This window comes from Erwinia sp. JUb26, from assembly GCF_003751505.1.
Lineage (GTDB): Bacteria > Pseudomonadota > Gammaproteobacteria > Enterobacterales > Enterobacteriaceae > Erwinia.
Window position 1 is genome coordinate 118,383 of record NZ_RJVB01000003.1, and the last position, 115,343, is coordinate 233,725.

The 115,343-nt window shown below is 56.0% G+C and carries 95 protein-coding genes and 1 pseudogene (2 of these 96 cut by a window edge); 57 read left to right on the forward strand and 39 right to left on the reverse strand.

From position 1 onward, the window contains the following. From ybiO to rhtA, 6 genes are all read right to left on the reverse strand, one after another. A protein-coding gene (gene ybiO / locus EC836_RS09255) for a mechanosensitive channel protein (RefSeq protein WP_123332345.1) crosses the window boundary here: on the reverse strand, positions 1–485 show its 5' portion. The gene continues 1,786 nt to the left of window position 1, outside the view; the window shows 485 of its 2,271 coding nt (coding positions 1–485); the start codon lies at positions 483–485; the stop codon falls past the left edge of the window. Positions 486–617: 132 nt separating this feature from the next. Beyond that, a complete protein-coding gene (glnQ, locus tag EC836_RS09260) occupies positions 618–1,340 on the reverse strand; it encodes a glutamine ABC transporter ATP-binding protein GlnQ (RefSeq protein ID WP_123332347.1) in 723 nt (240 codons plus the stop codon). Further along, positions 1,337–1,996: a glutamine ABC transporter permease GlnP gene (gene glnP / locus EC836_RS09265; protein ID WP_123332349.1), complete on the reverse strand. Its 660-nt coding sequence runs from the start codon at positions 1,994–1,996 to the stop codon at positions 1,337–1,339. Before glnP ends, glnQ begins: the two co-directional genes overlap by 4 nt. A gap of 93 nt (positions 1,997–2,089) precedes the next feature. Beyond that, entirely contained in the window at positions 2,090–2,836 is a 747-nt protein-coding gene (gene glnH / locus EC836_RS09270; RefSeq protein WP_123332351.1) for a glutamine ABC transporter substrate-binding protein GlnH, read from the reverse strand. A gap of 400 nt (positions 2,837–3,236) precedes the next feature. Continuing rightward, positions 3,237–3,740 carry a DNA starvation/stationary phase protection protein Dps gene (dps, locus tag EC836_RS09275; protein WP_123332353.1) on the reverse strand — a complete coding sequence of 168 codons (504 nt, stop codon included), beginning with the start codon at positions 3,738–3,740 and terminating at the stop codon, positions 3,237–3,239. 351 nt (positions 3,741–4,091) lie between these two features. Further along, on the reverse strand, positions 4,092–4,988 hold the full coding sequence (rhtA, locus tag EC836_RS09280; protein ID WP_123332355.1) for a threonine/homoserine exporter RhtA: 897 nt from the start codon (positions 4,986–4,988) through the stop codon (positions 4,092–4,094). 364 nt (positions 4,989–5,352) lie between these two features. On the opposite strand from rhtA, the gene ompX reads away from it, so the two are divergent. After that, complete coding sequence (gene ompX, locus EC836_RS09285; protein WP_105593511.1) at positions 5,353–5,862, forward strand: outer membrane protein OmpX; 510 nt, start codon at positions 5,353–5,355, stop codon at positions 5,860–5,862. Between the two features lie 76 nt (positions 5,863–5,938). On the opposite strand, the gene EC836_RS09290 is transcribed toward ompX, so the two are convergent. Further along, the gene (locus EC836_RS09290; RefSeq protein WP_123332357.1) at positions 5,939–7,519 is read right to left on the reverse strand and encodes a phosphoethanolamine transferase; all 1,581 of its coding nucleotides are present in this window, start codon (positions 7,517–7,519) and stop codon (positions 5,939–5,941) included. A 516-nt stretch (positions 7,520–8,035) separates the two neighbouring features. Between EC836_RS09290 and mntR the strand changes: the two genes are divergently transcribed. The 7 genes from mntR to EC836_RS09325 all read left to right on the forward strand — a co-directional run bounded on the left by mntR (position 8,036) and on the right by EC836_RS09325 (position 17,777). Then, positions 8,036–8,488, forward strand: coding sequence for a manganese-binding transcriptional regulator MntR (mntR, locus tag EC836_RS09295; protein WP_123332359.1), 453 nt, complete (start codon positions 8,036–8,038; stop codon positions 8,486–8,488). A 24-nt stretch (positions 8,489–8,512) separates the two neighbouring features. Continuing rightward, positions 8,513–9,628, forward strand: a complete 1,116-nt coding sequence (locus tag EC836_RS09300; protein WP_123332361.1) for an SLC13 family permease — start codon at positions 8,513–8,515, stop codon at positions 9,626–9,628. Between the two features lie 119 nt (positions 9,629–9,747). Beyond that, positions 9,748–10,878, forward strand: coding sequence for an HlyD family secretion protein (locus EC836_RS09305; protein WP_123332363.1), 1,131 nt, complete (start codon positions 9,748–9,750; stop codon positions 10,876–10,878). Then, positions 10,875–12,443: a DHA2 family efflux MFS transporter permease subunit gene (locus EC836_RS09310; RefSeq protein ID WP_123332365.1), complete on the forward strand. Its 1,569-nt coding sequence runs from the start codon at positions 10,875–10,877 to the stop codon at positions 12,441–12,443. The genes EC836_RS09305 and EC836_RS09310 overlap by 4 nt, the downstream gene beginning before the upstream one ends. A gap of 1 nt (position 12,444) precedes the next feature. Next, the gene (locus EC836_RS09315) at positions 12,445–13,995 is read left to right on the forward strand and encodes an efflux transporter outer membrane subunit (protein ID WP_123332367.1); all 1,551 of its coding nucleotides are present in this window, start codon (positions 12,445–12,447) and stop codon (positions 13,993–13,995) included. Positions 13,996–14,557: 562 nt separating this feature from the next. Next, positions 14,558–16,048 carry a sugar porter family MFS transporter gene (locus tag EC836_RS09320; protein WP_123332369.1) on the forward strand — a complete coding sequence of 497 codons (1,491 nt, stop codon included), beginning with the start codon at positions 14,558–14,560 and terminating at the stop codon, positions 16,046–16,048. Between the two features lie 136 nt (positions 16,049–16,184). Then, positions 16,185–17,777 (forward strand): ABC-F family ATPase, encoded by a 1,593-nt coding sequence (locus EC836_RS09325; protein WP_123332371.1) that lies wholly within the window; start codon positions 16,185–16,187, stop codon positions 17,775–17,777. A gap of 35 nt (positions 17,778–17,812) precedes the next feature. Here EC836_RS09325 and EC836_RS09330 read toward each other — a convergent pair whose 3' ends face one another. The 3 genes from EC836_RS09330 to moeA all read right to left on the reverse strand — a co-directional run bounded on the left by EC836_RS09330 (position 17,813) and on the right by moeA (position 21,462). Then, on the reverse strand, positions 17,813–19,363 hold the full coding sequence (locus tag EC836_RS09330) for a sensor domain-containing diguanylate cyclase (protein ID WP_123332373.1): 1,551 nt from the start codon (positions 19,361–19,363) through the stop codon (positions 17,813–17,815). A 97-nt stretch (positions 19,364–19,460) separates the two neighbouring features. Continuing rightward, positions 19,461–20,225 carry a molybdopterin-synthase adenylyltransferase MoeB gene (gene moeB, locus EC836_RS09335; RefSeq protein ID WP_123332375.1) on the reverse strand — a complete coding sequence of 255 codons (765 nt, stop codon included), beginning with the start codon at positions 20,223–20,225 and terminating at the stop codon, positions 19,461–19,463. A gap of 1 nt (position 20,226) precedes the next feature. Then, positions 20,227–21,462, reverse strand: coding sequence for a molybdopterin molybdotransferase MoeA (gene moeA, locus EC836_RS09340; protein WP_123332377.1), 1,236 nt, complete (start codon positions 21,460–21,462; stop codon positions 20,227–20,229). A 266-nt stretch (positions 21,463–21,728) separates the two neighbouring features. Here moeA and EC836_RS09345 point away from each other — a divergent pair, with 266 nt between their 5' ends. Genes EC836_RS09345 through gsiD form a run of 5 tightly spaced genes read left to right on the forward strand, consistent with a single transcriptional unit; the run spans position 21,729 to position 27,991 of the window. After that, a complete protein-coding gene (locus tag EC836_RS09345) occupies positions 21,729–22,685 on the forward strand; it encodes an isoaspartyl peptidase/L-asparaginase (RefSeq protein ID WP_123332379.1) in 957 nt (318 codons plus the stop codon). Continuing rightward, positions 22,685–24,535, forward strand: a complete 1,851-nt coding sequence (gene gsiA, locus EC836_RS09350; RefSeq protein WP_123332381.1) for a glutathione ABC transporter ATP-binding protein GsiA — start codon at positions 22,685–22,687, stop codon at positions 24,533–24,535. The genes EC836_RS09345 and gsiA overlap by 1 nt, the downstream gene beginning before the upstream one ends. Before the next feature lie 33 nt (positions 24,536–24,568). Next, positions 24,569–26,107: a glutathione ABC transporter substrate-binding protein GsiB gene (gene gsiB, locus EC836_RS09355; RefSeq protein WP_123332383.1), complete on the forward strand. Its 1,539-nt coding sequence runs from the start codon at positions 24,569–24,571 to the stop codon at positions 26,105–26,107. A gap of 48 nt (positions 26,108–26,155) precedes the next feature. Further along, positions 26,156–27,076, forward strand: a complete 921-nt coding sequence (gsiC, locus tag EC836_RS09360) for a glutathione ABC transporter permease GsiC (RefSeq protein ID WP_105593496.1) — start codon at positions 26,156–26,158, stop codon at positions 27,074–27,076. A 9-nt stretch (positions 27,077–27,085) separates the two neighbouring features. Next, the gene (gene gsiD, locus EC836_RS09365; protein ID WP_123332385.1) at positions 27,086–27,991 is read left to right on the forward strand and encodes a glutathione ABC transporter permease GsiD; all 906 of its coding nucleotides are present in this window, start codon (positions 27,086–27,088) and stop codon (positions 27,989–27,991) included. Between the two features lie 89 nt (positions 27,992–28,080). On the opposite strand, the gene EC836_RS09370 is transcribed toward gsiD, so the two are convergent. Beyond that, positions 28,081–28,947 (reverse strand): permease, encoded by an 867-nt coding sequence (locus EC836_RS09370; RefSeq protein ID WP_123332387.1) that lies wholly within the window; start codon positions 28,945–28,947, stop codon positions 28,081–28,083. A 205-nt stretch (positions 28,948–29,152) separates the two neighbouring features. Here EC836_RS09370 and EC836_RS09375 point away from each other — a divergent pair, with 205 nt between their 5' ends. Beyond that, a complete protein-coding gene (locus tag EC836_RS09375; RefSeq protein ID WP_233599222.1) occupies positions 29,153–29,821 on the forward strand; it encodes a DUF3313 domain-containing protein in 669 nt (222 codons plus the stop codon). Positions 29,822–31,274: 1,453 nt separating this feature from the next. After that, positions 31,275–32,387, forward strand: a complete 1,113-nt coding sequence (locus EC836_RS09380) for a PQQ-dependent sugar dehydrogenase (RefSeq protein ID WP_123332389.1) — start codon at positions 31,275–31,277, stop codon at positions 32,385–32,387. A 12-nt stretch (positions 32,388–32,399) separates the two neighbouring features. On the opposite strand, the gene EC836_RS09385 is transcribed toward EC836_RS09380, so the two are convergent. Further along, entirely contained in the window at positions 32,400–33,056 is a 657-nt protein-coding gene (locus EC836_RS09385; protein ID WP_123332391.1) for an HAD family phosphatase, read from the reverse strand. A gap of 275 nt (positions 33,057–33,331) precedes the next feature. Between EC836_RS09385 and EC836_RS09390 the strand changes: the two genes are divergently transcribed. After that, complete coding sequence (locus EC836_RS09390; protein WP_123332393.1) at positions 33,332–34,522, forward strand: serine hydrolase; 1,191 nt, start codon at positions 33,332–33,334, stop codon at positions 34,520–34,522. Between the two features lie 67 nt (positions 34,523–34,589). Here the strand turns inward: EC836_RS09390 and EC836_RS09395 are convergent, their stop codons facing one another. The 4 genes from EC836_RS09395 to EC836_RS09410 all read right to left on the reverse strand — a co-directional run bounded on the left by EC836_RS09395 (position 34,590) and on the right by EC836_RS09410 (position 39,664). Continuing rightward, positions 34,590–35,873 carry an HAAAP family serine/threonine permease gene (locus EC836_RS09395; RefSeq protein ID WP_123332395.1) on the reverse strand — a complete coding sequence of 428 codons (1,284 nt, stop codon included), beginning with the start codon at positions 35,871–35,873 and terminating at the stop codon, positions 34,590–34,592. A gap of 526 nt (positions 35,874–36,399) precedes the next feature. Then, positions 36,400–37,005 carry an undecaprenyl-diphosphate phosphatase gene (ybjG, locus tag EC836_RS09400; protein WP_123333143.1) on the reverse strand — a complete coding sequence of 202 codons (606 nt, stop codon included), beginning with the start codon at positions 37,003–37,005 and terminating at the stop codon, positions 36,400–36,402. After that, a complete protein-coding gene (locus EC836_RS09405; RefSeq protein ID WP_123332396.1) occupies positions 37,005–37,748 on the reverse strand; it encodes a phosphatase PAP2 family protein in 744 nt (247 codons plus the stop codon). Before EC836_RS09405 ends, ybjG begins: the two co-directional genes overlap by 1 nt. Before the next feature lie 230 nt (positions 37,749–37,978). Then, positions 37,979–39,664 (reverse strand): aspartate:alanine antiporter, encoded by a 1,686-nt coding sequence (locus EC836_RS09410; RefSeq protein WP_123332398.1) that lies wholly within the window; start codon positions 39,662–39,664, stop codon positions 37,979–37,981. Positions 39,665–39,952: 288 nt separating this feature from the next. On the opposite strand from EC836_RS09410, the gene ybjM reads away from it, so the two are divergent. Further along, complete coding sequence (gene ybjM, locus EC836_RS09415; protein WP_123332400.1) at positions 39,953–40,336, forward strand: inner membrane protein YbjM; 384 nt, start codon at positions 39,953–39,955, stop codon at positions 40,334–40,336. Between the two features lie 59 nt (positions 40,337–40,395). Here ybjM and EC836_RS09420 read toward each other — a convergent pair whose 3' ends face one another. Then, a complete protein-coding gene (locus tag EC836_RS09420; protein WP_105593486.1) occupies positions 40,396–40,662 on the reverse strand; it encodes a GrxA family glutaredoxin in 267 nt (88 codons plus the stop codon). A gap of 224 nt (positions 40,663–40,886) precedes the next feature. Here EC836_RS09420 and EC836_RS09425 point away from each other — a divergent pair, with 224 nt between their 5' ends. From EC836_RS09425 to rlmC, 10 genes are all read left to right on the forward strand, one after another. Beyond that, the gene (locus EC836_RS09425) at positions 40,887–41,174 is read left to right on the forward strand and encodes a YbjC family protein (RefSeq protein WP_233599224.1); all 288 of its coding nucleotides are present in this window, start codon (positions 40,887–40,889) and stop codon (positions 41,172–41,174) included. Beyond that, on the forward strand, positions 41,158–41,880 hold the full coding sequence (nfsA, locus tag EC836_RS09430; RefSeq protein ID WP_123332404.1) for an oxygen-insensitive NADPH nitroreductase: 723 nt from the start codon (positions 41,158–41,160) through the stop codon (positions 41,878–41,880). Before EC836_RS09425 ends, nfsA begins: the two co-directional genes overlap by 17 nt. A gap of 22 nt (positions 41,881–41,902) precedes the next feature. Beyond that, a complete protein-coding gene (gene rimK, locus EC836_RS09435; RefSeq protein WP_123332406.1) occupies positions 41,903–42,805 on the forward strand; it encodes a 30S ribosomal protein S6--L-glutamate ligase in 903 nt (300 codons plus the stop codon). An 86-nt stretch (positions 42,806–42,891) separates the two neighbouring features. Continuing rightward, the gene (locus EC836_RS09440; protein ID WP_123332408.1) at positions 42,892–43,371 is read left to right on the forward strand and encodes a YbjN domain-containing protein; all 480 of its coding nucleotides are present in this window, start codon (positions 42,892–42,894) and stop codon (positions 43,369–43,371) included. 446 nt (positions 43,372–43,817) lie between these two features. Beyond that, positions 43,818–44,927: a spermidine/putrescine ABC transporter substrate-binding protein PotF gene (gene potF / locus EC836_RS09445; protein ID WP_123332410.1), complete on the forward strand. Its 1,110-nt coding sequence runs from the start codon at positions 43,818–43,820 to the stop codon at positions 44,925–44,927. A gap of 118 nt (positions 44,928–45,045) precedes the next feature. After that, complete coding sequence (gene potG / locus EC836_RS09450) at positions 45,046–46,179, forward strand: putrescine ABC transporter ATP-binding subunit PotG (RefSeq protein ID WP_123333152.1); 1,134 nt, start codon at positions 45,046–45,048, stop codon at positions 46,177–46,179. A gap of 11 nt (positions 46,180–46,190) precedes the next feature. Next, positions 46,191–47,150, forward strand: coding sequence for a putrescine ABC transporter permease PotH (gene potH, locus EC836_RS09455; RefSeq protein WP_123332412.1), 960 nt, complete (start codon positions 46,191–46,193; stop codon positions 47,148–47,150). Then, a complete protein-coding gene (gene potI / locus EC836_RS09460; protein WP_123332414.1) occupies positions 47,147–47,992 on the forward strand; it encodes a putrescine ABC transporter permease PotI in 846 nt (281 codons plus the stop codon). Before potH ends, potI begins: the two co-directional genes overlap by 4 nt. Positions 47,993–49,605: 1,613 nt before the next feature. Further along, positions 49,606–50,079 (forward strand): YbjO family protein, encoded by a 474-nt coding sequence (locus tag EC836_RS09470; protein ID WP_123332418.1) that lies wholly within the window; start codon positions 49,606–49,608, stop codon positions 50,077–50,079. An 88-nt stretch (positions 50,080–50,167) separates the two neighbouring features. Next, the gene (rlmC, locus tag EC836_RS09475; protein ID WP_123332421.1) at positions 50,168–51,298 is read left to right on the forward strand and encodes a 23S rRNA (uracil(747)-C(5))-methyltransferase RlmC; all 1,131 of its coding nucleotides are present in this window, start codon (positions 50,168–50,170) and stop codon (positions 51,296–51,298) included. Between the two features lie 37 nt (positions 51,299–51,335). Here the strand turns inward: rlmC and artJ (EC836_RS09480) are convergent, their stop codons facing one another. From artJ (EC836_RS09480) to EC836_RS09505, 6 genes are all read right to left on the reverse strand, one after another. Further along, positions 51,336–52,067 carry an arginine ABC transporter substrate-binding protein gene (gene artJ, locus EC836_RS09480; RefSeq protein ID WP_123332423.1) on the reverse strand — a complete coding sequence of 244 codons (732 nt, stop codon included), beginning with the start codon at positions 52,065–52,067 and terminating at the stop codon, positions 51,336–51,338. A 31-nt stretch (positions 52,068–52,098) separates the two neighbouring features. Then, the gene (gene artM, locus EC836_RS09485) at positions 52,099–52,767 is read right to left on the reverse strand and encodes an arginine ABC transporter permease ArtM (protein WP_123332425.1); all 669 of its coding nucleotides are present in this window, start codon (positions 52,765–52,767) and stop codon (positions 52,099–52,101) included. Next, on the reverse strand, positions 52,767–53,483 hold the full coding sequence (gene artQ, locus EC836_RS09490) for an arginine ABC transporter permease ArtQ (RefSeq protein WP_123332427.1): 717 nt from the start codon (positions 53,481–53,483) through the stop codon (positions 52,767–52,769). The genes artM and artQ overlap by 1 nt, the downstream gene beginning before the upstream one ends. 3 nt (positions 53,484–53,486) lie before the next feature. After that, positions 53,487–54,218, reverse strand: a complete 732-nt coding sequence (gene artJ, locus EC836_RS09495) for an arginine ABC transporter substrate-binding protein (RefSeq protein WP_123332429.1) — start codon at positions 54,216–54,218, stop codon at positions 53,487–53,489. Between the two features lie 14 nt (positions 54,219–54,232). Then, a complete protein-coding gene (gene artP / locus EC836_RS09500) occupies positions 54,233–54,961 on the reverse strand; it encodes an arginine ABC transporter ATP-binding protein ArtP (RefSeq protein WP_123332431.1) in 729 nt (242 codons plus the stop codon). A gap of 215 nt (positions 54,962–55,176) precedes the next feature. Next, positions 55,177–55,716 (reverse strand): lipoprotein, encoded by a 540-nt coding sequence (locus EC836_RS09505; protein WP_123332433.1) that lies wholly within the window; start codon positions 55,714–55,716, stop codon positions 55,177–55,179. Positions 55,717–55,902: 186 nt separating this feature from the next. Between EC836_RS09505 and EC836_RS09510 the strand changes: the two genes are divergently transcribed. Then, on the forward strand, positions 55,903–56,751 hold the full coding sequence (locus tag EC836_RS09510; protein ID WP_123332435.1) for an N-acetylmuramoyl-L-alanine amidase: 849 nt from the start codon (positions 55,903–55,905) through the stop codon (positions 56,749–56,751). Positions 56,752–56,833: 82 nt separating this feature from the next. On the opposite strand, the gene ltaE is transcribed toward EC836_RS09510, so the two are convergent. The 4 genes from ltaE to hcp form a co-directional block, all read right to left on the reverse strand. Continuing rightward, positions 56,834–57,838, reverse strand: a complete 1,005-nt coding sequence (gene ltaE / locus EC836_RS09515; RefSeq protein ID WP_123332437.1) for a low-specificity L-threonine aldolase — start codon at positions 57,836–57,838, stop codon at positions 56,834–56,836. A 63-nt stretch (positions 57,839–57,901) separates the two neighbouring features. Then, entirely contained in the window at positions 57,902–59,623 is a 1,722-nt protein-coding gene (poxB, locus tag EC836_RS09520; protein ID WP_123332439.1) for a ubiquinone-dependent pyruvate dehydrogenase, read from the reverse strand. Between the two features lie 121 nt (positions 59,624–59,744). After that, positions 59,745–60,743: an NADH oxidoreductase gene (gene hcr / locus EC836_RS09525; RefSeq protein ID WP_123332442.1), complete on the reverse strand. Its 999-nt coding sequence runs from the start codon at positions 60,741–60,743 to the stop codon at positions 59,745–59,747. Positions 60,744–60,746: 3 nt separating this feature from the next. After that, positions 60,747–62,399, reverse strand: a complete 1,653-nt coding sequence (gene hcp, locus EC836_RS09530; RefSeq protein ID WP_123332444.1) for a hydroxylamine reductase — start codon at positions 62,397–62,399, stop codon at positions 60,747–60,749. Positions 62,400–62,606: 207 nt separating this feature from the next. Here hcp and EC836_RS09535 point away from each other — a divergent pair, with 207 nt between their 5' ends. Continuing rightward, positions 62,607–64,271, forward strand: coding sequence for an ATP-dependent endonuclease (locus EC836_RS09535; protein WP_123332446.1), 1,665 nt, complete (start codon positions 62,607–62,609; stop codon positions 64,269–64,271). A 137-nt stretch (positions 64,272–64,408) separates the two neighbouring features. Here the strand turns inward: EC836_RS09535 and cspD are convergent, their stop codons facing one another. Beyond that, a complete protein-coding gene (cspD, locus tag EC836_RS09540; protein ID WP_123332448.1) occupies positions 64,409–64,636 on the reverse strand; it encodes a cold shock-like protein CspD in 228 nt (75 codons plus the stop codon). Between the two features lie 322 nt (positions 64,637–64,958). Between cspD and clpS the strand changes: the two genes are divergently transcribed. Then, a complete protein-coding gene (clpS, locus tag EC836_RS09545; RefSeq protein WP_105593463.1) occupies positions 64,959–65,279 on the forward strand; it encodes an ATP-dependent Clp protease adapter ClpS in 321 nt (106 codons plus the stop codon). A 28-nt stretch (positions 65,280–65,307) separates the two neighbouring features. Beyond that, positions 65,308–67,584, forward strand: a complete 2,277-nt coding sequence (gene clpA, locus EC836_RS09550; protein WP_123332450.1) for an ATP-dependent Clp protease ATP-binding subunit ClpA — start codon at positions 65,308–65,310, stop codon at positions 67,582–67,584. 101 nt (positions 67,585–67,685) lie between these two features. Here the strand turns inward: clpA and infA are convergent, their stop codons facing one another. The 5 genes from infA to trxB all read right to left on the reverse strand — a co-directional run bounded on the left by infA (position 67,686) and on the right by trxB (position 73,600). Next, on the reverse strand, positions 67,686–67,904 hold the full coding sequence (gene infA / locus EC836_RS09555; protein ID WP_002211347.1) for a translation initiation factor IF-1: 219 nt from the start codon (positions 67,902–67,904) through the stop codon (positions 67,686–67,688). Positions 67,905–68,250: 346 nt separating this feature from the next. Continuing rightward, positions 68,251–68,955, reverse strand: a complete 705-nt coding sequence (gene aat, locus EC836_RS09560; protein WP_123332452.1) for a leucyl/phenylalanyl-tRNA--protein transferase — start codon at positions 68,953–68,955, stop codon at positions 68,251–68,253. Positions 68,956–68,986: 31 nt separating this feature from the next. Further along, positions 68,987–70,717, reverse strand: a complete 1,731-nt coding sequence (gene cydC / locus EC836_RS09565; protein ID WP_123332454.1) for a cysteine/glutathione ABC transporter ATP-binding protein/permease CydC — start codon at positions 70,715–70,717, stop codon at positions 68,987–68,989. Beyond that, on the reverse strand, positions 70,714–72,483 hold the full coding sequence (gene cydD, locus EC836_RS09570) for a cysteine/glutathione ABC transporter permease/ATP-binding protein CydD (RefSeq protein WP_123332456.1): 1,770 nt from the start codon (positions 72,481–72,483) through the stop codon (positions 70,714–70,716). The genes cydC and cydD overlap by 4 nt, the downstream gene beginning before the upstream one ends. Positions 72,484–72,631: 148 nt before the next feature. Beyond that, complete coding sequence (gene trxB, locus EC836_RS09575) at positions 72,632–73,600, reverse strand: thioredoxin-disulfide reductase (protein ID WP_123332458.1); 969 nt, start codon at positions 73,598–73,600, stop codon at positions 72,632–72,634. Between the two features lie 525 nt (positions 73,601–74,125). On the opposite strand from trxB, the gene lrp reads away from it, so the two are divergent. The 6 genes from lrp (at position 74,126) to EC836_RS09605 (ending at position 83,245) form a co-directional block, all read left to right on the forward strand. Next, entirely contained in the window at positions 74,126–74,620 is a 495-nt protein-coding gene (gene lrp, locus EC836_RS09580) for a leucine-responsive transcriptional regulator Lrp (RefSeq protein WP_006118610.1), read from the forward strand. 121 nt (positions 74,621–74,741) lie between these two features. Beyond that, positions 74,742–78,368, forward strand: a complete 3,627-nt coding sequence (locus tag EC836_RS09585) for a DNA translocase FtsK 4TM domain-containing protein (RefSeq protein WP_123332460.1) — start codon at positions 74,742–74,744, stop codon at positions 78,366–78,368. A 65-nt stretch (positions 78,369–78,433) separates the two neighbouring features. Further along, on the forward strand, positions 78,434–79,045 hold the full coding sequence (gene lolA, locus EC836_RS09590) for an outer membrane lipoprotein chaperone LolA (RefSeq protein WP_123332462.1): 612 nt from the start codon (positions 78,434–78,436) through the stop codon (positions 79,043–79,045). Between the two features lie 7 nt (positions 79,046–79,052). Further along, positions 79,053–80,396 (forward strand): replication-associated recombination protein A, encoded by a 1,344-nt coding sequence (locus EC836_RS09595; RefSeq protein WP_123332464.1) that lies wholly within the window; start codon positions 79,053–79,055, stop codon positions 80,394–80,396. 96 nt (positions 80,397–80,492) lie between these two features. Next, positions 80,493–81,785: a serine--tRNA ligase gene (serS, locus tag EC836_RS09600; protein ID WP_123332465.1), complete on the forward strand. Its 1,293-nt coding sequence runs from the start codon at positions 80,493–80,495 to the stop codon at positions 81,783–81,785. Between the two features lie 302 nt (positions 81,786–82,087). Continuing rightward, positions 82,088–83,245, forward strand: coding sequence for an MFS transporter (locus tag EC836_RS09605; RefSeq protein WP_123332467.1), 1,158 nt, complete (start codon positions 82,088–82,090; stop codon positions 83,243–83,245). 53 nt (positions 83,246–83,298) lie between these two features. Here EC836_RS09605 and pflA read toward each other — a convergent pair whose 3' ends face one another. The 5 genes from pflA to EC836_RS24610 all read right to left on the reverse strand — a co-directional run bounded on the left by pflA (position 83,299) and on the right by EC836_RS24610 (position 89,749). Then, positions 83,299–84,039 carry a pyruvate formate lyase 1-activating protein gene (gene pflA / locus EC836_RS09610; protein ID WP_123332469.1) on the reverse strand — a complete coding sequence of 247 codons (741 nt, stop codon included), beginning with the start codon at positions 84,037–84,039 and terminating at the stop codon, positions 83,299–83,301. A 130-nt stretch (positions 84,040–84,169) separates the two neighbouring features. Beyond that, positions 84,170–86,452, reverse strand: a complete 2,283-nt coding sequence (gene pflB, locus EC836_RS09615) for a formate C-acetyltransferase (protein WP_123332471.1) — start codon at positions 86,450–86,452, stop codon at positions 84,170–84,172. Between the two features lie 90 nt (positions 86,453–86,542). Beyond that, positions 86,543–87,400 (reverse strand): formate transporter FocA, encoded by an 858-nt coding sequence (focA, locus tag EC836_RS09620; RefSeq protein ID WP_123332473.1) that lies wholly within the window; start codon positions 87,398–87,400, stop codon positions 86,543–86,545. Between the two features lie 355 nt (positions 87,401–87,755). After that, complete coding sequence (ycaO, locus tag EC836_RS09625; RefSeq protein WP_123332475.1) at positions 87,756–89,513, reverse strand: 30S ribosomal protein S12 methylthiotransferase accessory factor YcaO; 1,758 nt, start codon at positions 89,511–89,513, stop codon at positions 87,756–87,758. Beyond that, positions 89,510–89,749 (reverse strand): hypothetical protein, encoded by a 240-nt coding sequence (locus tag EC836_RS24610; RefSeq protein ID WP_148050363.1) that lies wholly within the window; start codon positions 89,747–89,749, stop codon positions 89,510–89,512. Before EC836_RS24610 ends, ycaO begins: the two co-directional genes overlap by 4 nt. A 73-nt stretch (positions 89,750–89,822) precedes the next feature. Between EC836_RS24610 and serC the strand changes: the two genes are divergently transcribed. From serC to EC836_RS09685, 13 genes and pseudogenes are all read left to right on the forward strand, one after another. Beyond that, entirely contained in the window at positions 89,823–90,908 is a 1,086-nt protein-coding gene (serC, locus tag EC836_RS09630; RefSeq protein WP_123332477.1) for a 3-phosphoserine/phosphohydroxythreonine transaminase, read from the forward strand. A 90-nt stretch (positions 90,909–90,998) separates the two neighbouring features. Further along, the gene (gene aroA, locus EC836_RS09635; RefSeq protein ID WP_123332479.1) at positions 90,999–92,285 is read left to right on the forward strand and encodes a 3-phosphoshikimate 1-carboxyvinyltransferase; all 1,287 of its coding nucleotides are present in this window, start codon (positions 90,999–91,001) and stop codon (positions 92,283–92,285) included. Positions 92,286–92,492: 207 nt separating this feature from the next. Then, entirely contained in the window at positions 92,493–93,176 is a 684-nt protein-coding gene (gene cmk / locus EC836_RS09640; RefSeq protein WP_123332481.1) for a (d)CMP kinase, read from the forward strand. A gap of 151 nt (positions 93,177–93,327) precedes the next feature. Beyond that, complete coding sequence (gene rpsA, locus EC836_RS09645; RefSeq protein ID WP_123332483.1) at positions 93,328–95,001, forward strand: 30S ribosomal protein S1; 1,674 nt, start codon at positions 93,328–93,330, stop codon at positions 94,999–95,001. 84 nt (positions 95,002–95,085) lie between these two features. Further along, positions 95,086–95,373 carry an integration host factor subunit beta gene (ihfB, locus tag EC836_RS09650; RefSeq protein ID WP_105593444.1) on the forward strand — a complete coding sequence of 96 codons (288 nt, stop codon included), beginning with the start codon at positions 95,086–95,088 and terminating at the stop codon, positions 95,371–95,373. Positions 95,374–95,768: 395 nt separating this feature from the next. Further along, positions 95,769–97,073, forward strand: a pseudogene (locus EC836_RS24950) (DNA internalization-related competence protein ComEC/Rec2). A 41-nt stretch (positions 97,074–97,114) separates the two neighbouring features. Continuing rightward, positions 97,115–97,873, forward strand: a complete 759-nt coding sequence (locus EC836_RS24955; protein ID WP_233599253.1) for a DNA internalization-related competence protein ComEC/Rec2 — start codon at positions 97,115–97,117, stop codon at positions 97,871–97,873. A gap of 35 nt (positions 97,874–97,908) precedes the next feature. Then, a complete protein-coding gene (msbA, locus tag EC836_RS09660) occupies positions 97,909–99,657 on the forward strand; it encodes a lipid A ABC transporter ATP-binding protein/permease MsbA (RefSeq protein ID WP_123332485.1) in 1,749 nt (582 codons plus the stop codon). Then, the gene (gene lpxK / locus EC836_RS09665) at positions 99,654–100,628 is read left to right on the forward strand and encodes a tetraacyldisaccharide 4'-kinase (RefSeq protein ID WP_123332487.1); all 975 of its coding nucleotides are present in this window, start codon (positions 99,654–99,656) and stop codon (positions 100,626–100,628) included. Before msbA ends, lpxK begins: the two co-directional genes overlap by 4 nt. 62 nt (positions 100,629–100,690) lie before the next feature. Further along, a complete protein-coding gene (locus EC836_RS09670) occupies positions 100,691–101,914 on the forward strand; it encodes a winged helix-turn-helix domain-containing protein (RefSeq protein WP_123332489.1) in 1,224 nt (407 codons plus the stop codon). A gap of 79 nt (positions 101,915–101,993) precedes the next feature. After that, entirely contained in the window at positions 101,994–102,176 is a 183-nt protein-coding gene (locus EC836_RS09675) for a Trm112 family protein (protein ID WP_105593439.1), read from the forward strand. After that, complete coding sequence (gene kdsB, locus EC836_RS09680) at positions 102,173–102,919, forward strand: 3-deoxy-manno-octulosonate cytidylyltransferase (protein ID WP_123332491.1); 747 nt, start codon at positions 102,173–102,175, stop codon at positions 102,917–102,919. The genes EC836_RS09675 and kdsB overlap by 4 nt, the downstream gene beginning before the upstream one ends. 137 nt (positions 102,920–103,056) lie before the next feature. Further along, positions 103,057–103,950, forward strand: a complete 894-nt coding sequence (locus EC836_RS09685; protein WP_123332493.1) for a YcbJ family phosphotransferase — start codon at positions 103,057–103,059, stop codon at positions 103,948–103,950. On the opposite strand, the gene elyC is transcribed toward EC836_RS09685, so the two are convergent. Further along, on the reverse strand, positions 103,927–104,715 hold the full coding sequence (gene elyC / locus EC836_RS09690; RefSeq protein ID WP_123332494.1) for an envelope biogenesis factor ElyC: 789 nt from the start codon (positions 104,713–104,715) through the stop codon (positions 103,927–103,929). The genes EC836_RS09685 and elyC overlap by 24 nt on opposite strands. A gap of 126 nt (positions 104,716–104,841) precedes the next feature. On the opposite strand from elyC, the gene cmoM reads away from it, so the two are divergent. From cmoM to EC836_RS09725, 7 genes are all read left to right on the forward strand, one after another. Then, positions 104,842–105,627 (forward strand): tRNA uridine 5-oxyacetic acid(34) methyltransferase CmoM, encoded by a 786-nt coding sequence (gene cmoM, locus EC836_RS09695; protein ID WP_123332496.1) that lies wholly within the window; start codon positions 104,842–104,844, stop codon positions 105,625–105,627. Then, positions 105,624–106,946: a chromosome partition protein MukF gene (mukF, locus tag EC836_RS09700; protein ID WP_123332498.1), complete on the forward strand. Its 1,323-nt coding sequence runs from the start codon at positions 105,624–105,626 to the stop codon at positions 106,944–106,946. Before cmoM ends, mukF begins: the two co-directional genes overlap by 4 nt. Beyond that, positions 106,927–107,646: a chromosome partition protein MukE gene (gene mukE, locus EC836_RS09705; protein ID WP_123332500.1), complete on the forward strand. Its 720-nt coding sequence runs from the start codon at positions 106,927–106,929 to the stop codon at positions 107,644–107,646. Before mukF ends, mukE begins: the two co-directional genes overlap by 20 nt. Beyond that, positions 107,647–112,104, forward strand: a complete 4,458-nt coding sequence (mukB, locus tag EC836_RS09710) for a chromosome partition protein MukB (protein WP_123332502.1) — start codon at positions 107,647–107,649, stop codon at positions 112,102–112,104. A 163-nt stretch (positions 112,105–112,267) separates the two neighbouring features. After that, positions 112,268–114,121 (forward strand): L,D-transpeptidase, encoded by a 1,854-nt coding sequence (gene ldtD, locus EC836_RS09715; RefSeq protein WP_123332505.1) that lies wholly within the window; start codon positions 112,268–112,270, stop codon positions 114,119–114,121. A gap of 186 nt (positions 114,122–114,307) precedes the next feature. Next, positions 114,308–114,856, forward strand: a complete 549-nt coding sequence (locus tag EC836_RS09720) for a YcbK family protein (RefSeq protein WP_123332507.1) — start codon at positions 114,308–114,310, stop codon at positions 114,854–114,856. Between the two features lie 42 nt (positions 114,857–114,898). After that, positions 114,899–115,343, forward strand: partial view of an MBL fold metallo-hydrolase gene (locus EC836_RS09725; RefSeq protein WP_123332509.1) — the 5' portion only. It continues 185 nt past the right edge of the window; 445 of the gene's 630 nt are visible here — the first part of the coding sequence; the start codon lies at positions 114,899–114,901; its stop codon lies beyond the right edge, outside the window.

Sequence of the window (115,343 nt, forward strand, 5' to 3'; positions counted from 1 at the left end):
AACAGCGCTGCCGCCAGCATGGCAAAGTGGCTGACGGCGTTAAAGAAGGTTTGCTGGTTAAACGGCTTATGGGGGGCATCGATAATATTCCGCTGCAGGGTTTGCAGCCGGGAGGCGAACTCGCCGCCGAACTGGCGGCTGACGTCCGTTACGCTCTGCAGGACGGTTTTATCCTCCTCTTCTTCCGGCGGCGTCAGCACCGGGTCGGCAGGCGCTGCCGGAGGCTCTGACGCTTTACGCAGCTGTTCAATCAGCTGCTGGCGCGACTGGTCGTTATCAAGAATATTAGCCAGTGCGGCCCACGCGGCGCGTTTTTCATCGGCATCGGGCGGAGTGGTGTCGGCGTCCGCTGTCGTCTGCTGCGACTGGGCGGCGACGGCCGCGGCGGGTAAAGTCACCGCCTGAGCGGAGGAAAGAAACGTGCTGCAAGTCAGCAGCAGTAAAGCCTGTAACAGATAGCGCAGTGGGGAAGTGAGTCCGGGCATCCTGTTCTCCTGTTGTGGCGCCAGCGTCAGCGGCAACAGAAAAGTATAGACGCCTGCCTCAGAGGCAGAGGGCAACCGGGGAGATTTTAGGAATCAGACGAAAGCGGGGCGGCGAATGCCGCCCCGGCAGGATCACGAGACGTGCTGCAGGAATTCGCGCAGGCGTGCACTCGGCGGGTTGCTGATTAACTCGTCCGGGTTGCCGTCTTCGGCGATGCGGCCTTTATCAATAAAGATCAGGCGTGAGGCGACCTTCTGGGCAAATCCGACTTCGTGGGTGACGATAACCATGGTCATCCCCTCTTCAGCCAGATCCTGCATCACCTTCAGCACTTCGTGGCGCAGTTCCGGGTCAAGGGCCGAGGTTGGCTCATCAAACAGCATCATCTTCGGCTTCACCGCCAGCGCACGGGCGATCGCCACGCGCTGCTGCTGGCCACCTGACAGCTCGGAAGGGAAGTGGTTTGCGCGCTCGGCGAGGCCCACTTTGCTCAGCAACTCTTTTGCCAGCCGGTGCGCATCGGCCTTCTTCGCGCCACGTACGCGGATCGGACCGAAAGCCACGTTATCCAGCGCGCTCATCTGCGGGAACAGATGGAACTGCTGGAACACCATGCCGGCTTCCTGACGGATCAGGCGGTCGTCGACTTTCGGGTCGTTAACCTTCAGGCCGTCAACGATCAGCTCGCCGCTGGTGATCTCTTCCAGCTTGTTGATGCAGCGCAGCAGGGTCGATTTACCGGAACCAGACGGGCCGATAATCACCACCACTTCGCCTTTTTCAATCTTCAGGTCGATGTCGTGCAGGACCTGGGTCGCACCGAAGTGCTTGGAAACGTTCTTAAATTCAATCACAGGATTTTCATCCTTTTCTCAATGCGACGCAGAACAAAGCTCAGCACCAGCGTAATAATCAGATAGATAACGGCAACGGCGCTCCAGATTTCCAGCGCGCGGAAGTTACCGGCAATAATTTCCTGCCCCTGGCGGGTCAGTTCGGCCACGCCGATGACGATAAACAGGGAGGTGTCCTTGATGCTGACGATCCACTGGTTGCCCAGCGGTGGCAGCATGCGGCGCAGCGCCAGCGGCATGATCACGTAGCGCAGCGTCTCGCGGCTGGAGAGGCCCAGCGCCAGACCGGCTTCACGGAAGCCACGGTTAATGGACAGTACCGCACCACGAGTGATTTCAGCAATGTAGGCACCGGAGTTGATGATGATAGTCACCACTGCCGCGCTGAACGGGTCGATCCGCAGATCGTTAAACGCCATGGGCAGAGCAAAGTAGATGAACATCACCTGCACCACAATCGGGGTGCCGCGAATCAGTTCAATGAAAACCAGCGCGATGTTGCGTGACAGCCAGCCGCCGTAGGCGCGGGCAAAACCGGCGATAAGGCCGATAATCACACCGCCAACCAGGCCCAGGACCGAAATCCACAGGGTCAGCTTGGCACCTTCAAGCAGGATTGGAATAGCAGGCCAGATGGCGCTCCAGTCAAACTGCATGTTAATTCTCCGGATCTAAAACCATTTTTGTTGATGTGGAAAAATGCGGGAACACATCGGCTCCCGCATTAAGAACAGCCGTTCTGACTCTTATTATTTAGGTTCGCTGCCGAACCATTTTTTGTACAGCGTATTGTAAGTGCCGTTCTCTTTCAGCGTTTTCAGCGCGCCGTTCACTTTCTCACGCAGGTCGTCGCTGCCTTTCGGGAAGGCAATACCGTACTGCTGAGCTTCAACCGGCTCGCCTACCGCTTTGAACTGGCCTTTGCCAGCGGTATGGATGAAGTACAGGATGTTCGGGGTGTCGTGCAGCACGGCGTCAGCACGGTTGGTGCCGAGCTCCATGTAGGCGTTATCGATGTTCGGGAACTGGCGCAGATCTTTGGTTTTGATGTGCTCTTTCGCGTAGTCCACGGAACCGGTGCCGCTCTTCACTGCCACTACTTTACCGTTCAGGTCTTCAATGCCCTTCACGCTGTCGTTGTTGGCTTTCACCATCACCTGCAGGCCGCTTTTGTAGTAACCGTCAGAGAATTCGATTGCTTTCTTACGCTCGTCGGTAATCGTGATACCGGCCAGGGCCAGATCGATGTTACGCGTCTGCAGTGCAGGAATGATACCGGCGAAATCCATCGGTTTCAGGGTGTATTCAATGTTCAGTTGTTTTGCAATTGCATCCCACAGGTCGATGTCGAAGCCGACATATTTATCGCCCTGTTTGAATTCGAAAGGAACAAAAGCGGTATCTGTTGCGACGATCAGTTTCTTATCTGCAGCTGTGGAAGACACGGCGAACGCCATGGTCAGCGCAGCCAGAGTGACCTTAAAAATTGACTTCATCATTTTATCCTTATCGCTTTCCGGAACGTCTTTCCCGGTTAAATGCCAGCAGCCCTATGAAAGAATCATGCCAGTTTTGCAATGATATGAAAAACAGCGAGTTAATGCGAGTTTTCCGAACGGTGCTGACACGATACAGTGGTTTGCACTATTTTTGGGCGCCATCTTGGTGCATCTCGTCCAGTGTGGTGCAATGGGTCGCCCGACTTGCATTAGCAGTTGTAGCAAATTGCCGGATAAAAACAACAGATAGTGTCGTAGGGGATTAATTAATTGCCAGTGGGCTCTGATTTTTTGTGGGAATAGCGTGGGGTATGCGCCGGCGTTCGGGGTAAAAAAAGAGCAGATGGCGTGGCCATCTGCTCAGATGTGGTGAAAATGTCAGATTAATGCAGCGGACTTATTCGATGTTGGACTCGATAAACCACAGGAATTTGTCCAGATCGCGGGAAGCGGCGGTAAAAATGTCGGCGCTGTCTTCGTCAGACACTTCGCTGATGGCTTTGCGCACGTCGTTAGCCACCACGGCATAGCGATCGGCCAGCGCTTTCAGGTGTTCCTGTACGCTGTGAATGTTCAGCGGATAGCTTTTCAGCGGCGTTCTGTCGTTAACAATCTGCGTGGTGCCAAGCGCAACGCCACCCAGTTGAACCACACGTTCTGCAATCGTATCCTGGTGGTCGGTAATCGCGGTGCGGAATCCATCCAGCATTTCGTGCACGGCAATGAAGTTAGCGCCGCGCATGTTCCAGTGTGCCTGCTTGGTGATCAGGGACAGATCGATGAATTCGGTAACCAGACGATTAAGCACCTCAATGGTGGCTTTTTTGTCTTCATCGGCCACATCGTTACGGGTGTAAATCAGATCAGAAGATTTTGCTTTAACCAGTTTAGCGGTACTCATCATTAATATCCTCTTAATGGTCAGGTTGTCCTGTTAAATTACGGAAATAAGTATAGCACCGTTTTTTAAACCTGCAGTAAAGGTGGTTCCTATTGCTTTAATAGTGCGTGATGAGTTGATTTGGCAGGTGTTTATTTGTTTTTTTCAATGGCGAAAATACTAATAAGAATGATTGTTATTTTCGAATATTAGCCAGCGCTTTGAATTTTATCGAGGTTTTAATTGTTGGTTGAGAACCGACTCTCTCTGTAAGTAATAATTAAATATTATTGCCATGTTAATTAATTGTTACTTCATAAAAAACAAACTGGGGGATTTCCCGCTTCCTATGAAGAAACGGGAAGGGGTTAATTATTCACGATTCTCATTGACCGACACGATTTTCGCTTTTGCCGGACGAAGGGTCAGGGTGGAACCGGCAGACGCCAGGATGATCGCCAGCAGCGCCAGCCACTGTACCAGGCTCAGCACTTCGCCCAGGAACAAAATGCCGGAAATGGCCGCCATCGCCGGTTCCAGGCTCATCAGAGTGCCGAAGGTACGGGCCGGCATGCGGGTCAGCGCCACCATTTCAAGAGAATAGGGCAGCGCGCTGGAAAGCACGGCAATCGCCAGGCCGATCGGGATCAATGACAGCGCCCAGCCGCCGCTGTTAGCAAACGTCAGCCCCAGCGGAACAAACACCAGTGCGCCAATCAGCGAACCCATTGCGGCGGTGGCCGGTCCGTGCTGGCTGCCCGCGCGTTTGCCGGTAATGATATAAACCGCCCACAGTGCACCCGCCCCCAGGGCAAGCAACGCACCAACGGGATCGACGCTGCTGACGTTTTCGCCAAGCGGCAGCAGGAAAAGCAGCCCCAGCAGTGCCAGCACCACCCAGAGGAAATCCAGCGGTCGGCGCGAACTGGCCAGCGCGAGTGCAAGCGGCCCGGTAAACTCCAGCGCAACCGCAATCCCCAACGGCACCGTGCTGATCGATAAGTAAAACAGATAGTTCATACCGCCCAGAGACAGGCCGTAAATAATCAGCGGCAGGATCTGGCTGCGTTGAAACCGCAGACGCCAGGGCTTAAACACCACGCAGAGGATCAGGGTGCCAAGGCCAAGACGCAGCGCGGTAATGCCCGGTGCGCCCACCAGTGGGAAAAGCGATTTAGCCAGCGCTGCGCCGCCCTGTATTGACGTCATGGCAATCAATAAGAGCAGGACGGGAAGCCAGATGGAATTTTTTAACTGTTGAGGTGACATCCTTTATCTCAATCCTTATGTTCCGTTGTTATCAGAGGTCGCGCTACAGTCTACGTGAACGGCGACGATAATCTCAGACGATCGCGCTAAAAAATAAACGGAAGTTAAAGAAAACAAAGGAATCACGTAAAGAACTGTCAGGTTTCAATTAGGATTACTCTTAATGAACCTTTTTTTACAAGGGATAAAATAGCGAGCGATGTCGCATAAATATAAGAAAAATGAATAACATATAAACTTCCATTAACTTTCTGTTACACCAAATATTCGGTTAGACAATGAAAATAGGGCGGAGTTTCCCACTATATTTTGTTATATTTTTAGCGTTGTCAGGATAGAAGTACTTTTTACATTTGAGGTGGTTATGAAAAAAATTGCATGTCTTTCCGCACTGGCTTGCGTTCTGGCAGTTTCTGCTGGTTCAGCAATGGCACAAAGCACCGTTACCGCTGGTTATGCACAGAGCGACTACCAGGGAATTGCTAACAAAGCGAACGGCTTTAACCTGAAATACCGTTACGAAAACGGCAGCGATCCACTGGGTTGGATTGGCTCTTTCACCTACACCGAGAAAGATCGTACTGACGCGGGCGATTACATCAAAGGCCAGTACTACGGCTTTACCGGTGGTCCTGCTTACCGTCTGAATGACTGGGCAAGCATCTACGGCGTTGTGGGTATCGGCTACGGCAAATACCAGTACAACGAACCAAACCGTGAAAAATATGATTCAAGCGACGTAGGCTTCTCCTACGGTGCTGGTCTGCAGTTCAACCCAATCCAGAACGTTGCTCTGGACGTGGGCTACGAGCAGAGCCGTATCCGCAGCGTTGACGTGGGTACCTGGACTGCTGGCGTAGGCTACAGCTTCTAAGTTGCCTTTGCCCGGTTCGCAATTTGCGAATCTGCGCTGATAAATCCGCCCCTCGGGGCGGATTTTTTTTTGGCTGCTATTTAGCGAACGGGTCCTGCTTAAGCTGGCTGAACGGCAGTCGCTTAAGGGCAAAGTTGGTGACCTGAATCGCCGGGCCCTTATCGTTTGACATAAAACGGTAGGTGGGATTGATCTCTTTGGCGCGGATGCCGGTCCACTGCGAAAACAGCAGCAGGAAGTCATTGGCGGAACGCGGCTGGCTGATGACCTGATGACGGCTGTCGTTGCTGGAGGTGATAAACATCGGCACCTCAAAATTCTGACGGTATTTGTCATCGTGCGTCAGATACTCGTTGCGCGTGCCTTTTTCCTTAAACGCCAGCCCGTGGTCGGAAAAGTACATCAGCGAGAAACTCAGCCCGCTGCCGTGCAGCTGCTGCCACAGCTGGCTGAGAAAGCCGTCGGTTTGCGTAATGCTGTACAGGTAGCAGGAGGTTTCACTGGAGTGCAGGTGCTCCACGAAGCGCCCGCGCGTGCGATCGCAGGCTTTCGGGTGCGATCCCACCAGGTGATAAATCAACAGGCGCGGTTTTTCCACCGGCCTGGCCAGCGCCGAGGCGGTAAAGCCCAGCAGATCTTCATCCCGCGTCGTCTTGTCCGCTTCAAAATCGCCCTGCTTGAGGAAATGCACCGTTTTCGCGCGGCGGGCGATACTGGCAATCGGCGTATCAAACTGCCCAATCTGCCCCTGATTCGACAGCCACCATGTATCAAAACCCGCGCGGTTCGCCAGGCTGATAATATTGTTCTGATACTGCGGCTGGCCGTTAACCACCTGATTCAGCGTCAGCCCCAGCGATTTCTGCGTGGAGGAGGCCGCCGAGGTGTACTGGCTGAAAAACTGGCCGCTCAGCTGGCTGGCAAACGGGGTGTTATCCCAGCGGCCACCAAAAGCGCCCATCGCATCACGACGCGCGCTTTCACCGATCACAATCACGTAAACCTGCCGATCGGGTTTCACCCCGAGCAAATGCCAGTCATCCTGCAGCGTGGCGAGCTGGTTCATGCGGTCGATTTCTTTATCCACCGACACTTTGCTCTCAATCGTATCCTTCACGAAGCGCACCAGCGGGTAACCGGCATCTTTCAGATTAAATACGCCGCCGGTGAGCTGATTCAGCACCGGCTGGGTCAGCCAGGCCACCAGCACAAAAGCCAGACAGGCGCTCTCGCGATGCCCCCATTTCGCCCTGGGCTCGGGTTTGCGCTTCAGCGACATCAGACCAGCGGCGATAATTGCCAGTCCAATAGCATAATCGTGCAGCGGAAAAATCATCAGCACCTCGCTGGCTTCTTCCGCATTGGTAGCGTGCAGGGCGAGCAGGGTGTTGAAATTGGGCGGGCCATACACCTGACCAAACGGGTAATAGAAACCGGCAACCAGCGCGGTGAGTACCAGCAGGATCTTTTGCCCACGCGGCAGCACGCGGGCAAGCAGCATCAATAGCGCGGTAAAGGCAAAAAGATAAAGCCACTGCAAAACGTAGCCAAATGCCTGGTTGATCATAAAAGAAAGCAGTAAATACAGCCCGGTATACGGGCTCAGCCAGCCACGGTAGCGGCTTACCGAAACGGTTTTCAGCAGGGTCAGGTTCATACTCAATTCTTATAGAAAACGCTATAGCTCACCGCTTCAGTTGACTGAAGTGGCAGACCGCCTGATACAGCTCGTCAGAAATGGGGGGGCTGGGGAGGGGAGGGACCCGATCGGCCTGCACTCTTTACGAAAGGCTGGGAAGATAGTCGTTGTTTTAGCGGAAGGCAACCAGCAATATGAATAAGTTATGTGAAGCAGTATACAAAATGAATACGGACGGGGAAGGGCTCAGGAGGCCGGGGTTGCCGGCCTGTTATTCAGCAGCATGTCCAGCAGCATCAGCCGCAGGGTGAACGGTGAACGACTTAGCAGTTTCAACAGTAATGGTACTCTCATGTTAAGCCCCTCCAACAGTCAGGGTATGAACGAATTATCAACAGATATAGCACAGGCTATATCCCATAGCCAGAGCTAATACGCTAAATTTTGTGCTTCTTTGAGCTTCGTTTACAATGTCAGTCGAACAGACCGCCGCACGCTGTTAAAAAGCAGCGGTTGATAATAAGAGGAAGCTGAATGAGTCGTCGCGCAAAAGTAGCAGTGCCCGCGCCACTGAAAGATATTGAAGAGCATGTCGAAGGCTTCCGCCAGGTACGTGAAGCCCATCGCCGTGAATTAATCGATGACTATGTTGAGCTGATTTCCGATCTGATCCGCGAGTTCGGTGAGGCCCGGCAGGTTGATATGGCTGCCCGTCTTGGGGTTTCACAGCCAACGGTGGCAAAAATGTTGAAACGTCTGGCAACCGCAGGGCTGGTGGAGCAGGTGCCCTATCGTGGCGTGTTCCTGACCCCGGAAGGCGAAAAACTGGCGGAAGAGAGCCGCGAACGTCACCACATCGTTGAGACATTCCTGCTGGCGTTAGGTATCAGCCCGGATACCGCCCGCCGCGATGCCGAAGGCATTGAGCATCACGTCAGCGATGAGACGTTGGCTATTTTCCAGAAGTTTAGCGAAAGCCGTCAGTAATCTACTCCAACTCTGCGAGCCAGCATGACAACCCTGCTCAGGCCTTTTTTGCACGATCGTTTTCTGCATCTGTTAGTGGTTCTGGGCCTGTTGCTGGCCTGCTTTGCTCCTTTCTCGCTGGCCGAACTGCCCCGAGCGGTTGACTGGCCGACGATGATCACCCTGTGTGGCCTGTTAATGCTGACCAAAGGCATTGAGGCCAGCGGCTATTTTGACGCGCTGGGTCGGCGTCTGGTGCAGGGCTTTCACCATCAGCGCCAGCTGGCGCTGTTTCTGGTGGCCGCCGCCGCGCTGCTGTCCACGTTTCTTACCAACGATGTTGCGCTGTTTATCCTCGTTCCCCTGACGCTTTCGCTGCGGAAATATTCGGCGTTGCCCATCGCGCGCCTGATTATCTTTGAAGCGCTGGCGGTGAATGCGGGTTCGCTGCTGACGCCGATCGGCAATCCGCAAAATATTCTGCTGTGGCGCCACGGCGATCTGGGATTCGGCGGCTTTATCTGGCAGATGCTGCCGCTGGCGGCGTTGCTGCTGGTGAGCCTGCTGCTGCTGACCGTCTTTTGCTTTCCCGCCCGGCGGATTGAACGCCATCAGCATGAGGATGAGGCCCGTTGGCAGCGTCCTTTGCTGATCGCCAGCGCGCTGCTTTATGCGCTGTTTATTGCGGCGCTGGAACTCGATATGGCCGCCTGGGGATTAGGCCTGGTGTTCGCCGTTTTCCTGCTGATGGCCCGGCGTATTCTGCTGACCATCGACTGGAGCCTGCTGGTGGTGTTTATCGCCATGTTCGTCGACGTGTTTTTGCTGACCCGCCTGCCGGTGCTGCAATCCTCTCTCCACGCCGTCGGCCAGCTGCCGCAGCTGGGGCAGTTTCTGCTGGCGGCAGGGCTGTCGCAGGTCATCAGCAACGTGCCCACCACCATTCTGTTGCTCAGCAGCCTGCCGCCATCTGCACTGCTCGCCTGGGCGGTGAATATCGGCGGCTTCGGGCTGCTGCCGGGATCGCTGGCTAACCTGATCGCCCTGCGTATGGCGAAAGATCGCCGCATCTGGTGGCACTTCCACCTCTATTCCATTCCCATGCTGCTGTGGGCACTGGTCAGCGGCTGGATCCTTCTTTTGATTATTCGTGCTGCCTGAACCTTGGGCAGCCTGGTTTCGTAAAGAAAGCCTGGTAATTGTCAATTTACGCTTTATGTTTAGATCAGACTGACTCATTGCGACTTAATTTTGAGTGCACCTTCTGATCGACGGTAACTATGGCTAATCAAACGACTCCAGCATCGACCGATGAAACTCCTCATCAGCAAGACCAGCAATCCCCGAACCATGATGACAACGAAGCTCCCCGCCAGCGTCCCGGCAAAAAACCGCTGATTATCCTCGCGATAGTGGTGGTGGTGATGCTGGTGATTGCGCTGTGGTTCTGGCTGACCACCCATAATATTGAAACCACCGATGACGCCTTTACTGAGGCGGACGCCGTGACGATTTCGCCGAAGGCCTCAGGCTATGTGACCGAGCTGAGGGTGAAAGATAACCAGCGGGTGAAGAAGGGCGATCTGCTGGTGGTGATCGACCCGCGCGATACCACCGCACAGCAGGCGCAGGCGCAGGCACAGCTGAGTCTGGCACAGGCACAGCTGCATCAGGCACAGGCGCAGCTCAGCCTGGCAAAGGTGCAGTATCCGGCGCAAAAAGATCAGGCGCTGGCGCAGCAGGCGCGTGCTGAAGCGAACTACGCGAATGCGCTGTCTGACGATAAGCGCCAGCGCAATGTCGATCCGCGCGCCACCTCGCAGCGCAATATTGACTCTGCCAGCGCCCAGCTGCGCAGTGCCAAAGCGGAGCTGGAAAACGCCAAAGCGCAGGTGGAAGTCGCCTCGCAGGTGGCTTTGCAAATTCGCCAGCAGGAAACGAATGTGGAAGCCCGCCAGAGCCAGGTTGAACAGGCGCAGGCACAGCTTAACGTGGCCAATCTTAACCTCTCTTACACCGAAGTGCGCGCACCGTACGACGGTTTTGTCACCAAGCGTAATGTGCAGGTCGGCACGCTGGTGCAGGCGGGATCCTCGCTGTTCTCGCTGGTCTCGCCGGAGGTGTGGATCGTCGCAAACTTTAAAGAGTCGCAGCTGCGGCGCATGAAGCCGGGCGACAAGGTCGAAATCGGCGTGGATGCCTGGCCGGATCTGAAGCTGGAAGGGCACGTGGACAGCGTGCAGATGGGCTCCGGTTCGCGCTTCTCGGCCTTCCCGTCGGAAAACGCCACCGGTAACTATGTGAAAATCGTGCAGCGCGTTCCGGTTAAAATCGTTATCGACAGGGGGCTGGATCCGAACCAGCCGCTGCCGATTGGCCTCTCCGTTGAGCCGAAGGTGACGGTGGAATGACCCCCGGCCAGAGCTGGAAGCCGTCCAGTAACCCCTGGCTGGTGGCCATGACGGTGACGCTGGCGGTATTCATGGAAATCCTGGATACCACCATCGTCAACGTGGCCCTGCCGCACGTGGCCGGTTCACTGTCGGCCAGCTATGATGAATCGACCTGGGTGCTGACCTCGTACCTGGTGGCCAACGGCATCGTGCTGCCGATTTCCGCCTTTCTAAGCCGCCTGCTCGGCCGCAAGCAGTTCTTCCTGATCTGCATTGTGATGTTCACCGTCTGTTCGTTCCTCTGCGGCATTGCCACCGAGCTGTGGCAAATCATTCTGTTCCGCGTGATGCAGGGCTTCTTTGGCGGTGGCCTGCAGCCGGTGCAGCAGTCGGTGCTGCTGGACTACTTTAAGCCGGAGGATCGCGGCAAGGCCTTTGGTCTTTCTTCCATTGCGGTGATCGTTGCGCCGGTCATGGGCCCGACGCTCGGCGGCTGGATCACCGACAACTACAGCTGGCGCTGGGTGTTCTTTATCAACATCCCGGTGGGGATCCTCAGCGTGCTGGCGATTTATCAGCTGCTGGAAGATCCGCCGTGGGAGCGCAAGTGGGCGAAGGGCAAGCTGCGCGTGGACTATATCGGTATCAGCCTGATCACCCTGGGGCTGGGCTGCCTGCAGGTGATGATGGATCGTGGGGAAGATGAAGACTGGTTTAACTCCAGTTTTATCGTCACCTTCGGTCTGCTGGCGCTGACCGGTATCGTTGGCGCGATCTACTGGCTGCTGTATGCCAAAAAACCGGTGGTCGATCTGCACGTGTTGAAGGATCGTAACTTCGCGGTGGCGGGGCTGCTGATGGCGGGGATGGCGGCGATACTGTACGGCAGTTCAGTGGTGATCCCGCAGCTGGCGCAGCAGGATCTGGGCTATACCGCCACGCTGTCCGGGCTGGTGCTGTCGCCGGGCGCGGTGCTGATCGTGCTGTCGATCCCGCTGGTGCTGAAGCTGATGCCGCTGATACAGACCCGGCTGATTATTGCCTTTGGCTTCACGCTGCTGATGCTGTCGTTTATCTATTCGGCCACGCTGACCCCGGATATCGACTTCACCACGCTGGTGATGATGCGCAGCGCGCAAACCATCGGGCTGGGCTTCCTGTTTGTGCCGCTGACCACCATTGCGTTCGTCACCATCCCGCAGCGGCTTAACGCCGACGCCTCGGCGCTGTTTACCATGTTCCGTAACGTCGCCGGTTCGATCGGTATTTCGCTGTCTACGGCGATGATTACCGAGCGAACCCAGGCGCGCAGTGCGGAGATGGTGCACAACATGACGCCGCTCAACGAACCCTTCAATCTTGCCGTAGAGCGCTGGGCGCAGGGCGTGCGCGACTTTGTTCATATGGCGGGCGATCCCATCACGATTGCAACCGGTCAGCTCTACCAGCAGATGATCGTGCAGGCGAGATTCCTCGCCTATATTGACGTATTTATGGGCCTGAGCGTTGTGGCCCTGATCCTGATTCCATTTTGTCTATTGCTGTCGCCGATTAAGAGCGAAGGCAGTGCGGGAGCACACTGAGATGCACGTTTATTTCCCTCTGGCCCGTTCGCGGACGACAGCGCTGGTGGCCGCCGTGCTGGCGCTGAGCGGCTGTGCCGTTGGCCCTGATTACCAGGCGCCCAAACCCGCCACGCCGGGCAGCTTTAACAGCATGCAGTCGGGCAGCGCATCGCGCCCGCAGGCAACGGCGGTCAACGCCAGCTGGTGGAAATCCTTTAACGATCCGCAGCTCGACAGCCTGATTGAGCGGGCGATTGCCGGCAATCTGTCGCTACAGCAGGCGGTGCTGCGCATTGCCGGGGCGCGCCAGCAGCTGAGCCAGGCGCGCGGTGCCTGGGCTCCGTCGGTGAACGGTAACGCCAGATTTACCCGCCAGCAGTTAGGCATCAAGGGCGAGCTGGAATCCGAAGGGGTTTACGACCGCGTGGATCAAATTGATACTGATACCGACCTGAAACCGGTGCTGGACAGCCTGTCTAAGCCGGTCGGCTTGTACCAGGGCAGCTTTGATGCATCCTGGGAGCTGGACATGTGGGGCAAAGTGCGCCGCCAGGTTGAAATGGCCGGCGCGCAGCAGCAGCAGTCGATAGAAAACCGCAACGATGCGCTGGTATCGCTGGAGGCGGAAGTTGCCCGGGCCTATCTGCAACTGCGCGGCGCGCAGGCGATCACCGCGACGCTGGAAACCCAAATTGCCGTGGCACAGCAGACGCTGGAACTTACCCAGAGCCAGCAGCGCAACGGGCTGGCGCCGCAAACCAATGTGGAGAACGCCCGCGCCCAGTACAACCTGCTGCGCTCCCAGCTGCCGCAGTACCAGGCGCAGATCCACCAGGCGATGAACGGCCTGGCGGTACTGACCGGGCGCGTGCCCGGCGCGCTTGACGGTGAACTGGCGGCCAGCAAAGCGTTTCCTGCGCTGCCGCAGGTGGTGCCGGTCGGTATCCCTGCCACGCTGGCCCGCCGTCGCCCCGATGTTCGCGAGGCGGAAGCCAGTCTGCATGCCGCTACGGCGAATATCGGCGTGTCGGTGGCTGAACTGTTCCCCAGCGTGTCGTTGACCGGGCAGTTTGGCATGCGTAACAGCGATGCGGGCTATCTGGATAACTGGAGCAGCCACTTCTACAGCTACGGCCCGTCCGTCTCGATCCCGATATTCCAGGGAGGACGTCTGGTTTCCAGCGTCAAGGTGGCGCGCGCGCAGCAGGCCAGCGCCGTGCTGGGCTACCGGCAAACGGTGCTGACCGCGCTGCAGGATGTGGAAAACGCGCTGGTCAGCTACCGCAGCGATCAGCAGCAGGTGGTCGGGCTGGATGAAACGGTGAAAGCGCAGCAGTCGGCGTTCAATCTGGCCAGCGACAGCTATCGCCAGGGTATTTCTTCATTTATTGAAGCGCTGGATGCCCAGCGTCAGCTGGCGCAGGCGCAGCAGCAGGCGGAGCAGGCGAGGGTGCAGACCGGTCTGGATCTGGTTGCGCTGTATAAAGCGCTGGGCGGCGGCTGGGAGAATTACCAGAATGTCAGCCTGCCGGAGTATTCCGTATTTGGCCCGGCGGAAACGCCGCAGTAATTTCGTTTTCCACAGGCCCTCTTCCGAGGGCCTGAATCCTCTCCATGTTCATTTCTCCCTGATGTCGTCCCTGGTGATTTTTTAAATATCCCCTCAGACGTTTATTCCCTGTTTTTAATACGGTTATGCCCATTACCCCTCACTCCGTAAGATAAAAGAGACGGAGAGGCTGATGAAATGATAAATAAAACATCATTTACGTAACCTTATGATTTCAAGCTATTTTAAATGTACATTTAGTGGGTTTTAATTGAGGGACTAAATGATAGCTAACTATCATGATTATTTTTAGTGAAATTTATATTCTCTTTTTATGTGATATGAAATGAAACGGCAGGCATATTGACGGGCTAATTCAACCTTAAAAGCGAATTAATGCGTTTTGCGTCACAAAATAAAGGCAGTAATGGGATCGGTTTCTAAAAATTTAATTTTCATTGTTAATAAAAATGAAAAAAATGATCTAAATTGGTCATGCAGGCGGTTGTTGTTAAAACAAGGTTGAGTTTTTTCCGCTCTGTCCCCTTACCAACCAGGTCGTTAAGAGGTCATTGAAGTCGCTATGGCAAAAGAACAATATATAACCGCTAACCGTGCGTCAGGTCCCAACAGCAACACCAAAACAGAACCCCTCGTTAAGGTGATTGCCGCAATCGCTACTTTAGGTGGCCTGCTGTTTGGCTATGATACCGGCGTTATTTCCGGAGCCCTACTGTTTATGGGCGACGAGTTACATCTTACCCCCTTCACTACCGGACTGGTCACCAGTTCACTGCTGTTCGGTGCGGCGTTTGGTGCACTGTTCTCCGGTCATTTTGCCGCCGCCATCGGCCGCAGAAAGATCATCATTACTCTGGCGATTATCTTCGCGCTGGGATCGATCGGCACGGCGTTTGCCCCTGACGTTGAGTGGATGATCTTCTTCCGCGTGGTGTTAGGCGTTGCCGTCGGCGGCGCGTCGGCCACCGTGCCGGTGTATATCGCGGAAATTGCGCCCGCTAACAAGCGAGGGCAGCTGGTGACCATCCAGGAACTGATGATCGTTTCCGGCCAGATGCTGGCCTATATCTCCAACGCCGGGTTTAACGCGGCCTGGGGTGGGCATGATACCTGGCGCTGGATGCTGTTCGTGGCGACCATCCCTGCCGTTTTGCTGTGGTTTGGCATGATGTTTATGCCGGACACGCCGCGCTGGTACGCGATGAAAGGGCGGCTGGCCGAGGCGCGTAAAGTGCTGGAGCGCACGCGGGCGAAGGAAGACGTGGAGTGGGAACTGGAGGAGATTACCGAAACGCTGGAAGAGGAGGACCGCCAGCAAACGCGCTCGAGCATCAGCGAACTGAAAAAGCCCTGGCTGTTTAAGCTGTTCCTGATCGGCGTGGGTATTGCCGTTATCCAGCAAACCTCGGGCGTGAACACCATAATGTACTATGCGCCGACGATGCTGAAAGCGGTGGGCATGAGCACCGACGCCGCGTTGTTCGCCACCATCGCCAACGGCGCGATTTCGGTGCTGATGACCTTTGTCGGCATCTGGCTGCTGGGGCGCATCGGCCGCCGCACGCTGGTGAAGATTGGCCAGTTCGGCTGTACCGCCTGCCTGTTCTTTATCGGTGCGGTCAGCTACTTCATGCCGGAAACCATCAATGGCGAAGTGGATGTACTGCGCAGCTATATGGTGCTGCTGGGGATGCTGATGTTTTTAAGCTTCCAGCAGTCGGCGCTGTCTCCTGTCACCTGGCTGCTGCTGTCCGAAATCTTCCCAACCCGCCTGCGCGGGGTGTTTATGGGCGGGGCGGTATTCGCGATGTGGATTGCCAACTTCCTGATCTCTCTGGCCTTCCCGCTTCTGCTGGCCAGCGTCGGTCTTTCCGGAGCATTCTTTATTTTCGGTCTGATTGGCATTTGCGGCGCGCTGTTCGTGATTAAGTGCGTGCCGGAAACCCGCAACCGCAGCCTGGAGCAGATTGAACACTATCTGCACGACTGGCTGAGTAACGATGAAGAGGCCACCACGTTAGCCTCGACAAAGAAAAAGGCTGAAAGCCACTAGGCTACCGGCCGGGCAATCGCCCGGCCTTTTTATTGCTTCTCTCGCCTGCTGCACCAGCACACTGTATTCGCCGCGCCGTTTTTGGCATAATGCGCGCTGACTCACATCCTCACTACGTAAAATAAAGGCTATCCCTGTGCTAGTTTCCAGCAACGTCACCATGCAGTTTGGCAGTAAGCCGCTGTTCGAAAACATTTCTGTCAAATTTGGCGGCGGCAACCGCTACGGCCTGATCGGTGCCAACGGCAGCGGTAAGTCCACCTTTATGAAAATTCTGGGTAGCGATCTGGTGCCTTCTGCCGGTAACGTCTCCATCGATCCGAACGAACGTATCGGTAAACTGCGCCAGGATCAGTTCGCCTTTGAACAGTATTCGGTGCTGGATACGGTGATCATGGGCCACGGTGAGCTGTGGGCGGTGAAGGAAGAGCGCGATGCGATCTATGCGCTGCCGGAAATGAGCGAAGAAGACGGCTATAAAGTTGCCGACCTCGAAGAAAAATACGGCGAAATGGACGGTTACACCGCCGAAGCGCGCGCCGGTGAACTGCTGCTGGGCGTGGGTATTCCGCTTGAGCAGCATTACGGTCCGATGAGCGAAGTGGCACCGGGCTGGAAGCTGCGTGTGCTGCTGGCGCAGGCGCTGTTCTCTAACCCGGAAATCCTGCTGCTTGACGAACCGACGAACAACCTGGACATCGATACCATTCGCTGGCTGGAGCAGGTGCTGAACGAGCGTAACAGCACCATGATCATTATTTCGCACGACCGTCACTTCCTGAACATGGTCTGCACGCACATGGCCGATCTCGACTACGGCGAACTGCGCGTTTATCCGGGTAACTATGACGAATATATGACGGCCGCCACCCAGGCGCGCGAACGCCTGCTGTCGGATAATGCCAAGAAGAAGGCGCAGATCAACGAACTGCAGTCCTTCGTCAGCCGCTTCAGCGCCAACGCCTCGAAATCCCGTCAGGCAACCTCTCGCGCCAAGCAGATTGATAAAATTAAGCTGGATGAAGTCAAAGCCTCCAGCCGCCAGAACCCGTTTATCCGCTTCGAGCAGGATAAAAAGCTGTTCCGTAATGCCCTGACGCTTGAAGCGGTGACCAAAGGCTTCGACAACGGCCCGCTGTTTAAAAACTTAAACACGCTGCTGGAAGTCGGTGAGAAGCTGGCGATCATCGGTCCGAACGGTATCGGTAAAACCACCCTGCTGAAAACGCTGGTCGGTGAGCTGACGCCGGATTCCGGTACTGTTAAATGGTCTGAAAACGCGCAGATTGGCTACTATGCGCAGGATCATGCCCATGACTTTAGCGACAATTTGACCGTGTTTGACTGGATGAGCCAGTGGATGCAGGAAGGGGACGATGAGCAGGCAGTACGCAGCATCCTCGGCCGCCTGCTGTTCAGCCAGGACGATATCAAGAAGCCTGCTAAAGTGCTTTCCGGTGGGGAAAAAGGCCGTATGCTGTTCGGCAAGCTGATGATGCAGAAGCCGAATATCCTGATTATGGATGAGCCCACCAACCACCTGGATATGGAGTCCATCGAAGCGCTGAACATGGCGCTGGAAATGTACGAAGGGACGCTGATCTTCGTGTCTCACGACCGTGAGTTCGTCAGCTCGCTGGCTACTCGCGTGATCGATATGTCTCCGGGCAAGATCACCGACTTTACCGGCAACTACGAAGACTACCTGCGCAGCCAGGGCATCGTCTAAATTGCTTTCGTGGGCCAGGTTCTTCTGGCCCACGTTTAATAATTCTCCGCCACCCGATTTTTCCCCGCGTTTTTCGCCACGTACAGCGCCCGATCCGCTTCGGCAATCAGTGCCTGCGGCGTCAGTGACTGATTGATCTGATTCATCACATGCAGCCCGACGCTGACTGAAACCGCCTGCTGGCCACAGCTGTTGTGCTGATGTGGAATATTCAGTGCGGTAATCGCCTCGACCACCTGGTGTGCAAAGCGACTGGCCATTTCGCGATCGCAGCCGGGCAGAATAATCGCAAACTCTTCTCCGCCGTAGCGGGCCACCAGATTATCCGGGCGATGGGGCAGGTGGGCCAGCGCATCCGCAATGTGCTTCAGGCAGTCGTCGCCCGCCGGATGGCCGTAACTGTCGTTAAACGCCTTAAACGAGTCGACGTCAATCATCAGCAGCGCCAGCGGAATGCGCAGCTTGTGCGCGCGATCGATGCTGTGCTGCAAATAGAGATCGAACTGACGACGGTTTGCCAGCCCGGTCAGGCCGTCAACCAGCGCCAGGGTCTGCAACGTCCGGTTCATGGCGGTAAGCCTGTCGCGCACCACGGTCAGCTCCTGCTGATTTTTCAGATTCAGGCTGATGTGCCGCAGCACCAGCATCCCCAGCAGGAAAATCACCAGCAACAGAATGGTACAAAGCGCGATGTAGACACTCAGCGTGGAGAACCAGCCGCGCATCAGCTGCCTTTTATCATACCCGGCGGCGGTAACCAGCGAATAGCGCTGCAGGGCAGAGTAGCCGAAGACCCGCTCTTTGCCGTCGAGCGCGGATTTATACACGGCGGTACCGCTGGAGGCGTTTTTCAGCAGAGTGGTAAACAGCGGGCTGTCGGAAATATTGCGGTTGATGGCGCTTTCAACATACGGGCGCACGTAGAGGATCGTGCCGTCGCTCAGCATCAGCGCCAGCACGTTGTGGCGGCCCAGATTGTAGTAGCCGTAAACGGTTTTGAAGAAGCTGAGATTGACCGACGCCAGCAGAATACCGCGGAAGGATCCATCACCGTTATTCAGCCGCAGTGAAACCGGGATCACCAGATCGCCGGTAGCCCGGCTGCGGATCACCTTGCCGATATGCACCCTGCCGTCGTTATGGGTTTGATGATAGCGGAAATATTCCCGATCGCTGTTGTTGATTTGCTTCGGGATATTGCCTTTGGACGTCACCAGCCAGTTGCCCTGTGCATCGTAAATCGCCATACCGTTAAGCTGCGGCAGGGAGTTGGTGCGCGAACTGAGCAGCTCCTGAAGGTAGTTGTGCTGTGCCTGATTCAGGCCGATAAGCGAGATACGATCGCTGACGTCCTGCAGCGTCAGTTCTACCTGTAAGAAGGTGTCTTCCGCCTGGCGGGAAAGCGACTGCGAAAGATTATGCGCATCATCCTGTGCTGAAGCGATGGTCCGCTGCCAGGAGTTCCAGATCAGCCAGCCGTTAATCAGGATCACCACGCTCACAATGGCCAGCAAAAAAATAATCATCATCTGGCGCAATGAAAGCTTACTGGAGTGAGAGGTCACGGCATGCTGGTCTGCAATCATTTACGTCATCCTTCCTGCCACCGGGGCGGTCATGCTTTATTATAGATTCTGTCAGGCGAAACGCTTGTTTTTACTCCGTAAAAATTACGAAAAGCGTCTATTCTGGTGGGCGATCCGAGCAAACTTCACAGTGAGGATCGCGGGCCACTTTCATCGTGCGGAACTGCAGGGTCATGGCATCATACAGCAGCAGCTGACCGGCAACCGGGCTGCCGTAATCGGTGAGTGTGCGAATCGCCTCCATGGCCTGCAGGGAACCGATGACCCCAACCAGCGGGGCCATCACGCCCGCTTCCACGCAGCTCAACGTGCCGTCACCAAACAGCCTGCTGATGCAGCGATAGCACGGCTCGTTATCACCCCAGCGAAACACGCTGATTTGCCCCTCCATGCGGATCGCCGCGCCTGAGACCAGCGGTATTTTGCTGAGAAAGCACAGGCGGTTGAGCTGTTCACGCGTCGCCACGTTATCGCAGCAGTCAACCACCAGATGCTGTTCGCTTAGCAGCGGTGCCAGTTCGCTATCGTCAAGCTGCGCATTAATCGTGCTGTAGCGAACCTGCGAGTTAATAGCCTCCAGCCGAATGCGCGCGGACTCGACTTTCGCCATACCCAGCTGCGCCTCGCCGTGCAGCACCTGCCGCTGCAGGTTCGACAGGGAAACGTGGTCAAAGTCCAGCAGGGTCAGATGACCGACGCCCGCGGCGGCAAGATACTGACCGGCGGCACAGCCCAGCCCGCCCAGCCCGACCACCAGCACCTTTGCCGCCTTTAACCGCTCCTGACCGTCGAAGTCAAAGCCGCGCAGCACGATCTGGCGGTTGTAGCGCAGCATCTCTTCGTCGCTGAGTTCGGGGTGCATATCAGCCTTCCAGCAGCGCGTTAAACGGTTCGATCTCAACCCACTCGCCAGGCTGCACGCTGCCGCGTTCGCGTTCGAGTACGATAAAGCAGTTTGCCTGGTGCCATGAGCTGAAGACGTGGGAACCCTGATGGCCGGTGGATTTCACCTCCAGCTCTCCCTGGGGGTTACGCAGCAGAACGCCGCGCTGGAAGTCGAGGCGGCCCGGGGATTTTTTCAACACGTCGGCGCAGCGCACCCGCTGGCGTGGCGGCAGGGCGGGGCCGCTTTGCCCGTTCAGCTTCGCCAGCAGCGGCTGCACCAGCTGATAGAAGGTCAGCATCGCCGAGACCGGATTGCCCGGCAGGCCGCAGAACCAGCTGTTTTTCAGACGGCCAAAGGCGAAGGGTTTACCCGGCTTAATCGCCAGCTTCCAGAAACTCACTTCGCCGAGCTCCTCCAGCATCTGTTTAGTGTAATCGGCCTCGCCAACGGAGACGCCACCGCTGCTGATCACCACGTCGGCGCGGGCATCGGCCTCGTTAAAGGCGGCGCGCAGCGCATCGCGGTCGTCACGAATAATGCCGAGATCGATCACCTCGCAGCCCAGCTTATTGAGCATCAGATGCACGGCAAAGCGGTTGGTGTCGTAAATCTGCCCCGCGGCCAGCGGCTGACCGGGCGACTGGAGTTCATCACCGGTGGAGAAAATCGCCACGCGCAGCGGGCGCAGCACCTGCACGCTGGCAATGCCCAGCGAGGCCAGCAGCGGCAGCTCGGCGGCTCCGAGCCTGACGCCTGCGCTCAGCACTTCGCTTCCCTGGTGGATATCCTCTCCGGCGCGGCGGATGTTCTGCCCTGCGTTGACTCCCGCGGTAATCACCACCTCGTCACCCTGCAATTCGGTCTGCTCCTGCATCACCACCGCTTCGCATCCCGTTGGGATCGGTGCGCCGGTCATAATGCGGATGCAGCTGCCGGTCGGCCATTCGCCGCAGAAAGGCGACCCGGCAAAGGCTTTCCCGGCGACGGGAAGCGGCGTGCCGGATTGGACATCGACCATGCGGACGGCATAACCATCCATGGCGGAATTATCAAAAGGGGGAACGGCCATCGGTGAAATCACCGGAGAGGCGCTGATGCGACCGGCAGCCTGCGGCAGCGGTAAAACGTCGCTTTCATTCATGGGGGTAATGCGGCTCAGCATAGTGCTCAGGGCATCGTCGAGGGAGATCAATCCCGATGTAAACGCTTCCATATCATATCCTCGGTTCGCGCCGCCGGGGCGGGCGAAATGCTTTTGGCAGTATTATGGCGCGATTCGGCAACAGGGTCACGCATGCTGAAAAGAGAGGTATAAAAGTAAGAAATGCAGCTAAGTTAGAACCATTGGTTATTATCAGGGTGCGAACTTTCCGCTTTACAACCTCAGGTATGCTACCTATAGTCAAAACGGTATTTTTTCAAAAAATGCCCGCTAACCCGGTGTTTTTCATGCTGATTTAACAGACAGGATAAATAATCATGGTCAGAGCGACGATAGCCATCCACGGTGGTGCCGGTACGATAACCCGTACCAGTATGGATGCAAAGGCTGAGCAACGCTATCGTCAGGCGCTGACGCAGATTGTGGCCAGCGCCCAGGCGATGCTGGCCAGCGGTGCGACCGCGCTGGACGTGGTGACCGAGGCGGTTCGTCTGCTGGAAGAGTGCCCGATGTTTAACGCCGGAGTCGGATCGGTCTTTACCCATCAGGCGACCCATGAGCTTGACGCCTGCGTGATGGACGGCCGTACCCTTGAGGCCGGTGCCGTGGCGGGCGTTTCCCATATTCGTAACCCGGTGCTGGCGGCGCGCGCGGTGCTGGAGCACAGCCCCCACGTACTGTTTACCGGCGCGGGCGCGGAATCGTTTGCGGCCGCCCAGGGGCTGGAAATGGTTGCCGCCGATTTTTTCTCTACACCCGGCCGCCGCAAGCAGCTGGAGCGCGCGCTGAACCAGCAGAAGGTGGTGCTGGATCACGATGAGGCCCGTTCGGGCGAACCGCTCGATCCCGACCGTAAGATGGGCACCGTGGGTGCCGTCGCGCTGGATTCAGCGGGCAATCTTGCCGCCGCTACTTCGACTGGCGGAATGACCAATAAGCAGGTGGGCCGGGTGGGCGATTCCCCACTGCCGGGCGCGGGCTGCTATGCCAGCGATACGGTGGCCGTTTCCTGCACCGGTACCGGTGAAGTCTTTATCCGCACGCTGGCGGCCTATGATGTTGCCGCACAGATGAACTACGGCGGCCTGTCGCTACAGCAGGCCACCGAACAGATCGTGATGCAGAAAATTCCCCAGCTTGGCGGCAGCGGCGGGCTGATTGCCATCGATCGCCAGGGAAACGTGGTGCTGCCGTTTAACAGTGAAGGGATGTATCGCGGGTTCGGCGTAGTCGGCGAAGCGCCGGTGGCGGCCATTTTTCGCGAGGAGTCTTGATGAGCGTCCTTCACCAGCCTGACGAACGGGTACTGACGGTCAGCGATCTCAGCGTCAGTTTTCAGCAGGAAGACCGGCGCATTCAGGCGGTAAATAATCTCTCGCTGACGGTGAACGAAGGCGAAACGCTGGCGATCGTCGGCGAGTCCGGCTCCGGTAAATCCGTCACTTCACTGGCGCTGATGCGGCTGGTGGAGCAGGGCGGTGGCAGCATTGACAGCGGCAGCATTCTGCTGCGTCGCCGTAACCAGCAGCAGGTCGATCTGGCGACGCTGTCCCCCCGTAAGCTGCGGGAAATCCGCGGAGCGGATATCGCGATGATTTTTCAGGAGCCGATGACCTCGCTTAACCCGGTGTTTCCGGTCGGCGAGCAAATCGCGGAGTCTATTCGCCTGCATCAGGGCAAAGATCATCAGCAGGCGCTGGCAGAAGCGAAGCGCATGCTGGATCTGGTGCGCATTCCCGAAGCCAAAAATATCCTGTCCCGCTATCCGCACCAGCTTTCCGGCGGCATGCGCCAGCGGGTGATGATCGCCATGGCGCTCTCCTGCCGCCCGGCCCTGCTGATTGCGGACGAGCCGACCACCGCGCTGGACGTCACCATTCAGGCGCAGATCCTGCAGCTGATCCGCGTGCTGCAAAAAGAGATGCGGATGGGGGTGATTTTTATCACGCACGATATGGGCGTGGTGGCGGAAATGGCCGACCGGGTGCAGGTCATGTATCGCGGTAACGTGGTGGAAACCGGCGAGGTGGCAATGCTGTTCTCCGCACCAAAAGAACCCTATACCCGTGCGCTGCTGGCGGCGGTGCCTAAGCTGGGTGCGATGACCGGCCGACCGTTTCCGCAGAAGTTTCCTCTGCTGGGTGACGAGGCTGCAGTGGCCGGGCAGCCGCAGGATACCGTGCGCGAGGACGGCCCGCCGCTGCTGCAGGTTCGCGATCTGGTGACCCGCTTCGACATTCGCAGCGGCATCTTTAACCGCGTCACCCGGCGGGTGCACGCGGTGGAAAAAGTCAGCTTCGATCTTCATCACGGAGAAACGCTGGCGCTGGTCGGCGAATCCGGCTGCGGTAAATCCACCACCGGGCGATCGCTGCTGCGGCTGGTTGAGAGTCAGGGCGGTTCGATCACCTTTGACGGCAGGCGCATCGATCTGCTCAAAGGCAGCGCGCTGTCGCATCTTCGCCGCGATATTCAGTTCATTTTTCAGGATCCTTACGCCTCTCTCGATCCGCGCCTCACTGTAGGGTTCTCGATTATGGAGCCGCTGCTGGTCCACGGCATTGCTCGCGGCCAGGAAGCCGAGCGGCGGGTGGCCAGCCTGCTGGAACGGGTCGGGCTGCTGCCGGAACATGCCCAGCGCTATCCGCACGAGTTTTCCGGCGGTCAGCGGCAGCGTATCTGCATTGCCCGGGCGCTGGCGCTGAATCCGAAGGTGGTGATTGCCGACGAATCGGTTTCCGCGCTGGACGTGTCGATTCAGGCACAGATTATCAACCTGATGCTTGACCTCCAGCGCGAGTACGGCATCGCGTTTCTGTTTATTTCCCATGATATGGCGGTGGTTGAACGCATCAGCCACCGGGTGGCGGTGATGTATCTGGGGCAGATTGTAGAAATCGGCCCGCGCCAGGCCGTCTTTGAACATCCACAGCATCCGTATACCCGCAAGCTGATGGCGGCCGTACCGGTCGCTCAGCCGGGCCAGCGCCGCCGCGAGCGTGCGCTGCTGGTCGATGAAATTCCCAGCCCGATCCGTGCCCTCGGCGATGAACCGCTGGTGGCCCCGTTGGTTGAGGTCAGTGCCGGGCACTATGTGGCCCGCCATGCGATCAACCGCGCCTGATTTGATAATGAAAATAAGAGACAGGAGATTGAGATGATGGTTCTGAAAAAGCGTAATTTGTTGTTGACCGCTGGCCTGTTGGGAAGCTTCGCGGCCCTGCCAGCCTGGGCGGCGAAAGATGTGACGATCGCCGTAGCTTCTAACTTCACCACCCTCGACCCGTATGATGCAAACGATACGCTGTCGCAGGCGGTGGCAAAATCCTTCTATCAGGGCCTGTTTGGTTTTGATAAGGATATGAAGCTGCAAAACGTGCTGGCCGAGAGCTATCAGGTCAGTTCCGACGGTCTGAACTACACCATTAAGCTGCGCAGCGGCGTGAAGTTCCAGGACGGCACGGAATTCAACGCGGCGGCGGTGAAGGCCAACCTCGATCGTGCCAGCAATCCTGACAATCACCTCAAGCGCTTCAACCTGTTTAAAGTGGTCTCGGCAACGGAAGTTATCGATCCAACCACGGTGAAGATAACGCTCTCTCAGCCGTTCTCCGCCTTTATCAATACCCTGGCCAGCCCGGTGGCGGCGATGATCTCCCCGGAGGCGCTGAAGAAATACGGCAAGGATATCGGTTTCCACCCGGTGGGAACCGGCCCGTATGAGTTTGTGACCTGGAATCAGACCGATTTCGTGAAGGTGAAGAAGTTTGACGGCTACTGGAAGCCTGGCTATCCGAAGCTGGATTCGATTACCTGGCGTCCGGTCGTGGACAACAACACCCGCGCGGCGATGCTGCAAACCGGCGAGGCGAACTTTGCCTTCCCGATCCCCTTCGAGCAGGCCAAACTGCTGGAGAAAAACAGCAAGCTCGATCTGGTCACCTCGCCATCGATCATGCAGCGCTACATCAGCCTGAACGTCACCCAGAAGCCGTTTGATAATCCGAAAGTGCGCGAGGCGATTAACTACGCGATAAACCGCGACGCGCTGGCGAAAGTGGCCTTCGCCGGTTACGCCACCCCGGCTACCGGTATCGTTCCGCCGTCCATTCAGTATGCGCAGAGCTATCCGGCACCGGAGTACAACCCGGCGAAGGCGCGCGAGCTGCTGAAAGAGGCGGGCTATCCTGACGGCTTCACCACCGCGCTGTGGTCTTCCCATAACCACAGTACCGCGCAGAAGGTGCTGCAGTTCACCCAGCAGCAACTGGCGCAGGTGGGCATCAAGGTGCAGCTGACGGCGATGGATGCCGGCCAGCGTGCGGCACAGGTTGAAGATAAAGGGCAGAAAGAGAGCGGCGTGCGCATGTTCTACACCGGCTGGTCGGCATCGACCGGTGAAGCCAACTGGGCGCTGACGCCGCTGTTTGCCACCCAGTCCTGGCCGCCAACCATCTTTAACACCGCGTTCTACAGCAACCCGCAGGTGGATAAAGATCTGACCGATGCACTGAACACCACCGACGGCGAGAAGAAATCCGCGCTGTATAAAGATGCCCAGGATCGTATCTGGAAAGATCAGCCGTGGGTGCCGCTGGTGGTTGAGAAACTGGTTTCCGCGAACACCAAAAACCTGACCGGGTTCTACGTGATGCCGGATACCTCGTTCAGCTTCGACGATGCTGACCTGAAGTAACGCCCGAGACCAGAAAACGCCCCCTGTGAAGGGGGCGTAGGAACATTGATGCTTAACTATTTTATTAAACGCCTGCTGGGCCTGATCCCGACGCTGCTGATTGTGGCGGTGCTGGTGTTTCTGTTTGTCCATCTTCTACCGGGCGACCCGGCACGATTGATTGCCGGACGCGAAGCGGATGCCGAAGTGGTGGCGATGGTTCGCGAACAGCTGGGCCTGGATTTGCCGCTGCCGCAGCAGTTCTGGCGCTATATCACCAATGCGCTGCAGGGGGATTTTGGCCTGTCGATGGTGTCGAAACGCCCGGTTTCCGAAGAGATTGCGCTGCGCTTTATGCCTACCTTCTGGCTAACGCTGAGCAGCATGGCGTGGTCGGTTGTTTTCGGCATGGCGATTGGGATTGTTTCCGCCGTGTGGCGTAACCGCTGGCCCGACCGTCTGGGGATGACGCTGGCGGTGTCCGGTATTTCCTTTCCGGCATTTGCGCTGGGGATCCTGCTGATGCAGGTATTTTCCGTTGAGCTGGGCTGGTTACCGACCGTCGGAGCCGACAGCTGGCAGCACTATATTTTACCCTCGATTACACTTGGCGCTGCCGTGGCGGCGGTGATGGCCCGCTTTACCCGAGCGTCGTTTGTGGAAGTGATGCAGGAAGATTATATGCGCACCGCGCGGGCCAAAGGCGTGCGGGAATCGCTGGTGGTCGTGAAGCACGGCCTGCGCAATGCGATGATTCCGGTGGTGACCATGATGGGGCTGCAGTTTGGCTTCCTGCTCGGCGGCTCGATCGTCGTGGAGGTGGTGTTTAACTGGCCCGGACTGGGGCGGTTGCTCGTTGATTCCGTTGAGATGCGTGATTATCCGGTGATTCAGGCCGAGGTGCTGCTGTTCTCACTGGAGTTTATTTTGATTAATTTGATGGTCGATATGCTCTACGCAGCGATCAATCCCGCAATTCGCTACAAATAAGGATGGTTGATGCTTAACTGGCGACGCAAAGCTGCGCTATCCGCGCTGCCGACAATCAGCCCCGACCGCGTGCGCACGCCGTGGCGCGAATTCTGGCGACGTTTTCGTCGGCAGCATCTGGCGATGGCGGCGGCGATATTTATTGTGCTGCTGGTAGTGGTGGCCGCGTTTTCCCCCTTACTGGCACCGTTCGATGCGGAAAACTATTTTGACTACGACAGGCTCAACGAGGGCCCATCGATGCTGCACTGGTTTGGCGTGGATGCGCTGGGCCGCGATATTTTCAGCCGCGTACTGCTGGGCGCACGGCTGTCGCTGGTCGCCGGGGTCTTTTCGGTGGCGGTGGGTGCCGCAATCGGAACGCTGCTGGGGTTACTCGCCGGTTATTACGAAGGCTGGTGGGACCGCATTATCATGCGCATCTGCGATGTGCTGTTCGCCTTTCCCGGTATTCTGCTGGCGATTGCGGTGGTGGCGGTACTCGGCAACGGCATGTCCAATGTGATCCTCGCGGTGGCGATTTTCAGCATTCCCGCCTTTGCACGACTGGTACGCGGCAATACGCTGGTGCTGAAGCACCTGACCTATATTGAGTCCGCACGCAGCATCGGTGCGCCGGACTGGGTAATTATCCTGCGTCATATCCTGCCGGGGACGCTCTCTTCCATCGTGGTGTATTTCACCATGCGTATCGGCACCTCAATTATCTCGGCCGCCAGCCTGTCGTTTCTGGGGCTGGGTGCCCAGCCGCCAACGCCGGAGTGGGGCGCAATGTTGAATGCCGCGCAGGCGGATATGGTGATGGCCCCGCACGTGGCGATTTTTCCGAGTCTGGCGATTTTCCTGACGGTGCTGGCCTTCAATCTGCTGGGCGATGGCCTGCGCGATGCGCTGGACCCTAAACTGAAGCACTAATAGTACTTTAAGCGTGCAGCGTCTGCTGCGCGCTTAAACCATCCGATTGACATTACCCAATGCACACCGTGCGGTTCACATTATCCAACTTACATCATGCGGCTGAGTACGATCGCGGCAGCGTAAATCGCGATGGCAACAATGCTGATGCAGGTTCCGCAGGAAATCGCCTTCGCCGAGCGGCCGGTGCCGAGGTAGTGTGTTTCCAGCACGATAATATTGGCGGCAGGGGGCAGCAGGCAGAATAGATACAGCGTGGCCGCGTTATCGGTCAGAATCTGAACGCCAAAAAGATGTCCGCATAGCAACAAGGCGCTGACAAGCAGGAAAATGACCCCGCCGCGCAGTAAAAAAGGGCGCAGCTCGTTGCGGAAATCCGCTGCCGTCACCCGGACTTTCCCCAGCCAGATCCCCAGAATTGCCATCCCGAGGACGCTCATCAGGGATTTTGCGATGTCGTAAAGTCCTTCCCCAAAATACGCAATCTGCTCACCGAACGGGATCAGCGCGATCCCGGCACCCAGCGCCAGCACCGGCGGCGTTTTTAGTAGGCCTTTCAGATCCAGGCCTGCGCCGGAGAGCATGCCCGCGCCAATTGAGTTGCCAAAAATCGAGCTGCCGACGTACGCGGCGATCACGATCACCACCGCCTGTGCGGAGAACAGGGCGCTGACGATGGGCAGGCCCAGCCAGCCGATATTCAGATAGAAGAAGCAAAGATGCTGCACCGGATCGCGGCTAAGGCGGCGACCGATGCTCAGTAAAATCAGCATCAGCAGTGCGGTAACGACAATGATGCCGCTCATAGCATGAAAGTAGCTGGAAACGTTATAGATAATGACCAGTGGAATGATAAGCCGTGTTAACAGCAGGGAAGCCAGTGCTTTGATATCCCAACGGGTATGGCCCATCGCGTAGCCCGCCAGAAGGTAAATCAGCGGTAAAAAAATGGTCATCGACGATCCTCTGCGTTCTTTCCGGCTGAATGATATAGCATTTTTGTTAATGAATTGTCATCGGCTAATTCACAGGCAGGATAAACCTGCGCGATATCTCACCGTCATAAAAGAATTTTCCAGCCACCGTAGAGGAATTCGACATCCCTGCATATGATGAAAAAGACATCAATTTACGCCGTTTTCCTCAACAAGGAACATCACCATGTTAACGATGCACTGGAAAGGGTCTGCTGCGCTGGTTGTGCTGAGTTTAGTACTGGCGGGCTGTTCTTCTAAAGTGGCTGAATCAACGCAATTCTCAGGATTTTTATCCGACTACTCGCAGCTAAAACCCACCAGCTCCCCGAGCGGTCATCAGACCCTGCGCTGGATTTCGCCAACCTTTAAGAATGAGGATTACAAAGGCATTTATTATACGCCGGTAGTTTACTATCCTGCCGCCAGGCCTACGGCCCGAATCAGCCAGCAGACGCTTGACCAGGTGCGTGGTTACGTCGATACCCAGCTGCAGCAGGCGGCTGCGCGCCATAAGCCTCTGGTCAGCAAGCCGGAGCCAGGTACGCTGATTTTGAAAACCGCCATTACCTCGGTGAGTGCGGAAAATCAGGATATGAAGTTCTATGAAGTGGTTCCGGTCGCGGCGGTGGTAGCCAGCACGATGGCGGCTTCCGGCCACCGCACGCAGAACAGCGTGCTGTTCCTTGAGCTGGAATTACTGGATGCCCGTACCGGGGATCCGGTGGTGAAGGTGGTGCGTAAGGCCTACGGTAAATCCGTTGCCAATAACAGCGCGCCGATTACCTTTGAGGAGCTGCGCAGCGGTATTGATGAGATGGTGCAGGATGCGGCGGCGTTCCCGTCGCTGCAATAGCGGGGCGGGTGATGTCTGAGGAAACAATACTGGCGCTGGCGGGCAGTGCCTCTGGCTGGCGTCCTGCCACTAAGTTGCTTGCAGATTCGGAAGTTGGCGCTGGCTGGCAGTGCCCCCGTTCGGGCGGTCCTCGCGCCGCGTTGCGGTTCCTTCACTTCGTTCGTCAGCCGTGCGGACCGCCACGGATGGGCTGACGTGCTGCAGTGTTGTTTGTAGATTCGGAAGTTGGCGCTGGCTGGCAGTGCCCCCGTTCGGGCGGTCCTCGCGCCGCGTTGCGGTTCCCTCACTTCGTTCGTCAGCCGGTCGGACCGCCACAGACGGGCGTCCTGCCCGGCTGTGACTTTTGCCAGCTTCCCTGCTGGCAAATCCTGGCTTTCTCTCTCTGTTCAGCGCTGCGGATTGCCCGCCCGGGGGCACTGCCAGCCTGCTATCAAAATATCGTGTCGTCTGAAAATAAATGGTTTGAAGCTATTGCCATTCATGCAGCGAGATGACTTCCGCTTTGCAGCGCACGAGATTTGAGTGTTTGCTCTTTGAACTGACTGCATACGGAATCACACTTTGTTAGGAGACCTTGCTTTTGTCGAAATCAAAAAGCGATGAATTTCTAATGGGGACAGCCTCTGCTGCTGCGTAAGGGCATCCGCAGCGCTGAGGTGAAGCCGTTGAGCCAGGAGACGACAGCAGGGATGCTGGCGTCAGGCCGGGTTTGAACAGGGACGTTCAATCCTGGCCGACCTGTAGGCGCAATGGCGTAACCGAAGGCACCGTGCCACGCACGGCGCGAGGACCGCCCGGAGCAGCAGCAGAGGCTGAACCACTGGCACCCATTCCTCAGCGGAATTTGCATGAACTCATACCATACACGAAGCAATAGTGATGGATTCCGCTCAGCGCTGCCGATTGCCAGCCTGCGTGCTGACTTTTGCTTTGCCTGATATTTAAATGACGTTGTAGGCTGATGCTTACATCCGATGCTAAAACGACGTTCATGCAGCGATGAAATAATTAAAAGGGTCAGCCTCTGCTGCTGCGTAAGGGCATTCGCAGCGCTGAGGTGGAGCCGTTGAGCCAGGAGACGACAACATGGATGTTGGCGTCAGGCCGGGTTTGAACAGGGACGTTCAATCCTGGTCGACCTGTAGGCGCAATGGTGTAACCGAGGGTACCGTGCCACGCACGGCGTGAGGACCGCCCGGAGCAGCAGCAGAGGCTGAACCCCAGGCACTTATTCCTCAGCGGCATTTGCATGAACTCACACCATACACGAAGCAATAGTGATGGATTCCGCTCAGCGCTGCGGATTGTCCGCCCGGAGCAGCAGCAGAGGCTGAAGCCCGGGCACCCATTCCCCAGCGCCGTCTTTACCCTCATTAAGGTTTTGTAAAAAGCCCGCCGCTTTACTCCCGTTTCGCTACGGTTATCTGATACATCCCGTTACGGAGAGAAAACTATGTTTAAACCCCTGGCCGCAGTTAGCCTGCTTGCACTGCTGTTCAGCCCGGCGGCGCTGGCGGAAAAAGTCACGGTCGAAGAGCTGCAGGATGGCCTTAACCATCCCTGGGCACTGGCGTTTCTGCCTGATAGTCAGGGGATGCTAATCACGGAGCGATCCGGCGAACTCCGGCGCTGGCAGGCGGGGAAAGGGCTGTCCGAACCGCTTAAAGGCGTGCCGGAGGTCTGGACACGTAGCCAGGGTGGGCTGCTTGACGTGGTGCTGGCCCCTGACTTTGCCGAAAGCCGCCGCGTCTGGCTGAGCTATACGCGGGGAGAAGCGGATGGTCGCGGCGGTGCTGCGGTGGGCTACGGGCGGCTGAGCGAAGATTATCAGATGCTAACTGACTTCCGCGAAGTGATCCGCCAGCAGCCGGGCCTGTCCGGCGGGGCTAATCTGGGTACCCGAATGGCGTTCGATCGCAATGGCGATCTGTTTATCGCCTTTGGGGATAACTTCCAGGCGGAAAAAGCGCAGGATCTGAATGCGCTACAGGGAAAAATCGTGCGGCTGAAAGCGGATGGTTCGGTGCCGTCGGATAACCCGCTGGTGGGTAAAGCGGGAGCGCGCCCGGAAATCTGGACGTGGGGAATGCGTAATCCGCAGGGGCTGGCGCTCAACCCCTGGACCCACCAGATGTGGGAGAGCGAGCACGGCCCGCGCGGCGGTGATGAAGTGAATATCTTAACGAAAGGGGCGAACTACGGCTGGCCGCTGGCAACGTGGGGCATCGATTACAGCGGTGCAAAGGTTCCGGGCTCCAAAGGCGGCGAGGTTGCGGGAACGCTGCAGCCGATCTGGTACTGGAAGGTTTCCCCCGCCATCAGCGGCATGGCGTTTTATAACAGTGCCCGCTTCCCACAGTGGAAAAACTCACTGTTTATCGGCGCGCTGAAGGAAAAGAATCTGATCCGGCTCAGCCTGAACGGCGAGCGGGTGGTCGATCAGCAGCGCCTGCTTGAGGATCGCAATGAGCGCATCCGGGACGTGCGCATGGGGCCGGACGGCTGGCTGTATCTGCTCACCGATGAGTCCGACGGCAAGCTGCTGCGGGTGGGGTTGGCACCCTGATATGAAAATCGATTAACGCACCCAGTGACACACTTCCCAGCCGCGGTCCTGCGCCAGCGTGAGCAGGGCATCGGCCGGGTTAACCACGTGCGGGCGATCGGCGTTTTCCAGCATCGGCAGATCGTTCATTGAGTCGCTGTACGCCCACATTTTTTCGAACTGTCGGGCGCTGCTCTGCGACAGCCAGCGATTAACGCACTCCACTTTTCCTTCTTTATAGGTGAGTGGGCCGAAGATCTTGCCGCTGTAGCGGCTGTCGACCACCTCAACGCCAATGGCCAGCGCGCAATCCGCACCGAGGCGTTGCGCAATCGGTGCGACCAGATGCTCGCCGCTGGCAGAAATTACCATCACCGTATCGCCGCGCTGCTGATGCCAGCGCATACGCTCGCGCGCCGCCGGATAGACGCGTGGCACGATATCGCGTTGGATAAAGCGCCGGATCCAGCCGCTGACCGTTGAGGTCGCCAGCCCCGCCAGCGGTGCCAGCGTGGTGTCCATATACTCTTCCATGGAAAGGTTGCCCTGATAGTACTGATCCATCAGCGCCTGTTCCTGCTGCAGTATCTCCGCAGGTGCAAAGCCCTGAGAAACCAGCCAGTGAAGCCATAAGCCGGTACTGTCTTCGGAAATTATCGTTTCATCAAGGTCGAACAGCGCTAAATCCATGGTTATCACTCCTCAGCAGACTGCTGCCAGAGTAGCGAATTTTTGTGACAGGCTTAACTGTTTAACCATAATTCGGAATATGTCCTGGCATTATCCGGCCGTTGACGGCGATTATTTATGCATCACCACGGGCAAGGTTAAGATTTATCTAATAAACTCTAGAAAACTTTACGGTTTGAAGGTTCTTTTCATTGATGTTACGTCTTAGTGTAGGGTGGTTAAGTGCCCGATTGCGCTTCGATTACCTGTCTTTAAAATGGATATCTGGTCACGCCATGAAGAAAAATCTCCTCTCTGCCAGCGTTATTACTCTGGTCACTGCCTCAACGGTGTTACTGACACTGCCCGCTGCGTTCGCTGAACAGGCACCCGCAGCGCCACAGATCGATGCCAAAGCCTGGATCCTGATGGATTACAACAGCGGGAAAGTGCTGACGGAACACCAGGCGGACGATCGCCTCGATCCGGCCAGCCTGACCAAAATGATGGCCAGCTATGTCATCGGCCAGGCGCTGAAATCCGGCAAGATTAATAAAGATGACATGGTCACCGTGGGCAAAGATGCCTGGGCGACCGGTAACCCTGTGCTACAGGGATCGTCGCTGATGTTCCTCAAGCCGGGAGATCGCATTCCGGTATCGGAGCTGAACAAGGGCATTATTATTCAGTCCGGCAATGATGCCAGTATCGCGCTGGCGGACTATGTTGCGGGCAGCCAGGACTCGTTCGTCGGCCTGATGAACAACTATGTGAAGGCGCTGGGTTTACAGAACACCCATTTCAAAACCGTACACGGGTTGGATTCCGACGGGCAGTACAGTACCGCGCGGGATATGGCGCTGATCGGCCAGGCGCTAATCCGCGATGTGCCCGATGAGTATGCGATACATAAAGAGAAAGAGTTTACCTTCAATAAAATCCGCCAGTACAACCGCAACCGACTGCTGTGGAGCACCAATCTCCAGGTAGACGGCATTAAAACCGGCCATACCTCGGGCGCGGGGAATAATCTGGTGGCATCGGCGGTAGACGGCGATCAGCGCCTGATTTCCGTGGTGCTGGGGACGGCAACAGATGCCATTCGCATCCGCGAGAGCGAGAAGCTGCTGACCTGGGGCTTCCGCTTCTACGAAACCGTGACACCGATTAAGGCCGGTAAACCGTTTGCGACGCAGCGCGTCTGGTACGGTGAGCACAGTGAGGTTAATCTTGGCGTCGCGAAAGATGCGGCGATTACCGTGCCAAAAGGCCAGATGAAAAATCTGAAAGCCAGCTTCACCCTCACTCAGCCACAGCTCACCGCGCCGCTGGCAAAAAATCAGGTGGTCGGTACTATCGATTTCCAGCTGGATGGTAAATCCATCGATCAGCGTCCGCTGGTGGTATTGGAGGAAGTGAAAGAGGCGGGATTCTTTGGCCGTATCTGGGACTTTATTGTGATGAAAATCACCGGACTGTTCAGCTAAAGCGGGTTCTTCAGTTCTTGTCGTCAGGAAGCAGGGGCGGACCGGCCGGTCCGCCCGCTGGGGAACATCAGATTAAATCGTAAACCACGGCGGAAATCGCCACCAGGCCTACCAGTACCACGAACACGTTGCTCAGCTTACCGCTGTACTTGCGCATCGCCGGGACTTTATTGATGGCATACATCGGCATCAGGAACAGCAGCACGGCGATAATCGGGCCGCCCAGGCTTTCGATCAGACCGAGGATACTTGGGTTCAACGTAGCAACAATCCACGTCGTCACCAGCATAAACAGCGCGGTAAAGCGGTTCAGTTTGCTTTCGGTAATCGTTTTACCGCGGCTGCGCAGCATCTTATTGACCGTACCGTTGAAGCCTTCACGCGCACCCAGATAGTGGCCGAGGAACGATTTGGTGATCGCCACAATCGCAATCATCGGGGCCAGCCACGCCATCAGCGGGGTGCTGAAGTGGTTCGCCAGGTAGGACAGAATGGAGATGTTCTGCGCTTTGGCTTCCGCCAGGTTTTCCGGTGACAGGCTCAGCACGCAGCTGAACACAAAGAACATCACCGTAATCACCATCATGATGTGGCTGCGGGCCAGAATACGTGAGCATTTGGCCTCGGCCATGTCACCGTACTCACCGCGTTTGGCGACGGCAAAGGCGGAAATAATCGGCGAGTGGTTGAAGGAGAACACCATCACCGGGATCGCCAGCCACAGCGTCATCAGCAGGCCACTGCCGCTGCCGCTCAGGCTGACGTTGTCGAAAATTGAACTGTTCCAGTGTGGGATCAGGTACAGCGCCAGCGCCATCAGTACCACCACAAACGGATACACCAGCATGCTCATGGTCTTGACGATAATATCTTTACCGAAGCGTACGATGGTCATCAGGCCAACGATCAGGATCAGCGACAGCAGCGCACGCGGAGGTGCCTGCATCTGCAGCTGGTGAGTCATAAAGCTTTCGACGGTGTTGGTGATCGCCACGCTGTAAACCAGCAGGATAGGGTAGATAGCGAAGAAATAGAGCAGGGTGATCAGCTTACCGGCACCCACGCCAAAATGCTCTTCCACCACTTCGGTAATATCGCTGTCCGGCTTGCTGCCTGAGAGGACGAAGCGACACAGTCCGCGGTGGGCGAAGAACGTCATCGGGAAGGCCAGCAGCGCCATAATAATCAGCGGGATCAGGCCACCAATACCGGCGTTAATCGGCAGGAACAACACGCCTGCGCCAATGGCGGTGCCGTACAGGCCCAGCATCCACATGGTGTCGGTTTTACGCCACGTACTGGCATCCTGAGGGGCTACGGGATTGAGCACCGCTGTTTGGGATGAGTCCATCACTTTCTCCAGTGTTTAAAAACAATTAATTAAATCGCTTAACATCCGCACAGCAATTTTTTAATTACCAATAACGGATTTAATTAATCACTCTGATTTTTATGGCGCACACTCTACCATCAGAAAAAATAGATGAAAGCACTGGATGATCTATTACCGGTGATCGCAGTCACAATTCTACGACCTTTTTTGGTGTGAACATCTGTGGTGGGGTGTTTTACAGGGATTATCTACCAGGTAACGGCTTTCTTAACAGGCATTTAAACTGAATTTAAGGTTTTTTAAATGGTTAAATAGTAGGCTTGTTGGTGGTTTTTTGTCAGCGCTTGGTTTTATATGCTAATAAAAACAACGAGTTATTTTTATTTTAAAGACTGAGTTGTTGTCGGTTTAATCACTTGCGCAACGGCAGACGGAAAGCAGCATTTAATTCGGGCTTATTGCGCAATAGAAGCGAGGGGCAATCGGTACGCGTGAAATGTTTAACGCTGCGCTGCGGGCCGGAGAATTCCGGCCCGCTAAATAATTAGTGGCGCACCCAGCCTTTACTGATTGGAAAAGCAAATACCGTGCGATAGAGCGAAGAGATTAGCGGTAACAGGCGGTTACCAAACATTAGCCAGAATATTTGTGCAAACAGGCAGGACAGCACACCGACCAGCAGTCCGCCCAACATATCCATCGGCCAGTGCACGCCAAGATAAATACGTGACCAGGCAATGGCGGCACCGGTGGCCAGCAGGACGGCGCCGGACCACATGCGATGCCAGGCAATAAATGCCAGCGCAAAGGTAAAAATCACCGTGCCGTGGTCGCTGGGATAGGAGTCATCAGGGGCGTGTGCCAGATACTGATGGCCAAGCCCGATCGCGAAGGGGCGAGGATGCGGAAAAAGATGGCCGACGCACCAGGATATCGCCAGCGCGTACAGCAGCGCCACGCCGGTTTTTACCACCAGCACGCGCTGTGAGGTCAGCTGGCTGCGCGGTCCCCACAGCCACAGCACGACGATCATCAGCGGGACGATGGCAATCACGTCGCGGGCGATGAACGTCGCCAGCGCAATCAGCCAGCCCGGCGAGTCGCCGTTGGCGTTAATCCAGAGAAACAGCGAGCGGTTAATCTCTTCCATCATTGTATTATTTTCCTCTTTATTTTAAGCAGATGCGTTACGCATCCGAAAATTGCACACTGCGTCAGCCACATCCACCACGCTGCCCAGAGGTTGTGGGATAAAAAGTGCGCGCCGCGCATAATCTGACCAAAACCCATGATTGTTCCTACCGCCAACGCTGCCCACCAGCAGCACCAGGCAAGGCGCGGACGACGGGAATAAAACAAGAAAAACAGCGCCATGGCGCTGAATCCGCTGGAGGCATGGCCACCGGGGAAGCAGCGCCCCGGGCCGCTATTTTTCGGAATGGCACCAAACAGCGGATAGGAAACCGCATGCCCACCAAACTGCACCAGATCCCACGGGCAGGAGTGCGCGCTGCTGTTTTTCAGCAGGCCAACGACCAGCGGACCGAGACCCATCAGCAGTGCCACCAGCACCCAGCGCCACCGGCGGCGCACGATCCCGGCAATCAGCAGCAGTACGCCACCGGCGATCACAAGGTCTTTCAACAGGCGGTGGTTGATGAGATCCAGCCACACGTTATCCTTCCACGGGAACCGCTGGGTCAGCGGGTCATACCACATCTGGCTGATGGCCATATCCCAGCTTTCACTGCGCGACAGCCATATCAGGAACAGGGCGCTGAGCAGTAACAGCACGGATTGCTTAAAATAAAAGTCAGCTGGCAGAGGGTAAAGGGCTTCGCTCCTAATTCCGCGCTTCGTTTCGGCTTTGTTGAGAATTGATGACATTTTTATGACGCTTTGGCGATAAACACAGGGAGTCTACGATGCCTGAAAGCGCTTAAGGCAACATTAAGAGCGGAAGGAAGTCGGGAAGCGGAAGTGCCGGAGCAGAAAAGAAAAAAACCCGCTAAACATAATGTTTAACGGGCTCCTCAATTTGGGGATTTCAAAGAAAAGCAGTGGCATTAATTCAGACTGCACCCCGCCATAAAAGTTCTCTGAAGTCCTTAAAAATTTTTCAGTCAGCCAAAAATTGGCCAGATTACCACAATCAGCGTACCGGCGAGCGTAAGCAAAACGTTAGCAATCGCATAAGTTCCTGCATAGCCCAGTGCCGGGATATTGCTGCGCGCCGTGTCGCTGATAATCTCCATCGCCGGGGCGCAGGTTCGCGCACCCATAATCGCGCCAAACAGCAGGGCGCGGTTCATCTTCAGCACCAGCGCACCGAACAGGAAGCAAATGACGACCGGCAGCAGGCTGACAATCAGCCCGGCGGCCAGCATCAGCAGGCCGGTTTCACCCAGTCCCTGGTTAATACCGCTGCCCGCACTCAGCCCGACACCGGCCATAAATACCATCAGGCCAAACTCTTTCACCATCGTCAGTGCGCCCTGCGGAATATAACCAAACGTGGGATGGTTAGCCCGCAGGAAGCCGAGCATAATCCCGGCAAACAGCAGCCCGGCAGCGTTACCAATGCCAAAGTTGAAGCTGCTGAACTGGAAGTTAATCATGCCGATCATCAGGCCGATGATAAAGAAGGAGCAGAAGGCCAGCAGGTCGGTCACCTGGCTGTGAATCGAAATAAAGCCGATGCGGTCGGCAACGGACTTCACGCGCTTCGCTTCTCCGCTGATGTGCAGCACGTCGCCTTTGTTCAGAATGATGCTGTCGTCGATGGGCATTTCAATCTGGCTGCGGATAACCCGGTTCAGGAAGCAGCCGTGATCGGTTAGCTTGAGCTGGCTGAGGCGCTTATTGACCGCATTGTTATTTTTAACCACGATCTCTTCATTCACGATGCGCATGTCCAGCAGATCGCGGTCAAACACCTCTTTTCCGTTGCGGAAGCTGGGATCGAGGCGCGAGTGGGCATCCGGGTAGCCCACCAGCGAAATCTCATCGCCGGGCTGGAGGACCGCGTCGCCGTCGGGGTTCGCCAGAATACCGTTGCGGCGAATACGTTCGATGTAGCAGCCGGTCTGACGATAAATGCCCAGCTCGCGCAGATTCTTGCCGTCGCTCCACGCCACCAGTTCGGGGCCAACGCGGTAAGCGCGAATCACCGGCAGATAGACTTTACGCTTGCTGTCCGGATCCAGGCCACGCTCGCGGGCGATCTGCTGTGCGCTGGTCGGCAGGTCCTGATGCTGTAGTTTGGGCAGATAGCGGGCGGCGACAATCAGGCTGACGAGGCCGACCAGATAGGTCAGGGCATAGCCGAGACTGAGGTGATCCTGCGCCTGGCTGAGGCTTCCGCTCTCGGTCATCATTTGCCGCAGGGTATCACCCGCACCCACCAGCACCGGCGTGGAGGTCATCGATCCCGCCAGCATCCCGGCGGTCAGGCCAATGTCCCAGCCGAACAGTTTGCCCAGCCCCAGGGCGAGGATCATCGCGCTGGTGACCATCACAATTGCCAGCATCAGATAGTTTTTTCCGTCCCGGAAAAAAATAGAAAAAAAGTTCGGACCGGCTTCAACCCCGACGCAAAAAATAAATAACATAAAGCCAAGATTCAGAGCTTCGGTATTAATTGAAAAATGCTGCTGGCCGAGCAGTAAAGAAACCACTAAAACGCCAATGGAATTACCCAGTTGAATCGAACCCAGCCGCAGTTTTCCTAAACACAGGCCCAGGGACAAAACAACAAATAATAACAGTATGTAATTTCTACTTAACAAGTCTGCGACGTTTATATTCACGGTTTAACTTCTTGTTTACCATTAACCTATTGATGAAAGGGCGTTTATGCGCTAAATTTTATCCGCTGGAGCCGGTTACAGGATGACCGCTGCATGCTTATCCTGCCGGATTGATTTTACGGATAAATCGACGCCTATTTTAATCGTTATACTGTCTTACAGCCAGCATCCGCCTGGTTTATTTTCTGGCAATATCAAGATAATTAAATTTGTTGTTGTATAACAACCACACGCTCATTTCTTTTTTTGAATTGATGTTGGGTTAAAAATAACCTGGAGACGATTCTGATGTGGGTTAAAGCCTTCAGCTGGTCTGGCGTTATTGCCTGCAGCTCTCTGTATGGTTTGCTCTTTCTTGCCCTGCGTTACCTGATCGCGATTGGCGGAATGAATCACGTCCAGTTTGGCCTGCTGCTGTTTATGATCCCCGGCGCACTGGCGGCGCTGATGTCAAGAGATGCCCCCTTTACTGTGCTGCTGCTGGCCATGCTGCTGGCGTCGCCACCCTGCCTGGCGCTGATGCAGTTGAGCACGTTCCATAGCGTGGGCCTGGGTCAGGAGATTGCGATTATTGCCAGTGCGGTATTCTGGTGTGGGTCTGGCGCGCTGGTGGTGATGCTGTGGCGGACACTGATGGAGATTCATCAACGTCAGAGCGGAAAGCGAGGATAGCGGGCGGTAGGATAACAGCAGCAGGGGGCACGAAATCGCCTCCCCCTGCGGGAAAGCCATTAAGACTGGAACAGGCCCAGGTTGGCTTTCGCGTAAGCTTCAAAATCAGTGCAGCCGCCGATGTGAGTCTGATCGAGGAAGATCTGCGGCACGGTTTCTACCGGTTTACCCACGGTTTTCTCCAGATCTGCCTTGGTGATCCCTTCCGCGTGAATATCCACGTAGCGGAAGTTAAAGTCATCACGCTCTTCGGTCAGTTTCTCAGCCAGTTCTTTGGCACGTACGCAGTAAGGGCAGCCCGGGCGTCCGAAAATCACAGCAAACATAGATGTCTCCTCAAGGGTTGGATTCTTTTATGTGACTCAAGTCACAACTTATTGCTCAATGCCGCCTATGATGCCCGCATCCCCCGCTGAATGAAAGAAGGAATTACCTGTTGGTCTGATTCGCACAGGCTATTCTCCTTGCGCTTTTCTGCGGTTTTCAGGCAGAGTGAGGCGGCGCAAGTTCAGGGGTTTTTTGCTTCGAATGTCAGAGCGTAAGGAGAAACATGATGCGTGCTTTTACTCAGTTACCTCGACCCGTGCTCATTCTTGAAGCGCTGGGGGGGATCGTGGTGGTGCTTGCCCTGCTGACACTGCATGAAATGCTTCCTTTACCTCCTCCTTTCACCGGTAAGCTGGCCGCTACCGTCATGATTTTCGTTGGAATTGTCCTGATGTTGCCCGCCGCTGTCGTCATGATGTGGCGTACGGGCAAAGCCATGGCCCCGGACTTATTTAACACGCGCCGTTCGCCTACTAAGAAAAAAGGAGATTCCCATGACGCCGACCATTGATCTGCTCTGCGCCCATCGTTCCATTCGTGCTTTTACCGAGCGGAAGATAACCCAGGAACAGCGCGCTGCCATTCTTGCCGCCGCGCAATCGGCCTCCAGCTCCAGCTTTTTGCAGTGCACCTCCATCGTACGCATCAGCGATCCCGCACTGCGTGAGACGCTGGTGACGCTGAGCGGTGGGCAAAAATATGTCGCCCAGGCCGCGGAGTTCTGGGTGTTCTGTGCCGATTTTAATCGCCTGCAGCAGATTTGCCCCGAGGCACAGCTGGGGCTGGCCGAGCAGCTGCTGCTGGGCTGTGTCGATACCGCACTCATGGCGCAGAACGCGATGACCGCAGCGGAGTCGCTGGGCTTTGGCGGCGTATTTATCGGCGGCATTCGCAATCATATCGCCGAAGTGACCGAACAGCTGGCCTTGCCGAAATTTGTGCTGCCGCTGTTCGGACTGTGCCTGGGAGAACCGGCGCAGGATCCGGTGTTCAAGCCGCGTATGCCTGCCTCAATGCTGGTCCATGAGAACCAGTATCGGGCGCTGGATGCCGCCGAGCTGGAGAAATACGATCGTCAGTTGGAGAATTACTACCAGAGCCGCGACAGCAACCGACGGATTGAAAGCTGGAGTGACCATATCCGCAAGACGCTGGTAAAAGAAAGCCGTCCGTTTATGCTCGATTACCTGCACCAGCAGGGCTGGGCCACGCGCTGATCGCCCCCTTCGGAGGTAACTGTTGAAAATTGCCGTGCTTTCCCGTGATGGTTCGCTCTACTCCTGTCAGCGTCTGGTTGAGGCTGCGCGCGCGCGCGGCCACAGCGTCGAGGTGATCGATCCGCTTTCCTGTTATATGAATATCAACCCCGGCTCGTCGGCGATTCACTATCGTGGCCGTCAGCTGGAACACGTTGATGCGGTGATCCCGCGTATTGGCCCCTCAACGACTTTTTACGGGATGGCGGTGCTGCGCCAGTTTGAAATGTGCGGTAGCTATCCTCTTAACGAGTCGCTGGCGATTGCCCGCGCACGCGATAAGCTGCGCTCGCTGCAGCTGCTGGCCCGCGCCGGGATCGCCATGCCGATCACCGGTTTTGCGCACTCGCCGGACGATACCAGCGATCTGATCAAGATGGTTGGTGGCGCGCCGCTGGTGGTCAAGCTGCTGGAAGGCACTCAGGGAATAGGCGTGGTGCTGGCGGAAACCCGCCAGGCGGCGGAAAGCGTGATTGACGCCTTTCGTGGGCTGAATGCGCATATTCTGGTGCAGGAGTTTATTAAAGAGGCGCAGGGGCGGGATATTCGCTGTCTGGTGATTGGTGGCGAAGTCGTTGCGGCCATCGAGCGGGTCGCGAAAGAGGGGGAGTTCCGATCCAATCTTCATCGCGGCGGTAGCGCCCGGCGCGTGGTGATTGACGATCGCGAGCGCGAAATCGCGGTTCGGGCGGCGGCAACGCTCGGGCTGGACGTGGCCGGTGTCGATATTCTCCGCGCCGAACGCGGTCCGCTGGTGATGGAGGTTAACGCGTCGCCGGGGTTGGAAGGCATTGAAAAAACAACCGGTCTGAATATTGCCGCGATGATGATCGGCTGGATCGAAGAGCAGGCCCGTCCAGGCTTCAGCCTGAAAACCGGTGGCTGATGTCTTATTTCTGTCGTAAACATGGTTTTTATTAACGAATTTCCGTAAGCTAGTGCGCAATTTTATCGCGGCAAGAGACAAATCATATGGATTCACTCATCGTCCCGGATCTCGACGTATTACGGCGTTGGCTGGATCAGCAAAGCATCACCTGGTTCGAGTGTGACTCCTGTCAGGCCCTTCATCTGCCGCATATGCAGAATTTTGACGGGATATTTGATGCCAAACTGGATCTGGTTGATAACGTGATCCTGTTTTCGGCGCTGGCCGAGGTGAAGCCGACCGCGTTAATCCCACTGGTCGGCGATTTGTCGCAGATCAACGCCAGCTCGTTGACGGTGAAGGCGTTCCTGGATATTCAGGATGATAACCTGCCGAAGCTGATCGTCTGCCAGTCGCTTAGCGTCAGTGCTGGCGTGACCCATGCGCAGTTCGATCATTTTATGAAGCAGAGCGAAGAACAGATTTCGATGATCGTGATGGAAGCCTTTGCTAACCATTTGCTGGTGATCGGTGAGGATGAAGAGCGTCCACCGGTGATTAGCGGCCACTCCATGCTGCATTAAGTTTTCTCCTGCCTGGGGCAGTAGCCTTACTGCCCAACAGTCCGACTTTTCATCACTCTACGTAATTATCTGCGCCAGCACGGTTTTTTCACGGGCTTTTCCCGCGGGCTCCACCACTTTTTATTCTGCATTTTGCCCTTAATTGCCAGATATCTATCGCTGTTTATGCCGCCAATGGCATATCACGTAGAGGAAACATGCATAGAAAATCGATAAAAGGCGTTTTTTACGCTAAGGTCTGGTCTGGACCAGTGAGTGGGGCTATTCTTGCGTTGCTGCATTAAGCGTGCAACGTCGCTACAACTATAGGTTTTTTCTATTAACGACGCAGTGAATAATGATTCATTGTGAACCTGTATTTTGCCGCAGGCGCTCACCGGTTCGCTTGCTGGAGAAATGTACCTTTCGGGTACGGCTGTGATTATCCCTGTTCAGGAGAATGGAAGATGTTCAACCAACGCAAAAAATGGTTGTCAGGTGTGGTTGCGGGTGCGCTGATGGCGATCTCCGCTGGCTCTCTGGCGGAAGATAAAACGCTGCACGTTTACAACTGGTCTGATTATATTGCGCCAAACACCGTGGCCGATTTTGAAAAGCAAACCGGCATCAAAGTCGTGTATGACGTGTTTGACTCCAACGAGGTGCTTGAAGGCAAACTGATGGCGGGCAGCACCGGCTATGACGTGGTGGTGCCATCTTCCAGCTTCCTGGCGCGTCAGCTTCAGTCCGGCGTGTTTCAGCCGCTGGATCGCAGCAAGCTGCCAAATTATAAAAACCTCGATCCCGATCTGATGAAAAAGCTGGAGCAGCACGATCCGGGTAACAAATACGCCATTCCTTACCTGTGGGCCACCACCGGTATCGGCTATAACGTCGATAAAGTGAAGGCCGCGCTGGGTAAAGATGCACCGGTGGATAGCTGGGATCTGGTACTGAAGCCGGAAAACCTTGAGAAGCTGAAAAGCTGCGGCGTGTCCTTCCTCGATGCACCTGAAGAAGTTTTTGCCACCGTGCTGAACTACCTCGGCAAAGATCCGAACAGCAGCGATGCGAAAGATTACTCGGGAGCGGCGACCGATCTGCTGCTGAAGCTGCGTCCAAGCATTCGTTACTTCCACTCTTCTCAGTACATTAACGACCTGGCGAACGGCAACACCTGTGTGGCCATCGGCTGGGCGGGTGACGTTCTGCAGGCGAAAAAACGCGCTGAAGATGCGAAAAACGGCGTGAACATTGCCTACAGCATCCCTAAAGAGGGCGCGCTGGCGTTCTTCGATATGCTGGCGATTCCGAAAGATGCGAAAAACACCGACGCGGCCTATCAGTTCATCAACTATCTGATGGAGCCGAAAGTGATGGCGCAGATTTCCAACACCATCTTCTATGCCAGCGGCGTGAAAGCATCGATTCCATTCGTTGATGAAGCAATTCGCAACAACCCGGGTATCTACCCAACCCCAGAAACCATGGCGAAACTGTTTACGCTTAAGTTGCAGGATCCGAAACTTGACCGTGTGCGTACGCGTGCATGGACTAAAGTTAAAAGTGGTAAATAACTGAGTAGTGAGTCTGACTCACTCTTGCTAAGCAGCAGAGGCCGGTTATCGGCCTCTGTTTGTTATTTTTGGGCCTGTCCCACTGGGGAAGGCTCTTTAGCGCCGGAGAGTAATGGTAGTGAACGACGCGATCCCCCGTCCTCAAAGCAAGGCTGGCAGGGCGTTAACGCCGCTGCTGGAAATCCGTAATCTGACCAAGTCGTTTGACGGTCAGCACGCGGTAGATGATGTCAACCTCACCATCTACAAAGGCGAAATCTTCGCCCTGCTGGGTGCCTCCGGCTGCGGTAAGTCCACGCTGCTGCGCATGCTGGCCGGGTTCGAAAGCCCGACCCAGGGGCAGATCCTGCTGGATGGCCAGGACCTCTCCCACGTGCCGCCCTATCAGCGCCCAATCAACATGATGTTTCAGTCCTACGCGCTGTTCCCCCATATGACGGTGGAGCAGAATATCGCCTTTGGTCTGAAACAGGACCGCCTGCCCAAGGCGGAAATCGCCAGCCGCGTAGCCGAAATGCTGACGCTGGTGCATATGCAGGAGTACGCCAAGCGTAAGCCGCACCAGCTTTCCGGCGGTCAGCGTCAGCGCGTGGCGCTGGCACGCAGTCTGGCCAAGCGGCCTAAACTGCTGCTGCTGGATGAACCCATGGGTGCGCTGGATAAAAAGCTGCGCGACCGCATGCAGCTGGAAGTAGTCGATATTCTTGAGCGCGTGGGGGCTACCTGCGTGATGGTGACGCACGATCAGGAAGAAGCGATGACCATGGCGGGCCGAATTGCCATTATGAATCGCGGCAAGTTTGTGCAGATCGGCGAGCCGGAAGAGATTTACGAGCATCCGACCACCCGCTTCAGCGCTGAATTTATCGGTTCGGTCAACGTCTTTGAGGGCCTGCTGCGTGAGCGCCAGGAAGATGGGCTGATTATTGACAGCCCGGGACTGGTGCACCCGCTGAAAGTGGCGAGCGATGTGTCGGTGCTGGATGGCGTGCCGGTGTACGTGGCGCTGCGCCCGGAAAAAGTGCTGCTGTGTGATGATGTTCCGGCCGATGGCTTCAACTTTGCCGTGGGGGAGGTGGTGCATATTGCCTATCTGGGCGACCTGTCTATCTATCACGTGCGCCTGCGCAGCGGCCAGATGATCAGCGCTCAGCTGCAAAACGGCCAGCGCTTCCGCAACGGTGCGCCGACGTGGGGCGATGAAGTTCGCCTGTGTTGGGATACCGATAGCTGTGTGGTTCTGACGGTATAGCAGGGGGAATAATGAGCCAATTTTCTGAACGTACCACTAAACCACCGAGTGTGCGGCGCATCGGCGTTTCACTGCTGACCCGGCTGCAGATGGCCCACGGCCGCAAGCTGGTAATAGCTCTGCCCTATATCTGGCTGTCGCTGCTGTTTTTACTGCCGTTCCTTATCGTCCTGAAGATCAGTTTTGCTGACATTGCGCGCGCCATTCCGCCGTACACGGAACTGCTGACGTGGGCCGACGGCCAGCTGAGTATGGTGCTGAATCTCGGCAACTACTTCACCCTGACCGACGATCCACTTTATGTCGATGCCTACCTGCATTCGCTCCAGGTTGCCGCAGTCTCAACCGCTATCTGCCTGCTGATCGGTTATCCGCTGGCGTGGGCGGTGGCGCATGCTTCCCCCTCAACGCGCAATATCCTGCTGCTGCTGGTGATCCTGCCGTCCTGGACCTCTTTCCTGGTCAGGGTGTACGCGTGGATGGGGATCCTCAACGATAACGGTATTTTGAACCGCTTCCTGATGTGGACCGGGATTATCGATCACCCGATCGCCATCCTGTACACCAATATGGCGGTGTATATCGGTATCGTTTACTGCTATCTGCCGTTTATGGTGCTGCCTATCTATACCGCGCTGACCCGCATCGATTATTCGCTGGTAGAAGCGTCTCTTGACCTCGGTGCTCGTCCTCTGAAGACCTTCTTCAGCGTGATTGTGCCGCTGACCAAAGGCGGTATCATTGCCGGTTCAATGCTGGTCTTCATCCCTGCGGTGGGCGAGTACGTGATCCCGGAACTGCTGGGTGGCCCGGACAGTATTATGATTGGCCGCGTGCTGTGGCAGGAGTTCTTTAACAACCGCGACTGGCCGGTGGCCTCTGCGCTGGCGGTGATTATTTTGCTGATCCTGATCATGCCGATCGTCTGGTTCCACAAGCATCAGAACAAAGAAATGGGGGATAAGGCATGAACAGTTTGCCGACCATTCGCTCGAAGTGGCGTACGGCGATCCTCGCTGTTTGTTTCTTCTTCCTCTATGCGCCGATGCTGCTGCTGGTGATCTTTTCGTTTAACTCGTCGCAGCTGGCCGCGTGGGAAAGCTTCTCGTTCCACTGGTATAACGTGCTGTTCCACGATGATGCGATGATTAGCGCCGTGACGCTCAGCCTGTCAATTGCCGCGCTGTCGGCGACGGCGGCGGTGATCCTCGGCACGATTGCCGCGGTGATCATCGTGCGTTTTGGCCGTTTCAAAGGCTCGACCGGTTTTGCCTTTATGCTCACGGCCCCGCTGGTGATGCCCGACGTGATCACAGGCCTTTCGCTGCTGCTGCTGTTTGTGGCGATGGCGAACGCCTTCGGCTGGCCTGCCGATCGCGGCATGTTGACCATCTGGCTGGCGCACGTGACGTTCTGTACCGCCTATGTTGCGGTGGTAATCAACTCACGCCTGCGCGAACTGGACCGCTCAATCGAAGAGGCGGCAATGGATCTGGGTGCCACGCCGCTGAAGGTGTTCTTTGTGATCACCGTGCCGATGATTGCTCCGGCCATCGTCACCGGCTGGCTGCTGGCCTTTACGCTGTCGCTGGATGACCTGGTGATTTCCAGCTTTGTTACCGGGCCGGGTGCTACCACGCTGCCGATGCAGATCTTCGCCACCGTACGTCGTGGGGTGAATCCGGAAATCAACGCGCTGGCTTCGCTGATTCTGTTTGTGGTTGGGCTGGTGGGCTTTATCGCCTGGCGCCTGATGGCACACGAAGAGAAGCAGCGGATTAAGGATATTCAGAAGGCGCGTTCCGGGCACTGAGTTACGTGGAAGGCTGACGGGCTGGTGCCGGATATCCGGCCTTTGCGGGGGCTGCTGGGCGGTCCTCGCGCCACGCTGTGCGTGGTGCCTTCGTCTACAGCCGCTGGCCGACGGATCGCGCGGGAGTGGGCTTCCTGCCCACGCCCGATCTGATGTCACCCTCCCTGCTGCCCTCTCCTGGCCAGCGGCTTTCGCCTCAGCGCTGCGGATTGCCCACCAGCCCCCGCAAAGGCCGTCTACCTCTGACTATCTGGTGGCTGCCAGTCTGAAAATCGGGGCCTGGCGATGCGTTGTTCAATTACTCTCGCGAATGCGGTTTCTAAGAGGTTTGAAGGAATATCTTCATCGGATGGTACTGGGGGATGCGTATTCTCAACGGGGAATAGTTGTACCCGTTGTTATCATTGTCCCCATTTTGGCGATCGGCTGTTTCCGACATGCTGAGGAGGCGCTGTAACCGACTGTGGCGGTCGCGAATGCTAATCCCTGACAGGTGATATACGTCGTTCATCCAGACGATCGCCGTTTCAAGAATCATTCATATCAGCATCGAAACTGAATAGGCTGACATGAGGCGGATTGATAGCGGGCATTTTGTACCATCCACGGCTTGGAGTGTAGATTCAAGAATAGTGCAGATAAGCGCTGAAATTAAATTCGGTGTTGCTGTTATACGGAGCTATGGGCGATATTTTGTATTGCTCACGCATCCTGTTGCTGTTTAAAGAATAGGCTACGGAAATGTTGAAATTGAATACGGTGTTGCTGTAATGCATATCAATGTCAAAACTTTATGTCGTCCGGAATGACAAAAGTTGTTCAAACTTAAGCACAGAAATTCCTGTCTCGGGTATGGTAAGGTTAAAAACAACGCATAACTACGCAGCCTCGTATTCTGCTGTTGGTTTTGACAGCCATTATTCAATGACTACCTGCTTTAAAAAAACGTTCGCTTCAACAATCCCGAAATTTAATTATCCTACGATAAAAAGTCCTGTGACATAAACAGCAACAATAATGCTGCTGAGCGGGCGGGTGGGGGCCCCAAAAGGGCAATCCGCAGCGCTGAACGGAGAAAGGAAGCCAGGATGTGACCGCAGGACGCGGGCGCAAGGCTCGGTCGGCACACGGATGTGCCGTCTGAGCCGGTCCGACCGGCTGACGAACGACGTGAAGGGACCACGCAGCGCGTGGCGCGAGGACCCGCCCGATTGGGGCGCCCACCCGTCAGCGGCAGCTCACCGCTATCAGCGAGGACATTCGTACCAGCCCGCCCGATTGGGGCCCCACCCGTCAGCGCCAGCTCGGTGCTATCAGCGAGGACTGTCGTACCAGCCCGCCCGATTGGGGCCCCCACCCGTCAGTGCCACATCACCGCTATCAGCGAGGATTTCTTCAGCGATAAATCATTTTCAGCCGCAGAAATAGTCGCTTTGTCTGATTGCCATTGCAAAATAATTAATGACGGAGAATAATTTTATTCCATGCAGTGGCATTATTGGCGCTTATAGGCTAAAAATAGTTGAATTAACCTGTGTAAATACGCGTACAGGTTAATAACCAGACAGACTTGGTAGGGATTGACGGTATTTAGTACAGGGCAGGAGAGGGATATGTCAGAGGTGTTCAGAGGTGGCAGTGCATTGTCCGATGAGCGGATGGCTATCCCGGTGCCGGTACTTATCGCTGGCAGCGCCATTATTGCCACCCGCGTGCTCAGCGTACTGCTTCTGGCCAATGAACTGGGTTATGAAGAAGTCATAAACTTCATCCACCGCAGCGCACAGTCCTGGGATTCCACGTTAATCTTTATTGTCAGTCAGCTGATCTTCTTTCTGGAACTGCGCTGTGCGATTGCGCTAATGCGCGGGCGTAACTGGGGTCGCTGGACGTTTTTCGCCACTCAGGTCGTGGTGCTACTTTATATGATGGTGGCCACACTCACCGGCATCTACCCGGAAATTTTCAGCATCAGCGGTGAAAACAATGCCCACATCATCGGCTCGCTTATCGCGCAAAAATTCCCGGATATGTTGATTCTGCTGCTGCTGTTTGTGCCGCTCAGCAGCCGACATTATTATCGCTAAGGCTCGTTTTGTCAGAGGCTGCACCCGGCGCTGATTTGGGTATATACTGTCGCCCTGCATTTCGCATTCCCAATCAACAGGCTTTAACATGCATTGCGCGCTCTACGACGCCGGTCGCTGCCGATCCTGCCAGTGGCTGGAAACGCCGTATACCCAGCAACTTTCGCAAAAACAGGCTCATCTGCAGCAGCTGATGGCATCGCTGCCGGTGGCAAACTGGCTGGATCCGGTGATCTCTCCGCCGGAAAAATTCCGTAATAAGGCGAAAATGGTGGTCAGCGGCAGCGTTGAGCGCCCGCTGCTCGGTATGCTGCATCGCGACGGTACGCCGGTCGATCTCTGCGACTGCCCGCTTTATCCCGACAGCTTTACCGATGTGTTTGCCGCGCTGCGCCCGTTTATTGCCCGCGCGGGGTTAACGCCCTATAACGTGGCGCGTCGTCGCGGCGAGCTGAAGTTTATTTTGCTAACGGAAAGTCGTTACAGCGGCGAGGTGATGCTGCGCTTTGTGCTGCGTTCAACCACCAAGCTGGCGCAGCTGAAGGCCGCACTGCCGGACCTACAGCGCAGGCTGCCGCAGCTGGCGGCGATCTCCGCCAATATCCAGCCGGTGCCGATGGCGATCCTCGAAGGGGAGGAAGAGATCCCGCTGACGGATAATCAGGCGCTGGCCGAGCAGTTGAATGACGTGCCGCTGTGGATCCGACCGCAGAGCTTTTTCCAGACTAACCCGGAAGTGGCGGCGTCGCTGTATGCCACCGCGCGCCGCTGGGTGGCGGAGTTGGGCGTAAACAGCATGTGGGATTTATTTTGCGGCGTCGGAGGTTTTGGCCTGCACTGCGCCACGCCGGATATGCAGCTGACCGGTATTGAAATCAGTAAAGAAGCGATTGCCTGCGCGAAGCGTTCTGCTGAGTTGATGGGATTAACGCGGGTAAACTTCGCCGCGCTGGACTCAACGGCGTTTGCTACCGGAGAAGGCAGCGTGCCGGAACTGGTGCTGGTGAACCCGCCGCGACGCGGTATCGGTGCCGAACTGTGTGACTATCTGACCCGCATGGCACCGCCGTGGATACTCTATTCCAGCTGTAACGCGGTGACGATGGCGACGGATCTTGCGCGGCTAAGTGATTATCGTATTGTGCAGGTGCAGCTGTTTGATATGTTCCCGCACACCGCTCATTACGAAGTACTGACGCTGTTACAGCGGAAATCATAAAGCGGGCAGGCGAATCGTTCGCCTGCCGCTGTGTTAATTATTCCGGGAACCAGCGCTGATTGATCTTCTCAATCGTGCCGTTTGCCCGCAGTGTATCGAGTGCGGTGTTCAGTTTTGCCAGCAGCTCCGCGTTGTCCTTGCGCACCGCAATCCCTAAACCGGTGCCGAAGTAGCTGCTGTCGGTAACGTGCTTGCCCACGGTGCCCAGGTTCGGGCTGGTTTTCAGCCACTGATTTACCACCGCACTGTCGCCGAAAATACCGTCCAGGCGGTTATTTTTCAGGTCGAGAATGGCGTTCTGATAGCTGTCATAGGCCACGGCGGTAATTTCAGGATGCTGTTCCTGTAAATACTTCTGATGCGTTGTGCCGTTTTCCATACCCACGCGTTTGCCTTTCAGCTGCGAGAGGTCGGTGAACTTACCCTTTGGCGCAATCAGAATCGCCGAGTTGGCGTAGTAAGGCTTGGTGAAGCTGACCTGCTGACTGCGCTCCGGCGTGATATCCATCCCGGAGATTACCGCGTCGTAACGACGGAATTTCAGGGCCGGAACCAGGCTGTCAAACGGGTTATTGGTGAAGGTACAGTCGGCCTTCATTTCTTCACACAGCGCTTTGGCCAGATCGATATCAAATCCAACGATCTGATTGTCACTGTCCAGCGACTCAAACGGTGGATAGGTAGCAGAGGAAGCAAAACGAATTTTATCTGCGGCTACAGCCCCAAAGGTCATGCTGGCCAGAACCGTGGCCAGAATAATTTTTTTCATGTTATCAGTTCCTTTTTTAGAAATCGTTCGCTCAGCTGCGCTGCTCAAAGGCTAATGCCCGGCGTTCAATCAGCCGCATCAGCAGGGTCAGTAAACCGTTGACGATGAGGTAAATCACCCCGGCGGCGGCAAAGACCGTCACGTCATAGGTTCGACCATACAGCAGCTGGCCGTGGCCCATCACTTCCATCAGCGTGATGGTGTAGGCCAGCGAAGTGCTTTTAAATACCAGCACCACCTCATTGGAATAAGAGGAGAGGGCGCGCTTAAAGGCGTACGGCAATAAAATGCGCAGCGTATCTTTCCGGTTCATGCCCAGAGCAGCACAGGATTGCCACTGCCCGGCCGGAATCGCCCGCACCGCGCCGTGGAACAGCAGTGCGGTATAGGCGGCGCTGTTCAGCGACAGCGCCAGCAGGGCACACAGCCACGGCTGCGACAGCAAATGCCAGAGCCAGCCAATGTTTTGAATGGAAGGAAACTGGCCGGGACCGTAGTAAATCAGGAAGATTTGCACCAGCAGCGGGGTGCCGGTAAACAACGTAATGTAGCCACGGGTAATCTGGCTGAGAACCGGCACTTTCAGTGCCAGGATCACTGTGAAAACCAGGGCCAGCAGCAGGGCCAGCAGCAGCGAGGCCACGGTCAGCGTCAGGCTGGTTTGCAGCCCTTTCAGCAGTTCGGGGAAGTAACTCAGCATCAGGAACCTCCGCGCTCAAAGCGCGTCGTGCGTAGCTCAATACGCTTCAGCACCTGCTGGCTGAACAGGGTGATCAGCAGATAGATCGCCGCCGCCATAACGTACCAGGTGAACGGCTCCTGGGTACGGGTGGCGATGCTTTTGGTCTGCAGCATAATGTCATTAACGCTAATCAGTGAAACCAGCGCGGTATCCTTCAGCAGCACCAGCCACTGGTTACCCAGGCCGGGCAGAGCATGTCGCCACATCTGCGGCATGATTAACCGGAAGAAAATCGCCGATTTTTTCATGCCCAGCGCCTGACCGGACTCCCACTGACCCGCCGGAACGGCCTTCAGCGCGCCGCGCAGGGTTTGAGAAGCATACGCAGAATAAAGGATGGCCAGCGCAATCACGCCGCACAGGAACGGACTGACGTCGAAGTTTTCAATCGGGACCTGAATCGGGATCTGCACCACGCCGAGATTCAGGGTGAATCCGTCGGAGAGCGTCAGCAGCAGCTGCGAGGCACCGAAGTAGATAAACAGCACCACGAGGATTTCCGGCAGCCCGCGAAACAGGGTGACCAGCAGCGTGCCGAGCCACGCCAGCGGCCGCCAGCGTGCGGATTCCCACACGGCGAAGACCATCGCGAGCGCCAGCCCGACGATTAAGGCACAAACGGCAAGGCCGACGGTCATCCCGGCGGCGCTGGCAAGAGAATAAAATTCGCTCATTAATTACTGCTGAAACCACTTACTGTAGATAGTTTTATAGGTGCCGTCGGCTTTCACCTTATCCAGCGCCGCGTTGAATTTGCCCTGCAGCTCGGTGTTGCCCTGGCGAACCGCGATGCCCAGACCGGTACCGAAGTAGGCTTTGTCGGTCACCTTCTCACCCAGCGCGGCCAGGTTCGGGTTCTGTTTTAACCACTCGTTAACCACGGCAGTGTCGCCAAATACCGCGTCGATGCGGCCATTTTTCAGGTCAAGGATGGCGTTCTGATAGCTGTCGTAAGGCACCAGCTGGATATCAGCCTGTTTTTCGCTGAGGTATTTCTGGTGAGTGGTGCCGTTCTGTACACCAACGCGCTTGCCTTTCAGGGCGTCAATGCCGGTGACTTTGCCTTTCTGCACCACGAACAGCGCGGAGTTATCGTAATAAGGATTGGTGAACAGCACCTGCTTTTCACGCTCTGGGGTGATGTCCATACCGGCCATTACCGCATCGAAGCGACGGAATTTCAGGCTGGGGATCAGGCTGTCGAACGCCTGGTTGCTGAAGGTGCACTCTGCGCCAATTTCACGGCACAGGGCGTTCGCCAGATCGACATCAAATCCCTGGATTTTGTTATCGGCGTCAACGAACTCAAACGGAGGGTAAGACGCTTCTGTCGCAAAACGGATGGTCTGGGCAGCGCTGGCTCCCAGGCTGATGCTGGCTAAAAGTACGGCAAGTACAACTTTTTTCATCATTATGTCCTGCGTTAGTGCGAAAGATAATGTGCAAACGCCTCGGTTTGCGGCTGTGTAAAGCGGCTGGCATCGCCCTGTTCGACGATGTATCCATTTTCCATGTACACCACGCGGCTGGCGGTTTTACGCGCCACTTCCACCTCGTGGGTCACGATAACCTGAGTGATATTCGTCTGGGCCAGTTCGCGAATAATGCTGACGATCTGCGCGGTAATTTCCGGATCCAGCGCGGCGGTCGGTTCGTCGAACAGCAGTACCGCAGGTTCCATCATCAGCGCGCGGGCAATTGCCACGCGCTGCTGCTGGCCACCGGACAGGTGCAGCGGGAAACGATCGGCAAAGGGCGTCAGGCGCAGGCGATCGAGCAGCTTATTGGCCCGTTCATGAGCCTGATCTTTACTCAGACCGAGCACGCGGCACGGTGCCTCAATAAGATTCTGCGTCACGGTCAGATGCGGCCAGAGATTATACTGCTGGAAAACCATACCGACGTTCTGGCGCAGTTCACGAATCGCACTTTCGGTTGGAGGCTTAATGAAGTCGAAGTGATTACCGGCGATATCAAGCGTACCGGAACGCGGCATCTCGAGCAGATTTAGCACGCGCAAGAGTGAGCTTTTCCCGGCACCGCTTGGCCCCAGCAGAACCAGCGTTTCGCCCTGTGGGCACGCCAGCTGTATGTCAAATAGCGCCTGGTGGGCACCGTAATAGCAGTTAATACCGTTTAGTTGAATACTCATGCGCAAAAAGTGAATAGCAATTGATGCCGCAAATCTTAACGTCGACAGAATAGTTATGCAATCATCGTGCGTTAAAATTTATAATTGTTGGCGAGGTGATTAAAGCGTAGCACAAGATAGGGCGATGTTGCCGTTTAACATGAAAAGCTTTGCTATTGTTATGCAAATGTGTGAGTGAGATCGTGCCGCCGGGTCCGGCGGCGCGCAAGAGAAGGTTACTCTTCGAACTGCTGGCGAAGTGAACCACCCGTGATATGGGGCGATGGACCGAGGTAGCGTATGTCATCGACGGTCCAGCAGGTGCCTTCACGTGCCATCAGAATTTCATCCTGCCATGTCATTTCCGGCTGGCCGGCATGGCTGAGCTTCACCCGCAGGGCAATATTACGCGCATCGGTATTCGGGATAAAGGATGAGTCGCTCACAATGGCGCGGGTGGCTGGCAAAGATTGGCTGCTGAACAGATCGCCCTGTAGCGGTGCCAGGGTTGACGACAGATGACTGGCATTCAGTAAATCCTGATATAGCGGTGTGCTGAGCCACGGGCGATATTCTGCCAGCCGTTGACTGTTCGGCACCCCCAGTGAAGGATGCTGTAAGCGAAGATCGTAGAATTGCTGCGCCACCTCGTCCGGCCCGCCGCTAACGCAGGGCGCAGTGCGTGAACCGATATCCTTGTAAGCCGGTTCGACCGTGGTACAGGCGCTGAGAAGGACAGCCAGGGGAATAACAGCAGCAAAGACTTGGTATTTCATCTTGATTTCCTTATTGTTCTGCTTAAGCGATGCTACCACTGACCGCAATTGCTCATTTTCACAGTTAGAGCGCTGTCATATTTACAAGGAGACAGACATGAATTTTTCCACTGCCCCAACGCTGGAAGGGAATCCGATCGCTGACGACCGTCGTCGTGTTACTGCCGAGATGAAACTGAGCCGCCCATGACGCCGCTGTCCTTTATTCGCCCATTGCTGGTGCTGCTGGCAATCTATTTGCTGACCTCCATCACGCCGCAGGGGCTCCATGAACAGAAGGGCTACACGGTGGATACCCGGCAGGAAGCCTGGGGCGCGCGGCCGCGAATTAAGGTGCTGGTGATCCATTACACGGCAGGTGACTTTTCGCCTTCGCTGAATACCCTGACCAACCATTCGGTGAGTGCGCATTACCTGCTGCCGGCGTCACCGCCAAAATTTGATGGCCAGCCGCTGGTCTGGCGTCTGGTGCCGGAGTCGATGCTGGCGTGGCATGCGGGGATCAGCTACTGGCAGGGCGCAACGCGGATCAACGACACTTCGATTGGCATTGAGCTGGAGAACCCCGGCTGGCGGCGGGTGGGCAAAGAGGCGGTCTTTGCCCCGTTCCCGCCTGCGCAGATGGCCGCGCTGCTGCCGCTGGCGCGAGATATCGTGCAGCGCTACGGCATTCGTCCGCAGGATGTGGTGGCGCACAGCGATATTGCGCCAATGCGTAAGCAGGATCCCGGCCCGCTGTTTCCCTGGCAGTGGCTGGCGGAGCAGGGCGTTGGTGCCTGGCCCGATGCGGACCGGGTGACGTTTTATCTCGGTAATCGCGCGCCTGCGCAGCGGGTCGATAAAACGAAACTGCTCGGCCTGCTGGCAAGCTACGGCTATGAGGTGACGCCGCAGATGACGCCGTATCAGCAACAGGTGCTGATCGCGGCGTTTCAGATGCACTTCCGCCAGAGCGACTATCGCGGTTTTGCCGATGCGGAAACGGAAGCTATCGCTGCGGCGCTGATTGAAAAATACGGGACAGGCTCGGGTTAATACGCCCGGAAACTGGACGGGCTTGCACTGGCCCGTTCAGCGTCCCTCAGACCGGCATCAATATCGCCTGGTCTGGTGTTAATCAATGCTGTGCTAAAAATGCCCGCCATTCATTAACGAGGGTTTGCAGCGCATCGCGACTGACGTCCAGATGGGTGACCAGCCGCGTTACCGCGCCCGGGCTGAGCAGGATACCGCGCTCGCGCATCCAGGGCCCCAGCGTGGCTATCTGCGCTTCCGGCAGGCGCAGGAACAGCATGTTGGTGTCGTGGCGGGTGACATCCACGCCGATTTCCCGCAGCGCACCGGCCAGCCAGGCGGCATTATCATGATCTTCCCGCAGGCGTTCGATATTGTTTTGCAGCGCATAGCGCCCTGCAGCGGCGAGGATCCCCGCCTGGCGCAGACCGCCGCCGGTCATTTTCCGCCAGCGTCGTGCGCGCTGAATAAATTCCGCACTGCCGCACAGCAGGGAACCAACCGGTGCACCCAGCCCCTTTGACAGGCAGATAGTTAACGTGTCGCAGTAGCGGCTAATCTCTTCCAGCGGCACGTTCAGCGCCACCGCCGCGTTGAAGATGCGTGCGCCGTCAATGTGCAGCGCCAGCCCGCGCTGGCGGGTAAATTCCCATGCCTGCTGCAGATAGCTCAGCGGCAGGACTTTGCCGTTATGGGTGTTTTCCAGACTCAGCAGGCGGGTCATGGCGAAATGCAGGTCGTCGGGTTTAATAAACTGCGCAACGACATCCAGCGGCAGCGTGCCGTCACCGACGGCTAAAATCGGCTGTGGCTGAATGCTGCCGAGCACCGCCGCACCGCCCGCTTCGTATTTGTAGTTATGGGCCAGCTGGCCGACGATATACTCTTCGCCGCGCTGGCAGTGGCAGAGCAGCGCCACCAGATTGGCCTGCGTGCCGGTCGGCAGAAACAGCGCCGCCTCTTTGCCGCTGAGCTCGGCGGCCTCCGCCTCCAGCAGGTTCACCGTCGGGTCATCACCGTACACATCATCGCCGGTTTCAGCGGTCATCATTGCTTCGAGCATCGCCCGGCTCGGGCGTGTTACGGTATCACTACGCAGATCGATCACACTCGCTCTCCTCTACCCATGAAAACGGGCGCCGCAGCGCCCGAAAATTAACGACAATTCTTTTTACCTCAGCCAGTTAGTTTTTGCCAGCTCGACCACCTCATCACCCCGGCCGTTGATAATGGCCCGCAGCATATACAGGCTGAAGCCCTTAGCCTGTTCCATTTTAATCTCCGGCGGCATCGCCAGCTCTTCCTTCGCGGTCACCACATCCACCAGCGCCGGGCCATCGTGCGCCAGTGCCTGCTGGAGTGCGTCATTGAGTTCGGAAGCCTTCTCTACGCGGAATCCTTTCACGGCACAGGCTTCGGCGATCGCCGCAAAGTTGGGATTATGCAGTTCGGTACCGTCGGTCATATAGCCACCGGCCTTCATCTCCATCGCCACAAAGCCCAGCACGCTGTTGTTAAACACCACGATTTTTACCGGCAGCTTAAGCTGGGCCAGCGACAGGAAGTCGCCCATCAGCATACTGAAGCCGCCGTCGCCGCACAGGGCGATAACCTGCCGCTGCGGATCGATAGCCTGCGCACCCAGCGCCTGCGGCATCGCGTTAGCCATAGAGCCGTGGCTAAACGATCCCAGCAGTCGGCGCTGGCCGTTCATCTTCAGATAGCGGGCCGCCCACACGGTTGGCGTACCGACGTCACAGCTGAAAATAGCATCCTCCGCGGCGAACCGACTCACCTGCTGCGCAAGATACTGCGGGTGGATCGCCTGTTTATCGTTGGCGGTAGCCAGATCGTCGAGATCCCTGCGGGTTTTGGCATAGTGCTCCAGCGCTTTATCCAGGAACCGTCGCTCGCTTTTTACGCTAAGCTGCGGCAGCAGTTCGTCGAGGGTGGCTTTGATATCGCCGACCAGCGCCATATTCACATGGCTGTGGCTGCCAAGGCTGCCGGGATTGATATCGATCTGAATAATCTGCGCTTCGGGTGGGTAAAACGCGCGGTAGGGGAACTGGCTGCCGAGGACCACCAGCGTATCGGCGTTCATCATCGCGTGATATCCCGATGAGAAGCCGATCAGGCCGGTCATGCCCACGTCATAAGGATTGTCGTACTCAATATGTTCCTTGCCGCGCAGGGCGTGAACGATCGGCGCTTTCAGCGTTTCTGCCAGCTTCACGACTTCTGCATGAGCACCGGCGCAGCCGCTGCCGCACAGCAGGGTAATATTGCTCGCTGCGTTAAGTTTTTGAGCCAGCGCGGAGAGCTGACTGGATGCCGGACGCACCAGCGGCTGCTGCGGGGGGTACCAGGCGTCGCTGGCACCTTCCGGGGCGAGCTGAAGCGCCACGTCACCCGGCAAAACCACCACCGAGACGCCCCGGTTGAGTATGGCCTTACGCATCGCGATACCGAGCACCTGCGGCAGCTGTTCGGGATTCGATACCAGCTCGCAGTAGTGGCTGCATTCGCGGAACAGCTCCTGCGGATGGGTTTCCTGGAAATAGTTGCTGCCAATCTCGCTGGAGGGGATATGCGCGGCAATTGCCAGCACCGGAACGTGGTTGCGGTGGCAGTCAAACAGACCGTTGATCAGATGCAGGTTGCCCGGGCCGCAGGAACCGGCGCAGACCGCCAGTTCACCGGTAAGATGCGCCTCCGCTCCGGCGGCAAACGCCGCGACCTCTTCATGGCGGGTGGGCATCCAGCGAATGGTTCCCATACGGTTCAGGCTGTCACTCAGTCCATTAAGCGAATCACCGGTCACGCCCCAGATGCGTTTCACACCCGCATTCTCAAGGGTTTTTGCGACCAGTGCCGCAACAGTTTGCTTCATGCATTCCTCCTCGTCAGCACGTTCGATTAAAAAAATCCGTGATTAACTGCTGGCAAAAGCATAGTCGAAGGCGGGCAGGATCGGGGAAGCGTGTGCAACAAGCTGTTTCACACGCTCCGGTTCAGCAGAGGACAATATCGCCCTGTGGCTGGCAGCTGCAGGCTAGCACGTAGCCCTGAGCAATCTCGTCTTCGGTCAGCGTTAGCGTGCTGCTGGCGGTGTAGTCACCGCTGGCGACGCGCGTTTTACAGCAGCCGCAAACGCCAGCACGACATACTGCGGTGACCGGCAGGTGATGGGCTTCCATCGCGGCCAGCAGCGACCAGCCCGCGGGGAATGACGCTGCCGGGGAAAGCAGCGGGCCGCTAAGAGTCAGGGTGGCTTTAGCTTCCGGGGAGGGCTCCGCGTGAGGGCGGGCGACAACCGGAGTAAATTGCTCGGTGTATATTTGCCTGGCGCCCAGTACGGCGGCGTCATTTTCCATCAGAACCATGTAGGGCTGGGGACCGCAGATCATCACCGTGCTGTCAGCAATATCGGGGGCTAAGGCGGCAAGCCGTACGCGGTCCAGTCGACCCGCCAGCATACCCGCAGCGGGCTGATTTTCCGCCACTACGGTCAGCTTTAGCCACGGCTGCATTGACGCCAGTTCGCCCGCAAAAATCACGTCCCTGGCGGAACGTACGCTGTAGATCAACCGCACGCCGCATTCTGGCCGATGCTGGCGCAGCCAACGGCACATCGACATAACGGGTGTAATGCCGCAGCCCGCGGCCAGAAACAGATAGTTCCTGGCAGGATGCCGCTCGCAGCTGAAGTCGCCCTGGGGATCGGACAGCCAGAGGTGATCGCCGGGCTTCAGCTGCTGCGTCAGCCAGCCGGAGCCTTTACCCCTGGCAATATGGCGTACGGTCAGTGTAATCAGCGCGCTTTGCCCGGGTGTCGAAGAGAGCGTATAGGCGCGCACCTCGTCACTGCCGTCGATGCTGACCAACGCATACTGTCCCGCCTGCCAGCGGTAAAAGTCATGGTTAATCAGCGCAAGGGTCCAGACATCCGGCGTTTCCTGATGCAGGTGATGAACCTGCATCCGCCACTGACACAGAGGATGCATGCCCATGATTTACACTCCTTCGCCCAGCGCGGCGGCCATATCCTGTTCGGCACCGTTGACCGGCATCAGTCCAAACTGTTCGTTGAGGATGGTCAGCAGGTTTTCCGTCAGGAAGGCCGGGACGGTTGGACCGGTGCGCACGTTTTTCACCCCAAGCGCCAGCAGCGTCAGCAGCACCACGATCGCCTTCTGTTCAAACCAGGAGAGCATCAGCGACAGCGGCAGGTCGTTCACGCCGCAGTTGAGTTTTTCGGCCAGCTTCACCGCCAGCATAATCGCCGAGTAGCTGTCATTGCACTGGCCGACATCGAGCAGGCGCGGCAGCCCTTCAATGTTGCCAAAGTCGAGCTTGTTAAAGCGATATTTACCGCAGCCGAGCGTCATGATCAGCGCGTCTTTCGGCGCGGCCAGCGCCAGTTCGGTATAGTAGCTGCGCTGGTCGCGGCTGCCGTCACAGCCACCAATCACAAACACATGACGCAGTTTTTTACGGCTGACCAGGTCGATAACGCTGTCGCACGCATCCTGTAAGACTTTACGACCAAATCCAACGGTGATTTCATGCGGGATTTCGCTATAGGGGAAACCGGGCATCTCCAGTGCCTGATTAATCACCGCGGTAAAATCTTCATCTTCGAGATGATTCACTCCCGGCCAACCGACGATGCTGCGGGTCCAGATGCGCTGCTGATAATCGCCCACGGTGGGGTCGATAATACAGTTGGAGGTCATGATGACCGGACCGGGAAAACGGGCAAACTCGGTCTGCTGATTCTGCCAGCCGCTGCCGTAGTTGCCGACCAGATGTGGGTGTTTTTTCAGTTCAGGGTAGCCGTGGGCGGGCAGCATTTCGCCGTGGGTATAGACGTTAATGCCCCTGCCTGCGGTCTGCTCAAGCAGCACTTGGAGATCTTTCAGATCGTGGCCGGAAATCAGAATCGCTTTACCGGCAACCGGGCGGACATTCACCGTCGTCGGCTGCGGATCGCCGTAGACGCTGGTTTGTGCCTCATCCAGCATGCCCATAATCGTGAAGTTCATTTTGCCAATTTGCAGGGCACAGTCGACCAGCTTCGCGCTGTCGTGCGGCTGGGTGCCCAGCCAGGCCATGATCTGATGATACTGGGCGTAAACGTCATTATCGAAACGACCGTGGACGTGAGCATGCTCCATATAGGCCGCGGCCCCTTTCAGGCCGTACAGGTTCAGCAGGCGTAAGCCGAGGATATCCGGGTGCGTCTTCGCATCCCGCAGGGCAAACTGCGCCGCCTGCTGTTGCAGAACGCTGACGTCATGGCTTACCAACTGCAGATTCGCCAGCGGGTGATGCGGCGCGGCGCTTCCGGCTATTAGCTTGCAGCGCTGGCGCAGATCTTCGCGCAGGCGAATCGCTTCGAAGGCGTAATCGATAATACGCTGAGAATCGAAGTTGACGTTGGTCAGCGTGGAGAAGAAGGCGCGGGGGGAAAAGCTGTCGACCTGATGATCGACTATCCCCAGGCTGCGTGCTTCCAGTGCCCACGCCGACAGGCCCTGAAGTACAGCGACCAGCAGATCCTGCAGATCGGACGTTTCTGCCGTTTTACCACACATACCCTGTGCATAGGCACAACCGTCCCCGGCTGGCGTACGCATTGTTTGCTCACATTGAATACAAAACATGGTCTCATCCTTATAAGATGTATTTTAAATGCACCTTATAAAAGATCGGGTAGCCGATGAATGCAAGTGCCGTTCCCGTTAATCCGATATCGGCTTGATCTGGCTCAATTTCGTCGGCAAATGAAAATAATAGTAATCTGCATTCCGTTCCTTGACCAGGCGCTATCCGCCGACCATTCTCATTAAAACGGACGGATTGGGGCGGCTATGATTCTGGAACAAATTGACGTCATGGGCTTTCGTGGCCTGAGTCGGCTGGTGTTACCCCTGGAGCAGCACAATGTACTGATTGGGGAAAATGCCTGGGGAAAATCGAGCCTGCTGGACGTGCTGTCGCTGCTGTTAGCGCCGCAGCAGGCGCTGTATCAGTTTACTCCGCATGATTTCTATTATCCGCCGGGGGAACAGCAAAGCCGCGAGCGTCATCTGTCTGCGACCTTTACCTGGCGTGAAGAGCAGGAAGATGTGTTGTCCGGCCGCTATCAGCGCTTTTCCTCCCTTTGGCGTAAGGGCGAGGATCATCTTCAGCGGATCCGGCTGCACGTCGAAGGGCGCCTGCTGGCAGACGATCGCGTGGTGACCCACCGCCGGTTTATCGATAGCGAAGGGCTGCCGCTGCTGGAAGGCAGCGCCTGCGATGAGCGGGTGAAATTACTGATACAGCTGCATCCCGTGCTGCGGCTGCGGGATGCGCGCTTCAGCCGCCGCCTGCCGCGTGAAGCGGTCGCCGAGGTGGGAGAACGGCAGTTCGGCGAGCTGGTCGGCCAGATAAGTGAACTGACCCGCGACGTGGTCTCCCGGCCGCAGAATCTTACCGATAGCGCACTGCAGCAGGGACTGGGCACGTTACAGCAGCTGCTTGAGCACTATTTCTCCTGGCAGCAGTCCGTGGATGACGTGCCGCAAAAACGCGCGCCTCATCATCATCGCGCTTCCCGGCTGGGCTGGCGACATCTGGCCGAAATCAATCAGCTGATTGTTGCCGCCGACAGCCGCAGTCGGCGGCTGATCCTGCTGCAAATGTTTGCGCAGCTGGTACAGGTTCGCGGCGTACAGCAGCTCGCCCCACAGGCGCGGCCGCTGCTGCTGCTGGAAGATCCCGAAACGCGACTGCATCCGATTATGCTGGCGGTGGCACAGGAACTACTGGCGGTGCTGCCGCTGCAGCAGATAGCCACCACCAACTCCGGCGAACTGCTGTCACAGGTGCCGGTTGAGCATATCTGCCGCCTGGTGCGCGACAGCGGGCGGGTTGTCGCCTGGAGACTGGGCGAAAGCGGGCTGAGCAGTGAAGATGCGCGGCGCATTGCCTTTCATATCCGCTTAAACCGACCCTCAGCGCTGTTTGCCCGCTGCTGGCTGCTGGTGGAAGGCGAAACGGAAGTCTGGGTGATGAACGAGCTGGCGCGGCAGTACCATTACCACTTCGCTGCTGAAGGGATCAAAGTGATCGAATTCGCGCAGTCGGGGCTGAAACCGCTGCTGAAGTTTGCCCGGCGCATGGGCATTGAGTGGCACGTGTTGACCGATGGCGACGAGGCCGGAAAAAAATATGCCGCCACGGCGCGCAGCCAGATCCAGGCAGGGGAACATGAAGCAAACTACCTGACGCAATTACCCGCACTGGATATGGAGCATTTCCTGTACAGGCAGGGATTTTCGGCGGTATATCATCGTATCGCGCGTTTACCCGAGGGCGTGCCGATGAATCTGCGGCGGATTATCGCCAAGGCGATTTCCCATTCGTCAAAACCGGACCTGGCGATTGCGGTGGCGGAAGAGGCCGCCGTTCGCGGCACTGAGGCGATCCCGCCGTTGCTGCGTAAGATGTTTGCCCGCGTGCAGTGGCTGGCAAGAGGCAAGGCGGACTGAGGGAGAACGTGCGGGATTGCGGGTTGAAATGCCGTTATTCAACCCAATATCCATACCGTTGTGCAGTAATCGCATAAAAATGCCAGCATCGCTGGCTGGCATTTTGTCGCAGGGTTGTACAGAATGAGTCAGAACGGTCAGGCGCTGACAGCGATTGCCGTTTCCACCGGAACGATCAGGCTGGCATGATTGCCTTTTGGCCCCTGATGCACATCAAACTGGACTTGTTGCCCGGCTTTCAGCGTTCTGTATCCATCCATCTGAATCGTTGAGTAGTGTGCGAAGATATCCTCGCCGCCGCCTACCGGACAGATGAAACCGAAGCCTTTGGCGTTATTAAACCATTTAACAGTACCCGTCTCCATGCTTCTACATCCCTCGCAAGACATTCAAAATTGGTGGGGGAATATCAGGCAATACGCCCGACGGCTGTTTAAAACACATTCAGCCTGTTTGAGTACTGTAGAGAATTAGCAGGGCCGGTCAAGCAAACGAGCGGTGCACTCAGGGACAAAATCATCAAAATTTGAGGTAGTTAACGCTATTGCGAATTTTGTGATGAAGGTCGCGAATGTTACCTTTTGTTCACAATATCAACGATATTGCACAACATTTTGGTCATGTAAAACATAACCTGAATGATGTTAATCTGGCAGAAGTAAGTAATGTTGATCACACTGGATATGTATGGGAAAGACTAACGACTGGCTTAATTTTGAACAGCTTGCGGATGACAAAGTTCGTGAGGAACTTAAGCCACCCTCCATGTATAAGGTCATTCTGCACAATGATGACTATACGCCTATGGAATTTGTTATTGACGTACTGCAAAAGTTCTTTTCTTATGATGTTGAACGTGCAACGCAACTGATGCTTACGGTGCATTACCAGGGGAAGGCGATCTGCGGCGTTTTTACCGCCGAAGTTGCCGAAACCAAAGTGGCACACGTGAACAAGTATGCCAGGGAAAACGAGCATCCGTTGCTATGTACGCTGGAAAAAGCCTGAATAAGGCGATCTATTGGGGGAGGTGCCTATGCTCAATCAAGAACTGGAACTCAGTTTAAACATGGCTTTCGCCAGAGCGCGCGAGCACCGACATGAGTTTATGACCGTCGAGCATTTGTTACTGGCGCTGCTCAGTAACCCGTCGGCCAGAGAGGCACTGGAAGCCTGCAGTGTGGATATCGTGGCGCTCCGTCAGGAGCTTGAAGCCTTTATCGAACAAACCACCCCGGTTCTGCCGGTCAGCGAAGAAGAGCGCGATACACAGCCTACGCTCAGCTTCCAGCGCGTACTGCAGCGTGCAGTATTCCATGTCCAGTCATCAGGCCGTAGCGAAGTGGCTGGCGCAAACGTACTGGTCGCTATTTTTAGCGAGCAGGAGTCGCAGGCAGCTTATCTGCTGCGCAAACATGAAGTCAGCCGCCTTGATGTGGTGAACTTTATTTCTCACGGCACGCGTAAAGATGAGCCAGGCCCGTCATCCAGCGCGGAAAATCCGGTTAACGAAGAGCAAGCAGGCGGGGAGGAACGTATGGAAAACTTCACCACCAACCTTAACCAGCTTGCCCGCGTCGGGGGAATCGATCCCCTGATCGGCCGCGATAAAGAGCTGGAGCGTGCCATCCAGGTACTGTGCCGTCGTCGGAAGAATAACCCGCTGCTGGTGGGTGAGTCCGGCGTGGGTAAAACCGCGATTGCCGAAGGCCTGGCATGGCGTATCGTGCAGGGCGACGTGCCGGAAGTGATGAAAGAGTGCACCATCTATTCTCTGGATATCGGTTCACTGCTGGCGGGCACGAAATATCGTGGCGACTTCGAGAAGCGTTTTAAAGCGTTGCTCAAGCAGCTGGAGCAGGACACCAGCAGCATTCTGTTTATCGATGAAATTCATACCATCATCGGTGCAGGTGCGGCCTCCGGTGGCCAGGTTGATGCGGCTAACCTGATCAAACCGCTGCTTTCCAGCGGAAAAATCCGGGTGATGGGCTCAACCACCTATCAGGAGTTCAGCAATATCTTTGAGAAGGATCGTGCGCTGGCGCGTCGCTTCCAGAAAATTGATATCACCGAACCGACGGTTGAAGAGACCGTGCAGATCCTTAACGGGCTGAAGCCGAAATACGAAGCGCACCACGACGTTCGCTATACGGCCAAGGCCGTGCGTGCGGCGGTGGAACTGGCGGTGAAGTACATTAACGATCGTCATCTGCCTGATAAGGCGATTGACGTGATTGATGAAGCCGGTGCGCGTGCACGTTTGATGCCGGCCAGCAAACGCAAGAAAACCGTCAACGTGGCGGATATCGAAAGCGTAGTTGCCCGCATTGCGCGTATTCCTGAGAAGAGCGTTTCTGCGAGCGATCGCGATTCGCTGAAAACGCTCGGCGACCGCCTGAAAATGCTGGTATTCGGCCAGGATAACGCCATCGAAGCGCTGACCGAGGCGATCAAGATGAGCCGTGCCGGTCTGGGCCAGGATCGCAAACCGGTGGGTTCATTCCTGTTTGCCGGCCCAACCGGCGTCGGTAAAACCGAGGTGACGGTACAGCTGGCCCGCGCGCTGGGTATTGAACTGCTGCGCTTTGATATGTCCGAGTATATGGAACGTCACACCGTTAGTCGCCTGATCGGTGCGCCTCCGGGCTACGTGGGCTTCGATCAGGGCGGCCTGCTGACCGATGCGGTGATCAAGCATCCACACGCGGTGGTGCTACTGGATGAAATCGAGAAGGCTCACCCTGACGTCTTTAACCTGCTCTTGCAGGTGATGGATAACGGTATGCTGACCGATAACAACGGCCGCAAGGCGGACTTCCGTAACGTGGTGCTGGTGATGACCACCAATGCCGGGGTACGGGAAACCGAACGTAAATCGATCGGCCTGATCCAGCAGGATAACAGCACCGATGCGATGGAAGAGATCAAAAAGATCTTTACGCCGGAGTTCCGTAACCGCCTTGATAACGTTATCTGGTTTAAACACCTCGATCGCGAGGTGATCCACCAGGTCGTTGATAAGTTTATCGTTGAGCTGCAGGCCCAGCTGGATCCGAAAGGCGTATCGCTGGAAGTCAGCGATGATGCAAGGGAGTGGCTGGCGGATAAAGGCTATGACAAGGCGATGGGTGCCCGTCCAATGGCCCGCGCCGTTCAGGAGAACCTGAAGAAACCGCTGGCGAACGAGCTGCTGTTTGGCTCGCTGGTTGATGGGGGTTCCGTGTCCGTTGCGTTGGATAAAGAGAAGAATCAGCTGACCTATCACTTCCTCAGCGCCGAGAAGCGTAAAGCGGAAGGTACCGTGCACTAACGGTTCAGTTCAGCAGATAAAATAAAGGCCGGATAATTATCCGGCCTTTTTAATGGTTGCTGCCAGGCAGCATTCTGCGGGCAGAAACGGAATGGGGCTAATCAGCGACTACGGAAGACAATGCGGCCTTTGCTCAGGTCGTACGGGGTCAGCTCTACAGTGACTTTGTCACCCGTCAGGATGCGGATATAGTTTTTGCGCATTTTACCGGAGATATGAGCGGTAACCACGTGACCGTTTTCCAATTCAACGCGGAACATGGTGTTAGGTAACGTATCAAGTACGGTACCCTGCATTTCAATATTGTCTTCTTTGGCCATCGAATCCTCTAGGTGGACTACCTTAGTTTTGAACCGGCAAGATAATGCCTAATTTCACGTATTAAGTAAAGAATTGCAGATGATTTGATCACCCACATCAACTCCTCTCATGCCATTTAAGCACGGAAAAGTTACGAATAAGTCGTATAGAATAGCGTCTGCGTGGGGGAACAGCGGGCTAAGAATCTGTTTAAATCAGCTTTGTCGCACGATGAAAACAGTTCTGACAGGTGCGTTGAGATTCCCAGCCTGGGATTCCGCATCACCATCTTGTACCGGTGAAAAGCGGACGACATACCAAACGCCGGGGATTATACCACCGTTATCCACGTGTTGCTGGAAAACATTAACTTTGACGCGTAAAAAGCGTCTTTGGCTGCCAGCAGTCGGTTAAAAGCGGCCGCTGCGCGTAATTATCGACGTGCTGCAAATAGCTGGCGCGGGATATTTCCCGGGCTCCCAGTGAGGCAGTGTGGGGATTAAGCACCTGACAGTCAATTAATTGCCCACCCTGCTGTTGAAACCAGCGGCTGAATACCAGCAGGGCGGTTTTGGATGCATTTTCACTGCGGCTGAACATCGACTCACCGCAAAAAATCTGCCCCAGCGCCAGGCCGTACATACCGCCGACCAGCCTCTCTTCTTGCCAGACTTCAACCGAATGCGCATAGCCCTCGGAATGTAATCGTTGCCAGGCGAGTCTGACCTCCGGAGTGATCCAGGTTCCTTCGTCGCGATCGGCCGCGCAGCCTGCCACCACGTCGGAAAAACGCTGATTAAGCGTGACGGAGTAGGGGGAGGCCTGATGAAATCGCTTCATGCTGCGGCTCAGGTGGAATGCTTCCGGAGGCAGCACCGCGCGGGGATCGGGTGACCACCACAGAATCGGGTCTCCCGGCGAAAACCACGGGAAAATACCGTGGTGGTAGGCATTAAGCAGGCGGGCAGAACTGAGATCGCCCCCCATTGCCAACAGTCCGTTAGGTTCCCGCAGCGCCATATCTGGCGGCGGGAAGTTTAACGAGTCGCGCGATAGCTGGATCAGACGCATGATGATATCCGCAGGGTTCTGGAGCTAAAGACTATAGCGCAAAGCGTTGTAGAAATGTCCAGTAGCGTCCGCGATCCGCCACTAACTGCGGGTGATCGCCCTGTTCGATGATCCTGCCGTTGTCCATTACGCAGATCCGATCAAAGTTTGCCAGGCCGCGCAGGCGATGGGTCACCATGATCATCGTTTTGCCCTGGGCAACCTCACGCAGCAGCGCCAGTATCTGCTGCTCCGTTTCGGCATCCAGCCCCTCTGTCGGTTCATCCAGCAGCAGCAGGTCACCGTTGTGCAGCAGCGCGCGAGCCAGACCGAGGCGTCGCAGCTCACCGCCTGACAGCTGGCGGCCGCCTTCGCCCAGCCAGGCATTCAGCCCCTGCTCGTTATCCAGCAGCTTTTCCAGCCCGACCTGATGCAACGCGTTGCACAGCCGTTCGTCGCTGGAATCCGGTGCGGCAAGCAGCAGGTTATCGCGCAGCGTACTGGTAAACAGGTGAACGCGCTGCGTCACCACGCTGGTGCGGCTGCGTAAATCGGCTTCGCCCCAGGCTTTGAGCGGAACGCCATTAAGCGATATCTCACCCTGTTGCGGGTCCCATGCGCGGGTTAACAGCTGCAGCAGCGTGGATTTGCCACAGCCGGTCCGGCCCAGCAGGGCAATATGTTCACCGGCCGCGATGTTCAGAGTCACGTGATCCAATGCCAGCGGATCGCTGCTGGCATAGCGGAAGCTGACGTCATGCAGCGTGACTGCCGCGCCGTCAGCGCGTTGCTCAGCGTCGGCGGCAAAGGTCACCGCCGGCTGTTGGTCAATAATTTGTGTGACCCGCTGCGCCGAGGCGATAACGTGCCCCAGATGCTGGAAGGCGGTCCCCACCGGCCCAAGTGCTTCAAAGGCGGCCAGCGTGCAGAAGACAAACAGCGCAATGTATGCGCCGGGATAAGGATCGCCGCCGATACCTGCGGCACTCAGCCACAGCATCAGAGTGACAGCAATGCCGCCCATCAGCATCACCAGCGCCTGCGACAGCCCGGTCAGGCTGGCCTGGCGAAGCTGCACGTTAAGCCACTGCTGTTCGATGCTGTCCAGCGCACTGCGAAACTGCCCGGCCGCACCGTACAGTCTCAGTTCGGCCTGTCCCTGTAACCACCGGGTCAGACCGCTGCGATACTGCCCGCGCAAACGGGTCAGGTCTGCGCCAATCGGTAACCCGGCACGATAAAATACCGGGGGAAGCAGCAGCAGGGTTAACAGCATCAGCGCGGCGAGGGTTAGCGCAAGGCTGACATCCAGCCAGCTCAGGCCAACCGTCACAACGGCAATTACCACCAGCGCGCCCACCAATGGGGATATCACCCGCAGATAAAGGTGGTCCAGCGTATCGACATCGGCGACCAGGCGGTTAAGCAGTTCCCCCTGGCGGAAACGAGCAATACCGGCAGGGGAGAGGGGTAGCAGCTTGCTGAAGGTAAAGACGCGCAGATGCTGCAGAACGCGGAAGGTGCCATCGTGGCTCACCAGGCGCTCGACGTAGCGCGCGACGGTGCGGCTGATCGCGGCACCGCGCACGCCGGCCGCCGGCAGCATGTAGTTAAAGCTGTAGATGCCCGCCACGCCCGCTAGTGAGGTCGCAGCAAGGAACCAGCCCGACAGCGTCAGCAAGCCGATGCTGGCCAACAGCGTCACGGCGGCCAGCAGCATACCGAACAGCAGACGCCAGATATGGCGACGATAAAGCTTCAGAAAGGGCAGTAGCGTTTTCATTCTAACGATCCTCCTCGCTGTGCCAGCAGTTCAGCAAACGGTCCGGGAGTTACGGCCAGCGTTGCCCAATCTCCCTGCTGCACGATAGTGCCGTTACGCATCAGCCAGATTTCGTCCCACTGCGCCAGCCGATCGAGCTGGTGAGTAATCAGCAGGGTGCTCTGGTCATGGGAAGCCTGCAGCAGCGCATGATTCACGTGCTGCTCGCTTTGTGCGTCAAGGCTGGCATCGGGTTCATCCAGCAGCATAAGCTGGCAGGGTTTCATCAGTGCGCGCGCAACGGCAACGCGCTGTGCCTGCCCCACGGAGAGCCGTGCGGCCTGATCGCCGGTTTCACTGTCCAGACCGTATGGCAGGCGGGGGAGAAATTCATTCACGCCGGCCAGTTCAAGAACCTGCTTCAGACGCGTTTCATCCTGATGACCGTTGAGAAGAATATTTTCGCGCAGCGTGTTCGCCGGAAGATGGGGGTTTTGCCCAACCCAGGCCAACTGCGCCTGCCAGTAATCGGGATCGATATCGCGCAGCTCCATACCGTTCACCAACAGTGAACCCGTATACGGCAGGTAGCCGAGCAGGGCATTCATCAGCGAGGTTTTACCGGCACCGCTTTGGCCGACGACCGCAATCCGCTGTCCCGAGCGCAGCTCGAAGCTCAGCGGACCCGCCAGCACGGTGCCGTCGGTGGTGGTCACTGACATATTGCTTGCGATCAGGCTGAATCCGGCGCTCAGGTCCGGTTTCAGTTCGCCGCGTTTAATCGCCGCATCTTCACTCTCTTCCAGGAAGGTTTGCAGGGCGTCAGCGCCACCGACAGCCTGCGCTTTGGCATGATAGAACGCGCCCAAATCGCGCAGCGGCTGATAAAACTCCGGGGCCAGAATCAGCACCAGGAATCCGGCAAACAGCGTCACCGGGCCGCTGTAGTGGCCGAAATCGAACACGCCAAGATAGGAGAAGCCGAAATAGACGGCGATCAGCGCGATGGAGATAGACGCAAAGAATTCCAGTACCGCCGAAGAGAGGAAGGCCATGCGTAGCACTTCCATCGTGCGCTGACGGAACTGTTCGGACGCATCGCGAATCGTTTCGGTTTCGGCTGCGGCGCGGTTAAACAGGCGCAGCGTTTCCAGCCCGCGCAGACGATCGAGGAACTGGCCGCTCAGGCGACCCAGCGCGAGGAAGTTACGTCGGTTCGCATCCGCTGCGCCCATGCCGACCATCGCCATAAACAGCGGGATGAGCGGCGCCGTGGCCAGCAGGATAAGCGATGCCGCCCAGTTGACCGGGAACAGCAGGATCAGCACCATGCAGGGGATCACGCCCGCCAGCATCATCTGTGGCAGATAGCGCGCGTAGTAATCCTGCATCTCTTCAATCTGTTCCAGCAGCAGCGTAGCCCAGCTTCCGGCGGGTTTACCCTGAATCCACGCCGGTCCAAGCTCGGTCAGACGATTCAGCACGCTCTGGCGCAGGGCCAGACGGATCGCCTGCCCGGCTTTAAAGCCCGCCTTTTCCCGCAGCCATGCCAGCAGGGCACGTGCGGCGAAACAGGCCAGCAATAAGATAAAATCAATCCGCTGCGTATCGCGAGGCAGGTGATCGACGATCAGCGCCTGCAGCAGCGAGGCCAGGAACCAGGCCTGAGCCAGAATCAGCAGCGCGCTCAGCGTGCCGAGCAGGGATGAGAGCCGCAGCCAGCGATGGCCGTGGGCGCTTTGACTTTTCAGCCAGCGGGTAAGTTGTTGTTGTCGAGTTTTATTCATGTGTTGCCGAGTTGCCCTGACGTAAACGGTAGTGAGGCATAAGCCCCCAGGAAGATCGGTGTCAAGCGCGGCAATGTTACAATGCGGAGGGTAAAAAGGCGACAATTGCTCGTCGCCTCAGGCAAGATAAGCTCAGAGTTTTAACAACTTACTGATTATTTTTAACCAAACCGTCAAGATAACGTTCTGCATCCAGCGCAGCCATACAGCCGGTGCCCGCAGAAGTGATGGCCTGACGATAGATGTGATCCATCACGTCACCGGCAGCGAACACGCCGGGAATGCTGGTTTGCGTGGCATTACCGTGGATACCGGACTGAACTTTGATATAGCCGTTTTCCAGCTCAAGCTGACCGTTGAAAATACCGGTATTCGGGCTGTGGCCGATGGCGACGAACAGGCCAGCCACTTCAAGCGTTTCGGTCTGCGCTTCATCATGAGTCGATCGCAGGCGCAGGGAGCTGACGCCCATCTGATCGCCGAGTACTTCATCCAGCGTGCGGTCGGTGTGCAACACGATGTTGCCGTTTTTCACTTTCTCCATGAGTCGGTCAATCAGGATCTTTTCCGCACGGAAACTGTCGCGACGGTGGATCAAATGAACCTCAGCAGCGATGTTTGCCAGATAAAGCGCTTCTTCAACGGCGGTATTACCACCACCGATAACGGCGACTTTTTGATTGCGGTAGAAGAAGCCGTCGCAGGTCGCACAGGCGGAAACACCGCGGCCTTTGAACTCATCTTCAGACGGCAGGCCCAGATAGCGTGCGGAGGCCCCGGTAGCGATGATCAGTGCATCAGCGGTGTATTCGCCTTCATCACCGGTGAGGCGGAACGGACGATTCTGCAAATCTACGCTGTGAATATGATCGAAGATAATCTCGGTGTTAAATTTCACCGCATGCTCATGCATGCGTTCCATCAGTAACGGACCGGTCAGCTCGTTAGCATCTCCCGGCCAGTTTTCAACGTCGGTCGTGGTGGTGAGCTGACCGCCTTTTTCCAGACCGGTAATCAGCACCGGATTCAGGTTGGCCCTGGCCGCATAAACGGCAGCAGTGTAGCCAGCCGGACCCGAACCAAGAATCAGTAACTTACTGTGTTTAGCCGTACCCATGAGATCCTCATTAATTAACTGACGAGCATGATTGCGGATTGTAGGGAATTTAGCGGGGCAAAAAAAGCATTCTGCGATTTTGTTAACGATTAATGAAAAAGGCTAAACCAATCATTGCCGCGCAGGGAATTATTTTTGTGCGAAAAAACAACAATTGTTATCTTTTTCGTGCCCTGAGGGAAAAAAATTGTCATTGAAAAACAGAGAGCCAGCATCTTATCTGGAATGTTGTACTGGTTTTGGTTGTTTTACTTTGACAATCGGCTGCTGTTTTGCGAAAACATTATTGGAAGCGGAGAATATTTAAGAGAGTGCAGCGGTGATTTTGTCCGTTTTGCGTTCATCGTCAAATAAACTCAGTCTGTCATTTGGAATGACGCATGGTGTGGACAGACAACATGCGTCATGCAGATGAGGCGTGCAATATCGCAGCAGGCTCTATGTCTTCACTTAGAACGACTCTGTATACGACTCAGCGTGCAGGGTAGGCAGGTTAAAGGGAAGGATTTAAGAGAGACAATAATAATGGTAGACAATAAAAAACGACCGGGTAAAGACCTTGACAGAATCGACCGCAACATCCTGAATGAATTACAGAAGGATGGGCGTATTTCTAACGTTGAATTATCCAAACGCGTAGGATTATCTCCGACGCCGTGTCTGGAGCGCGTTCGCCGTCTGGAACGCCAGGGCTTCATTCTGGGCTACACCGCGCAGCTGAATCCGCACTATCTTGACGCCTCTCTGCTGGTTTTCGTTGAGATTACTCTGAATCGTGGTGCGCCGGATGTGTTTGAACAATTTAACGCCGCCGTGCAAAAACTTGAGGAAACTCAAGAGTGTCACCTCGTTTCCGGTGATTTCGACTATCTGTTGAAAACGCGTGTGCCGGACATGTCCGCCTACCGTAAATTACTCGGCGAAACGCTGCTGCGCCTGCCGGGAGTGAACGATACGCGTACCTATGTGGTCATGGAAGAAGTAAAACAAAGTAACCGCTTAGTGATTAAGACCCGGTAACACAGGAACAGGTGCAAAACCTGGTAGGTTTCGATACACTCCTGTGAATTCATACAGGTTCAGCGTCGGGTTAACCCCGACGCTGTTGCCTTCATAGTTTACAGGCACCTGGAGAGTACTCTTGAGCCAGGAATATACAGAAGATAAAGAAGTTTCGTTACAACCGCTGAGCAGCGGACGTCGTCTGCTGGAAGCGTTACTGATCATTGTTGCTCTTTTCGCCATCTATCTGATGGTCGCACTGGTAAGCTTCAATGCCTCCGATCCAAGCTGGTCACAAACCGCCTGGCACGAGCCTATCCACAACCTCGGTGGTGGCGTGGGTGCGTGGCTTGCCGATACGCTGTTTTTCATTTTCGGCGTGATGGCCTATGCAATCCCCCCTGTTATTTTGGGTCTGTGCTGGATCACCTTCCGTCAGCGTCACTCCCAGGAATATATTGACTACTTTGCCGTTGCTTTACGGCTTATCGGCGTGCTTGCGCTGGTGGTCACCTCCTGCGGGCTTGCTGCGCTTAATGCCGATGATATCGGTTACTTCGCCTCCGGCGGTGTGATTGGCAGCCTGTTAAGCAATGCCATGGCTCCATGGGTTAACGGTCCGGCCGGTACACTCATTTTACTGTGCGTCTGGGCGGCAGGGCTGACGCTGTATACCGGCTGGTCCTGGCTGACCATCGCCGAGAAAATTGGTGCCGTGGTGATGGGCGTGCTGACGTTCGCCAGCAATCGCTCTCGTGCTGATGAAAAGTGGCACGAAGAGGATGACTATGAGGAAGAGGAAGACGATGCCCCGGTTATCTCTTCTCGTGCCGCGCGCAAGGATGAGGGTGATGACGTTCTGCTGGCAAAACCCGCTTTGCCGGATGACGCCGACGATGAACACGATCCCCTAATGGCTAAGCCGCTCAAGCCTGCGTCAGGCGAATCTGCAACAGCTGCGGATTCTGCTGCGGGCGCTGCATTAGCGGGTCAGGCTGCTGCGGCCAGCGCCGTAGCAGCGACGAACGCCTTTGCTGCGGAAGCGACGAGGCCCCTTGCTGCACCGGGCAACGAAGCTCTGCAACCAACCCCTTCGATAAACCAGCAACCTGTTGCCGCGCAGCCGCAGGCATCTGCGCTGTCGCAGCCCACTACGTCGTCTGCACAGCCGGTTACGCAGCAGCCCGTTACGCAACAGGCCGCTCCGCCGCCGGTTTATCGCTTCGAAATTCCACAGGAAGTGCAGACTCCGCCGCCGGTTATCCCTGCTTATCAGGATGAGGATGACGGCCCGCAGATGGGGAACTGGCGTGAAGCTTCTTCTTCACCGTTTGAATTCTCACCGCAGTCGGCATCGCATGCCGCGACGACGATAGCGACAGCAGCCGGTGCTGCGGCCGCCGTTGCGCAGGCCTCTGATAGCGCGATGCCGTTTATGCCTGGCTTCAGCGCGACCAGCGATGACGACGATAATCCGCAGGTGAAGCAGGGAATTGGTCCTGAACTGCCAAGGCCGAAGCCGGTTAAGCTCCCGACGCGTCGCGAGCTGGCTTCCTATGGCATTAAGCTGCCTTCACAGCGGATGGCGGAAGAAAAAGCCCGAGAAGAAGAACTGCGCCAGCAGCAGCAACAGGAACAGCAGCCTGCAAGCCATTATGCTGCACCGGATCTCAGCGATGAGCAGGATAATGAAGCCGAGGAGGCAAGCCTGCGCGCGGCGTTCCTGGCTCAACAGCAGCAGCGCTATGGTGAAGATCTTTCCCCTGAGGATGAAGAGCTTGTGCAGCAGGCGGCGCTGGCCAGTCAGTTTGCAGCGCAGCAGCAGCAGCGTTACGCGGCTGAGAGCAAACCGACTGCACCCGCGCTGTCGGCTACAGGGTCTTCTTCAGCACCAACGTTCATGCTGGATACCTCTTCCGCGTTCGATTTCTCGCCGATGGATGATTTAGTGGATGACGGCCCGATCGAACCGCTGTTTACGCCTTCAGCGGTAGCAGAGCCGGAAGCCGCTGTGCCGCAGTGGCAACAGCCTCCCCAGCATCAAGAGCCTGCATCCCAGTGGCAGGAAGCCGAACCTGAAGCGCAGTGGCAGCCTCGGGCCGAAACTGTGCCGTCACAGCAGGCTGAAGTGCCTGCGCCAGCTTCAGCCTGGCGACCGGTGCCAGCCGCTCAGGCCGTGCAGCCGCCGGTGACCGTTGAACCTGCCGCAGCCGAACCGGATATGGACAGCCTGATCCATCCATTTCTGGTGCGTCACGAGCAGCCGACGTATAAGCCAACGACGCCGCTGCCAAGCCTCGATCTGCTGACGTCTCCGCCAACGGAAACCGAGCCGGTCGATCACTTTGCCCTTGAACAGACTTCACGTCTGATTGAGGCGAGGCTGGCCGATTATCGCGTTAAAGCCGAAGTGGTCGGGCATTCTCCGGGACCGGTAATCACCCGTTTTGAGCTGGATCTGGCGCCTGGCGTGAAAGCGGCGCGAATCTCTAACCTTTCCCGCGATCTGGCGCGTTCGCTCTCTGCCGTCGCCGTGCGCGTGGTGGAAGTGATCCCGGGGCGCCCTTACGTTGGCCTCGAACTGCCTAACCAAAAACGCCAGACGGTTTATCTGCGTGAGGTGCTGAACTGCCCGGCGTTCCTGGATAACCCGTCGCCGCTGTCCATTGTTCTCGGTAAGGATATTTCCGGTGAACCGGTGGTGGCAGATCTCGGAAAAATGCCTCACCTGCTGGTTGCCGGTACCACTGGTTCCGGTAAGTCGGTGGGTGTTAACGCCATGATCCTCAGCATCCTGTATAAGGCGACGCCGAAAGAAGTGCGCTTTATCATGATCGACCCGAAAATGCTTGAGCTGTCGGTCTACGAAGGGATCCCGCATCTATTAACCGACGTGGTTACGGATATGAAAGATGCGGCCAATGCGCTGCGCTGGTGTGTGGTCGAGATGGAACGCCGCTACAAGCTGATGTCAGCGCTGGGCGTACGTAACATTGCCGGCTATAACGAAAAAGTGGATCTGGCTGAAGAAATGGGGCGTCCGATCCCCGATCCGTTCTGGAAGCCAACCGACAGCATGGATATGACGCCACCGGTGCTGGAGAAAGAGCCTTACATCGTGGTCATGGTCGATGAGTTTGCCGATCTGATTATGACCGTGGGCAAAAAGGTGGAAGAGCTGATTGCACGCCTGGCGCAGAAAGCCCGTGCCGCCGGTATTCACCTGGTGCTTGCGACTCAGCGCCCATCGGTGGATGTGATCACCGGCCTGATTAAGGCAAATATTCCGACCCGTATCGCCTTTACAGTATCCAGTAAAATTGACTCGCGTACCATTCTCGATCAGGGCGGCGCGGAATCACTGCTCGGCATGGGTGATATGCTGTATCTGGCACCGAACTCGTCGATCCCCGTGCGAGTGCACGGTGCCTTTGTCCGCGATCAGGAAGTCCACGCGGTGGTGAAGGATTGGAAAGCGCGCGAGCGGCCTAAATATAAAGAAGGTATTCTCAGCGGCGGCGATGATGGCGAATCGGCGGGCGGCGGTATGGAAGGGGATGAAGAACTCGACCAGCTGTTCGACCAGGCGGTTGCCTTCGTGGTGGATAAGCGCCGAGCCTCTATTTCCGGGGTTCAGCGTCAGTTCCGCATCGGCTATAACCGCGCGGCGCGCATCATCGAACAGATGGAGGCGCAGGGCATTGTGTCATCGCCAGGCCACAACGGGAACCGCGAAGTACTGGCTCCGCCACCGCATGAAATGTGATGGTAGTTTATTTAAGCAATGCTTTATTTTAAGCCTGATATCAAAGCGTTATTAAGGATGCCGTAATGAAAAAATTTGTGATCTCATGCTGTCTGCTGGCTGCCTTTACTTCTGCCAGTGTGCTGGCAGATGCGTCCAGCGAGCTGAAGCAGCGCCTGGATAAGGTAAAAAGCTTCCACGCCACGTTCAGTCAGAAAGTGACCGACGGCAGCGGCGCATCCGTGCAGGACGGTGAAGGTGAAATGTGGGTGCAGCGGCCAAACCTGTTTAACTGGCATATGACGGCACCCGATGAGAGCACGCTGATTTCCGATGGCAAAACGCTGTGGTTCTACAATCCGTTTGTTGAACAGGTTAGCGCGAGCTGGCTGAAAGACGCGACCGGCAACACGCCGTTTATGCTGATTGCCCGTAACCAGGCCAGCGACTGGAAGCAGTATAATATCGCGCAGAAAGGAGATAATTTCTCCCTGACGCCGAAATCGATCGATGGCAACCTAAAGCAGTTTGATATCAACGTATCGACTAACGGCACGATTAACCAGTTCAGCGCTGTTGAGCAGGACGGCCAGCGCAGCAGCTATGCGCTGAAAAGCCAGCAAAACGGCAGCATCTCCGCCGATAAGTTTACGTTTACGCCACCGAAAGGCGTGACCCTGGACGATCAGCGTCAGTGAGGTCCGCGTGAGTAACCTGTCCCTCGACTTCTCCCGCAATGAGTTTCAACCGCTGGCCGCGCGAATGCGGCCACGCAACCTGAATGAATATATCGGGCAGCAGCACTTGTTGGCGGCGGGGAAACCGCTGCCGCGGGCGATTGAGGCTGGTCACCTTCATTCGATGATTCTGTGGGGGCCGCCGGGGACGGGGAAAACAACGCTGGCGGAAATCATTGGCCACTACGGGCAGGCGGACGTCGAACGCATTTCCGCCGTCACATCCGGCGTGAAAGAGATACGCGAAGCCATTGAGCGCGCCAGGCAGAGCCGCAATGCGGGCCGCCGCACTATCCTGTTTGTCGATGAGGTGCATCGCTTCAATAAAAGCCAGCAGGATGCCTTCCTGCCGCATATTGAGGACGGTACGATCACCTTTATCGGAGCCACCACCGAAAATCCCTCGTTTGAACTCAATTCAGCATTACTTTCGCGCGCGCGCGTCTATCTGCTGAAATCGCTGACCAGCGAGGATATTGCCACCGTGCTCGACCAGGCGATGAATGACGGTGAACGCGGCTTCGGCAAAGATAATGTCGTTCTGCCGGACAATACCCGCAATATGATTGCCGAGCTGGTCAACGGCGATGCGCGCCGGGCGTTGAATACGCTGGAAATGATGGCGGATATGGCCGAGGTCAACGCGGAAGGCAAGCGTGAACTGACGCCGCAGCTGCTTAATGAAGTTTCGGGTGAACGCAGCGCTCGCTTCGACAATAAGGGCGACCGGTTTTACGATTTGATCTCGGCTTTGCACAAGTCCGTACGCGGTTCCGCGCCTGATGCGGCGCTGTACTGGTATGCCAGAATTATCACCGCAGGTGGCGATCCACTGTATGTTGCGCGCCGTCTGCTGGCTATCGCTTCTGAAGATGTTGGCAATGCCGACCCGCGCGGAATGCAGGTGGCTATCGCCGCGTGGGATTGCTTTACCCGAGTTGGTCCGGCAGAAGGTGAGCGTGCGATTGCTCAGGCGATCGTTTATCTCGCCTGCGCGCCCAAGAGTAATGCCGTTTACACAGCCTTCAAAGCGGCGATGCGCGATGCGCGTGAAAATCCGGATTACGACGTTCCTGAACACCTGCGCAATGCGCCAACGAAGCTGATGAAGGAAATGGGACTGGGCGCGGAGTACCGTTACGCCCATGATGAACCCAACGCCTACGCGGCCGGTGAGGACTATTTCCCACAGCAAATGGCGCAGACCCGCTACTATCAGCCGACATCTCGTGGGCTGGAAGGCAAAATCGGTGAAAAGCTCGCCTGGCTTGCTACTCAGGATCAAAATAGCCCGACAAAACGCTACCGCTGACCGGGGCGTTGCGGTAAGGTTACCTGCGAATTCAACGCATTCACTACGGTGAATGCGCCTTTTCTTTTATTCCATCACAACAAGCACAGGACAAGCATGCTCGATCCCAATCTGCTGCGTAATGAGCCAGACGCAGTCGCTGAAAAACTGGCACGCCGGGGTTATAAACTGGACGTTGACACGCTGCGCGCTCACGAAGAGCGTCGTAAAGTGTTGCAGGTAGAAACTGAAAATCTGCAGGCAGAGCGTAACTCGCGATCCAAATCCATCGGGCAGGCCAAAGCACGTGGGGAAGACATCGAACCGTTGCGTCAGGAAGTGAATGCCCTGGGCGAACGCCTGGATGCGGCGAAAGCAGAGCTGGACGCACTGCAAAACGATATTCGTGACTTCTCACTGGCTATTCCAAATCTGCCTGATGATGTGGTACCGCTGGGTAAAGACGACAGTGAAAACCTGGAAATCAGCCGCTGGGGCGAACCGCGTAAATTTGATTTTGCGGTGCGTGACCACGTTGAACTGGGTGAAATGGCTGCGGGCCTGGATTTTGCCGCTGCGGTGAAGCTGACCGGTTCACGTTTTATCGTGATGAAGGGCCAGATTGCCCTGATGCATCGCGCGCTGAGCCAGTTTATGCTCGATCTGCATACTGAGCAGCACGGCTATCAGGAAACCTACGTTCCTTATCTGGTAAACCACGCCAGCCTGTACGGCACGGGCCAGCTGCCTAAGTTTGGCGAAGATCTGTTCCATACGCGTCCACTGGAAGAAGAAGCCTCCAGCAGCAACTATGCGCTCATTCCAACCTCGGAAGTACCGCTGACTAACCTGGTTCGCGATGAGATCCTGGAAGAAGAGTCACTGCCGCTGAAGATGACCGCGCATACGCCGTGCTTCCGTTCCGAAGCCGGTGCCTATGGACGTGATACCCGCGGCCTGATCCGTATGCACCAGTTCGATAAAGTTGAGATGGTGCATATTACCCGTCCGGAAGACTCCATGGACGCGCTGGAAGAGCTGGTCGGGCACGCGGAGAAAGTGCTGCAGCTGCTTAACCTGCCGTACCGTAAGGTGCTGCTGTGTACCGGTGATATGGGCTTTGGTTCGACCAAAACCTACGATCTGGAAGTGTGGCTGCCTGCGCAGGATACCTACCGCGAGATCTCTTCCTGCTCCAACATGGGCGATTTCCAGGCGCGTCGTATGCAGGCGCGCTGCCGTACCAAAACCGAGAAAAAACCGCGTCTGGTTCACACGCTGAACGGTTCTGGTCTGGCAGTAGGGCGTACTCTGGTTGCCGTACTGGAAAACTACCAGCAGGAAGATGGCCGTATTGCCGTGCCGGAAGTGCTGCGTCCGTATATGAAGGGCCTTGAATATATCGGCTAATCCCGATCGATATTCATGCTGAAAAAACCGCCTGCGACATCGCGTTGCAGGCGGTTTTTTTTCATCCTCATCAAGCAAAATTTATTATGGATGTTTTCGTTATCTGCCGCTTAATTTGATGAAAATTCAATGAGATATTTTATGCGATTGCGCCGGTTTGAATTGCTCTAACTCCTTGTAGATAAAAAAATTAAATCATTTGGCAGCAAATCGTGCTGCGGCTAATTTTTGGTGCTTTTACAAACCCGCGCGCGGTGGCATGATGCGCACAAAATCCTTCCTCATTCTGGTTCTTCACTACTATGTCCATCTGGTCGCGTCCTGTAATAGTGCTGCTTTGCGGTCTGCTGTTGCTGACGATTTCTATCGCCGCGCTGAATACTCTGGTTCCTCTTTGGCTGACGCACGATGCGTTACCGACCTGGCAGATTGGCGTTGTCAGTTCTTCCTACTATTGCGGCAACCTGCTGGGTACGCTGATCGCAGGCTGGCTGATTAAGCGCCTTGGCTTTAATCACAGCTATTATCTGGCTTCGCTGGTCTTTGCCCTGGCTACCGTCGCGCTGGGACTGCAAAGCGGTTTCTGGATGTGGACTCTGTGGCGATTTGTAGCTGGCGTGGGCTGTGCGCTGATTTGGGTGATTGTAGAGAGCGCACTGCTGTGTAACGGCACCTTGCGGAATCGTGGCAGACTGCTGGCGGCCTACATGATCGTTTATTACATCGCGACCGTTGTCGGACAGCTGATGGTCAGCCGTGTCTCTACCGAGCTGATGCAGGTGCTGCCGTGGGTGAGCGGCCTGATTCTGGCAGCTATCCTGCCGCTGGTATTTACCCGTGTGACCGCCAACAATGCAGTAGATGGTGAAGAAGGGGCGTCAGGCCGACTGTGGCCGATGCTACGCCGTCGCAATGCACGCTTAGGCATCAACGGCTGTATTATTTCCGGTATTGTTCTGGGTTCACTGTATGGTCTGATGCCGCTGTACCTGTCGCATCAGGGGATGAGTGATTCCAGCGTGGGCTACTGGATGGCGCTGCTGGTCAGCGCCGGTATTATCGGACAGTGGCCGATTGGTCGCCTTGCGGATCGTTATGGGCGTCTGCTGGTGCTGAGAGTGCAGGTTTTCGGCGTGATCCTCGGTGCACTGGCAATGTTGGGCAACGCGGCAATGGGACCGGCCCTGTTTATTCTTGGTTGCGCTGGTTTCACCCTGTATCCGGTCGCGATGTCCTGGGCCTGCGAGAAGGTTGCCCACCATGAACTGGTGGCGATGAACCAGGCTTTACTGCTCAGCTATACCGTGGGCAGCCTTGCCGGTCCGACCATGACTTCAATGCTGATGCAGAGTTATTCAGACCGGCTGCTGTTTGTGATGATTGCCGCAGTCGCTTTGATTTACCTCGCCATGCTGCTGCGCAAGGCGGACCATCCTGTCAACCCGGTGGCGCACGCCTGAGAAGAACAGATGTATTAAAAAGGGCGACCCGGTGGTCGCCCTTTTACTTTTGCTCAGTACATCACTTCGTGGCCGTAGCTTTCCAGGATCCGTTTGATCCGCTCCATGGTTTCCGCTTTTGGCGGATGTACGCCATCGAGCTTGTATTCTTCGCCCATCGCAACCCACTTATGCTTGCCCAATTCGTGGTAGGGCAGCATTTCGATTTTTTCTACGTTGCCCATATCGCGGGTAAACTCACCGAGGCGGTGTGCGGAATCATCATCATCCGTGTAGCCGGGCACCACCACATAGCGGATCCAGGTACGGATTTTCCGCTTAGCAAGATAGCGGGCAAAATCCAGCGTACGATGATTTGAAACCCCGACCAGCACCTGATGGATATCATCATTAATCTGTTTAAGATCGAGCATCACCAGGTCGGTTACGTCCAGCAGTTCATCAATGACCGGGTCGTAACGACGCACGAAGCCGTTGGTATCAAGGCAGGTATTAATTCCTTCGGCTTTACAGGCGCGGAACCAGTCACGGACGAATTCAGCCTGCAGAATAGCCTCGCCGCCGGAAGCGGTAACGCCACCGCCGGAAGCATTCATAAAGTGGCGATAGGACACCACGTCCTTCATCAGTTCTTCAACGGTAATCTCTTTACCGCCGTGGGTATCCCAGGTGTCTCTGTTATGGCAGTAGAGGCAGCGCATCAGGCAGCCCTGGAAGAAGGTGATAAAACGAATGCCGGGACCATCGACGGTTCCGCAGGATTCAAATGAGTGAATACGTCCGATTACTGACATTGCGATGAATTCTCCACGTTGACGCAGTCTTGAGCCGCGTTAAGTCTGTTTTGACAGTGCCCTGCAAGAAGCAAACAGGCCACTGGCGAAACTGACTTCTGACTGCAGCCCCCGAAGGGGCTGCGGGGTGTTACATGGTTTGCGTGAAGGTACGGGTGATCACGTCCTGCTGCTGCTCTTTAGTCAGCGAGTTAAAGCGCACGGCATAACCAGAAACGCGGATGGTCAGCTGCGGATATTTTTCCGGATCTTCCATTGCTTCCAGCAGCATCTCACGGTTCATCACGTTGACGTTAAGGTGCTGACCGCCTTCGATGCTGGCTTCGTGGTGGAAGTAGCCATCCATCAGGCCTGCAAGGTTGGTTTTACGCACATCGTCGTTTTTACCCAGCGCGTTTGGCACGATGGAGAAGGTATAGGAAATACCATCTTTAGCGTAGGCAAACGGCAGTTTGGCAACGGAGGTCAGTGAAGCCACGGCGCCTTTCTGGTCACGGCCATGCATTGGGTTAGCGCCCGGTCCAAACGGTGCGCCAGCGCGACGTCCGTCCGGCGTATTACCGGTTTTCTTACCATACACGACGTTAGAGGTGATGGTCAGCACCGACTGGGTTGGTACGGCGTTGCGGTAGGTGTGCAGTTTCTGAATTTTCTTCATGAAACGTTCAACCAGGTCGCAGGCAATATCATCAACGCGGGAATCATTGTTACCGAACTGTGGATACTCACCTTCAATTTTAAAGTCTACGGCCAGGCCGTCTTCATCACGAATGGTGGACACTTTGGCATATTTAATCGCCGAGAGTGAGTCAGCGGCAACGGACAGACCGGCGATACCACATGCCATGGTGCGATACACATCGCGATCGTGCAGCGCCATCAGCGAGGCTTCATAGCTGTATTTGTCATGCATATAGTGGATGACGTTCAGCGCGGTAACGTACTGTTTTGCCAGCCAGTCCATGAAGTGATCCATACGCGCCATCACTTTTTCGTAGTCCAGCACCTCATCCATCATCGGTGCTTCTTTCGGACCTACCTGCATTTTCAATTTTTCATCCACACCGCCGTTAATCGCGTACAGCATGGTTTTCGCCAGGTTAGCGCGGGCGCCGAAGAACTGCATCTGTTTGCCCACGATCATTGGGCTAACGCAGCAGGCGATAGCGTAGTCATCGTTGTTAAAATCAGGACGCATCAGATCGTCATTCTCATACTGCAGAGAAGAGGTATCGATCGACACTTTCGCGGCGAATTTTTTGAAGTTCAGCGGAAGTTTTTCTGACCACAGAATGGTCATGTTCGGCTCGGGTGATGGGCCCATGGTGTAAAGCGTGTTCAGGAAGCGGAAGGTATTTTTAGTCACCAGAGTACGGCCATCAACGCCCATACCGGCCAGTGATTCCGTTGCCCAGATTGGGTCACCGGAGAACAGCTCATCGTATTCCGGGGTACGTAGGAAGCGAACCATACGCAGTTTCATCACCAGATGGTCAATCAGCTCCTGCGCTTCTTCTTCGGTGATTTTACCGGCTTTCAGATCGCGATTAATGTAGATATCCAGGAAGGTCGACACGCGACCGAAGGACATCGCTGCACCGTTCTGTGATTTCACCGCAGCAAGGTAACCAAAGTAGGTCCATTGTACGGCTTCCTGAGCGGTGGTTGCCGGACCGGAGATATCAAAGCCGTGCTTGGCCGCCATCTCTTTAATCTGCTTCAGCGCATGGTGCTGGTCAGCAATCTCTTCGCGCAGACGGATAGTGGCTTCCAGGTTGACGCCATTTTCCATGTCGCTCTGCAGAGAGGTGAACTGAGCAAATTTGTCTTTCATCAGGCCATCAATACCGTACAGCGCAACGCGACGGTAGTCACCGATGATACGACCACGGCCGTAGGCATCCGGCAGGCCGGTCAGCACGCCTGACTTACGGCAGCGCAGAATATCCGGGGTGTACACATCAAACACGCCCTGGTTGTGGGTTTTACGGTATTCGGTAAAGATTTTTTTCAGTGAAGGATCAAGCTCACGACCGTAAACTTTACAGGATCCTTCCACCATTTTGATGCCGCCGAACGGGATCAGCGCACGTTTTAATGGCGCTTCAGTTTGCAGACCAACGATTTTTTCCAGGTCTTTTTCGATGTAGCCAGCATCGTGTGAGGTAATGGTTGCGGCCAGGTCGGTATCAAAATCAACCGGCGCATGGGTTTTGTTTTCCAGCTTGATGCCTTCCATGACCTTATCCCACAGGGTGGTGGTCGCCTGAGTCGCACCGGCCAGGAATGACTCGTCGCCTTCATAAGGAGTGTAGTTTTTCTGGATGAAGTCGCGAACGTTAACACTGTTCTGCCATTCACCTGCTGCAAAACCTTCCCAGGCTGTTGCCATGTTTTTATTTAGCTCGGTCATGTGATACCTACCTTTATAACGTGAAGTTCGTTGTACGTTACCGTCAGGCGATGAGCTGCCTGCGGCTGTATAAGATTCTGTTACAGAGACTCAGTGGTGATCGCCGTCGCGTAGATAGATCACCCAGTACGTTAACCCAACCAGCAAGCCGCCGCCGATGATGTTGCCAAGGGTCACGGGGATCAGGTTGTCAGTAACAAAGTTGCTGACGGTCAGGTGCGAAAACTGTTGGGCTGTTGCCCCAGTTGCCTGCCAGAATTCCGGCGAAGCGAAATCTTTGATGACAATCGCCATTGGGATAAGAAACATATTGGCGATGCTGTGCTCGAAGCCGCTGGCCACAAACATGGCAACCGGCAGAACCATGGCAAACATTTTATCCAGCAGGCTGCGGCCGGAGTAACTCATCCATACCGCCATGCACACCATTAGGTTGGCCAGAATGCCCAGGCATACGGCTTCAATAAAGGTATGGTGCATTTTATGGTCGGCGGTCTGCAGGACGTTTAATCCCCAGGCACCGTTTGCGGTCATGTACTGTCCCGCGAACCAGATCAGAGCGACGAAGAAAATGGCACCAATAAAATTGCCAACGTAAACGTTAATCCAGTTACGCGCCAGTTGAGTCCAGGTGATTCTGCCGCTGGCTTTCGCCACAACGGTAAGCACGGTCGAGGTGAACAGGTCGGCGCCGCAAACCACAACTAGCATTAAGCCGAGTGAGAAACAGATACCCCCAACCAGTTTTGCCAGCCCCCAGGGGATCGTGCCGGTACCGGTGGTGGCCGTAATGTAGAAGGCGAAGGCGATAGAGATAAATACGCCTGCGTTAATTGCCAGAAAGAAGGTAGTGAAAGGGTGTTTCGTTGCTTTGTAGACGCCAGCGTCTTCAGCAACTTTGGCCATTTCAGCAGGTAATAATAGATCAAAGAGGTTGCCAGCTTTCACACTAACGTTCTCCAATAATTAGTCAGCAAGGAAAGTTTAACAAACGAGTATAGAAGGGAATTTGATATGGATCATAGTGGCCTGGTAATTCAGCCATTGAGATCGTGAGGGAATGGTGTTTTTTAAGTTATCTAATTGATAGATAACCAATAAAACTTTTTTAAAATTTAAAAAAATAATTTAATTTTGATTTTTCAGCGTCACTGAAAGGTAAAGAAACGACGGTAATTAATTCTGAATTGTGAAAAATAAAAGGTAACAGCTATTAACTGTTACCTTTTTTTAACTTATCACCTGCGGTACATTTTCGGGAAAAAATAATCCGCATCTGACGCTATTTGGCTTCGCTTGAGATTTATTTCCAGTAGCGGCGTTTTGCCGCCTGTAATTTCTCATAAGCCGCCAGCAGAGACTGATGTGCCGGAAATGCCAGCAGGTCGCTGTCCACATTTTGCAGACCGTAGAATGGCGCTTCCCCGCTAATGGCAGCTGAAGCGTTATCTACCGCTTCCTGGCCGTACATACGTACGAATGCCGTATGGTACTGTAGTGGGTCACGCTCATCTTCCTGGCTCAGCAGCAGCAGAGTCTGCAGGCAGCGGTAGTAGTTCGCTCGCGCCGGGCTGAAGATTGACTGATTAAACTCCATCGTCCATTCGGTCCAGATCAGCGCCTGATCGAGGTCACCACCAGCCAGGGCCAGCATCGCCTTCAGTTCACCGATACGCAGCGTGTACCAGCCGTTATCTTTGCCGGTCGCCAGACCCAGCAGCTCACGGACGCGGGTGAAGTCGTCATGGCCATCTTCATCCAGTTGTTCCAGCAGCGCCAGGTAGTCTTCTTTTTCCCAACTGCTGTCAGGCAGGTTGAGCAGGGTATCGCGCAGGTAGGCACCCATGCTGTTGTTAGCCAGCAGCAGATCTTCCGCAGGATAGATATCTGACATACCCGGCACAATGATACGGCAGGCGTAAACATCAAGATGTTGATAGTCGGCGATGTAAACTTCCTGGCCTTCCGCATCGAAGATTGCCATCAGCGTGGCGAACTCTTCTTCCGTTGTACCTTTGAAGCTCCAGTCAGCAAACGAATAGTCGGCGTCGTCTTTGAACAGGTCCCAGGAGATCAGACCGCTCGAATCGATAAAGTGGGTTTCAAGGTTAGCGTGCTCGGCAACTTCTTCATCGTCAAAGGTTGGCGGCGTGAAGACATCCAGATCCTTCAGTCCGCGGCCCTGCAGCAGTTCGGTCACGGTACGTTCCAGCGCCACGCCGAAATCAGGATGCGCGCCGAAGGAAGCGAAGCAGGTTCCGTTTTCAGGGTTAAACAGCACCACGCAGATCACCGGGTATTTTCCACCCAGGGATGCATCGTAGGAGAAGATTGGGAAGCCCTCGGCTTCAAGACGATCGATGGCTTCAACCACGCCAGGGTAGCGGTTCAGCACATCCTGTGGAATCGCCGGCAGGCTGATGGATTCAGCAATAATGCGATTCTTAATATAGCGCTCAAAGACTTCAGACAGACCCTGTACGCGGGCCTCGTTAGCCGTGTTGCCCGCTGACATGCCGTTGGATACGTAAAGGTTGCCGATGATGTTCATCGGAATGTACACCGTCTGCTGGTCTGACTGACGTGTGAACGGCAGGCCAACAATCCCGCGCTCGGCATTACCGGACTGCAGGTCGATCAGATCGCCAGCGCTGAGCTCGTTTTCCGGATCGTAGAATTTACGCAGGCGTGCATCAAGAATACCCTCCGGCAGCTGGTCATCTTCAGGCAGCGGGAACCACTTTTCATTAGGATAGTGAACGAAATCGCCATTGGCGATCTGCTTGCCCAGCCAGAAGTCGGCAAAGAAATAGTTGGTAGAAAGGCGTTCGAAGTATTCACCCAGCGCGGAAGCCAGCGCCGCTTTTTTGCTGGCGCCTTTACCGTTGGTGAAGCACAGTGGGCAGTCGCGATCGCGAATATGCACTGACCAGACATTGGGAACCGGATTCAGCCAGGATGCTTCTTCAATATTGAAGCCCAGATCCTGTAATTTTTGCTGAAAGCGCGCGATGGAATCTTCCAACGCGGCGTCTTTGCCTGGAATATAAGTTTGAGTCATTTTGCCCACTCGTTATGGATTGTGCGGAAAGCGCGCAATGATACGGGTTTTCCGCTGGAATCGCCATCCGGCAACCAAAAATTCATCTGCTGAAGAATGCCATATTCCGCCGAAACAGTAACAGAGGTGTTTCCTGTGCTGTAAAATGCCTCACAAAATATCGTGTGCTGTTTCATTTCCCCTACAAGCTGTTGCGGGCGCGGCCTGAAAACTGGTCGGTTGACCGGATAAATCATTGCAGCATCGGGGAGGCAATGATAAAACCGATAAAGGAATCAAAACCGATTGATCTGAAAGTGGTGAGGGGAAATGAGTCAGGTTTTCAATTTTAGCTCTGGCCCGGCAATGCTGCCGGTAGAAGTGCTCCGTCGTGCTGAGCAGGAACTCTGCAACTGGCAGGGATTAGGAACCTCCGTAATGGAGATCAGCCACCGCAGTAAGGAATTTATTCAGGTGGCGGAAGAGGCAGAAAAAGATTTTCGCGATCTGCTGAAAATCCCCTCCAACTACAAAGTTTTATTCTGCCACGGTGGCGCACGCGCGCAGTTTGCCGCAGTTCCGATGAACCTGCTGGGTAGCCATACGTCCGCAGACTACGTCGACGGCGGCTACTGGGCGGCCAGCGCAGTGAAAGAAGCGCAGAAGTACTGCACGCCGAACGTAATCGACGCTAAGACCACCGTTGATGGTCTGCGTGGCATCGCGCCGATGAGCAGCTGGGCACTGTCCGATGACGCAGCCTACGTTCACTACTGCCCGAATGAAACTATTGATGGTATCGCCATCAGTGAAACGCCTGATTTTGGCGACAAGCTGGTTGTTGCCGATCTCTCCTCAACCATTTTGTCCTCACCAATTGACGTCAGCCGCTACGGCGTGCTGTATGCCGGCGCTCAGAAAAACATCGGCCCGGCTGGATTGACGCTGGTTGTCGTCCGTGAAGATCTGTTAGGCCAGGCGCGCAAAGAGCTGCCTTCTATCCTTGATTACAAGGTGCTGGCCGATAACGACTCTATGTTCAACACGCCGCCTACCTTTGCCTGGTATCTTTCTGGTCTGGTATTCAAGTGGCTGAAAGAGCAGGGCGGTGTGTCTGAAATGGACAAGCGCAACCAGCTGAAAGCCGATCTGCTGTACGGCACCATTGATAACAGCGACTTCTATCGTAATGATGTCGCCTTAGCAAACCGTTCACGCATGAACGTGCCTTTCCAGCTGGCCGATGCGTCGCTGGATAAGCTGTTCCTCGAAGAGTCATTCGCACATGGCCTGCATGCGCTGAAAGGCCATCGCGTGGTCGGCGGTATGCGTGCTTCAATTTATAATGCGATGCCGCTGGAAGGCATCAAGACGCTGACCGATTTCATGATCGACTTTGAACGTCGTCACGGTTAAGTTTTTAGCCAAGACTGCAGTACGTTTTTTATCTGAAACCCCGCCTCGCTGCGGGGTTTCATTGTGATTTTTTTGGAGAGTACGTTTCACATGCAGGATTCCCTGACGTTACAACCTATCGCCCTGGTCAACGGCACCGTTAACCTTCCTGGTTCCAAGAGTGTATCGAACCGCGCTCTTCTGCTGGCTGCACTGGCTAATGGCACCACCCGTTTGACTAACCTGCTGGACAGTGATGACGTTCGCCACATGCTCAACGCTTTGCAGCTGCTTGGCGTTCGCTACACGCTGTCTGCTGACCGCACGGTGTGTGAAGTGGTGGGTCAGGGTGGCGCGCTGAAGGCTGAAGGGGCGCTGGAACTGTTTCTCGGCAATGCCGGAACGGCGATGCGTCCGCTGGCCGCTGCGCTGTGCCTCGGCAGCAATGATATTGTGCTGACCGGTGAGCCACGCATGAAAGAGCGCCCGATTGGTCATCTAGTTGATGCGCTAAGACAGGGCGGTGCGGTCATTGAGTATCTGGAACAGGAAGACTATCCGCCACTGCGTCTGAAGGGCGGTTTTAGCGGCGGCGATGTGTCCGTTGACGGTAGCGTATCCAGTCAGTTCCTGACTGCACTGCTGATGACGGCTCCGCTGGCTGCAAACGATACGCATATCTCTATTAAAGGCGAACTCGTATCAAAACCGTATATTGATATCACCCTCAATCTGATGGCAACCTTTGGTATTGAGGTTGAGAACGACAGTTACCGCGCGTTCCACATCCGTGGACAGCAGCAGTACCAGGCCCCGGGTGATTATCTGGTTGAAGGCGATGCGTCATCTGCGTCCTACTTCCTTGCCGCTGCGGCCATCAAAGGCGGCACCGTTAAAGTCACCGGTATTGGCCGTAAGAGCATGCAGGGCGATATTCGTTTCGCCGACGTGCTGGAAAAAATGGGTGCCAGCATTGAATGGGGCGATGATTTCATTGCCTGTACGCGCGGCGAACTGAACGCCATCGATCTGGATATGAACCACATTCCCGATGCAGCAATGACCATTGCGACCGCCGCGCTGTTTGCCAACGGCACCACGGTCATGCGCAACATTTACAACTGGCGAGTGAAAGAAACCGACCGCCTGGCAGCAATGGCGATCGAGCTGCGTAAAGTTGGTGCTGAGGTTGAAGAGGGCCACGACTACATTCGCATCACGCCACCTGCGGCGATTCAGTATGCGGAGATTGGCACCTATAACGATCACCGTATGGCGATGTGCTTCTCGCTGGTCGCGCTTTCGAGTACGCCGGTTACCATTCTTGACCCGAAATGTACCGCGAAAACTTTCCCGGACTACTTCGAACAGCTTGCCCGTATCAGCCAGCTGGCATAACGGACCATTCCGCCGCACGTTGTTGCGGCGGAAATGCGTTCCTCTCCTTGTCTCCTGCTGCATCCCCGCCTGTTGATTGAACCTGCCTAAAATTTTGCAGCTGACTATGTTTAAGGGGTAACTATCCCCGTTTTTGCAGCGTATAATGCGCGACGACATTTGTCTGGGCATTGGTAGCCACAGGCATTCCACCGACAGGAGAACGACATGACGGCAATAGCCCCAGTGATCACCATTGATGGCCCAAGTGGTGCGGGTAAAGGCACATTATGTAAAGCGATGGCCGAAGCATTGCAGTGGCACCTGTTGGATTCTGGCGCAATTTATCGCGTGCTGGCACTGGCAGCATTGCATCACCAGGTTGATATTACTTCTGAAGAAGCGCTGGTTCCGATGGCAGCACATCTCGATGTGCGTTTTGTGTCCAGTCAGGGCGAGATGGAAGTCATCCTGGAAGGTGAGGACGTGTCCGGAGAAATTCGTACTCAGGATGTCAGCAACACCGCCTCCAAAGTTGCCGCGTTTCCTCGCGTGCGTGAAGCTCTGTTGCGTCGCCAGCGCGGTTTCCGTGAACTTCCGGGTCTGATCGCCGATGGGCGGGATATGGGTACGGTAGTGTTCCCGGATGCACCGGTTAAAATTTTCCTGGATGCCAGTTCAGAAGAGCGTGCGCACCGCCGTATGCTACAGTTGCAGGAAAAAGGCTTTAGTGTTAACTTTGAGCGCCTTTTATCCGAGATAAAAGAACGTGATGAGCGCGATCGTAACCGCGCTATAGCACCTCTGGTGCCGGCTGATGACGCTTTAGTGCTTGATTCGACAACAATGTCTATTGAGCAGGTCATTGAAGTTGCGCTAAAATATGCGCGAGAAAAGCTTGCCATCGCGTAATAGGTAAGTCCGACGGCAGTGCACTATACTGTGTTTCTGTCCGCAAAATTTAATTAACCCTGTGATATGGATGTCATGGGGCATGTGAAACAACCCCACCCGTCAGGATGTCAGGTGGACGTTAAATTGAAGAATCCTGAAGATTATCAATATGACTGAATCTTTTGCTCAACTATTTGAAGAATCCCTGAAAACAATCGAAACCCGTCCGGGTTCCATCGTTCGTGGCGTCGTTGTTGCTATTGACAAAGACGTTGTTCTGGTTGATGCGGGCCTGAAATCTGAATCTGCAATTCCTGCAGAGCAGTTCAAAAACGCAGCCGGCGAACTGGAAATCCAGGTTGGCGACGAAGTAGACGTTGCACTGGATGCAGTGGAAGACGGCTTCGGTGAAACCCTGCTGTCCCGTGAGAAAGCTAAACGTCACGAAGCTTGGATCACGCTGGAAAAAGCTTACGAAGATGCTGAAACTGTTACCGGTATTATCAACGGCAAAGTTAAAGGTGGCTTCACAGTTGAGCTGAACGGTATTCGTGCGTTCCTGCCAGGTTCACTGGTAGACGTGCGTCCAGTGCGTGATACTCTGCACCTGGAAGGCAAAGAGCTTGAGTTCAAAGTAATCAAGCTGGATCAGAAGCGCAACAACGTGGTTGTTTCACGTCGTGCGGTTATCGAATCCGAGAACAGCGCAGAGCGCGATCAGCTGCTGGAAAACCTGCAGGAAGGCATGGAAGTTAAAGGTATCGTTAAGAACCTGACTGACTACGGTGCATTCGTTGATCTGGGCGGCGTTGACGGCCTTCTGCACATCACTGACATGGCCTGGAAACGCGTTAAGCATCCAAGCGAAATCGTCAATGTTGGCGACGAAATCAACGTGAAAGTGCTGAAATTCGACCGCGAGCGTACCCGTGTTTCTCTGGGTCTGAAGCAGCTGGGCGAAGATCCATGGGTTGCTATCGCGAAACGTTACCCAGAAGGCACCAAGCTGACTGGTCGTGTAACCAACCTGACCGACTACGGCTGCTTCGTTGAAATCGAAGAAGGCGTTGAAGGCCTGGTACACGTTTCTGAAATGGACTGGACCAACAAAAACATTCACCCATCTAAAGTTGTTAACGTGGGCGATGTTGTTGAAGTTATGGTTCTGGACATCGACGAAGAACGTCGTCGTATCTCCCTGGGTCTGAAGCAGTGCAAATCTAACCCATGGCAGCAGTTCGCAGAAACCCACAACAAGGGCGACCGTGTTGAAGGTAAAATCAAGTCAATCACTGACTTCGGTATCTTCATCGGCCTGGACGGCGGCATCGACGGCCTGGTTCACCTGTCTGACATCTCCTGGAACGCTACCGGAGAAGAAGCAGTTCGTGAATACAAGAAAGGTGACGAAATCGCAGCTGTGGTTCTGCAGGTTGACGCAGAGCGCGAGCGTATCTCCCTGGGCGTTAAGCAGCTGGCAGAAGACCCGTTCAACAACTACATCTCTCTGAACAAGAAAGGTGCAATTGTTAACGGTAAAGTGACTGCAGTTGACGCTAAAGGTGCTACAGTTGAATTAGCTGACGGCGTTGAAGGTTACCTGCGTGCTTCTGAAGCCTCGCTGGACCGCGTTGAAGACGCAACTCTGGTTCTGAATGTTGGCGACGATGTTGAAGCCAAATTCACCGGTGTTGACCGTAAAAACCGCGTTGTTAGCCTGTCTGTTCGTGCGAAAGACCAGGCCGACGAGAAAGAAGCCATCAATACTGTTAACACCAAACAGGAAGAAGGCAACTTCTCTAACGCTATGGCTGAAGCTTTCAAAGCAGCTAAAGGCGAGTAATCTTCGCTTTAAGGGCAGCGTAAGCTGCCCTGTATCGTCGATAACTGCCAGAGCTATTCCTACAAGGGATTAACCGGAGGTTTTATGACCAAGTCAGAACTTATTGAACGACTTGCTGGCCAGCACTCTCATATTCCGGCGAAAGTCGTTGAGGATGCGGTAAAAGAGATGCTTGAGCATATGGCGACGACCCTGTCGCAGGGCGAACGCATTGAAATCCGGGGATTTGGCAGCTTCTCTTTGCATTATCGTGCACCTCGTACCGGCCGTAACCCGAAAACGGGCGATAAAGTGGAGTTGGAAGGTAAATACGTTCCACACTTCAAGCCAGGTAAAGAACTGCGCGATCGCGCCAATATCTACGGCAGCTGATAGCGACGAAACGATAAAAACGACACTTCGGTGTCGTTTTTTTTTTGGCTGTAATTCGGTGATTCGGCGGCGATACGGTGACAAGCCGCATTGTAGAATCGGAACCCAGCACACAATATTCCTTTCTGATTACTGCAAAACAGAAAAAGTTTGCGGCCTGTCTCTGAGCCCCGATACTGCGCTGATGCCCGTTTTTCCCCTGCATGGCACACTCTGTCAGGTACCAGGGAGGGAACATGCGAATAACAGCAACACAGCTGGCGGGCAGTCTTATTATCGGCACGTTGCCGCTCACGGTCATGCCGCGAATACCCGGCTATAGTTACGACATCACGGCACTCGCGCTTTCATTTTTGTTGATGCGCAGCCGTCGGCGAATTGCCATAATTACCGCAATGGCCTTGTTCTTATCTCTCTGGCCGCTGAATACCGCACGATCTCTCCAGGAGCAAATTGAATCGCTGACTCAGGGTACCGTGCGGGTTGAAGTGCAAATTGACACCGTCCTGCCCGGCGGTGAACGTGCCAGAGTGCGCCTGTTCCGTCGGGATGATCGGCTTATTTTCCCGCCGATTTATGCTTCCTTGCGATTACCCAACGGCGAGCAGGCCTTCTGCCCGGGGCAGCGTTGGGATATGACGCTGGCACTGCGCCCCGTGCATGCTCAACTCAATGAAGGTGGGTTCGATCGCCAACGATTTACTCTGGCAAATAGCATGCCGCTGACGGGGCGGGTTATTAATGCGAAGGTGCGGCAGCCTCAGTGCAGCTGGCGCAGTACCCTGATGAATTCTGCCCGGCAAAGCTATGGACATTTACCCTGGAAGGCTCTGATTTCCGCGCTGGCGTTTGGCGACCGTTCTGAGGTAGCCCGGGAAATCACCCAGCTGTTAAGGGAAACGGGTACGGCGCATCTGATGGCCATCGCCGGGATGCAGATTGGCCTGGCAGCAGGCTTCGGCTGGCTGCTTGCCAGACTCATTCAGTTCTTTTTCCCAGCCTGGCTGATTGGCTATCGCTTCCCTTTGTACAGCAGTCTGCTGGTGGCATTGCTCTACTGCTAGCTTTCCGGCAGCAATCCGCCAGCGATGCGGGCCATGCTGGCACTGTTGACGTGGAGTGCGCTGAGGCTGAAGGGGATTAACTGCAGCAGTTGGCAGGTCTGGCTGTTTTGTATTGCGATGATCCTGTTTCTGGAACCGCTTAGCGTTCTGTCAGACAGTCTGTGGATGTCTGCGCTGGCCGTGGCAGGCTTGCTGATCTGGTATCAAAGCTTTGCGTTGCCCATCCGTTTCCGCCGAGGGAAGCGCTGGCTGCCGCTTCGCCTGCTGCATTTGCAATTGGGCATGCTGCTGCTGTTAATGCCGCTGCAGGTGTTTATTTTTCACGGTTTCAGTCTGAGTGCACTCGTCGCTAACCTCTGGGCCGTGCCGCTGATTTCCCTGATTACCGTGCCGCTGATACTGACGTCTCTGTTGCTTAACATCGTGCCGTCGGTTGGCCCCTTTATCTGGTGGCTGGCCGATCGCTCACTGGCACTGGTCTTTTTCCCTTTGCAGCAACTGCCCAACGGCTGGTTTCATTTGGAGAACACGCTCGCAGCCGTTTCGCTGGTGTGCTGGCTGCTGCTGCTAGCACTGCGCTTCGGCTGGTGGCGAAGCTCCCCGGCCAGCATACTGCCTGTACTTTATTATTGTTGAGTTGGCGGGATTTTAGCGCCAGACCCGAATGGCGTGTGGATATGCTGGATGTCGGCCATGGATTAGCCGTGGTGATTTCACGGCATGGCAAAGCCGTTTTATACGATACCGGCAATCGCTGGCCGGGAGGGGATGTTGCCCACAGTCAGATTATTCCCTGGCTGGAATGGCAGGGATTAATGCTGACCGATGTGGTCATCAGCCACGCCCATCTGGATCATATTGGCGGGCTGCCGAGCATTCAGTCTGCGTTTCCCTATGCGCGAGTGCGTAGCGCGTTGAAGCGCCCCGGCCATTTTCCCTGTTACCGGAATGTCAGCTGGCGCTGGCAGGGACTGAGCTTTAAAGCGCTGTGGCCGCCAGAGGAGATGCCGGGAGAGGGCAATAATCAGTCCTGCGTGGTCGCGGTCAGCGACGGACGCTGGCGCGTGCTGTTGACCGGGGATATTGAACGCGAGGCAGAGCTGCGGCTCGTCGCCGGGCAACGCGCCGCACTGGCTGCGGATCTGTTACAGGTTCCGCATCACGGCAGCCGTACCTCATCAACCCCGCCGCTGCTGCGCGCGGTAGCACCGAAGGCCGCCATCGCGTCTGCGGCACGCTACAGTGCATGGCGGCTTCCCGCAGCGAAAATAATTGCGCGCTATAGCGAAAATCACATCATCTGGCGTGATACCGCGCTTTCCGGGCAGATTAGTGCGCGTTTTTTCGTTGATAACTGGCATCTTTTAGGGCTAAGAGAACAAATAATGAACCGTTGGTACCATCAGTGGTTTGGCGTACCCAGGGAATCCAGGTAGAATGAGCGGCTATTTCAACTAAAGCTGGTTAAATAATGCATCTGGATAAAGATCTCTCAACCTGGCAGACATTTCGTCGTCTCTGGCCAATGATTGTGCCTTACAAGGCGGGATTATTTGTGGCCGCTGTCGCGCTGATCCTTAACGCGGCGGGCGATACGCTTATGCTGTCACTGCTGAAGCCTTTACTCGATGATGGTTTTGGCAAGGCGGATAGTTCTGTTCTGATATGGATGCCGCTGGCCGTTATTGGTCTGATGCTGATTCGCGGTATTACCAGCTATGTCTCAAGCTACTGTATATCCTGGGTGTCCGGAAATGTAGTTATGGGCATGCGCCGCAGACTGTTCAGCCATATGATGGGCATGCCGGTCTCATTTTTCGATCAGCAGTCAACGGGAACGCTGCTTTCACGCATTACCTATGATTCTGAGCAGGTCGCGTCTTCTTCTTCCAGCGCGCTGGTGACCGTTGTGCGTGAAGGGGCCTCGATTATTGGCCTGTTTATCATGATGTTCTATTACAGCTGGCAGCTGTCGCTGATCCTGATTGTTCTGGCACCTATCGTATCCTTTGCCATTCGCAGCGTGTCAAAACGCTTCCGTAATATCAGCAAGAACATGCAGAACACCATGGGGCAGGTCACCACCAGCGCCGAGCAGATGCTGAAAGGGCACAAAGAAGTGCTGATTTTTGGCGGACAGCAGATCGAAAGTGAGCGCTTCGATCGCGTCAGCAACCGTATGCGCCAACAGGGCATGAAACTGGTCTCGGCGTCATCTATCTCTGACCCGATTATTCAGCTGATTGCCTCCCTGGCTCTGGCCTTTGTTCTTTATGCTGCAAGCTTCCCAAGCGTGATGGAAACGCTGACCGCCGGTACGATCACCGTTGTGTTCTCCTCAATGATTGCGCTGATGCGTCCGCTCAAATCACTGACCAACGTTAACGCCCAGTTCCAGCGTGGAATGGCGGCCTGCCAGACGCTGTTCTCGATTCTGGACAGCGAGCAGGAAAATGACAAAGGCACCCGCACCGTCGAGCGCGTGAAGGGCGATATCGAGTTCCGTAATGTGACCTTCGCCTATCCGGGGCGTGATATTCCCGCACTGAAGAACATTAATCTCAATATTCCGGCAGGAAAAACGGTTGCTCTGGTCGGGCGTTCAGGCTCCGGCAAGTCCACTATCGCCAGCCTGCTGACGCGCTTCTACGATATCCAACAGGGCGAGATTCTGATGGATGGCCACGAACTGCGTGAATATACCCTGTCGTCGCTGCGTAATCAGGTGGCGCTGGTTTCACAGAATGTGCATCTGTTTAACGACACTATCGCTAACAATATCGCCTATGCACGCGGCGATCAGTACAGCCGTGAAGATATTGAGAAGGCGGCTGTCATGGCCCATGCGATGGACTTTATCGGTAAAATGGAACATGGCCTGGACACCGTGATTGGTGAAAACGGCGTGCTGCTTTCCGGTGGTCAGCGTCAGCGTATCGCGATTGCGCGCGCGCTGCTGCGCGACTGCCCGGTGCTGATTCTTGATGAAGCTACATCGGCGCTGGATACGGAATCCGAACGTGCGATTCAGGCCGCGCTGGATGAACTGCAGAAAAACCGCACTTCGCTGGTTATCGCTCACCGTTTGTCGACTATCGAAAAAGCCGATGAGATTGTGGTGGTGGAAGACGGACAGATTGTCGAGCGCGGCAGCCACGAATCGCTGCTGGCTGAACGCGGTGCCTATGCACAGCTTTATAAGATGCAGTTTGGTAAATGATTGAACGCATCTGGAGCGGCCGCTCTGCGCTTTATGTGCTGCTGTTGCCGCTCAGTCTGCTGTACGGACTCATCAGCAACCTGCTGCGCCTGAGTTACGTCCGGGGCTGGCGCAAAGCGTGGCGCGCGCCGGTTCCGGTGGTGGTGGTGGGTAATCTCACCGCCGGTGGCAATGGCAAAACACCGGTGGTTATCTGGCTGGTGCAGGCCCTGCAGCAGCGAGGTTTGCGGGTTGGCGTTGTCTCGCGTGGCTATGGCGGCAAGGCGGCTCGCTATCCTCTGGTGCTGGATGTGGAAACCCGTACCGCTGAAGCCGGTGATGAACCGGTGCTGATTTATCAGCGTACCGGGGCTGCCGTAGCGGTTTCTCCCAGCCGCCGCGAGGCCGTTGAGGCTTTGCTGGCAGCAGGTCAGATAGACATTATCGTCACCGACGACGGATTGCAGCATTACGCCCTGGCGCGTGATATTGAGATTGTGGTGGTTGATGGCGAGCGACGTTTTGGCAACGGCTGGTGGCTACCGGCGGGGCCGATGCGTGAGCGCACCGGTCGGCTGAAAACCGTGTCGGCCGTCATCAATAACGGCGGCGTGCCGCATCCGGGTGAGCTGGCGATGCAGCTGGTGCCTGGTCCGGCGATTAACCTGCTTTCGGGTGCTAAGCATGATGCGCTGACGCTGGATAACGTGATAGCGATGGCGGGTATCGGCCATCCGCCACGATTCTTTAATACGCTTCGCAAACTGGGCATCTCTCCGGTAAAAGAGGTTGCGTTTGCCGATCATCAGAATTACAGCGCAGGGGCACTTAATGCACTGGTGAAACCCGGGCAGACGCTATTGATGACTGAAAAAGATGCGGTGAAGGCCCGCGCTTTTGCCAGCCCCAACTGGTGGTATTTACCGGTGGATGCCGCTGTGTCAGAAGCCGATCCGCTACTGGCTCGAATTCTGGCGCTGTGCAATGGCTAACCCTTAACGCTCCTTCAGCCGATCGGCGCTAAACTAAAACTTGTCTTTGACGGGGTCGCGCCATGATGTCTTCAAACCTTTCTCTGATTCAGGCTCGCCAGATACAGCTGGCGGCGCAGGGATTGTTACGCCCGGTCCGCGGCAAAGCCCGATTTGAGGATCTGCTCGCCAGCATCCGGCAAATGTCTTTGCTGCAAATCGATACCATTCACGTGGTGGCGCGCAGTCCTTATCTGGTGCTGTTCAGCCGCCTTGGCGAGTATCCCGCTGAGTGGCTGGAACAGGCGCTGGCTCAAAAACAGCTGTTTGAATACTGGGCGCATGAGGCCTGTTTTATTCCCATCGAGGATTATCCTCTGCTGCGCCACCGCATGCTGAACCCTGACGCGCTCGGCTGGAAATACAATCAGGCCTGGGTGGATGGGCATCAGCAGGAGATCTCCGGGCTCCTGGAGCATATCCGCGAAAGAGGACCGGTCCGGTCTGCCGATTTTGACGCTCTGCCGGGCCAGAAGCCGGGCTGGTGGTCGTGGAAGCCGCACAAACGTCATCTGGAAAATCTGTTCAGCGCCGGGGAGTTAATGGTCACTGAGCGACGGAATTTCCAGCGGGTGTACGATCTGCGCCAGAGAATGATGCCGAACTGGGACGACCGGCTGCATGCGTTGAGCGAAGAGGTCGCGGTGCAGCAGATGCTGGACCGCAGTGCGGCCAGCCTCGGTATTTTCCATCCGTCATGGCTGGCGGACTACTACCGGCTTAAGCGTGCACCGGTAGCCACACAGCTCGCGCAATGGCTGGAACAGGGGCGGATTTGTGAGGTAAGGGTTGAGAAACTCGGCCAGCTTTACGTTCATCACACCCGCTATTCGCAGTTGGAAAACCCGCAGGCGGCGACGCACACCGCGATCCTTTCACCGTTCGATCCGCTGGTCTGGCACCGCAAGCGGGCTTCAGAACTGTTTGATTTCGATTATCGACTTGAATGTTATACCCCCGAAGCCAAGCGGCAGTATGGCTATTTTGTTCTGCCGATCTTGCATCGCGGCGCCTTAAAGGGGCGGCTGGATGCCCGCATGCTGCGTAAAGATCGCGTTTTACAGGTCAGGGAGCTGTGGCTGGAACCCGATACGCGCATCAGCCAGCTGCTGCTGGATGATTTACAGCGCGCGCTGACTCGCTTTGCCCGCTGGCAGGGGGCGGAACACGTCAGGCTGGAGAAAATACCGCCAGAGTTAGCGCACCGCTGGCCCACCGTCTGGCCCACTGTGCCGGAGAGTGATTAATCCCGAAGTTAGCAACAGCACCGGCGGCAGCTATGGTATTCTTTACCTACTGTAATTCCGGGTCCATTACGGAGGAACCATGGATCATCGTTTACTCGAAATCGTCGCTTGCCCTGTTTGTCACGGTAAGCTGTACTTCAATAAAGACCAGCAGGAGCTGATTTGTAAGCCTGACGGTCTGGCCTATCCGGTTCGTGACGGCATTCCTGTTCTGCTGGAAGTGGAAGCCCGCTCCCTGACGCTGGAAGAGACTCATCCATGAGTTTTATCGCCATTATTCCTGCCCGTTTTGCTTCCACTCGCCTGCCGGGTAAGCCGCTGGTTGATATCCACGGCAAGCCGATGGTTGTTCACGTTATGGAGCGCGCGCTTGAGTCTGGTGCGGACCGGGTCATTGTGGCGACCGATAACGCGGATGTAGCCCGTGCAGTTGAGGCTGCGGGCGGGGAAGTCTGCATGACGCGCCACGATCATCAGTCCGGTACTGAGCGTCTGGCGGAAGTGATTGAGAAGTATAACTTCCCGGACGATGCGGTCATCGTCAACGTGCAGGGTGACGAGCCCATGATCCCACCGGTGATTATTCGTCAGGTTGCGGACAATCTGGCTCGAAGCACGGCGGGCATGGCGACGCTGGCCGTGCCGATTACCTCTGCCGAAGAGGCGTTTAACCCGAACGCGGTTAAAGTGGTGCGTGATGCTAACGGCTACGCGCTCTATTTCTCGCGGGCCACCATTCCGTGGGATCGTGAGCGGTTCAGCACGTCTCGTGACGAGATTGGCGATACCTTCCTGCGACACATCGGTATTTACGGCTACCGTGCCGGGTTTATCCGCCGCTATGTCAGCTGGGAAGCCAGCCCGCTGGAGCAGATAGAGCTGCTGGAGCAGCTGCGTGTGCTGTGGTACGGCGAGAAAATCCACGTTGATGTCGCGAAAGCGATCCCCAGCGTAGGTGTGGATACGCCAGAGGATTTACTTCGCGTCCGCGAAGCGATGCAGTAACGTCTGCGGGGCCGGGCTAGCCGGCCCCTGATTCTCAGCTGAATTTGATCCCGCACGGGGTAAATTCCCTGCCTCAGCGCCATCATAGGTACCCGCATTAACCACAGGGTATGCCCTCTTATCTGACAGGAGGAGAGATGGAACAACTTCGCAATGAACTGGCACTGGTCCTGGGTGAGCCGGTCAGCCGCGTTGAATGTATTAAACGCCAGCCTGATGCCAGTCTCTACACGCTTTACGATGACAACGGCTACTCGTTGCCGATGGTCGCTAAATATTTCCGCATTAAAGGTATTGCTGCCCAGGAGGCGCACAAGCTTTCGCTGCTGGCGCGTGAAGGTCAGGTGCGGGTTCCGGCAATCTACGGTCTGGTGATCAGCCAGCAGATGCCGCTGCATGAGGTCTTGCTGATTGAACGCATGGGCGGCGTGTCGGTGGAGGCACCGTCACGCACCTCAACCCGCTGGCAGCAGCTACAGCAGCAAATCGTTGAGGGACTGCTCAGCTGGCATAAAACCGACAGTCATGGGTTGGTTGGGACGGTGGACAGCACCCAGAGGAACCGCTGGCCAGCCTGGTATACTCAGCGGGTAGAGGTGATATGGGCAACGCTCAGCTATCTGAAACCGGCCCAGCTGACGCAGGAGGATCGGCAAATCCTGTACCGCAGCCGCGAAAATCTGGCAGCCCTGTTTCACGGTTTTGACGATCCCTGCGTGCTGGTTCACGGTAATCTGGCGCTCAGCAGCATCCTGAAAGATGCGCGGGGCGACCAGCTGCTGGCGCTGGTCAGCCCCGGTAACGTGCTGTGGGCCCCGCGCGAGTTCGATCTCCATCCCCTGTGTGGTAGCGCCACGGGAGAGGAACTGCTGAGCTGCTACCTGCAGCGTGCGCCGGTAGCCGAGGAGTTTGTGTCACGCCGCTGGCTGTACATTCTATGGGAAGAGATGCAGCGGCTGATTTTTACCGCCCAGTTTGATCGTCAACGCTTTGATATTGCGGCAGCCTCACTCCTGCCCTGGCTGCGCTGAGGGTGAAGCCTCAGGCTTTATTGCCTGCCAGAGTCGTCCGATCCACTCATAGGCCGCTCGCTCGCTGTGCCCCAGCCATAAAGCCGACGGTGTGACTTTATCCCAGTAGCTGATAGGGGAGTCTATCGCCATCTGGTTGGCCGGCGCGGGCCACGGCTGCAATCCCTGACGCTGGAAGAACACCATCGCCCGCGGCAGGTGGCTGGCCGAGGTCACCAGCGCGAAGGATTTTTTGCCCACAATTTTCGCCACTTCCTGCGCTTCTTCTTCGGTATCACGCGGTTTATCGAGGGTAATAATGGCTTCCGCAGGCACGCCCAATGACTGCGCCACGCGTGAGCCCACTTCAGCGGTGCTCAGAGGATTAGTTTTTGCCGCCGCGCCGGTAAAGATCATTTTTGCGCCCGGGTTGGCCTGCCAGATGCGAATGCCTTCCGTCAGGCGCGGCAGGCTGTTGTTCAGCATGTTGGAGCTGGGTGCCCATTCCGGGTTCCAGGTGTAACCGCCGCCGAGGACGACAACGTAATCAACCGGATGCTGGTTTTGCCAGGTGGGCCAGCGATTTTCCAACGGCCGCAGCAGGCTGTCGGCTACCGGCTGCAGGCCCAGCAGCAGTAACAGCAGCCACGCGGCGGAGATCAGCGTTTTGCCACTTTTCTGCCAGCGGCTGAACCAGAGAAGCAAAATCCCCACTGCCATCAGCAACAGCAGCACTGGCAAAGGAAGCAGCAGCCCACCGATGACTTTTTTTAAGGTAAAAAGCATGAAAACAGGTTCCTTTTGTCCGAAAAAACATCACCCGGAAGCCGCGTGATGACTGAAAGGTTTATTATCTGCCAGTGTATGCGAAAATGACCTTCTGAATCACCCCTGAAAGCCGGAGCCGTCAGCATGCAGGATCGCAACTTCGATGATATCGCAGAAAAATTCTCCAAAAATATTTACGGTACGACAAAAGGCCGTATTCGCCAGGCAATCCTCTGGCAGGAGCTTGATGCGCTGCTGACAACCTTACCTGCTGGCCCCCTGTCCGTACTGGACGCCGGAGGAGGCGAAGGGCAAACGGGGTGCGGTATTGCCGCCCGGGGCCACAACGTTCTGTTGTGCGATCTGTCAGCGGAAATGCTCAGCCGCGCACGCCGCCTCGCTGAAGAAAAAGGTGTGAGCGACAGCATGCAATTTAAACAAATCAGCGCTCAGCAGGCAGGCCAACATTTGGATAAGCCGGTTGATCTGGTATTGTTTCACGCTGTGCTGGAGTGGGTGGCGGAACCGCAGCAGGCGCTGCGCGCGCTATATGATGCACTCAAACCGGGTGGCGTATTGTCACTGATGTTCTATAACATCAATGGTCTGACGATGCAGACCATGGTGTTAGGGAACTTTGGTTATTTACAGGCGGGACTGAGTAAGCGCAAACGTAAGACGCTGTCTCCCGACTATCCGCGTGACCCGCAGCAGGTCTATCGCTGGCTGCAGGAGTGCGGTTTCGCCATTGAAAACAAAACCGGCATTCGGGTATTCCACGACTATCTGCGCGACAAAAATAAGCAGAGTGAACGATTTGATGAGGTTCTGGCGCTGGAGAAGCAGTACTGCCACCAGGAGCCATTTTTAAGTTTAGGGCGTTACATCCACGTCACAGCGCGGAAACCCATTCAAAAGGACGAATTATGAGTGAATTTTCCCAGACTGTACCGGAACTGGTGGCCTGGGCGCGAAAAAATGATTTTTCCGTCTCTTTGCCAACCGAACGTCTGGCATTTTTGCTGGCCGTTGCCGCCCTGAACGGCGAGCGTATGGATGGCGAAATGAGTGAAGGCGAATTGATCGACGCTTTTCGTCACGTCAGTGACGGCTTTGAGCAGACCAGTGAAACCGTGCTGGTCCGTGCCAACAATGCCATCAATGACATGGTACGCCAGCGTCTGCTCAATCGCTTTACCAGCGAATTTTCGGAAGGTAATGCCATTTATCGCCTGACGCCGTTGGCGATCGGCATTACCGATTACTATATCCGCCAGCGTGAATTCTCTACGCTGCGCCTGTCTATGCAGCTCTCTATTGTGGCGGGTGAACTGAAGCAGGCCGCCGATGCCGCTCAGGAAGACGGTGATGAGTACCACTGGCACCGCAATGTTTTTGCCCCGCTTAAATATTCTGTCGCCGAAATCTTCGACAGTATCGATATCACCCAGCGCATTATGGATGAGCAGCAGCAGGCGGTAAAAGACGATATCGCGCAGCTGCTGAATAAAGACTGGCGCGCGGCGATTTCCAGCTGTGAACTGTTGCTGAATGAAACGTCCGGTACGCTACGTGAACTGCAGGATACGCTGGAGGCGGCGGGGGATAAGCTGCAGGCGAATCTGCTGCGGATCCAGGACGCGATTATGAACAGTCCGGATCTCGGCTTTATCGACAAGCTGGTCTTTGACCTGCAAAACAAACTCGATCGCATTATCAGCTGGGGCCAGCAGGCCATCGACCTGTGGATTGGCTACGATCGTCACGTGCATAAATTTATCCGTACCGCCATCGATATGGATAAAAACCGCGTCTTTGCCCAGCGCCTGCGCGTCTCGGTGCAGAACTATTTCGATATGCCGTGGGCGTTAACCTACGCCAATGCCGATCGTCTCTACGATATGCGCGATGAAGAGCTGACGCTGCGTAATGAAGAGGTAACCGGCGAGCTGCCTTCCGAGCTGGAATACGAAGAATTTAATGAAATTCGCGAGCAGCTTGCCGCGATGATCGAAGAGGCACTGGCGATCTATAAAGCGCAGAAGCGGCCGCTGGATTTGGGGGCGGTGATGCGCGATTACCTGGCACAGTACCCGCGAGTGCGTCACTTTGACGTCGCGCGTATTGTTGTCGACCAGGCCGTCCGCTTAGGCGTGGCCGAAGCAGATTTCTCCGGCCTGTCCGCTGAGTGGCAGGCCATTAATGATTACGGAGCCAAGGTGCAGGCACATGTCATCGACAAATATTGAACAAGTGATGCCGGTTAAACTGGCGCAGGCACTGGCTAACCCGATTTTCCCGGCGCTGGACAGCCAGCTGCGCGCAGGCCGCCATATTGGTATTGAAGAGTTAGATAATCACGCTTTCCTGATGGATTATCAGGAATTTCTGGAAGAGTTTTACGCGCGCTATAACGTTGAGTTGATCCGCGCACCGGAAGGTTTTTTCTACCTTCGCCCGCGTTCAACCACGCTGATCCCGCGTTCGGTGCTCTCCGAGCTGGATATGATGGTCGGGAAAATTCTCTGCTACCTGTATCTCAGCCCGGAACGCCTGGCCAATGAAGGGATCTTTAGCCAGCAGGAACTGCACGACGAACTGATGTCGCTGGCGGATGAAGGCAAGCTGCTGAAGCTTGTTAACCAGCGTTCAACGGGGTCTGACCTTGACCGGCAGAAGCTGCAGGAAAAAATGCGTGCCTCGCTGAACCGTCTGCGCCGTCTGGGCATGGTGTGGTTTATGGGCAACGACAGCAGTAAGTTCCGCATCACCGAATCGGTATTCCGTTTTGGTGCCGATGTGCGCAGCGGAGATGATGCCCGCGACGCACAGCTGCGAATGATCCGCGACGGCGAAGCGATGCAGCTGGATGGCGGACTGGCGCTGAACGATGAGAATGATGATGGTGAAGCTGACCACAGCGCGCAGGAAAGCGGAGAGGAAGAATAAATGATTGAACGTGGCAAGTTTCGCTCACTGACGCTGATTAACTGGAACGGTTTTTTTGCACGTACCTTTGACCTTGATGAACTGGTCACCACGCTTTCCGGCGGTAACGGTGCCGGTAAATCGACCACGATGGCGGCCTTCGTTACCGCGCTGATCCCCGATCTGACGCTGCTGCACTTCCGTAACACCACCGAAGCTGGGGCAACGTCCGGTTCTCGCGACAAGGGGCTGCATGGCAAACTGCGTCCGGGCGTGTGTTACGCCGCTCTGGACGTGGTGAACTCCCGCCATCAGCGGGTCATCGTCGGTGTACGCCTGCAGCAGGTGGCGGGGCGCGATCGTAAGGTCGATATCAAACCGTTCAGCATTCACGGTCTGCCAGCGGCGATCAATCCGACGGAGATCCTGACCGAAACGGTTAATGCCCGCCAGGCGCGCGTGCTGCCGCTCAGCGAACTGAAAGATAAGTTCGAAGCGATGGAAAGCGTGCAGTTTAAACAGTACAACTCGATTACCGATTATCACTCGGTGATGTTTGATCTGGGGATTGTGGCTCGCCGTCTGCGCTCTGCCGCCGATCGCAGCAAATATTACCGCCTGATTGAGGCCTCGCTGTACGGCGGTATTTCCAGCGCGATCACCCGCTCGCTGCGCGATTACCTGCTGCCGGAAAACAGCGGCGTGCGCAAGGCATTCCAGGATATGGAAGCCGCGCTGCGGGAAAACCGCATGACGCTGGAAGCGATTCGGGTGACCCAGTCCGATCGTGATCTATTTAAGCATCTGATTTCGGAAGCCACCAGCTACGTTGCCGCGGACTATATGCGTCACGCCAACGAGCGCCGCATTCATCTGGACGGTGCCATTCAGCTGCGCAGTGAGCTGTTTACCAGCCGAAAACAGCTGGTTGCCGAGCAGTTCCGCCACGTTGAAATGTCACGGGAACTGGCCGAACAGAACGGCGCAGAAAGCGATCTGGAAACCGACTATCAGGGTGCCAGCGATCATCTTAATCTGGTACAGACCGCGCTGCGCCAGCAGGAAAAAATCGATCGCTACGACGCCGATCTCGAAGAGCTGACCTTCCGTCTGGAAGAGCAGAACGAAGTGGTAGCGGAAGCGCGTGAAGTACAGGAAGAAAACGAAGCGCGCAGCGAAGCGGCCGAGCTGGAAGTGGACGAGCTGAAAAGTCAGCTGGCCGACTATCAGCAGGCGCTGGACGTTCAGCAGACCCGGGCTATTCAGTATCAGCAGGCGCTTCAGGCGCTGCAGCGTGCAAAAGAGATCTGCCAGCTGGGCGATCTCAGCGTGGAAAACGCCGAAGAGTGGCAGGAAACTTTCCAGGCGAAAGAGCAGGAAGCGACCGGGAAACTGCTGCAGCTGGAACAAAAAATGAGCGTGGCGCAGGCCGCCCACAGCCAGTTTGAGCAGGCATTCGAACTGGTCACCCGCATTGCCGGACCGGTCAGTCGTGCCGAAGCCTGGCAGACCGGGCGCGATATGCTGCGTGATGCCGCCAACCAGCGCTATCACGCCGAGCAGCTTCAGCCGCTGCGCTCCCGCCTTTCCGAACTGGAACAGCGGCTGCGTGAGCAGCAGGATGCCGAACGCCTGCTGAATGAGTTCTGTAAGCGCCACGGCAATCGCGTTGAAGCCGACGAGCTGGAAGTGCTGCACGGCGAGCTGGAAGCGCGAATTGAACTGCTGAACGACAGCGTCGCCGATGCCGGTGAACGCCGCATGGCGCTGCGTCAGGAGCTGGAACAACTGCGCGAGCGCATTGCTCGCCTGACCCGCCAGGCACCGCAGTGGCTGGCCGCACAGGAGATCCTGACCCAGCTCAGCGAGCAAACCGGTCAGCCGCTGGAAAGCAGCCAGCAGGTGACCGAGCTGATGCAGCAACTGCTGGAACGAGAGCGTGAAACCACGGTCGAGCGTGACGAAGTTGCCGCCCGCAAGCGGGATCTCGAACAGCAGATTGAACGGCTGAGCCAGCCGGGCGGGGCGGAAGATAACCGTCTTAATGCGCTGGCCGAACGCTTTGGCGGCGTGCTGCTGTCAGAAATTTATGATGATGTGACCATCGACGACGCGCCTTACTTCTCGGCGCTGTACGGTCCGTCTCGCCACGCGATTGTGGTGCCGGACCTTTCGCTGGTCCGTGACCTGCTGGACGGCCTTGAAGACTGCCCGGAAGACCTCTATTTGATTGAAGGCGATCCGCAGTCGTTCGATGACAGCGTCTTCAGCGTTGAGGAACTGCAAAAGGCGGTGGTGGTGAAAGCCGGGGATCGCCAGTGGCGCTATTCCCGCTTCCCGAAAGTGCCGCTGTTTGGCCGTGCCGCGCGTGAAAATCAGCTTGAGCTGCTGCACGCCGAACGTGAAACTCTGGCCGAGCGTTACGCCACGCTCTCCTTCGACGTGCAAAAAGCGCAGCGTCTGCATCAGTCCTTCAGCCGGTTTGTCGGTAGCCACCTTGGCGTAGCGTTTGAATCCGATCCGGAAGCGGAAATGCGTCAGCTCAACGGCCGTCGCAGTGAAGTGGAGCGGGCGCTGAGCAATCACGAAAGTGAAAATCAGCAGCAGCGTCAGCAGTTCGACCAGGCGAAAGAGGGCGTTGCGCAGCTGAACCGCCTGCTGCCGCGCGTCAGCCTGCTTCTGGATGACACGCTGCAGGACCGCTACGACGAGGTGCTCGAGCGGCTGGACGAGGCGCAGGAAGCCGCGCGTTTCATTCAGCAGCACGCCGCGCATCTGGCGAAGCTGGAGCCGATTCTCTCGGTATTGCAGAGCGATCCCGAGCAGCATGAGCAACTGAAGCTGGACTATCAGCAGGCGCAGCAGCAGCAGCGCGACGCGCGTCAGCAGGCCTTCGCGCTGACCGAAGTCGTTCAGCGCCGTACACACTTCAGCTATACCGACTCGGCCGGGATGCTCAACGGCACCAGCGATCTGAATGAGAAACTGCGCCAGCGTCTGGAGCAGGCAGAAGGCGAGCGCGCCCGCGCCCGCGAGCAGCTTCGTCAGCATCAGACGCAGCTGACCCAGTATTCTCAGGTGCTGGCGTCGCTGAAAAGTTCTTACGATGCCAAGCGCGATATGCTGAAAGAGCTGCAGCAGGAGATGCAGGATATCGGCGTGCAAGCCGATGCCAGCGCCGAAGAGCGTGCGCGCCTGCGCCGTGATGAACTTTACAGCGCGCTGAGTAATAACCGTGCGCGCCGTAATCAGCTGGAAAAACAGCTGACCTTCTGTGAAGCCGAAATGGATGCGCTGCAGAAAAAACTGCGCCGCGTTGAGCGTGATTATCACCAGGGGCGTGAGCAGGTGGTGAATGCGAAAGCCGGCTGGGTAGCCGTGCTGCGACTGGTGAAAGATAACGGCGTTGAGCGCCGTCTGCACCGCCGTGAACTGGCCTACCTTGGCGGTGATGAACTGCGTTCAATGTCGGATAAGGCGCTGGGTGCGCTGCGTCTGGCGGTGGCGGATAATGAACATCTGCGCGATGTGCTGCGTTTGTCGGAAGATCCGAAACGGCCAGAGCGCAAGATCCAGTTCTTTATCGCCGTGTACCAGCATCTGCGTGAACGTATTCGTCAGGATATTATTCGCACCGACGATCCGGTTGAAGCGATCGAACAGATGGAGATCGAACTGAACCGTCTGACCGAAGAGCTGACCGCGCGCGAGCAGATGCTGGCGATCAGTTCACGCAGCGTGTCGAACATTATCCGCAAAACGATCCTGCGCGAGCAAAATCGTATTCGACAGCTGAACCAGGGGCTTCAGACGGTCAGCTTTGGCCAGGTTCACAGCGTGCGCCTGAACGTCAATGTCCGTGAAGCGCATTCGACGCTGCTGGATGTGCTGTCCGAAGAGCATGAACAGCATCAGGATCTGTTCAACAGCAATCGCCTGACCTTCTCTGAGGCGTTGGCGAAGCTGTATCAGCGCCTGAATCCACAGATTGATATGGGGCAGCGTACGCCGCAGACTATCGGCGAAGAGCTGCTGGACTACCGTAACTATCTGGAAATGGAAGTGGAAGTGAACCGCGGTTCCGACGGCTGGCTGCGCGCCGAAAGTGGCGCGCTCTCCACCGGTGAGGCGATCGGTACGGGGATGTCGATTCTGGTGATGGTGGTGCAGAGCTGGGAAGAAGAGTCCCGTCGTCTGCGCGGTAAGGATATTTCACCTTGCCGTCTGCTTTTCCTTGATGAAGCGGCCCGTCTGGATGCGAAGTCCATCGCCACGCTGTTTGAGCTGTGTGACCGTCTGGAAATGCAGCTGATCATTGCGGCACCGGAAAATATCAGTCCGGAAAAAGGCACGACCTACAAGTTAGTGCGTAAGGTCTTTAATAATACCGAGCATGTTCACGTTGTCGGACTGCGTGGATTCTCCGCTGATTTACCGGCGAATTCAGCAGGCGTGGAGAGCTCCACCGGGGCGGGCTAACGTAGAATTATTACCTGGCGGAAGTGGTAAAATCCCCGTCAGCGCATTACTCTCAATAACGGCATTTGCAACGTAAGAGGCAAATGCCGTTTTCTGTTTATATACTTAAAATAGATGTTCACTATCGCTCAGTATTATTTGCTGACTTATACAGGGAGCAAGGATGTTGCTGCAGAAATCTTTTATCGCTAAGGCCATTGTACTCGGCTGTAGCCTGATGTTTGGGCTGGCATACGTGTCTCCCTCTTTGGCAGGAATCCCGCCTGTCTCCGCCCCGGTTACGCATCATGTCTCCGTCGCGCAGAGCCAGGCTGACATTACCGCAGCGACGTCGCGCTTCGGTTCACCTTTTTATCTCAAAACGCTGGCACCGCTTTATGCCAGCCGCGGCATGCAGCCGATGTGGCAGGACCGCCAGGCAATAGAGCAGTTTCAGCAGCAGCTGGCTGAAGTGGCGATTTCTGGCGTTCAGCCGCAGTTTACCCAGTGGGTAAAAATGCTGACCGACCCGCACATCACGGGTCTGGCACGTGATGTTGTGCTTTCGGATGCGCTGCTGGGCTACCTGCAGTTTACTTCCAGCGCGCCGAGCAAGGGTGAAGTCTGGCTGTATAGCAATGTGCCGTACAAGCTGGAAACGCCGCCGCTGTCGGTCATCAATCAGTGGCAGAAAGCCCTGACGCGCGGCAGCCTCAACGGTTTCATCCTGTCGCTGGCGCCGCAGCATCCGCAGTATTCACGAATGCACGGTGCGCTGAAGACGCTGTTAACGGACAGCCGTCCGTGGCCACAGCTAACGGACAGACAAACTCTCCGACCGGGGCAAATCAGCAATGATGTGCCCGCGCTGCGCGCTATTCTGCAGCGTACCGGCATGATGTCAGCGGCCAATGAGCCACCGAAGCCTGCCGATGAAGTGGTGGGCGCCGTTGATGCCCCGATGGTTCACGACGATGACAACGCACAGGCGGACGCCGGCTCGGGGCAAAATCAGGCGGCTAACAGCGCGGTTGTCAGCCCTTCCGCGACCACGACTACCGACGTGCAGCCGGAAACGCCGAATAATATCGGTAACGTGCAGGGCGCGGTGGTGCCGGTTAACAGCGATAATATTTACACCCCCGACCTGGTGGAGGGTTTGAAGCGTTTTCAGCGCTGGCAGGGGCTGGAGGCAGACGGCTTAATCGGCCTGCGTACGCGTGAATGGCTGAATGTGTCGCCGCAATTGCGGGCATCGCTGCTGGCGCTGAATATCCAGCGACTACGGTTGCTGCCGGACGATATGCATAACGGCATCATGGTTAATATTCCTAACTATTCACTGGCGTATTACGTCAACGGCAATGAAATCCTGTCTTCAAGGGTTATCGTGGGTCGGCCGGATCGCAAGACACCGCTGATGCGCAGCGCACTGAATAATGTGGTGCTCAATCCGCCGTGGAATGTGCCGACAACGCTGGTGCGTAAGGATATCGTGCCGAAGGTGAAGCAGGACCCCAGCTATTTGTACAAGCACAACTACACCCTGCTGTCGGGCTGGAGCGGTGAATCAGAAGTGATCGATCCGTCGATGATCAACTGGAGCATGGTATCCGCTGATTCGTTCCCGTACCGTATCCGTCAGGCACCCGGACCGACCAACTCGCTGGGCCGCTATAAGTTTAATATGCCCAGTTCAGATGCGATCTATCTGCACGATACGCCAAACCACGGGCTGTTCCAGCGTGATATCCGTGCGCTCAGTTCCGGGTGTGTACGCGTGAACCGCGCTTCCGATTTGGCGAACCTGCTGTTACAGGACGTTGGCTGGAACGATACGCGTATTTCCAGCGCGTTGAAGGAAGGGAACACCCGGTTTGTTTCCATACGCCAGCGGATCCCGGTGAACCTGTATTACCTTACCGCCTGGGTCGCAGATGACGGACAACCCCAGTTTCGTACAGATATTTACAATTATGACAGCACCGCCCGTTCAGGGGCTCAGATCCTGACACGAGCTGGTCAGTTATTGCTCTAGCGGTTGATTATCCAGCAGTTCTGTGGTGGGCAGATAACCCGTCGCCGACCGGTGCAGCGGAGGTGGACAGCCTCCCTGCGCCGGTTTACGTTTTGTCGGGTTGACGGGCGTTTGTTACATCGGTAAGGTTTCGAATAGTGCTGTAAAAGCACGTTTCTCATCACTTTTTCCAGGTAATACTGATTAATGGATAAATTCGACTCTAACCGCCGTAAATTGCTGGCGTTAGGGGGAGCTGCGCTAGGCTTCGCTCTCCTTCCAACTCAGGCATTTGCTTCGCTTTCGACCTCCCGTCCCCGGGTACTGACGTTAAGCAATCTCAACACCGGTGAAAGCCTGAAAACGGAATTTTTTAATGGTAAAAAATATGACAAGGACGAACTGGTTCGTCTGAATCATTTTTTCCGTGATTACCGGGCGAACAAAATAAAGAATATCGATCCCCATCTGTTCGATCAGCTTTTCCGTTTACAGGCCATGCTTGATACCCGCAAACCCGTGCAGCTTATTTCCGGCTACCGCTCGCTGGCCACGAATAATTCTATGCGTTCGCACAGCCGTGGCGTGGCAAAACACAGCTACCATACTCTGGGTCAGGCGATGGATTTCCACATTGAAGGAATTGCCCTGAACAATGTGCGCAAAGCTGCTCTCGCTATGCGGGCGGGTGGTGTAGGATACTACCCGAGCAGCAACTTTGTGCATATTGATACCGGTCCGGTACGGCACTGGTAAAACGGAACGCCGGCCTTAAGTGGTTGCCGGCAGTGGAGCGTTATGAACTATCATATTATTCCCGTTACGGCTTTCTCGCAGAACTGTTCGGTGATTTGGTGCCCGGAAACCCGGGAAGCCGCACTGGTCGATCCCGGTGGCGATGCTGATAAAATCAAGCAGGAAATCGCCGCTTTGGACGTTGAACTGAAGCAGATCCTGCTGACCCACGGGCATCTCGATCACGTTGGCGCCGCAGCTGAGCTGGCAGCGCACTACGGTGTGAAAATTGTCGGTCCGCATAAAGCAGATCTGTTCTGGCTGGAAGGGTTACCCACTCAGAGTCAAATGTTTGGCTTTGGCTATTGTGCGCCTTTAACGCCGGATCGCTGGCTGGAAGAGGGGGATACGGTAGCGGTCGGCAACGTGAGTCTGGAAGTCCTGCTGTGTCCGGGCCACACCCCGGGCCATATCGTGTTTTTTGACCGTACTGGCCGTCTGCTGGTTT

Bases quoted from the DNA above. Each gene is read 5' to 3' on its own strand.
- EC836_RS09320 (WP_123332369.1), top strand. From the start codon at position 14,558: ATGGCAAAAGAACAATATATAACCGCTAACCGTGCGTCAGGTCCCAAC.
- potH (WP_123332412.1), top strand. From the start codon at position 46,191: ATGAGCCAATTTTCTGAACGTACCACTAAACCACCGAGTGTGCGGCGC.
- cspD (WP_123332448.1), bottom strand. From the start codon at position 64,636: ATGGAGACGGGTACTGTTAAATGGTTTAATAACGCCAAAGGCTTCGGT.
- EC836_RS09440 (WP_123332408.1), top strand. From the start codon at position 42,892: ATGGATTCACTCATCGTCCCGGATCTCGACGTATTACGGCGTTGGCTG.
- cmoM (WP_123332496.1), top strand. From the start codon at position 104,842: ATGCAGGATCGCAACTTCGATGATATCGCAGAAAAATTCTCCAAAAAT.
- EC836_RS09315 (WP_123332367.1), top strand. From the start codon at position 12,445: ATGCACGTTTATTTCCCTCTGGCCCGTTCGCGGACGACAGCGCTGGTG.
- infA (WP_002211347.1), bottom strand. From the start codon at position 67,904: ATGGCCAAAGAAGACAATATTGAAATGCAGGGTACCGTACTTGATACG.
- mukF (WP_123332498.1), top strand. From the start codon at position 105,624: ATGAGTGAATTTTCCCAGACTGTACCGGAACTGGTGGCCTGGGCGCGA.
- EC836_RS09510 (WP_123332435.1), top strand. From the start codon at position 55,903: ATGACGCCGCTGTCCTTTATTCGCCCATTGCTGGTGCTGCTGGCAATC.
- EC836_RS09305 (WP_123332363.1), top strand. From the start codon at position 9,748: ATGGCTAATCAAACGACTCCAGCATCGACCGATGAAACTCCTCATCAG.
- EC836_RS09345 (WP_123332379.1), top strand. From the start codon at position 21,729: ATGGTCAGAGCGACGATAGCCATCCACGGTGGTGCCGGTACGATAACC.
- msbA (WP_123332485.1), top strand. From the start codon at position 97,909: ATGCATCTGGATAAAGATCTCTCAACCTGGCAGACATTTCGTCGTCTC.
- EC836_RS09395 (WP_123332395.1), bottom strand. From the start codon at position 35,873: ATGGACTCATCCCAAACAGCGGTGCTCAATCCCGTAGCCCCTCAGGAT.
- dps (WP_123332353.1), bottom strand. From the start codon at position 3,740: ATGAGTACCGCTAAACTGGTTAAAGCAAAATCTTCTGATCTGATTTAC.
- EC836_RS09385 (WP_123332391.1), bottom strand. From the start codon at position 33,056: ATGGATTTAGCGCTGTTCGACCTTGATGAAACGATAATTTCCGAAGAC.
- pflA (WP_123332469.1), bottom strand. From the start codon at position 84,039: ATGTCAGTAATCGGACGTATTCACTCATTTGAATCCTGCGGAACCGTC.
- artJ (WP_123332423.1), bottom strand. From the start codon at position 52,067: ATGAAAAAAATTATTCTGGCCACGGTTCTGGCCAGCATGACCTTTGGG.
- artP (WP_123332431.1), bottom strand. From the start codon at position 54,961: ATGAGTATTCAACTAAACGGTATTAACTGCTATTACGGTGCCCACCAG.
- gsiD (WP_123332385.1), top strand. From the start codon at position 27,086: ATGCTTAACTGGCGACGCAAAGCTGCGCTATCCGCGCTGCCGACAATC.
- EC836_RS09505 (WP_123332433.1), bottom strand. From the start codon at position 55,716: ATGAAATACCAAGTCTTTGCTGCTGTTATTCCCCTGGCTGTCCTTCTC.
- EC836_RS09380 (WP_123332389.1), top strand. From the start codon at position 31,275: ATGTTTAAACCCCTGGCCGCAGTTAGCCTGCTTGCACTGCTGTTCAGC.
- EC836_RS09675 (WP_105593439.1), top strand. From the start codon at position 101,994: ATGGATCATCGTTTACTCGAAATCGTCGCTTGCCCTGTTTGTCACGGT.
- mntR (WP_123332359.1), top strand. From the start codon at position 8,036: ATGAGTCGTCGCGCAAAAGTAGCAGTGCCCGCGCCACTGAAAGATATT.
- cmk (WP_123332481.1), top strand. From the start codon at position 92,493: ATGACGGCAATAGCCCCAGTGATCACCATTGATGGCCCAAGTGGTGCG.
- mukB (WP_123332502.1), top strand. From the start codon at position 107,647: ATGATTGAACGTGGCAAGTTTCGCTCACTGACGCTGATTAACTGGAAC.
- EC836_RS09470 (WP_123332418.1), top strand. From the start codon at position 49,606: ATGTCAGAGGTGTTCAGAGGTGGCAGTGCATTGTCCGATGAGCGGATG.
- gsiC (WP_105593496.1), top strand. From the start codon at position 26,156: ATGCTTAACTATTTTATTAAACGCCTGCTGGGCCTGATCCCGACGCTG.
- serS (WP_123332465.1), top strand. From the start codon at position 80,493: ATGCTCGATCCCAATCTGCTGCGTAATGAGCCAGACGCAGTCGCTGAA.
- artM (WP_123332425.1), bottom strand. From the start codon at position 52,767: ATGCTGAGTTACTTCCCCGAACTGCTGAAAGGGCTGCAAACCAGCCTG.
- hcp (WP_123332444.1), bottom strand. From the start codon at position 62,399: ATGTTTTGTATTCAATGTGAGCAAACAATGCGTACGCCAGCCGGGGAC.
- kdsB (WP_123332491.1), top strand. From the start codon at position 102,173: ATGAGTTTTATCGCCATTATTCCTGCCCGTTTTGCTTCCACTCGCCTG.
- elyC (WP_123332494.1), bottom strand. From the start codon at position 104,715: ATGCTTTTTACCTTAAAAAAAGTCATCGGTGGGCTGCTGCTTCCTTTG.
- lrp (WP_006118610.1), top strand. From the start codon at position 74,126: ATGGTAGACAATAAAAAACGACCGGGTAAAGACCTTGACAGAATCGAC.
- EC836_RS09425 (WP_233599224.1), top strand. From the start codon at position 40,887: ATGATGCGTGCTTTTACTCAGTTACCTCGACCCGTGCTCATTCTTGAA.
- glnP (WP_123332349.1), bottom strand. From the start codon at position 1,996: ATGCAGTTTGACTGGAGCGCCATCTGGCCTGCTATTCCAATCCTGCTT.
- ybjG (WP_123333143.1), bottom strand. From the start codon at position 37,005: ATGGAAGAGATTAACCGCTCGCTGTTTCTCTGGATTAACGCCAACGGC.
- EC836_RS09375 (WP_233599222.1), top strand. From the start codon at position 29,153: ATGTTAACGATGCACTGGAAAGGGTCTGCTGCGCTGGTTGTGCTGAGT.
- EC836_RS24955 (WP_233599253.1), top strand. From the start codon at position 97,115: ATGCTGGATGTCGGCCATGGATTAGCCGTGGTGATTTCACGGCATGGC.
- EC836_RS09670 (WP_123332489.1), top strand. From the start codon at position 100,691: ATGATGTCTTCAAACCTTTCTCTGATTCAGGCTCGCCAGATACAGCTG.
- artJ (WP_123332429.1), bottom strand. From the start codon at position 54,218: ATGAAAAAAGTTGTACTTGCCGTACTTTTAGCCAGCATCAGCCTGGGA.
- pflB (WP_123332471.1), bottom strand. From the start codon at position 86,452: ATGACCGAGCTAAATAAAAACATGGCAACAGCCTGGGAAGGTTTTGCA.
- mukE (WP_123332500.1), top strand. From the start codon at position 106,927: ATGTCATCGACAAATATTGAACAAGTGATGCCGGTTAAACTGGCGCAG.
- nfsA (WP_123332404.1), top strand. From the start codon at position 41,158: ATGACGCCGACCATTGATCTGCTCTGCGCCCATCGTTCCATTCGTGCT.
- EC836_RS09535 (WP_123332446.1), top strand. From the start codon at position 62,607: ATGATTCTGGAACAAATTGACGTCATGGGCTTTCGTGGCCTGAGTCGG.
- hcr (WP_123332442.1), bottom strand. From the start codon at position 60,743: ATGGGCATGCATCCTCTGTGTCAGTGGCGGATGCAGGTTCATCACCTG.
- clpA (WP_123332450.1), top strand. From the start codon at position 65,308: ATGCTCAATCAAGAACTGGAACTCAGTTTAAACATGGCTTTCGCCAGA.
- ybjM (WP_123332400.1), top strand. From the start codon at position 39,953: ATGTGGGTTAAAGCCTTCAGCTGGTCTGGCGTTATTGCCTGCAGCTCT.
- glnH (WP_123332351.1), bottom strand. From the start codon at position 2,836: ATGAAGTCAATTTTTAAGGTCACTCTGGCTGCGCTGACCATGGCGTTC.
- rpsA (WP_123332483.1), top strand. From the start codon at position 93,328: ATGACTGAATCTTTTGCTCAACTATTTGAAGAATCCCTGAAAACAATC.
- gsiA (WP_123332381.1), top strand. From the start codon at position 22,685: ATGAGCGTCCTTCACCAGCCTGACGAACGGGTACTGACGGTCAGCGAT.
- aroA (WP_123332479.1), top strand. From the start codon at position 90,999: ATGCAGGATTCCCTGACGTTACAACCTATCGCCCTGGTCAACGGCACC.
- EC836_RS09390 (WP_123332393.1), top strand. From the start codon at position 33,332: ATGAAGAAAAATCTCCTCTCTGCCAGCGTTATTACTCTGGTCACTGCC.
- lpxK (WP_123332487.1), top strand. From the start codon at position 99,654: ATGATTGAACGCATCTGGAGCGGCCGCTCTGCGCTTTATGTGCTGCTG.
- ycaO (WP_123332475.1), bottom strand. From the start codon at position 89,513: ATGACTCAAACTTATATTCCAGGCAAAGACGCCGCGTTGGAAGATTCC.
- artQ (WP_123332427.1), bottom strand. From the start codon at position 53,483: ATGAGCGAATTTTATTCTCTTGCCAGCGCCGCCGGGATGACCGTCGGC.
- moeA (WP_123332377.1), bottom strand. From the start codon at position 21,462: ATGGAAGCGTTTACATCGGGATTGATCTCCCTCGACGATGCCCTGAGC.
- EC836_RS09300 (WP_123332361.1), top strand. From the start codon at position 8,513: ATGACAACCCTGCTCAGGCCTTTTTTGCACGATCGTTTTCTGCATCTG.
- ldtD (WP_123332505.1), top strand. From the start codon at position 112,268: ATGTTGCTGCAGAAATCTTTTATCGCTAAGGCCATTGTACTCGGCTGT.
- lolA (WP_123332462.1), top strand. From the start codon at position 78,434: ATGAAAAAATTTGTGATCTCATGCTGTCTGCTGGCTGCCTTTACTTCT.
- trxB (WP_123332458.1), bottom strand. From the start codon at position 73,600: ATGGGTACGGCTAAACACAGTAAGTTACTGATTCTTGGTTCGGGTCCG.
- aat (WP_123332452.1), bottom strand. From the start codon at position 68,955: ATGCGTCTGATCCAGCTATCGCGCGACTCGTTAAACTTCCCGCCGCCA.
- EC836_RS09605 (WP_123332467.1), top strand. From the start codon at position 82,088: ATGTCCATCTGGTCGCGTCCTGTAATAGTGCTGCTTTGCGGTCTGCTG.
- ompX (WP_105593511.1), top strand. From the start codon at position 5,353: ATGAAAAAAATTGCATGTCTTTCCGCACTGGCTTGCGTTCTGGCAGTT.
- cydC (WP_123332454.1), bottom strand. From the start codon at position 70,717: ATGAAAACGCTACTGCCCTTTCTGAAGCTTTATCGTCGCCATATCTGG.
- EC836_RS09310 (WP_123332365.1), top strand. From the start codon at position 10,875: ATGACCCCCGGCCAGAGCTGGAAGCCGTCCAGTAACCCCTGGCTGGTG.
- serC (WP_123332477.1), top strand. From the start codon at position 89,823: ATGAGTCAGGTTTTCAATTTTAGCTCTGGCCCGGCAATGCTGCCGGTA.
- potI (WP_123332414.1), top strand. From the start codon at position 47,147: ATGAACAGTTTGCCGACCATTCGCTCGAAGTGGCGTACGGCGATCCTC.
- rlmC (WP_123332421.1), top strand. From the start codon at position 50,168: ATGCATTGCGCGCTCTACGACGCCGGTCGCTGCCGATCCTGCCAGTGG.
- EC836_RS24610 (WP_148050363.1), bottom strand. From the start codon at position 89,749: ATGATTTATCCGGTCAACCGACCAGTTTTCAGGCCGCGCCCGCAACAG.
- poxB (WP_123332439.1), bottom strand. From the start codon at position 59,623: ATGAAGCAAACTGTTGCGGCACTGGTCGCAAAAACCCTTGAGAATGCG.
- EC836_RS09330 (WP_123332373.1), bottom strand. From the start codon at position 19,363: ATGATTGCAGACCAGCATGCCGTGACCTCTCACTCCAGTAAGCTTTCA.
- moeB (WP_123332375.1), bottom strand. From the start codon at position 20,225: ATGCACCCCGAACTCAGCGACGAAGAGATGCTGCGCTACAACCGCCAG.
- EC836_RS09720 (WP_123332507.1), top strand. From the start codon at position 114,308: ATGGATAAATTCGACTCTAACCGCCGTAAATTGCTGGCGTTAGGGGGA.
- gsiB (WP_123332383.1), top strand. From the start codon at position 24,569: ATGATGGTTCTGAAAAAGCGTAATTTGTTGTTGACCGCTGGCCTGTTG.
- clpS (WP_105593463.1), top strand. From the start codon at position 64,959: ATGGGAAAGACTAACGACTGGCTTAATTTTGAACAGCTTGCGGATGAC.
- potF (WP_123332410.1), top strand. From the start codon at position 43,818: ATGTTCAACCAACGCAAAAAATGGTTGTCAGGTGTGGTTGCGGGTGCG.
- EC836_RS09370 (WP_123332387.1), bottom strand. From the start codon at position 28,947: ATGACCATTTTTTTACCGCTGATTTACCTTCTGGCGGGCTACGCGATG.
- EC836_RS09420 (WP_105593486.1), bottom strand. From the start codon at position 40,662: ATGTTTGCTGTGATTTTCGGACGCCCGGGCTGCCCTTACTGCGTACGT.
- rhtA (WP_123332355.1), bottom strand. From the start codon at position 4,988: ATGTCACCTCAACAGTTAAAAAATTCCATCTGGCTTCCCGTCCTGCTC.
- cydD (WP_123332456.1), bottom strand. From the start codon at position 72,483: ATGAATAAAACTCGACAACAACAACTTACCCGCTGGCTGAAAAGTCAA.
- EC836_RS09685 (WP_123332493.1), top strand. From the start codon at position 103,057: ATGGAACAACTTCGCAATGAACTGGCACTGGTCCTGGGTGAGCCGGTC.
- EC836_RS09290 (WP_123332357.1), bottom strand. From the start codon at position 7,519: ATGAACCTGACCCTGCTGAAAACCGTTTCGGTAAGCCGCTACCGTGGC.
- ihfB (WP_105593444.1), top strand. From the start codon at position 95,086: ATGACCAAGTCAGAACTTATTGAACGACTTGCTGGCCAGCACTCTCAT.